The organism is Cucumibacter marinus DSM 18995 (genome assembly GCF_000429865.1).
In the GTDB taxonomy this organism is placed as follows: Bacteria; Pseudomonadota; Alphaproteobacteria; order Rhizobiales; family Devosiaceae; genus Cucumibacter; species Cucumibacter marinus.
This window is the reverse complement of record NZ_AUCR01000001.1, coordinates 281,508-395,061: the sequence shown is the minus strand read 5'-3', so window position 1 is coordinate 395,061 and position 113,554 is coordinate 281,508. Positions and strand designations below refer to the sequence as shown.

Here is a 113,554-nt window from a genome sequence, read left to right as displayed (position 1 = left end):
GGATGCCGGACCGGGCAACCGCATTTCGATCATCGGGCGCTCGAGCCAGGGCGTGACCATCTTCTCGACCAGCGAAGGCGAAAAGGTCGTCTCCGTATCCCGCGTTTCGGACACGGGAGATGAAGATGAAGAGGGTGAGGAAGTTGACGAAGCGGGTGCGAGCGGCGATGGCCCAGAGGCCGGCGGTGACGATGCTCCCGGAGACGATGCTCCCGGAGACGATGCGCCCGAAAACAATACGCCCGGGGACGATGACGGTCCGGAAGATGAGGCCGGCGAATAGGGGCAGTGCCTGAGCCGGTCCGGGACCGAACATGACATCGCATAGCCCGGCTACACACGATCCGAATGGAACAACGGGGCGCGCAGGATCACTTCTGCGCGCCCTTGTCGTGCTCCTGCTTGTGATCAAGCTCGCACAGACCGTTTTTGCCGGTGTAATCGTCGATGAGGCCTATTACTGGCTCTGGGCGCAGCACCCGGACTGGTCCTATTACGATCATCCGCCCATGGTCGGCTGGACCATCATGGCCTTCGAACGGCTTGGATTGCCGGCATTCTGGGCCCTGCGATTGCCGGTTGTCCTGACGCTTCTGGGTGATTTGTGGGTGATCCGGGCCTTTGCCCGATTGCCCGGCGTACGCCAGGCGCAAGGGTTTTTGCCGACGGCCTTGCTGTTCCTGATCACGCCTGTGTTCTGGATCATGACCAGCGTTGCGTTTCCGGATCACCTGATGGTGTTTTTCGGGCTTCTGGCGCTTTACGGGTTCACCCGGTTCGCGCTCGATCTCCCGCACGCGCGGCGCTGGCTCTATTTCGGGGCGGTGGCGCTGGGGCTGGCGACGCTATCGAAGTTCAACGCCGCGCTGATCGGCCTCGGATTTGCCGCCGCAATCCTGCTGACACCGGCCTGGTGGCGGCATCTGCGCAATCCGCATCTTTATATCGCGGCACTGATCTCCATGGCCTGCCTGGCGCCAGTGTTCTGGTGGAATATCGCCAATGGCAATGCTGCGTTTGATTTCATTCTCTACTCGCGCCATCACGGGGTCGATGGTCCACCGACCATTGCGGGCCTCTCCGGCTTCGGCTTTCTGACCGTCGTGACGACATCGCCTTTCTTTGTCATCGCGACATTGGTCTGGATTGTTGCGGTGCTGCGTCGTCCAGTACACACCGAGGCGGGCGACAATCGCCTGGGCTTTTTCGTATTCATCGCCTCGACGCTGGCTATCGGCGCGCTGGCTCTGCGTTCCAATGTTCATTTCCATTGGAACCTTGTGGCCTGGCTGGGCTTCGTGCCGGTCCTGGCGGTCTGGCTGCGCCACCCGATCCTCAGGCTCGGGCATATCCTCTACGGGGCGGTGATTGCCCTCGCCCTGGCGATCAATTTCACGCTGGCGCCCGTGACCATGCTCACAGGGCCTGTCGACCGGGTAACAGCCTGGGCCTATGGCTGGGATGACATCGCCGCCGCCGTTGAAAGGCTACGGGAAGACGAGGGAGCCGACTTCGTGGCCGGCAGTCATTATGGCACCACCGCCCGGTTGGCACTGGCGCTTGACGACGCCGATGTCCGAAATCTCGAAAGCCGGCAAAGCCAGTTCGATTTCTGGTTCGACCGGTCAAGTGCCGCTGGTCAGAGTGCCATCATCCGCACCGACCCCTTCAATCCGATGACGGGTCACATCCGCCGTCAGTTCGAGACGGTCAGCAAGCTGGAAGAGGTCGAGGTGCGGGTGGCCGGCCGGGAGATCCTGACCCACACGCTCTGGCTGGGTGAGGGGTTCCGGCCCTGAGCTGACAACCGGAGCTCCGCTCTTTGAATGAACGGAGCCCCGGCGCTGCGCCTCGGTCAGCTCTCGTTGAGAGATCGGTCAGTCCGCAGGACGGATTTCGATCTCCTTGAGTTTCTTCACGCCCAAAAGGTGCAGGGCGAGATTTTCGTAGAATGTGTCGGGCTGGCCCGAGCGCACTTTGTGCAGGAAGTATTTTTCGAAACCGACCTTGGCGAAATGCACCCACTTCCCGCGCTTGGCCCAGTTCACGTTGCGCGGCGGGATTTGCGGCTGCGCGACAAAGGCGACACCTTCGTCGCCGAAATCGGCCAGGCAGACCGCATTCCACGTTGCGACCGCCTCGGGCTTGCCGCCCTTGAGCAGCGCCGAGATGTTTTCGGCCGTGGCGGTCACCATGGATTCGATCATGAACCCGGTCTTGGGCACCCCGACCGGCAGGGGCGTCTTGCCGACCGGCGGAATGGCAACGCACACGCCGATACCGAACACGTTCTGGTATTTGGGATTGCGCTGATAGTCGTCGATCACCACGAAGCCGCGTGGGTTGACCAGCCCTTCCAGGCCCTGCACGGCGTCGATGCCGCGGAACGCCGGGAGCATCATCGCGTAGTTGAAGTCGAGCGCGTATCCTTGCTTGACCTCGCCTTTCTCGTCGACCTCCTCCACATGCATGGTGTGTTCCTCGACCGAGGTCACCTTGGCATTGGTGATCCACTTGATGTGCCGATCGCGCATCGCGCCTTCCATCAGCCCCTTCGTATCGCCGACCCCGTCAAGGCCAAGATGGCCGATATAGGGTTCCGGCGTCACGAAGGTGATCGGCACCTGGTCGCGGATCTTGGCCTGGCGAAGCGCGGTATCGAGGATGAAGGCGAACTCGTAGGCAGGCCCGAAACACGACGCCCCCTGAACGGCGCCGACAACGATCGGTCCCGGATTGGCGACCAGCTTGTCGAAGGCCGATTTGGCTGCCTCCGCATGATCGATCTGGCAGATGGACTGGGTGAAATGCTTTGGCCCGAGCCCCTCGATCTCGTCAAAGGCGAGAGCGGGGCCGGTGGAAATGATCAGATAGTCGTAATCGAGCGTCTCGCCGCCATTGAGTTCGATACGGTTGTTTTCCGGATCGAGCTTGGCCGCGCCCTCAGGGTGAAACCCGATGCCGTGGCGCGAGAAGGCCGATTTGAGATCGACGGAAATCTCGTCACGGTCCCGCCACCCCACCGCAACCCAGGGGTTCGAGGGCACGAAGGAATAGGTTTCGCCCAGATTGACAACGCTCAGCCGGTCGTCCGGCCCGAGCTTCTCTTTCATTTCATAGGCCATGATGACGCCGCCAAGACCGGCGCCCAGAACAACGACGTGGGCCATAGACTTCCTCCATTCCACTCGTTCCATTCATGGCGATATTAGTATCTGCTCATATATCCGCGTTGATCCTGATCAAGCGCTTTCAGCTATGGAAATCGCCGGGAATTTGGCCCAGACTGGCACCAGTTTCCGGAGATCATCCCATGTTCGAGATCACTGCCCTTCTGGCCTATGCGGCCGCCTGTTTCGTTGTGGCCATCGTGCCCGGTCCCTCGGTTGCCGTGATCGGCGCCAATTCGCTTGCCCGCGGTCCCGCCGCCGGATTGTGGACCCTGGCCGGCACCCAGATCGGGGTGATCCTGATGGTGCTGGTTGTCGCTTTCGGCTTCGAAACCATTATCGGCGGTATGGCGGCGGCCTTTTTCTGGATCAAGCTGGTGGGCGCGGCCTATCTCATCTATCTCGGCTTTCGCATGATCACCGGTGGCGGAACGGCTCGAATCACGGCAGCCAAAAAGGAACGCAGCATTGCCGGCTACATGATCCAGGGCTTTCTGGTGCTGTGGTCCAACCCCAAAGCGCTACTGTTCCTCGGAGCTTTCCTGCCGCAATTCGTGCACCCCGGCGCACAGGTCTTCGAGCAGATCATGGTGCTGGGCCTGATTTTCATGGCGATTGCCGGGATCTCCGACGCCGGATACGCGCTTCTGGCCGGTCATGCCGGCAAGGCCCTGCGGGACGGGCGCATCAAACTGGTGAGCCGCATCTCCGGCGCCGTGCTGATGGCTGGGGGCGCGTGGCTTGCGCTCCAGCAAAAGTAGTGACAAAAACCACCCCGCCGGGTCTTCGATCGTCGTGACCGGCGAGGGTTGGCGCGCGCCAGCCCCACACACCATCTCGCGGAGACACCCATGAAGGACCGTGTCGGCTTCTATCCCGGATCGTTCGATCCCGTGACCAACGGCCATCTCGACGTCATCGAGCGCGCCTGCCGACTCGTCGACAGCCTGGTCGTGGGCGTGGGCGTACAGGCCACCAAATCCCCGCTGTTTGACCTGGACGAACGCATGGACCTGCTTCAGGTCACCGTCGCGCCTGTAGCCAGCCGCACAGGCACAGAAGTCTCCTTCATCCATTTCGAGGGGCTGATGGTGCAGGCCTGCCGCCGGGTCGGCGCCAACATCATCGTGCGCGGCTTGCGCGACACAACTGACTACAATTACGAGATGCAGATGGTGGGCATGAACGCGCAGATGGCGCCGGACCTGCAGACGGTCTTTGTGCCCTCGAGCCCGCATGTCCGACACATCTCGGCCACGCTTGTGCGTCAGATCGCCCAGATGGGCGGCGACGTATCCGCCTTTGTGCCCAACCGTGTCCTGCAGGCCCTGAACGACAAATGAGCCAAACCCCGTCCTCAAGGCAGCGTCTGATCGGCATTCTGGTCTTCGCTGTCGTCGCCCTTTTCGCCATCGCGATCTTCCCCTTCGACATCTTCCGTTCGAATGAGGCGGTCGAGGAATCCGCTGCCGCCATCGAAGCGGCCGACCACCTGATCCTCGAACTCAAGGACGGGACCGTCGACATCCGACTGCGGCCCGATCTGGCGCCGCTGCATGCCGAGCGGCTGACGGAACTCGCCAATGAGGGATTTTACGACGGTCTGACCTTCCACAGGGTGATCGATGGTTTCATGGCCCAGACCGGCGATCCCACCGGCACCGGGCGCGGCGGTTCTTCGCTCCCCGACCTCAAGGCCGAGTTCTCGAGCGCCAAATTCACCCGCGGTACGGTCGGCATGGCCCGCTCCCTGCGGGTGGACAGTGCCAATTCGCAGTTCTTCATCGTTTTCGAGCGCGCGCCGTGGCTCGACGGAGAGTACACCGTGGTTGGGGAAGTGGTCTCCGGCATGGAGTATGTCGACGGCATCAAGCGCGGAGACGAGGCGGCCAACGGGCTGGTGACCGACCCCGACACCATCATCTCCATGCGCGCTATCGACGCTGCCGAGGCCAATGGCGCCACCGGCACCGATGCCGACGCCGAAGAGAACACCAACACCACAGGCGGTGCGGCCGCCGTTGAAACGAATAATTGACAGGAGAGACCATTGGCTGAGGAAAAAGACCTCGAGAACACCCTCGTTCTGGAAACCAGCAAGGGGGAGGTGACCATCCGCCTGCGCCCGGACCTGGCGCCCAAGCATGTCGAGCGCATCAAGGAACTGGCGCGCGAGGGCTTTTATGACGGGATCATCTTCCACCGCGTTATCGACGGCTTCATGGCCCAGGCCGGCTGCCCGCATGGCCGCGGGACCGGCGGCTCCGACAAGCCGGACCTGCCCGCAGAATTCAATGCCCAGCCGCATGTGCGCGGCACCTGTTCCATGGCCCGCACCATGGATCCCAATTCGGCGAATTCGCAGTTCTTCATCTGCTTCGACAATGCCTCGTTCCTCGACGGCCAGTATACCGTCTGGGGTGAAGTCACCGACGGCATGGAAGCCATCGACGCGCTCGCCAAGGGCGAGCCCCCGGCAAGCCCGGATTCCATCGTATCGATGAAAGTGGCCGCAGACGCCGCCTAGGGCGACGCAGCCGCCCGATACCGGTCGCGCCCGAATGCGTTGCGCGGCCGGGTATCCCCGCAAGGAGGCGGGGGACCATGCGCGTAGATTTGTTTGATTTCGAGTTGCCGCCCGAACGGATCGCGCTGCACCCGGCGCGTCCGCGCGATTCTGCGCGCATGCTTGTTGTCGGCCCCGACGGCACCCTTGCCGACAAGGTCGTGACCGACATCACGGACATCCTGCGCGAAGGCGACATGCTGGTGGTCAACGACACCCGCGTGCTGCCGGCCCAGCTCAGGGGCGAGCGCCATCGCGACGGTCTTGTCGCCGGCATTTCGGTCAATCTGCACAAGCGCATCGACCCTTCGCGCTGGCTGGCCTTTGCCCGCCCGGCCAAGAAGCTCAAACCCGGCGATGCCATCCGTTTCGGCGCGCCGGTCGACCGAGCCTGCTTCCTCTCCGGCCTCGACGCCACGGTTGAACAAGTGGATGATGGCGGGCAGGTCACCCTGGCCTTCGAATTCACCGGACCGGTGCTCGACGATGCCATTCGCGAGCTCGGTGAGATGCCGCTGCCGCCCTATATCGGCGCCAAGCGAAAGGCCGAAGAGGCCGACAAGGCCGACTATCAGACGATCTTCGCCGACCGCGAAGGTGCGGTGGCAGCGCCAACAGCGGGTCTGCACTTCACTGACACTCTGCTCAAGGCATTAGCCGACAAGGGGATCGAGACTACGCGCCTGACCTTACATGTCGGGGCCGGGACGTTCCTGCCGGTCAAGGCCGACGACACTGACGATCACAAAATGCACGCCGAATGGGGCGAGGTGAGCCCCGAGGCCGCCGAAAGGATCAATGCCACGCGGGCCAAAGGCGGTCGGATCGTGGCCGTTGGCACCACGAGCCTGCGCCTGCTGGAGTCCGCAGCGTCAGCGGATGGGCGGTTGCGGCCCTTCGCCGGAGAGACCGACATTTTCATCACCCCCGGCTACCAGTTCAGGGCCGTTGATGTGTTGATGACCAATTTCCACCTGCCCAAATCGACGCTGTTCATGCTGGTCAGTGCCTTTTCCGGGCTGGAGGCCATGCAGAACGCTTATCGGCACGCCGTGGAAAATGAGTACCGCTTCTATTCCTATGGCGATGCGAGCTTGCTGATCCGGCCCGGGGTGCCCGCATGACGGCCACCGAATTCGGTTTCGATTTGCTGGCGAGCGATGGCGGCGCGCGGCGAGGGCGCATCACGACCCCGCGCGGGACCATCGAAACCCCCATATTCATGCCCGTGGGGACCGCAGGCACGGTCAAGGGTCTCTATCCCGTCCAGGTCGAGGCGCTGGGCGCGGAGATCATCCTGGGCAACACTTATCACCTGATGCTGCGCCCCGGCGCCGAGCGGGTTGCCGAACTCGGCGGTCTGCATGCCATGTCCCGCTGGACGCGCCCGATCCTGACTGATAGCGGCGGATTCCAGGTGATGTCGCTGGCACAGCTCCGCCAACTCGATGAAGACGGCGTGCGCTTCAAATCCCATATCGACGGGTCGCCACACATGCTGACTCCGGAACGCAGCGTCGAGATCCAGACGCTGCTGGGAGCGGATATCATCATGCAGCTCGACGAGTGTTCGGCGCTTCCGGCGACTGTGGAAGAGCTGACCCGCGCCATGGAACTCTCCCTGCGCTGGGCCGAGCGCTCCAAGAAGGCGTTTGGCGCGCCCCGGGGCAGGGCGTTGTTTGGTATCGTGCAGGGGGGCGATAACCCTGAATTGCGCAGCCGTTCGGCCCGCGAACTCGTCGAAATGGATTTTCCCGGTTACTCTGTGGGCGGCCTGGCGGTGGGGGAAAGCCAGGATGTCATGTTCGACGTGTTATCCCACACCACACCGCAACTTCCCGTGGGGAAGCCGCGTTACCTGATGGGCGTGGGAAAGCCGGAGGACCTTTTGGGCGCGATCGAGCGAGGCATCGACATGTTTGACTGCGTGCACCCCACGCGCGCCGGTCGTCACGGTCATGCCTATACGCGCCACGGTGTGATCAATCTCAAGAACGCGCGGCACCGCGATGATCCGCGACCGCTCGATGAAACCTCGGGCAACGAGAACACGAGCACCTGGCAGCGTGCCTATCTGCATCACCTCGTCAAATCCGGCGAGATGCTGGGCGCGATGATTCTGAGCCAGATCAATCTGGCATACTACCTGGAGTTGATGGTCGGCGCGCGCAAGGCCATTGAAAACGGACGGTTTGCCGAGTATGCCGCCGAGACCAGACAGGGATGGGCCGAAGGCGATATCGCGCCGCGAGCCTGAGGACGCACCACGTGAGGACGCAATGACGACACCCGAAGTCGAAGCCGCTTTTGAAGCGCTCGAGGGCCATAAACAGCGTATCGCCGGGACGCATATGCGCGACATGTTCGCCAACGATCCGGCTCGTTTTGATTCGTTTTCGGTGACTTACGGAGAGTTGCTCCTCGATTACTCGAAGAATCGCATCGATCAGGGTGTCATGGATGCGCTATTCGACCTTGCCAAGGCGGCGGGCGTCGACAAGCGCCGCTCCCAGATGTGGCATGGTGAGCATATCAACACCACCGAGGACCGCGCCGTGATGCACATGGCGTTGCGCTACCAGGGGCTGGAAGAAGTCACTGTCGACGGCGAGAACGTGATGCCCGAGGTGCGCGAAGTCCTCGCGGCCATAGAAACCTTCTCCGACAAGGTGCGTGGCGGTCAGATCCGCGGCGCCAGCGGCAAGAAATTCACCGATGTGGTCAATATCGGCATTGGCGGCTCGGATCTGGGGCCGGCCATGGTCACCCAGGCCCTTGCCCCCTATACCGACCCCAAGAAGCTGCGCGTCCACTATGTGTCCAATGTCGATGGTGCCCATCTGGCGGACACACTGGCCGGCCTCAGCCCCTCGACGACCCTGTTCATCGTCGCCTCCAAGACCTTTACCACCGACGAAACCATGACCAATGCGCGCTCGGCGCGCTCCTGGATCGTCAATGCGCTCGATGAAACCGCGGTCAGTTCGCACTTCGCCGCCGTCTCGACCAATATTGCCGCCTGCGCCAAGTTCGGCATCGATACCGACCGGATCTTCGGCTTCTGGGACTGGGTTGGCGGACGCTATTCGGTGTGGTCGGCGATCGGCCTGCCAGTGGCCCTGGCGATTGGCTACAAGAATTTCGACGCCTTCCTCAAAGGCGCCGCTGCGATGGACAAGCATTTCCGCACGGCGCCGTTCAAGGACAATATCCCGGTGATCCTGGCGCTTCTGGGCGTCTGGTACCGCAATGTCTGGGGTTTCCCGACCCATGCGGTGCTGCCCTACGACCAACGCATGGTGCGGTTCCCGGCCTATCTGCAGCAGCAGGACATGGAGAGTAACGGCAAGGCCGTTACACTCGACGGCCGCTCCGTGACCCGCGATACGGGGCCGATCATCTGGGGCGAGCCGGGCACCAATGGCCAGCACGCCTTCTACCAGCTCATTCATCAGGGCACGACGGTCATCCCCTGCGATTTCCTCGTCGCCGTGCGCACTCGCAACGGCATCAATGGCCATCATGTGAAGCTGGTGGCCAACTGCTTCGCGCAGTCCGAGGCGCTGATGCTGGGCAAGACCGCCGAGGAAGTGGTCGCCGAACTGCGGGCCTCAGGCATGAAGGCTGACGGGATCCGCGCGCTGGCGCCGCACAAATTGTTCCCCGGTAATCGCCCGTCGAACACGCTGGTTTATCCGGAACTAACCCCGGGCATGCTGGGCAAGCTGATCGCCATGTACGAGCACAAGGTGTTTGTGCAGGGGGTGATCTGGAACATCAATTCCTTCGATCAGTGGGGCGTGGAACTCGGCAAGCAGCTCGCCAAGAACATCGCGCCCAAAGTGCGCGAACCGGCCGATACGAGCATGCACGATGTGTCGACCCAGGGGCTTTTGACCCACTACCACAATCTGCGCACCAAACGCTGAATCACCCCTGCAGGGTGATCACAACCGGCAGTAGAGGGCGATACGTTCGACGGTTTTACCGTCGACATCGATCGCTGGCGCGCTGGGCGCCGGAATCGTGAAACCGAGGCCGCGATAAAAGCCCTGCGCACCGGGATTGTCGGATCGGATGACCGCGTGGAGACGGGTGAAACCGACCTCGCGGGCCCGGGCACGGGTTTGCGCAAAGAGCTGATGGCCGACCCCGCGCCCGCGCCAGCCCGCCGCGATGAAGGTGCCGATATCGCCTGTATCCCGTGGCAGTTGGGGCAGGGCGATCACCTCCTGCATCCCGACCATGCGGCCGCTCGCGGGATCGATGGCCGCAAGACCGAAGCCGCTTGGACCGAAATCTGCGATAAACTGCCTGCTGTCTTCGGCAGTGAGAGGTTCCTGCAGGGCGGTGAGCCCGCCTTCGGCAATGATTGAATTGATCAGCGCGGCCACCTCTGCCGCATCCTCGGGCGTCACATTGCGAATGGAGAACTTCCGGTCAGACATTACGTGTCGCCGTTCGCTTGAAGGCCGGTGATGATCTTGCCCAGCAGCCGGCTCAATGTCTCGCGCTCCTCGGCTGACAGGTCGGGCATCAGAGAAGCCTGCATCGCGGTATAGGCCGGCAGCATGTCATCGATCTTGTTGAATCCTTGAGGGGTTAGCCCCACCAGCGTTCCCCGCCGGTCTGTCGGGTGGGGCAGACGCTCGACCAGACCGCGCTTCTCAAGCTTGTCGATCCGGCTGGTCATGCCGCCCGAGGAGACCATCAGGCTCTCATAGAGCGCGGTGGGGGTCAGTTGGTAGGGATCGCCGGACCGCCTGAGGGTCGCCAGCACATCGAACTCTCCCGGCTGCAGGTCATGCGCGGCAAGAAAGGCCGTGACCTGATCCAGGGTGAGGGCCCGCGCACCGCTGATCCGCCCCAGAACCTCCATCGGCAACACATCGACATCCGGGCGCTCGCGCCGCCACTGGTCTGCAGCCCGGCCAACCCAATCCACGGACTGATGGTCAGTTTGTCTTGACATCAAGATACTTCTTATCTAGATACACGATACAAAGATAATTTAGCCTCTTGTCCCCAGCGCGTAAAGCGCCGGCACCATCGGACCAAGGAATTCAAGATGACGACACAAACTGTGCCTTTGAAAGGGCGCGGGCAGTCGCTTGCGCTCATCCTGCTGCTTATCGTCGGTTCCATGCTGGCGGTGATGACCGTCATTGCCAAGGCAGGCGCCGGGGCGCCGGCGCACTGGTCGCCCATTGCGCTGCTGGTCTGGGGCAATCTCGGCGGTGGTCTTATCCAGCTCGCCTACGCTATCTCGCGGGGTCACAGGCCCTCCTTTGCAGCGGGTCACCTGCGCTTTAATCTGGGATCGGGCGTCCTGTTCGCGATACCCAATATCCTGCTGTTCGCCGCCGTGGTTCATGTCGGGGCAGGGGTGACGACGCTGACCCTCGCATTCCCGCTGATCCTGACCTATGTCGGCGCGCTCGCGCTGGGCATGGAGAAGCCGCAACTGACCCGCATCGCCGGGGTCCTGGCGGGTCTTGCCGGCGGGCTGGTGATCACGTTCGGATCGGGCACCGGATACGCGGTTTCGCCCTGGTTGCTGCTGGCGCTTCTGGCGCCGGTCGGCCTGGCTGCGGGAAACCTGTTCCGCACCCGATACTGGCCCGTAGGGGCCCATGCGCTCCAACTGTCGCCGGTCATGCTGATCGTCGGCGGTACGGTGACCCTTGGCTTTGCGCTTGTGGCCGGAGTGCCCCTCACGCCGCCGACATGGTCAAACGAGGCGCTGGCGGCAGTGGTGGCCCTGGTTGCGATCAACGCGACCCTGTTCATCGCCTATTTCAACCTGCAGAAAATCGCCGGACCGGTCTATCTCAGCCAGATCGGCCTGGTCGCTGCGATTGTCGGTCCGCTGCTGGCGATGACGCTTCTGGGCGAACAGCTCGGCCTTCACCTGGCCGTCGCAGGCGGTTTCATCCTCGCGGGGATCCTGCTGGTCAATCGCCGCAAAGCGGAGTGAAGAGAAAAGGGGGTTGGAATAGACCAATCCCCGCACCACATTGGCGGACCAGTGCGGTGGCGATTTGGCCCCGCCGGATCGGGAGGAGAAAGCCCCAGGTGGCCACTGACAGGACCGAACAACAGTTCAAGCGCCAGATGGACCGATTGGCGCAGCGTAGTCCCCGCGTCAAGGCCATGGTTGATTGGATCAGGAACCCCCGCCATGCGCTGTTCCGGCTTCCGGCAGCGATCCTGCTCATCATCGGCGGTATCTTTTCGATTCTGCCTATCCTGGGGCTCTGGATGTTGCCGCTCGGGCTGCTGATCGCAGCCATCGACATCCCGTTCCTGCGCCGGCCCATTGCCCGGCTGCTGGTCTGGATCAATCGGCACACAAACAAAAAGAGGCGGGAAAAATCCCGCCCCTAAGCAATTCGGTTTTGATCACCTGATCCGGTCAGGCTCGCGCTGAACCCTGACGGTCGCCGCCTTTGCCGCGCCAATGGGCAGGACGAGCGCCGGCGGACTTGCTGCCAGCACGTTTCCCGCTCGGCTTGCCGCCGGGCTTTCCGTTTCGCGGATTGTTGTCATTGCGCGGCTGGTGTTCGCCACGCGGCGGTTTGCCGTCGGCGCGGCGGGCTCCGCCCTGAGCGCCATCACCGGATCCTTCGCCATTGCGGCTACCGGCACCCTTGCGGTGTCCGGCAAACGGTTTTCCGCGCTTGTTTCCTTCGGCCCTGGCATTGAACGGCTTGCCGCCCCGGGGCTTGTCGCTCCGCGGCTTGCCACCGTCTGGGGTCCGCTTTTCGCCAGCTTCCGCCTGGTCTGCGTCCCGGGAGGCACCGCGCCCTTCGGCGGGCTTGCGCGGCCCGTTGAAGGCCTTGCCGCGCACCGGATTGGGCTTGCGCCCGCCACGACCCTGGCCACGGCGCTTGGAACGATCTTCAGCCGGTTCCTCGCCCACTTCGGCGGGTTCGGCACCATCATTTTCGATACGCCGTCCGATCAGCTTCTCGATCGAGCGCAGAAGACCGCGTTCGGCAGGGTCGCAGAATGAGATCGCAACACCCGTCTTGCCGGCACGTGCCGTACGACCGATGCGGTGGACATAGGCTTCCGCGACTTCCGGCAGGTCGAAATTGAAGACATGCGAGACGTCGGGCACATCGATGCCACGTGCCGCGATGTCGGTCGCCACAAGGATCGGCACAGAGCCGTTGCGGAATTCCTGCAGGGCGCGCACGCGCTGGCCCTGGCTCTTGTTGCCATGGATGGCAGCTGCATCGATACCGGCGACACCAAGCTGCTTGGTGACCTTGTCCGCGCCGTGCTTGGTGCGGGTGAAGACGATGGCCCGTTCGACGGTTTCGCCACCGAGCAGTTCGGCGAGAAGCGCGGCCTTGCCCGCCTTGGCGACATGCCTCAGACGCTGGTCGATCTGTTCGATCGGTTTGGAGGCGGGGGCCACAGAAACTTCGATCGGATCGTTCAGGAAATCCTCGGCGAGCGCCCGAATCTGCTTCGGCATGGTGGCCGAGAACAGGACGGTCTGCCGGCGCTTGGGCGATTTGGCGAGGATCTTGCGGATCACCGGCATGAAGCCGAGATCGAGCATCTGATCGGCCTCGTCGAGCACCACGGTGCGGGTATGATCGAGGGTCACCGCGCCCGACTGCAAATGGTCGAGCATCCGGCCGGGGGTTGCCACGATGATGTCGGCACCGCGGGTCAGATCCTTGATCTGCGGGCCGTGCTTCACGCCGCCGACAATAACCGCAATCCGCGGGCGGACGGGTTTGCCATAGCTGCGAATGTTCTGGGCAATCTGGGCCGCGAGTTCGCGGGTCGGCGAAAGAATGAGTGTCGCAACGCGGCGCGGACGCGGCTTGCGGTGTTCTTCGCTAGCGAGGGCATGCAGGATCGGCAGCGCGAATGCAGCGGTCTTGCCGGTGCCGGTCTGGGCGATGCCGACCATATCGCGGCCGGTAAGGAGAAGGGGAATGGCCTCGCGCTGAATCGGCGTAGGCGTTTCAAGCCCGGCCTCGGCGAGGTGGGCGGTGAGGGGCTCGGCAAGGCCGAGCGAAGAAAATTCTGTCAAAATCTGTCGTTCTCAATGCGAACGGCGGCGCGCAAGACTGCAGCGCCGAAGCGTTCAATGGGTAAGGGAGCTCGCGTAGATCAGCCGCCTGTCGGGGGGTGCCCGTTTGGCACGGATGTCTGGCAATGATCATTGCGGAAAATTGCGTGGTCGTTCGCCCCGCCGATGATCAGATCATCCTCTACACGCAGGGCACGACAGGCGCTGTGTCCCACATAACCCCCGTGAAAGCAAACGAAATCGCGGGCGGCGACGCAAACCGGCTATGCGCGCGGCGCAGCTTCTGCATAAATCGGCAGGTCCAATGGAGATCGCAATCATGGCAAATGCAGACGGATCCGCTGAAGTCGATTCCTACCTGGCCAAGCTGCCTGCGGCCCAGCGCGAAGCCCTGGAGCATGTGCGGGCGGTGATTGCGCGCACCGTACCGGACGCGGAGGAAGTCATCTCCTATGGCATGCCGGCTTTCCGCCAGGGCAAGACCCTTGTCGGCTACGCGGCCTTCAAGAACCATCTCAGCTTCTTTCCGATGAGCGCGGCGGTTTTCGACAAGCTGGACGGCGATGTCGCGCCATTCAAAACCTCGAAAGGCACGCTCCAGTTCACGGTTGAAACCATGCTGCCGGATAGCCTGATCGAGGAAATGGTGCGGGTGCGGCTCGAAGAGATCGGTGCGTGACCGGTCAGACGTGCTCTTCCTGGCTCTTGTCGACCAGCGCCTTGTTGAAGCTCGACAGCGCCCTGACGTGACTGGCCCAGCCGACATGCACGCGCTCATGCGGCTTGCCGTCGAGCACCGGCAGCCGGTCCGAACCTGACGAATCAAAGGCGCGCAAGGCAGCCTCCAGCGTGTCGTTGGGTCTGAGCCAGGGTTCGCCGGAGGCGATGTCGAACGGGGTCGGTTCTTCGCCTTCGGCCAGCGGTGTCATGAAATCGCGCACTCGGAAATACTGCGCGAAATGGCGGTGCGGGCCTTCGCCAAGCATGATACCGCGCGAATTGAGCTGCCAATGGAAATAGGACCGGCCCATAATGGCCTGGGAAAGACCGGTGGCGATAGAGACCGAGAACAAAAGCGCCATCGAGAAGGCAAAACCGCCGGTCAGCTCGAAGATCATCACCGCGGTCGAGATCGGTGCGCCAAGGACTGCGGCGGCAACCGCCCCCATGCCGATCAGCGCGTAAAGACCTTCGCTCGAGGCCAGTTCCGGGAAGAACGAGGCGGCGATCAGCCCGAAGGCGCCACCGGTCATTGCCCCGATGTAAAGGGCCGGCGAGAACACCCCGCCGCCCATGCGTGAGCCGAGCGTTATGGCGGTCGCAGCTGTCTTGGCGATGATCAGCGCCAACATGGTCCACAGCCCGAGCGAGTTGGACAGCGCCTGGTCGGTTGCGTCATAGCCAACCCCGAGCACCTGCGGGAAGGCGAGGGCGATCAGCCCCACCAGCAGCCCGCCCAGCATGGGCCGGACCCAGTTCTTGAGCGGCAGGAAGCGGGCGAGCCAATCGGTGCCGATCAGCGAAACCTGGAACAGGATGGCGACAACGGCACAGGTCAGACCCAGCAAAGCGAAGGCGGGAATCTCGAGATAGGAGGTGATCTGATAATCGGGAATGACGAAGGCCGGCGCTTCCCCGAACCAGAGCCGCGACATGATCGCGCCCATCACGGCAGCAATGACCACGGGCACGAAAGCGCTCATGGCAAAATGCGCGAGGATCACCTCATGGGCAAACAGCACACCGGCAATCGGGGCGTTGAAGGATGCTGAAATCGCCGCGGCCACGCCGCAGGCCAGCATCACCCGGCGGGCCGAAGGCGGCATCGAGAAGGTGCGGAACAGCGATTTCGAAACCGCGCCGGCGAAATAGACGACGGGGCCTTCACGGCCTGCCGAACCGCCGGACCCGAGCGTGATCGCCGAAATCGAGGTGGCGATGGCGGCATCCTTGAGGTTGAGGCGTTTGACATCGGAAAGGCTCTGATGCGAGCAGGCCTCGATGATGTCGGCGACCCCGCCGGCGCGCCCGGATGGCCGCCAGAGCAACAGGATGAGCCCGACCACCACGCCGCCCGCCGTGGGGCCCGCAACCACTGCCCAGGGCGGCAGCGTGGCGATGACGGCGCCGAAACTCTCTTCACCGGTGCCGATCCAGAGGAACTGCACGAAGCTGATCGCGGTGCGGAAAGCGATGGCCACGAGGCCGCCGGCGATGCCCGCGAAAACCGCAAGCGACCACAGCTTGGGGGCTTCGGCGCTCAGAAAGGCGTCGACATTGGGCTGGACCCAGCGTGTGGCGATGAAGGCGAGGCGACGGAACGCCTTCGGGGTCTTTTTCATTGCTTCTGTTGCACTGTTCAGGCCCGGTGATAGGCCGCTGAGGCGCGGCAACGCAAGGAAAAGCCGTTCCCGTCCGCTTGCCCGTGCGCTTGAATGTGCAAAAGCCCTGCCGGCTCAAGCCACTGGCGTACTGCGTGGTGACGCGGCCCATGCTCTCGCGTACATTGCACCCAACACGATTACCAACGCGTTGAACCAGACACGTGCTCAACCGGCTATTCATCGTTATCGGCGGCCTTGCCATCATCCTGCTTGTCGCCGCGTTCCTCGTGCCGCGGTTCTATGACTGGAATCCCTATCGAGAGCGAATGGAGGAGATCGCCGAAGAGGCGCTCGGCGCACCTGTGACCATTCGCGGCAACATGGAATTCATCCTGCTGCCGCAGCCGCAACTGGTGCTCAACGACGTGGTTCTGGGCCCGGACGATTCGCCCAGCGCCGAGATCAAGCTGGTTGAGGCTGAGTTCGCCCTGATGGAATTCCTGCGTGACCGCTACGAGGTCACCCAGCTGCGCGTGATCGACCCGGTTCTCAATCTCTCTATCGGGCAAGGCGGTACACTCGCAGCGCCGATCCGGCTCGCCAGCGAAGTGCGCGCGACCAATGTGTCGGTGAGTGACGCCACCATTTCCGGTGGCCGGATTAATGTCGAAGACACGCGCTCCGAAGAGGTTTGGTCGCTCTCCGGCATCGAGACCAGTCTCAAGATCGCGGCCCTGCGTGGCCCATTCACGGCGCAAGGGGAAGCGCTGTTCGGGGACGAACCAATCCGCTTCAACATCACCACGTCCGATCAGAATGAAGCCGGCGATATCCGCGTCGGCATGATCCTGCGGCCAGGCCAGCAGCCCTTTACGCTGTCGACTGACGGTGTGTTGAGCACGGCGGAAGGGCACCCGGCTTACAATGGCAATCTGACCTATCGCCAGCGGCCCTCCCGGGTTGGCGACCCGGATGCCGTGCGCGGTGACGCGGTGCTCGAGGGCACGGTGGAGGCTGACGCGGAACGGCTGCTCATCTCGGCCTTCACCCTGATGCCGGACGAAAACCGCCCCGGCACCCGCCTCACCGGTGCGGTGGATATTACCCTTGGCGCCGACCGCCGGTTCCAGGCGGTGGTGTCCGGCGGTGTTGTTTCCCTGGAACAACAGGATGTTCGAGAGGTCAGCGCCGACGACCCATACGAAGTGCTGTCGCTGTTCGACGGCCTGCCGGCGCTGCCCGATATCGGGTTGCCGGGTGAGGTGGGGCTGGACGTTGCCGAACTCGACTATCGCGGCATGGCGCTAAGGGATCTGCGGCTCGATGCGACCACTGACGGGGACGTCTGGCAAATCGGCACATTGACGGGACGGCTCAATGGCGACACGCAGCTCACCCTCAGCGGGGCAACGGCGGAACCGGAGAGCGAAACCCGGTTTGCGGGCCGAATAGGGCTCGAAGGAGATCGGCTCGACGTTCTTTCCCGGCTCTGGAGACCGTTCTCGGACCAGTCGCTGTTGTTCGGCGAACCCTTCAGCTTCAACGCAGACCTGAGGGTGACCGATGGCGGTGTGCGCCTTGAAGACGGTAAGTTTGCACTCGCCGGCGCCGATATCGACCTCTCCGCCCGAATCCTGCGTGGCATGTCGACCGCTGCCGAGGCGGAGATTGCGCTAGGGTCGCTCAATGCCGAACAGAGCAGGTTCCTGAGTGCATTATTGCCGGAGATCCGGCGCGACGGTTCCTTCGTTGCCAGTTTCCCGGCGGGCTCGCTGACCGTGGCCGCCGACACCGTGTTCTGGGAAGGTCAGCCGATCACCAGCTTCGATGCGGCGTTCGACTGGTCTCCCGTGGGCGTCGATGTCGACCGCTTCCGGATTGGCGATCTGGCGGGCGTGCAACTGCGGGCAAATGGCAGCGTGCACGGGACATTGCTTGACCCGCGTTTTGAGGGCGAGGCGCAGCTCGATGTTGCCGGCGCCGCCGACACCGATGCGGCGCTTTCTGTTCTGCCCGAGTTCGGGCAGGCCGAAGTGCTGGCCGCCTGGCTCGACAAGAACCGCCCCTTGCGCCTCGACGCCACGTTGACGATACCGGAGGAAGGCGGCCAGTCGCTTTCTCTCGATGGCGTGGTGGCCGATGTCAGCATGGCCGCTGAACTGACACTGTCGAACGGCATTGTTGGCACTTTTGACAGTCCTTCGCGGCTCGCGGTGGTGCTGGATGGGCCGAGCCCAGACAGCCTGCTTGCAGCGCTGGGCGCCGTGGACCCGGTTGTCGCCGCCACCGCACCGGCGGGGCAGGAACGGGCGCAGCTGCGCTGGCAAAGCGATGGCACCGCGACAAACAGCCTTGAAGCGACGATCACTTTCACCCAAGGGCAGGACACCGCCCGCTATCAGGGCAGCGTGATCATGTCGAACTTCCCTGAATTCAGCGGACGGGGTCAGGCCAGCGTGACCCTCGACGATCCGGGGCAATTCGCGCAGTTGCTCGGTCTGCCGGCCACGTCAATGCCCGCTTTGGAGGCAGAAGGCGAATTGCGCCTGACCAGCGGCGGCGAAATCATCGTCTCGGGGCTCAATGGCCGTTTTGCCGACACGGCGCTGTCGGGCGACGTCTCGGTCTTCGCTCAGGACGGCACGCGAAACTATTCAGGCAATGTGACCCTGGGCGAGACAGGCGTGGCCGCGCTGGCGGGCTACCTCGCCGGAGGCGCTTCTCTGCTCCAGGGCGATGAAGTCTGGCCGATCGGTCCACTCGACCTGAGTGCGGCCGAAGAACCGACCCAGGGGCGCATCACGATTTCAGTCGGCCAACTCTCGGTCGCGCCTAACGCGGTACTCACCGATGTCGGCTTCGATCTGGTGTGGGATGCCAATGAACGGCGCATTCGCGGCCTGACCGGCGGGTTGGGAGAAGGCGAAGTGGAAGCCGATATCCGGCTTTGCTGCGCCTCCGCACTGGCCGACAAGCAGGTTTCCGGGCGCTTTGCTCTGGACGGGGTCGATATCGATGCGCTTTTGCCGCCCGCCGCCGCCCAGAACCTTGGCGGTTATGTTGTTGCCTCCGGCCAGTTCACTGGCTCGGGCACGACCATCGACGAAATCGTCGACAATCTCGGCGGCGAGGGCGGGTTCTCGATCGATTCACTGAGTATCGAACGTTTCAGCCCCGCCGTCTTCGTGGCGCTGTCGGGTATGGACAATATCGCCGACTTGTCGCCTGACGACCTGACCGGTGTCGTCGAGGCAGCCCTGAGGGAAGGGCCGCTCGAGGCCGGCGGCATCGAAGGGGCATTCTCGATTGTTTCGGGTGCCCTCAGGGTCTCCAATGTCGCCGCCGAGACTCCGCGCGTGCGGCTGCTGGGTGGTGGCGATCTCAATCTCGAAACCACCGAGCTCGACGGCACCTGGACCATGACCCCGACCGGACCCCTGGGCGGAAACGGCTATATCACGCCGACGACGGGAGAAGTCGCGGCCCTGATCGGCGGCACGCTGGCTGCACCCGAAGCCGAGATCAACACCACAACCATGGTCGATGCGATCCGCGTCCGCGCCCTGCAGGACGAACTGGACGAACTCGAACGTTTGCGCGACGAGGCCGAGCAGCGGTCGCGCGAGCTTGCAGCCGAGCAGCAGCGCCGGCTGGAGGAAGAGGCCGCGCGTCAGGCAAGGCTTGCCGAAGAAGAGGCGGCGAGGCAGGAGGCTGCAAGACAAGAGGCTGCGAGGCAAGAGGCTGCGAGACAAGAGGCTGAACGCCAGGCTGCCGAGCAAGCTGCGCAGCAACAACAGCAATCTTCAGGGCCAACCCCGCCCGCCAATGTGGGACAGGGGACGCAACAGGACGAAGCGCCCATCTTGCTGATCCCGGATCTGCTTTTCGAATAGCGGCAGCCGCGCTTTAGGCGGGGTTGCTCCGGCTCCACGCCAGCGCCGCCACGCGGAGCGCGGAGGCGAGATTGGCATCGTCGCGCTTGGCATCGATTTCGCCGACAAGCGCGGCCAGGCTGAGATCGCGGTCATCCGCCATTTCTTCGAGAACCGCCCAGAATTCGGGCTCCAGCGCCAACGATGTGCGATGGCCACTCAGGGAGACGGAGCGCTTCTCCAGCACCCGGTCAGGGCTTCTTGCGGAAGGAATCGAGGCTGATGACCTTGTCGCCTTCGGCGGCTTCATCATCGCCTGCGCCGGCTTCATCGATCGGCAGCGGGGTCACTTCGCCCGTATCGTCATTGCCGGTGGTGGGCAGGTCGGTGACGCCTTCGGGCCTGCCGGCAAGATCGCGCACTTCAAACTGCAGCCCGAACTGGACCGAGGGGTCGAAGAAGCCTTTGACCGCGGAGAACGGGATGGCGAGCATTTCCGGCTGGCCATCGAAGGAAAGCCCGACCTCGAACCCTGTATCGGTGACCTTGAGGTCCCAGTACTGGTTCTGCAAAACAATGGTCATCTCGTCCTCATATTCCTCCAGAAGGCGCTGCGAGAGCCGGACACCGGGCGCGCGCGTGGCGAAGGAAATGAAGAAATGGTGGTCACCGGGCAGACCGGTCTTCGACACCTCAGAGAGCACCTTCCGAACCACTCCGCGCAAGGCGTCCTGGGTCAGAATATCGTAGCGCATGAGGTCTTCAGCCATAAAAGGGGCCCGTCCGAAGTTTTGAGAATCCTTAGCGCTGCATATCAAACCCTTACGCAGCCGAATGCAAGCTGGCTGTTCGCCAACTGCGGCGCGAAGCCGCGCAGCATGGTCGAAAGCACAGAATGTAAGATCAATCGGGGAAAATGAAGTGCAGGCTTCTGTTGCCAGGTGCCTGCGAACCCCGCCTAATCCCTGCTAGGAGATCAGGGCTTCAATTCGAGGTGTCGCACCGCATTACGCAGCGAGACGTGCCTCAGCGTAGTTGTCATTTGCAACTATCATGATGGCCCGATGTCGGTGGTACCATGCCGAGCGAAAGCAAGCCCTTTACACTCTCGTCGATCCTGTTTCGCCCCCATGCTGGCGGCCCGATCCTTTTCGGCGGGAACCAGGTTTTGGTGGAGGCGCCGGGTACTGCCCCCGGGTCCGATGAGTTTATTGCGACTGCGATTTATCGCCATAGCCGTTGCCGGCAGACCCAATATAGGCATTGGCCCGGCCCATTGCAAAAGCCGAATTCGCCGACCGGCGTTCCATCCCCGATTCGCTGCACCTTGTAATTGGCGCGGATTTGCCCAGAATACGGGTTTCCCCGGTGGGAGGCCGGGGGCCTGAGGGGGGCACAATGAACAAATATCTGACCCGGGTGCGCCAATATGACGAATTGGCGGATGAGAAGGTCGTCAAAAACCTCGAGCGCTATCTCGGCATCGCCTTGCGCAGCCCGGATTCCCGCTATGTGGCAGCATCGAGCGCTGCCGAACTCGAACTGGTCAAACGCAATTTTCTCAAGAAAAAGCTGGGGTTGAAGGAGCCGAACGGTGCTCTCGACGACATTGTCGGCTCGGTGGCCCAGCAAATGCGCGACCGCCGTATGAAATGCCGGCTCACCTTCTATTACCTTTGCGCCAAACGGGCCGATCGGCTCTCGGTCTTTTCGTGAGGCCGATCATGGTTCGCGACCGGATGTCATTCAGGGATGGCCGGGTTCGTGTTCATGCTTCGCCATAGAGCACCTTCGCCTCAACTCAGCTGAACAGCGGTAATCATTGCTTAGCCATGTTGCGCAAAACCCGGCGTGACACCGGGTTGTTTTGATTTGTCTCAAAACTGCCGGAGCGCCGCAGCCGTAGGCTCTTGTGAACTCCGCAGTCGGACGGAGCCAAAGCTGCAATTTGAACCAGGTTTTCCGCGAACCGGACGGGCTTTGTTGAGGCAACGCCACCAAAGAGCCCCGCCGGAACAGGGACCTCACACATCGCGAAGGAATGAACGCTATGCGGCACACCGCCGTTCTTGCGCGCGCGGCTGCGCTCGCTCTTGTCTTGATCGTAACCCCATCGGCCAGCGCCGCGCTTGCCGCCGGCGTAAGCTTTACCGGCGTTGTGCCGGCGGAGGCTCATGGCGGCCTCGACGCGGTCGCGCTGGCGCGCGGCCAGCGCATCAAGGGGGAAGGGCGCTTCACGGTCGTTCTGGGTGGGCTGCAATGGCGGTTCGCCTCTTCTGCCAACAAGGCCGCGTTCCTGACCGACCCGTCGCGATACGGCGCCTGAGGTTTCCGTTGATTTCCGGGCCTGACCCGGGGCGGCGCGTTCAGAATCGTATAGAGTGGCCGCATTCTGATCCGCCTGACCTGATGTCGGGCCTTTCAAGGCGCGGTCCCCGCCGCGCCAGGTGGCACCATGCAGCAATATCTCGACCTTCTCGAACATGTCCTTGAAACCGGCACTGATCGCAGCGACAGGACGGGCACGGGCACCCGCTCCGTGTTCGGCCACCAGATGCGGTTCGACCTGCAAAAGGGATTTCCGCTTCTCACCACCAAGAAGCTCCACCTGCGCTCGATCATTCACGAACTCCTCTGGTTCCTCAAAGGCGACACCAATATCGGCTACCTGCGGGCCAATGGCGTGACCATTTGGGATGAGTGGGCCGATGAAAACGGAGACCTCGGGCCGGTCTATGGCGCCCAGTGGCGATCCTGGCCGGCGCCCGACGGCGGCCATATCGACCAGATCGCCAAGGTGGTCGACAGCCTGAGGAACAATCCGGATTCCCGTCGCCACATCGTGTCGGCCTGGAACCCGGCGGAAGTCGACAATATGGCGCTGCCGCCATGCCACTGCCTGTTCCAGTTCTATGTTGCCGATGGCCGGCTTTCCTGCCAGCTCTATCAGCGCTCCGCCGACATCTTTCTCGGCGTGCCGTTCAACATCGCGTCTTACGCCTTGTTGACCCATATGATGGCGATGGTCACCGATCTCGAGCCTGGCGACTTCATCCATACGCTCGGGGATGCGCATCTATATGCCAACCATTTCGATCAGGCCCGCGAACAGCTCTCCCGCGCACCGCGGGGGTTGCCCAAGCTCAATATCCTGACGCGGCGCAGTGCCATCGACGGCTTTGCCTATGAGGATTTCAAGTTCGAGGGATACGACCCGCATCCGGCGATCAAGGCGCCAATCGCTGTATGACCGCCAGCTTCCGGCAGGCGGGGCCCGCTGATGCGGCGCTGGTTCTCGAATTCATCCGCGAGTTGGCAGACTACGAAAAGCTCTCCCACGAGGTGGTGGCCACGGCCGCCGATATCGAGGCGGCGCTGGGCGGTGTATCGCCAAAGGTTTTCTGCGAAATCGTTGAATGGGAAGGAAAAACCGCAGGATTTTCGCTCTGGTTCTATACGTTCTCGACCTTTCAGGGCCAGCATGGGATCTGGCTCGAGGACCTTTATGTGCGGCCCGAATTCCGCGGGAAGGGGCTAGGCAAGGCCCTGATCCGGCGGCTGGCTGCACGGTGCTCGGCTGAAGGGCTGGGACGCCTTGAGTGGTGGGTGCTCGACTGGAACACCCCGAGCATCGACTTCTACAAGTCGCTTGGCGCCGAGCTGCAGGACGAATGGACCAAATGCCGTATCGACGGCACGGCGTTGGAGGCGCTGGCGAAATCATGAGTTTGACGATACGCAGCGCGGGCCCGGCTGACGCAGAACTGGTATATTCCTACATCCGGGCGCTTGCCGCCTATCACGACGATCTCGATCTGGTGACAGCGGATGCCGGCCAGATCGAAGAGGCGCTGAGTGCGGATCCGCCATATATTCACGCCGACATCGCCGAATGGGACGGCAAACCGGTCGGTGGCACGATCTGGGTCTACATGTTCTCGACATTCACCGGACAAAGGAACATCTTCTTGATCGACCTCTATCTCGATGATGCGATGCGCGGAAGGGGGCTCGGGCGCGCCATGCTGCAGCATCTGGCAGCGCGGTGCGTTAAAGAGGGGGTGCCCAAACTCGAATGGACCGTGATGAACCACAACAAGCCGGCCATCGGTTTTTATGAGGCGCTGGGCGCGGAATCCTCCAACCTGGCGACGACCTACTGGCTTGAAGGCGATACGCTTGAAGCGGTCGCGCAACCGTGAAGACGGTGACGCAGAAATGAACAACCATCCCTGCTCATGAGAATTTGCCGATGAAACCAAGTCTTGCGCTGATCGCGGCGGTCGGCCGGAACAACGTGATCGGGCATGGCCCGGACATCCCCTGGCGGCTGCCTTCGGACCAGCAGTTCTTCAAGCGGATCACCATGGGAAAGCCCATTATCATGGGCCGCAAGACCTTCGAGACGTTCAAACGCCCCTTGCCGGGCCGCACCAGCATCGTGGTGACCCGCCAGCTATCCTTCCAGCCGGAGGGGGTGCTGGTCGCCAATTCCCTCGAAAAGGCGCTGACCCTTGCCGAGGAGATCGCCCGGCGCGACGAGGCCAGTGAGATCTTCGTAATCGGCGGTGGCGACCTTTACGCGCAGGCGATTGGCATTGCAAAGCGGCTCTACATCACCCATGTGAATGCCGAACCGGCAGGAGATGTGGTGTTTCCTCAGATCGATCCGGCGGAATGGACCGGCTTTACGCGCTCGGACTACGAGGCCGACCCCGCGGACAGCACGGATTATACAGTCCGTGTTTACGAACGCGCGTGACCATCCGGCGCGTGCATTGATCCGTAACACCCCTGTCTCTATAAAAACCGGCAGTAAATGCCGAATGATGAAAGGCTTCAAATGGCTTGGAACGACAACCGGGGAGGCGGCGGCCGCAATAATGGCGGACCGTGGGGCCAGGCGCCCGGTGGCGGAAACAGTGGTGGTGGTGGCGGCGGAGGGCCCAGAAGGCCCGGCGGTCCGAACCTGGAAGACATTCTCAATCGTGGGCGCGACAGCTTCAGTGGTGGCGTGCCCGGGGGTCGTTGGGGGATCGTGGCAGTCGTTCTGGCGGTCATTGTGGTGTGGGTATTTCAGTCGGTCTATACCGTCGATCCGCAGCAACGTGGTGTCGAATTGCTGTTTGGCCAGCCCAAGGACGAGCTCTCGGATCCGGGACTTCACTTCGTTTTCTGGCCCGTCGAGACCGTTGAACTGGTCGACACGGCGGAAAACCAGACCCGGATCGGCTCGGTTCGATCGTCGCGCGGCACATCGTCCGGCGAGGGCCTGATGCTCTCGGGCGACCAGAATATAGTCGATGTGGCGTTCTCGGTTCTGTGGCGCGTGGGCGACCCCGCGTCCTATCTGTTCAATGTCCGCGAGCCCGACACCATGGTCACCCGCGCCGCAGAAAGCGCCATGCGTGAAGTGGTGGGCCGCCGTCTGGCACAGGACATCTTCCGTACCGACCGTGCAGGCATCGAGATCGAGGTGCAGGACATCACCCAGTCGATCCTTGATTCCTACGGCGCCGGCATCTCCATCGCGCAGATCGCGATCGAGGATGTGGCGCCGCCTGCCGAAGTGGCCGACGCGTTTGACGAAGTCCAGCGTGCCGAGCAGGACGAAGACCGGTTCCAGGAAGAAGCCCGCCAGTATGCCAATACCCAGCTGGGTCAGGCACGAGGCGAGGCGGCTCAGGTCCGCGAAGATGCGGCCGCCTACAAGGACCGCGTCGTCAAGGAAGCCGAGGGTGAGGCATCGCGCTTCATCGCCGTCTACCAGGAATATGCTCGCGCACCGGAAGTGACCCGCAAACGTATTTTCCTCGAAACGCTCGAAGAAGTGCTTGGCAATTCCGAGAAGGTGATCATCGAAAGCGGCGCAGGGGGCGGTGTTGTGCCGTATCTGCCGCTGCCTGAAGTGCAGAGCCGCAACAACGCACGGACGGGAGGCTAATCATGAGCCGAGTTTTGATTGTAGTCGTCGTCCTGATCCTCGCGTCCTACGCGGTCCTGTCGTCGCTGTTCGTGGTCAATGAGCGCCAGCAGGCCGTTGTCACCCGGTTCGGTGAGATCGCCCGCGTAGAGCAGGAGCCTGGCCTTTACTGGAAGGTGCCGACCGATTTCGTCGAATCCGTCCAGATCATCGAAGACCGTATCCTGCGTTACGATCTTGAAGACATCACCGTGCAGGTCGCAGACGGCAAGTTCTACGTCGTCGACGCGTTCCTTGCCTACAAGATCTCCGACCCGCGGCTTTTCCGTGAACAGGTGCAGGCGGATCTCGCCCGCGCGGAAGACCGCATCGGCACCCGTCTGAACTCCGCCCTGCGCCAGGTCTATGGTCAGCGCGAGTTCAACGCCGCTCTTTCCGAGCAGCGCGGGGAGATGATGCGTGAAGCCGCCGAACTGATCCGGCCGGACATCAACGACCTCGGCATCGATGTCGTCGACGTCCGCGTGCAGCGTACCGATCTGACGCAGGAAGTCTCGCAGCAGACCTTTGACCGTATGACGGCCGAACGTCTCGCCGAAGCGGCTCGTCTGCGCGCCCGTGGTCAGGAACAGGCGCAGACCATTCGCGCCCAGGCCGACCGTCAGGTTGTCGAAATCCTGGCGAGTGCCAACCGCGATGGCCAGATCCTTCGCGGTGAGGGCGATGCGACACGGAACGCGATCTTCGCCGAAGCCTATGGGCAGGACCGCGAGTTCTTCGCGTTCTACCGGTCCATGCAGTCGTATACGCGCGCCTTGCAGGACTCGAACACGTCGCTGGTGTTGTCTCCGGATTCGGAGTTCTTCCAGTACTTCCAGTCGGATAATCTGACAGGGGCACTGACGCCGGATGCGATCGAGGTGCCGGAGGCTGTCGATCCGGCAGTGACGGTTCCTGCGCTCACCAATGACGCGGAGGTGGCACCGGAAGCCGGTCAATGACCGAGTTTCTGGCCGCTCTCGGCCTTGCTATCGTCTTGGAAGGGCTGCTTTATGCAGCCTTTCCGACCCAGATGAAGCGGGCCATCGAACTGGTTCTCGGCTCGCCCGATAACCAAATCCGCGTGATTGGGCTTTGCGCCGCCGGTCTTGGGCTTATGCTGCTGCTATTGGTCCGGGGATAGGTGGGGCAAACCGGGCAGCAAGGGAGGAACTATGCGTACGCCCGCAACCATGATGTTGCCCGCTGCCGCAAGGCTTGTCCTGGCGGCGCTCGTGCTTATGACTGGCCTGGGTACTGCGTTCGCGCAGTCCCAGTCGCCGCTGAGGGGGCCGCGATCGGTTGCCGACCTGGCGCGCGAACTCACCCCGAGTGTCGTCAATATTTCGACCACCCGCCGCATCCCCGGCGGTGCCGGTTTCCCGTTCCCCGAGACGCCGGAAGGTTCCCCGCTTCGCGACCTGTTCGATCGACTGCAGCCTGAAGAGGGCCTGCCCGAACGTGAAGTCGCCTCGCTGGGATCGGGTTTCGTGATCGATGAAAGCGGTCTGATCGCCACCAATAATCACGTCATCGCCGATGCCGAGGAGATCGTGGTCCTGTTTCCTGACGGGCAACAGGTCGAGGCCAGCCTTGTGGGCTCCGATGACAAGACCGATCTCGCGGTGCTGCGGATCGATACGGACCGCGAGCTGGTACCGGTGCGCCTGGGGGATTCCGAGATCACCGAAATCGGTGATTGGGTGATGGCGATCGGTAACCCGTTCGGCCTTGGCGGCTCGGTGTCCCTGGGCATTGTTTCCGCCCGCAACCGCGACATCAATTCCGGGCCTTATGACAATTTCATCCAGACCGATGCTGCCATCAACCAGGGCAATTCGGGTGGGCCGCTGTTCGACATGCATGGGGATGTCGTGGGCATCAACACTGCTATCATCGCGACGGGCGGCCAGTCGCTCGGTGTCGGCTTTGCCATTCCGATCAACCTGGCGCGGCCGGTGCTGTTTCAACTCGCCGAATATGGCGAGACCCGCCGCGGCTGGCTCGGCGTCGGCATCCAGGACGTTACAAGCGACATCGCCGAAAGCCTGGGCCTCACATCGACCGAAGGCGCGTTGGTGCTCTCGGTGACCGGCAATGGCCCTTCGGACGGGCTGATCGAGCAGGGCGACATCATCACCACATTCGACGGCAAGCGCGTCGAGCGCATGCGGGACTTGCCACGGATTGTGGCGGAGACCGAGATCGGCAAGCAGGTCGATGTCGAAGTGCTGCGCGACGGCGATACCGTTACCGTCAATGTCACACTCGGGCGTCTTGAACAGGAAGAAGCGCGCGTCGCGGAAAACCGGCAGGACGAACCGGACGCACCTGAGCCGGTGCCGCCGCTTACCGGCGATATCCTGGGCATGATCCTTTCGGAAATGACGGACGCGCTGCGCGATACCCACACCATCGACACCGAAGTGCACGGGGTGGTGGTCACCGAGATCGACCGTAACGCCGATGCCTTCGACAAGGGCCTGCGGACGGGCATGGTGATCGCCCAGGTCGATCAGCAGCCGGTCAATTCGCCCGAGGACGTTGCCAACATCGTCGACACGGCCCAGGCCAACGGCAAGGGCGCCGTGCTGATGATGGTGCAGGACCCGCGCGGCAACAGCCGCTTCCTCGCCATCCGGATCGAATAAGGCCTAACCCGCCAATAGCGGATTCTTGATGCGGTAGAGCACGTGGGGGCGCAGCTTATGCCCCCGTGGCACCTTGGGGTGGTTGAAATTCTCTGTCGGATCGCTGGTCATCCCGATCTTCTGCATGACCCGCTGTGAGGGCGTGTTGCCTTCATAGGTGAAAGCCACGACCTCCGGGATCTTCGCTTCCCGCCAGGCATGATCAAGGCAGGCCAAAGCAGCCTCAGGCGCATATCCGTGGCCCCAATAGCGCTTGCCCAAAAGCCAGCCGATCTCGATTTCGGGATTGCCGGGTACCTCGTACGGAACCTTGGAGATGCCGACGTCACCGAGGAAAGCGCCGTCCTTCTTGCGCTCGACAACCAGAAACCCGAAACCGTCCCGCGCCAGGTTCTCGCGATAGCGGTCGATCATCGCATAGGCCTCGGCTTCGCTCAGTGTGCTGGGATAAAACCGACGCACATAGGGGTCGGCAAGCATCCGGGCATAGGGCGCGTAATCGCGCGGCATCCAGTCCCGCAAAACCAGCCGTTCGGTTTCCAGTCTCATCGCACGATCTCGCTTTCTTCATAGCCTTGCAGATAGAGCAGGGCCGTCAGGTCCGCGTGGTCAATCCGGACTTCCGCAGACTCGGCGACAGCGGGCTTGGCATGCAGGGCCACCCCCATGCCGGCGGCCTTGATCATCGGCAGGTCATTGGCGCCGTCCCCCACGGCCAGCGTTGCGGCGCGCGGAATACCCAGCTGCTCGATCTCTGTCTCGAGCCGCGCCAGCTTGGTCGAACTGTCAACGATCGGCTCGCTGACGGTACCCGACAGCGAATCTCCATCGAACTCGAGCGTGTTGGCCGCGACTGCGTCGAAGCCGATGCGCTTGCCGATGTGATCGGCAAAGAAGGTGAAGCCGCCCGAGACCAGCACGGTGCGCGCGCCATAGGCCTTCATGGTCTGCACCAGCGCCCGCCCGCCCGAGGCATAGGTGATCTTCTCGCGCCGGATTTCTTCCATCACTGCCCGTTCGATGCCCTTCAAAAGGCCGACGCGCTCCTTGAGCGCGCCGATGAAGTCGATCTCCCCGCGCATGGCGCGCTCGGTAATGGCTGCGATCCGTTCCTTGATACCAAGCGCATCGCCGAGCTCGTCGACGCACTCCTCGTTGATCATGGTCGAATCCATATCCGCGATCAGCAGCTTCTTGCGCCGGTTCGAGAGCGGAACATGCGCCGCATCGATCGGCCTGGCGCCGATCAGTGCGCGGGCATCGCCCAGCGGGTCGCTTGACTTCGGATGCGTGATCTCGCAGGCAATGCGCTGGTTGAGCCAATTGAGCTCGCCCCCGGTCTCCGCCTCGATGCGCCGCGCCAGCGTATCGTCGAGTGCCGGGTCTTCGGGATGGGCGACAAGAACGAGCACGGACATAAGGGAACTCCGCAACTTGGGTGCTGAAAACTCACCGATAGGCGGCAAGGTGGTTCTGATAGCCGGTCCCACCGCGAGCGGCAAGACGGGCCTTGCCATCGAACGCGCGCAGCGGTCGGGCGGGGTCATTGTGAACTCCGATTCCATGCAGGTTTATGACGTGTTGCGGGTCCTGACGGCTCGGCCGGACGCCGCCGAGATGGCTGCTGCCCCGCATCATCTGTTCGGCTTTGTGCCTCCGTCCCAACGGTTTTCGACCGGCGCATGGCTCGCCGCCGTGCGCGAGAAACTGGCCGGTAAACTGTCCGATGCGCCTGAGATCATCTTTGCCGGTGGAACCGGGCTCTACTTCGAAGCCCTGACACAGGGTCTCGCCGAGGTGCCGCCGGTCGACCCGGCGATCGTGCGGAAGGTCGAGGCCACGATTGCGGGGCTCGATGCTGATGACCGGGCCCGCCTGATGGCAGCGCGCGACCCTGCCATGGCCGAGCGTCTCGAGGTGCCCGATACCCAGCGCGTGGTGCGGGCGCTCTCGGTGCTCGAAGCGACGGGCCGGTCCCTCGCGGCCTTCCTCGATGCCCCGCAAACCCCGATTGTCGATCCGGCCAGTGCCGAGCGCATCGTGCTCGCCCCCGACCGGACCAGGCTCCGCGCCCGCATCCGCCAGCGTTTCGAGGCGATGATGGAAGGCGAGGCCATCGAAGAGGTGAGGGCGCTCAACGCGCTCGGTCTCGATCAATCCCTGCCGGCCATGAAAGCCATCGGCGTGCCCGAAATCACAGCCATGTTGGCGGGGGACAGGACGCGCGAGGAGGTTATCGAGAAGGCCTCGATTGCCACCGGACAATACGCCAAGCGCCAGGAAACATGGTTCCGGAACAGAATGGCCGATTGGCGGCGGATCGATCCGCTGGAGTGAGAAAGCTGCATTGGCATTCAGACGACGTGGTTCCAATTTCCACCCTCGCCCTTCGAGGCTCGGTTTCACCTCGCACCTCAGGGTGAGGGGGTGAGAGAGTGGAGCGCACCCCACTCCGGGGCCGCCCCAGACCTGATCCGGGGCCTGTTCATTTCTAACGAGGTCCCGGCTCGGAGGCCGGAACAGCGCGGTTCATTGGCAGTGGGCTCGCCCAACCACCGGCGTCATTCCCGTGAAAACGGGAATCCAGGGGAGCTTGCACCAGAGAACTGGTGGTTATGTTCATTGCGCGCCGCCGGCGCCATCACCACCAGCCCTAACCCTCTGATTCACATAGATTCCCGCCTCCGCGGGAATGACGGTGAGAGTGCTGCAGCGCCGGAACGCTGTCTTTTCGCACCCTCGCCCTTTGACGGGCTCGGGGTGAGGGCTTGGGGTAGCATCCTTCCGGGCCGCCCCGGCCTCCGAGCCGGGGCCTGTTCGCACTTGGCGTGGAGGTCCCGGATCGGGTCCGGGACAGCGCGGTATTGGTGCAAGCGTTCACCCCGACAGCCCCGGCAGGCTTTTGCCTCCAGGGTTTGCGATAGAGCGGGAGTGGGACGCGGAACGTCTCATCCGAAACTAGTAAAAGCGAGGCGCACCGCGTCCCACTCATCCGGGGTTTTGGGCTTGGACTGCGTCAACGGGCTGGGGTCAATCCCCGCTCTCTTTCGAGAGTACACCGCCGCCGTAACGGCAGCCGGCTCCGGCGCAGTTTTGGCCTCCGCTGGAGCGACCTCCATCGGACCCGGACCCTTTCCGTCAGAAGGCTCGTATGCATCCTCGCTCCGTGCCGGCAGGTGAGTGGATGATAAGAGAGGTAGTGTGGGTGGGGATAAGTTCTTTCTAGAACCCGACCCTTCGAGCATAGCTCTCAGGGTGTTCGTCGCTTCAAAAGGTCCACCGGACCTTTTGACCGGGCTGCGCCCGACCGCTTCTCACTGTCGCGACCACGCTCAATTGCAGGTTGGTTCGCAAAGGATAAGGGAGGTTTTTGGGGCGGGGATAACTTCGATCCGGCCCGAAGGGCAAAATCAGTCCGGTGGACTGGTTTTAGTTGAGAAGGCCATGAGAGCTACGCTCGAATGGCTTGAGCCTGTCGCCCTAGCCCTTCGAGGCTCGGTTTCACCTCGCACCTCAGGGTGAGGGCTGTAACGTTTTGAGGGCTCGATCCCACCCGCAGCGTCATTCCGACGAAAGTCGGAATCTACTCGCATCGGCTCTTGAGCACATCGTCAGCACTAATGCCAACCGCGTGCGCGAGTGGATCCCGGATCAGGTCCGGGATGACGGCAGAGAGTGTGGCAGCGCACCAGCTTCAATCTCAACTTTGTCCTGAGCCTGTCCCAGAATGGGCCCCTCAGGTTACGTCGATGCGGCGGGCGCCGGTGAGCTGGCTGAGGGTCTCGGCGGTGGTGGGGAACACAGAGCGCGGATGCCCCGCAGCGGCCCAGACCTCGCCGAGGTCGAACAGGGTTTCGTCCATATAGACATCGACCTCGCCGACATGGCCGACCGGGGACACCCCGCCGATCGAAAAGCCGGTATGGGTCTTGACGAAATCCGCGTCGGCGCGCCCGAGCTTTTCGCCGATTTGCCGGCCCGAGCGCTTTTCGTGCACCCGGTTGGCGCCGGAAACGAGCAGCAAATAGGCCTGGCCCGATTCAACACCGCGGAAAATCAGCGATTTGACGATCTGCGCGACGTCCACGCCGAGAATATCGGCCGCCATTTGCGCGGTATGCGCCGAACCGTCAAGCACGCGGATCCGCGTTTCGAGGCCCGCATGATCGAGTGCGGTCTGGACACGCTTTTCGCTCTCGGTGAAGTCGATTTCTGACATGGGGAAGGGCGCGCGGTGGGACAATCGGAAGTGATTGTTCAACCAATACTGTATCTTATGAGTCGTGTCACCGCATTGTTGACCGATTGGTCAAGGCAGTGCCGCCCCGGATGAGGGCGGCACCGCAATCAATCAGACGGCGGCCAGCGCCTGTTCGATATCCGCAATGATGTCATCGGCATGCTCGATGCCGACCGAGATCCGAACCATGTCGGGGGAAACGCCCGCAGATTTCAGCTCTTCATCATTGAGCTGGCGGTGGGTGGTGGTTGCCGGATGGCAGGCCAGGGTCTTGGCATCGCCGATATTCACGAGGCGATAGATCATCTGCAAGGAGTCGATGAACTTCGCACCTGCATCGCGGCCGCCTTCGACCCCGAAGCTGAGAATGCCCGAGGCCTTGCCCTTGGTGATCTTGTTGGCCAGCGCATGATAGGGGCTGTCGGGCAGGCCGGCATAGGCGACCCAGGTCACCTTGGGGTGTGCCTTGAGATATTCGGCCACCTTCTGGGCGTTTTCGCAGTGCCGGTCGATCCTGAGGCCCAGGGTCTCGAGGCCCTGCAGGAACAGGAAGGCGTTCTGCGGGGCGAGCGCAGCGCCGGTATTGCGCAGCGGCACCACGCGGCAGCGACCGATAAAGGCTGCCGGCCCGAGCGCCTCGGTATAGACGACGCCGTGATAGGAGGGGTCCGGCTCGTTGAGCATGGGGAAGCGCTCTTTATGAGCGGCCCAGTCGAACTTGCCGGAATCGACAACGATCCCGCCGATCGAATTGCCGTGCCCGCCGATATACTTGGTGAGGGCGTGGACAACGATATCCGCGCCCAGATCGATCGGGCGGCAGAGATACGGGGTGGCGACCGTATTGTCGACGATCACCGGCACGCCATGCCGGTGCGCGATTTCGACGATCTTCTCGATATCGACGACATTGCCCGCCGGGTTGCCGATGGACTCGCAGAACACGGCCTTGGTCTTGTCGTCGATCGAGGCTTCAAGCTTGTCGAAATCGGCCGCATCGAACATGCGCACATCGAGCCCCTGGCGCGGGAAGGTGTGCTTGAACAGATTGTAGGTGCCGCCATAAAGCTGGGAGGTCGAGACGATATTGTCGCCGGCCTCGGCAATGGTCTGGATCGCATAGGTGATGGCGGCCATGCCCGAAGCAAGCGCCAGCCCGGCGATCCCGCCTTCCATCTCCGCCACGCGCTGTTCCAGAACCGCGTTGGTGGGGTTCATGATGCGGGTGTAGATATTGCCTTCCACCTTGAGGTCGAACAGATCGGCACCGTGCTGGGTGTCGTCAAAGGTGTAGGACGTTGTCTGGTAGATCGGCACGGCTGCCGAGCGCTGCGGGGCCTCCGGCGTATAGCCATGATGCAGGGCAATGGTTTCAAGTTTCACGACAATACCTCTCCGATTCTGAAACGGCGCGGATTTGACCACGGCGCGGCACAACGGGGCAAGCGGGTCAATCGAGACGATTGTTTCAAAAACCACTGGCGTTGTGAAAAACTTGCGCGCGGCGCCCCGATTGCGCGGATCGCGGTGAAACGGACATATTCTCTTGACCGGAGAAAAATCCCCGCTTACCAATACCGCCGCAACAAGAAAGACCAGAGACCCGACTGATGTCGAACCTCATTCTCGTAGTAACAAGGCGCATTGTCCCGTGATCCGGTAAGGTTCACGATCGATGATGCGCATCCGGCCCCCTCTGAGGGGCTTTTTTAATGCCCGATTTCGGGTAAAACCCGGCCCAAGCGCCGGAACACGGACCGGCTTCAGGGGCCGGCGCGGTAAGGACGGTTAGGAGACAGGACCAATGGCGGAACAGATGACCGGCGCCGAGATCGTTATCCAGGCTTTGAAGGATAACGGTGTCGAACATATCTTCGGATATCCCGGTGGCGCCGTACTACCCATCTATGACGCGCTGTTCCAGACCGAGGGCATCGAGCACATCCTGGTCCGGCACGAACAGGGCGCGACCCACGCTGCAGAGGGCTATGCGCGCTCGACCGGCAAATGCGGACTGGTTCTGGTGACCTCCGGCCCCGGCGCGACCAATGCGGTCACCGGGCTGACCGATGCGCTGCTGGATTCGGTTCCCCTGGTCTGCATCACGGGCCAGGTGCCGACTTCGCTGATCGGGTCGGACGCCTTCCAGGAATGCGACACCGTCGGCATCACCCGGAACTGCACCAAGCACAATTATCTCGTCAAAGACGTCAACGATCTCGCCCGGGTCCTGCACGAGGCGTTTTATGTGGCGACCACGGGCCGCCCTGGTCCGGTTGTCGTCGACATCCCGAAGGACGTTCAGTTCGCGCTGGGCAACTACAAGAAGTCCGCCAATGGCGCGACCCAGCACGCCAGCTACCGGCCCCAGACCGAAGGGGATTCGGCGGCGATCGAGGCTGCGGTCGATCTGATGCTGAAAGCGGAAAAACCGGTGTTCTATACCGGCGGCGGCGTCGTCAATTCGGGTCCCGAGGCCTGCGAGCATCTGCGCGAGCTCGCAGCGCTGACCGGCTTCCCGGTCACCTCGACCCTGATGGGGTTGGGCGCGTTCCCGGCCAACAACAACCAGTGGCTGGGCATGCTGGGCATGCATGGCACTTATGAGGCCAATCTGGCCATGCATGACTGCGACCTGATGATCAATATCGGGGCGCGGTTCGACGATCGCATTACCGGGCGGATCGACGGCTTCTCGCCCAATTCGATGAAGATCCACGTCGATATCGATCCCTCATCGATCAACAAGAACATCACCGTCGATATCCCGATTGTCGGGGATTGCGCCTCGGTGCTCGAGGAGATGGTCCGTGTCTGGCGCACCAAGACCAACACCTCGCGCGAAGATGCGCTCAAGCCCTGGTGGAAGCAGATCGAGGACTGGCGGTCGGTCAAATCCCTGTCGTTCAAGAACTCGGACACGGTGATCAAGCCGCAATATGCGGTTCAGCGCCTTTACGAGGCCGTGAAGGATCGCGACGTCTACATTACTACCGAGGTCGGCCAGCATCAGATGTGGGCGGCGCAGCATTTCCATTTCAACGAGCCCAAGCGCTGGATGACATCGGGTGGGCTCGGGACCATGGGCTATGGCTTGCCGGCGGCAGTCGGGGTCCAGGTGGCGCATCGCGATGCACTGGTCATCGACATTGCCGGTGAGGCGAGCGTCCAGATGACCATGCAGGAGATGTCGACGGCGGTTCAATACGGCCTGCCGATCAAGATCTTCATCCTCAACAACGAATATATGGGCATGGTGCGCCAGTGGCAGGAATTGCTGCATGGCGGGCGCTATTCGCAGAGCTATTCGGAAAGCCTGCCCGATTTCGTCAAACTGGCCGAAGCCTATGGCGGCAAGGGGATACGCTGCTCCGACCCCAAGGAGTTGGATGATGCCATCGCCGAGATGATCGACAGCGATCTGCCGGTGATCTTCGACTGCGTTGTCGACAAGGTCGAGAACTGCTTCCCGATGATCCCGTCGGGCAAGGCGCATAATGAGATCATTCTGCCCGATACCGCCGATATCGGCTCCATCATCGATGACAAGGGCAAGGTCCTCGTCTGAGGCACCGGGAGGAAAAGACCAATGAACGCCAAGTTTCAGCCGACCGGTTCCGCCTATTTCATCGTGCCGGACACCCAGAACCCCGAGCAGCACATCCTCTCGGTGATCGTCGACAATGAGCCGGGCATTCTCGCTCGCATAGCCGGGCTGTTCTCCGGGCGGGGCTATAATATCGACAGCCTCACGGTCTCCGAGACCGAACATGAAAAGCACCTGTCGCGCATCACCATTGCGGTGACCGCGACCCCGAAGATGCACATGCAGATCCGCATGCAGCTCGACCGGCTGGTGCCCGTACACCGGGTGCTTGACCTGACCGCCGAGGGCAATGGCCTCGAGCGCGAGCTGGCGCTGGTCAAGGTCGCCGGCAAGGGCGAAAACCGGGTCGAGACCCTGCGCCTCGCCGAAGCCTTCCGCGCCCAGGTGGTCGATGCGACCACCGACAGCTTCGTGTTCGAGATCACCGGCAAATCCTCCAAGATCGAGCAGTTCATCACCCTGATGCAGCCGCTCGGGCTGGTGGAAGTGGTGCGCACCGGCCGCACGGCCATCTCGCGAGGCCCCGAAGGGATGTAGGCACGGCCCCTTGAACCGTCACAAAGGTGTATTATCTGACCAATACACCTGACGTGTGATGGGGGACGCCATGAAAGCTGCTGTTTGTAACGCCTATGGGCCGGCGGAGAATGTGCATATCACCGATGTGCCGAAGCCAGAGCCCGGTGACGATGAAGTCCTGATCCGGGTCATCGCCTCGGATGTGAACATCGCCGATGTTCGCATTCGCGCCCTTCGGGCGCCGGACGGGCCGAAGCTCCTGGGCAATCTGTTCATGCGCCTGATGCTGGGGTTGACCCGCCCCAAAGTATCGGTGTTCGGCCTGAACCTGGCCGGCACCGTCGAGGCTGTTGGCAGGAACGTCACCCGCTTCAAGCCTGGCGACAAGGTATTCGGTAGCGCCGGGTTCGACATGCTTTGCCATGCCGAATATCGCTGTCTGCCCCAAAACGGGCAGCTCAAGCTCATTCCCGAGGGGATGTCATACGCCGACGCCGTGGCGCTGTTGTTTGGCGGCATGACGGCGCTGACCTTCTTCCAATGCGCCAAGCTGGAAAATGGCGAAAAGGTCCTGATCAATGGCGCCTCGGGCGCCGTGGGGACCTCGGCGGTGCAGATCGCCAAGCACAGCTATGGCTGTCATGTGACCGCGGTCTGCTCGGGCCGGAACGCCGACCTGGTCCGGTCGCTCGGCGCCGATGAGGTCATCGACTACACCAAGCAGGATTTCCGTGAGGGCGACGAGAAATACGATGTGATCATGGATTGCCACGGCAATGCGCCGCTCAAGCAAGTCGAGCACATGCTGACCGGCAAGGGGCGGCAACTCATGGTGATTGGCAGCCTGTGGGACCTCATGACCGGCAGTTCCAAGAAGCAGGTCGTCACCGGCGAAGAGCTGGGCAAGGACCATGCGTTCAGCCAGGCCATCATCGACGAACTGACGGCGTTGGCTGTTGGCGGCAAGCTGAAACCGGTGGTCGATCGCGTGGTCCCGTTCGAGGATATCGTCGAAGCCCATCGCTATGTCGATACCGGCCGCAAGCGCGGCATCCTGGTGCTCGATATCACCGGCGAGGCGGCCTGACCTCAGCCCTTTGTTCTGCAAGGTCGATTTTTGCACCGATCCCGGTAAGATCGGTCTTCCGTGCAGGCGACGCGGATGACCGGAGGAGGGGAAATGAAGGCAGCACTTTGTGAGCGTTACGGGCCGCCCGAGGTGCTGCGCATCGCCGATATCGAAAAACCTGTGATCAAGGACAACCAGGTCCTCATCCGCGTCGTCAATGCGACCGTGACCCTGGGCGACTGCGAATGCCGGTCCTTCAAGATGGCCAACTGGATCTGGATCCCGGCCCGTATTGCCTTCGGCATCCTCAAACCCCGCAATCCCGTGCTCGGCATGGAAGTCGCGGGAGAGATCGTCGAGGCCGGCAAGGACGTCACCCGTTTCAGGCCGGGCGACCGGGTGTTCGGCTCCACCAGTTTTTCGATGGGCGCCTATGCCCAGTTCAAGGCGCTCAATGAAAACGCGGCCATCGTGCCCATCCCCGATGGCGTGAGCTATGCCGAGGCGGCTGGCATCCCGACAGGCGGCCTCAACGGGCTCCACTTCGTGCGCCATGCCGACATCAAGGCCGGCGAAACCGTGCTGATTAATGGAGCCGGAGGCAGCATTGGCAGCTTTGCCCTGCAATTTGCCAAGCGGGCAGGCGCGGAAGTAACCGCGGTCGACCGGGGCGACAAGCTCGACATGCTGCGCGAACTCGGCGCGGACCACGTGATCGATTACCAGAAAGAGGAATTTACGCGCCTTGGCCGCCATTGGGACGTGATTATTGATGTTGTCGGTGTCGCGCCGTTCACGGGCGCCATGAATTCGCTCACGGATACCGGCCGGTTCTTCCTCGGCAATCCCAAATTCACACAGATGATGCAGGGGCTCTTCGCCTCGAAAAAAGACGGTAAGCGCGTGCTGTTCAAGCTCGCCGGCGAAGGCCGGGACGACCTGACCGAGATCGCGGCGCTGGTCGCGTCCGGTGCCATCAAGGTGCCGATCGATCGGCATTTTCCGCTTGAGGAGATTGGTGCCGCCCACCGCTATGTCGAGGCGGGCGACAAAAAGGGCATCGTTGTCATCGACATGCCTCAAGAAGGCTGACCTTGACCGGCAGAACCATGCGCGCTGTCGCCTATGATCGCTATGGCGGCGCTGATCGGCTGCACGTGGTTGAGCGGGCGGTACCCGCACCGCGCAATGGCGAGGTGCTGGTTCGCATCGGCGCGACCTCGATCAATTCCTGGGACTGGGACAAGCTGAGTGGCAATCTGATGGGTCGGTTCGACGGCCCGTTCAGGCCGAACCACCGGGTGCTTGGCGGTGACTTTGCAGGCGTGGTGGAGGCTGTGGGGCCGGGTGGGTCCGGGTTTTCACCGGGCGACAGGGTGTTGGGCGATCTCTCTGAATCAGGCTGGGGCGGCCTTGCCGACTACGCGACCGTCAAAACCGAGCATTTGGCCAAACTGCCTGACGGCGTTGGCCTGATCGAGGCATCCACCCTGCCGCAGGCGGCAACCCTGGCCCTTCAGGGGCTGCGCGACTATCGCGAGGTCGGGGCCGGGGACCGCGTACTGATCAATGGCGGAGGCGGCGGGGTCGGCAGCTATGCCATCCAGCTGGCGAAACGCGCCGGAGCGCACGTGACCGCTGTCGATCACGGCAGTAAGGCCGAAATGATGACGCGGCTCGGCGCCGATCGCACCATCGACTATCAGGGAACCGACTACACCCGTGCCGGCGAGACCTATGACCTCATCCTCGACTGCGTCGCCAGGCGTTCGCTCAAGCGCTATCGTGGCGTACTCAACCCCGGTGGTGTCCTGGTGATGGTCGGCGGCACGTTGCGGGCGATCCTCAAGGCGGTGATGCTGGGGGCACCGACCGACAAGAATGGTAACCGGGCCGTCAGATTGCTGATGTGGCGCCCGCGGCCCGCCGAATTCGCTGAACTGGCGGAAATGGTCAGGGACGGGGCCATCACGCCCGAGATCGATGCCGTCTACCCGCTCGAAGAGGCCCATATCGCGCTCGATCGGATCGGAAAAGGCGCAGTGCAGGGCAAGGCAGTCATCGCGATTGATCCTGATCTTGCCGCGAATTAAGCGCTGAGATTCGCCACGGTGCCGGCGGTGATTGCCTACAAGTGTGTCGGGAAAACATGTCGTTTGGTCGTATTTATCCGACAAGATGTAAAACAAACTTGACATGGTGTCATGCAAAGCTTACCTGTCTCGCCAGATTTGAAATCTGCCGATCGACGGAGGTTGGGCATGACATTCAAGGAACTCAACGCGGTTGTGTCGCTGCTGGGCAGCATCATTGCGGGAATATGGCTGGCGAACGATCTGATGGCAGCGGGCGGGCTCGAGGCCGGTGTTTCTGCTGCAGCGGTCAAGCTGTTGTGGGTGATCGGCTTTCTGGTGATCTTCAACATCGTCGGCATGATCCTGGCCGTCATTCTGGCCTCCATATTGCGAGGTGAAGAGGTCAAGGACGAAGCGACCGATGAGCGCGACCGGCTGGTCAGCGCAAAGGCGCTCGGCAATGGTTATCTCGTTGCCTCGATCGGCATGCTCGGCACCCTTGTAGCCTTTGCCATGGGGTGGGAGGCGACCCCGGCCATCCATGTGCTGTTCGGCGGTGCGCTGCTGGCTGGGGCCATCGAGGCCGGCTCCCGGCTCGTCTACTACCGGATCGGGTGACCCGATGGGCAAGGGACAATCCAGCATCACCAATACGATCCGCGTATTGCGGTTCAATGCCGGCGAGATGACCCAGGCAGCGCTTGCCGAAAAGGCGGGTGTCACCCGGCAGACCATCGTCGCCATCGAACAGGGGCGCTATTCGCCTTCGCTCGAAGTGGCGTTTCGCATCGCCCACGCCTTTGGCGTGCCGGTCACCGAGGTGTTCCAATGGACACCCGATAGAGGGGAGGCGGACCAATGAGGGCGATCCTTGCCGAACGCTATGGCGGGCCCGAAGTGCTGCGGCTCGCGGAACTGCCGAAGCCGGTCCCCGCGGATAACCAGGTCCTCATTCGTATCCACGCGACAGTCGCGACCCCGCCCGATTGCGCCTATCGCAAGGCTGATCCCTTCATCGTGCGGTTCTTTGCCGGTTTTATCCGGCCCAAGAACCAGGTGTTAGGCGACTCGCTGTCCGGCGTGATCGAGGCCGTGGGCAAGGACGTGACCCGCTTCAAGCCCGGTGATGAGGTTTTCGGCGCGACTTGCGAGGTGCTTGGCGCCTATGCCGAATACATCACGCTGTGCGAGAACGGGGCGCTGGCCAAAAAGCCCGAAGGCATCAGCCATGGCGAGGCCGCGGGGCTGGCCGAAGGGTTTCTGACAGCCATGCCGTTCATGCGCGATCACGGCCGGGTCGAGCCCGGAAAGACGGTGCTGATCAACGGCGCGTCGGGCAATGTCGGCTCTCTGGCGGTGCAGATCGCCAAACGTCTCGGTGCCGAGGTGACGGGCGTGTGTTCGGGGAGAAACACCGACATGGTGCTGGGCCTCGGGGCAGACAGGGTGATCGATTACACCAAACAGGATTTTACCCTTGGCGCTGGGCGCTATGATGTGATTTTCGACGCTGTCGGGAAATCGAGCTTCGGGCATTGCCGGCCGGTCCTCAACCGGCAGGGCGTCTATTTGACGACGGTGCCCACGCTGTCGGCGGTGACGCGCATGCTGATGGGCCGGATATTGGGCGGCAAGGGCAAGCGGGCGATCTTTGCCCCAACCGGCCTGCGCAAGCCGCATGAAAAGGCAAAGGATCTGCGTCTTCTCGCGGATTGGGCGGAGGCGGGGGCGATCAGGCTCATTATTGATCGGCGTTACCCGCTGGCCGACATGGCCAAAGCCCATGCCTATGTCGATACGGGCCGTAAACGGGGCAGCGTCGTGATCGAAGTGGTGGAGAGCCTCGAACAGGCCCAGGCGGCGCATTGAGATTAGCTGCTGGCCACCTTGCCATAGGCCTGCATCAAGAAGCGGTAGGGCAGTGACCGATTGGCCAACTGGTTGAGTGTGCCGGCGATATAGATATTGCGGTCGGCACACCAGTAGGCGAAGGCGCCCGAAATGCCTGAATGCCCCCAGAAGGTCGGCACCTTGCGGAAGGGCGAGAAATACCAGGGCAGCTTGAAGCGCATCAGGCCGACGCCGTATTCGAGCGGGAAAAAGATCGACCGCCATTCGCCGGTCATCTCCGGCAGATAATCGGTGGGAAAGATCTCGCCCGAATAAAAGCCCCTCAGGAACCGCAGCAGTTCGGTGCTGGTCGAGACTCCACCGCCGTCGAGCCTTACGCTTTGCATGGCGCGGGGAACCTGGATCAGTTCCGAGCCATTGCGCAGGTCGAGCGGATTGCCGTGGGCCAGGGCCTTGTCGCGCGTGAACAGATAGGTCTTTTTGAGCCCCAGCGGGATGGCGATATGCGTATCGACCACCGCGGCGAGGGAATGATTGGTAATCCTCTCAATAATGCCGCCCAGAAGCTGGAAATTGGTGTCCGAATAGAGCGCCTTGCCCTTCTGCCCGGGAACGAAGGCCGGCGTCAGATCATCGCGCACGGCTTCCAGCACGTCCTCCAGCGAATAGCTGCTGTCGGTCCCCTTGAGCATGGCGTCGGCGAAACGGGTGCCGTCCGCGCGTTTGCCCTCGAAATAGTCAGCGATCCCGGATGTGTGTGTGAGCAGGTGGCGAATAGTGATCTCGCCGGTCCGGTCCTGCCCGTCGAGCTTATGCAGGCCGGTCAGCGCGCCTTTGGGAAAATAGTCGACGATCCTGTCGTCGAGGGTGAGTTTCCCCTGCTTGCGCAGCCGCATGATGATCGCGGTCGCGAAGAGCTTGGTGGTGCTGGCGATGAAGAATGGCGTGTCAGGCGTCATCAGCGCCTCGCCAACAGTGCCGGCAGCGGCGTGCGCGCTTTGCCCGCTCTGCCCGTCATAGACGCTGACGGCCAGTTCATGGACGCCATTGCGCCCGGCCTGCCGGTTGACCAGCGCCTCGAGCGCCGCTTGCGGCGATTTCTCCTGCATAACCCAATGCGATCCTGTTGGCGTGACGCGCCGCTTCGTCACTTCGTCCCTTGATAACCGATAGTTGGGGTATGTGACGACAAAATCAACTCAGGCCTTGTCCGTGGGCGTCGATTGGCCGGCGCGCATCAGGGGGCAGGCGGCTGCGAGCCTTTGGGTGAGGGCGCGCCGCATGCGGGTGAGGTCCGATATCCGTTGGTCGATCGCCTCGATCTTCTCGGTCAGGACCTCGGCGACCCGCTCTGGCCCGAGCCCGTTTGCCCGGATTTCGGGAATTTCGGCCTCGATCTCAGAAAGCGAGAACCCCAGTGCCTTGGCGGTCGAAATGAAATCGAGCAGCAGCACGGTCTCTTCGGGGTAGTGCCGATAGCCATTGGGGCGCCGATGGGCGCGGATCAGCCCGCGCTTTTCATAATAGCGCAGCGTGTCCCGGCTGATGCCGGTGTGTTCGGAGAGTTCGCCGATCTGCATGCAGTGCCCCAACCCGGATAAGCCTTGACCTTAGAGTTTGCTCCAACCTTTACACCCCGGGAAAGCCAAACGTCAAAGGAGACAGACAGTGCTTTCCCAATCCCGTTTTCTCGCCATCGTCCGCATGAGCGCGATCTACGATCTCGTGGTCACTGCCGGCTTCATGACCCCATGGACGCTCATGCTTTTGTACGGCGTGCTGCAGGGGCTCGATGCCGGTCTCGGCCTGCCGGGGGAGTTCGCCCCGCTCAACACCGTGTCGATCCTGTTCGCCAACCTCCTCGGTTCGGTGGTCGTCGTCTGGGCGCTGGCGAGGCTGCATCTCAACTCGGCGCTGCTCGGACGCTATGACGCGGCGGCGCGCTGGCTGTTCGCAGCATGGCAGTTCAACGCGCTGCTCAATGGCGCAAGCTGGCTGATCATCGGCTTCCTGGTGGTCGAGATCGCCTTCGGCATTGCCCAGCTGCTGCCAGTCCGCGAGGAGCAAGGGCGCACCGCTGCGGCGTAACCGGAGTACGGGGCGGAGAGGGTGGTTGACCAACCTTGCGTCCGACTGTTCTTGCGTTCGTCACACGCGATTGCCAATATCGCTCTCCCGCCTCGTATCGATTCCGGAACACGCCATGACCGCCCTGTCCGTCAACCTCAATGCCGTTGCCATGTTGCGGAACAGGCGCGATCTGCCCTGGCCCAGCGTCACCGGGCTGGCGCGCGTGGTGCTCGAGGCGGGCGCCGATGGCATCACCGTGCATCCTCGCCCCGATGAGCGCCATATCCGCAAGACCGATGTCGGCGAGCTTGTGGCGCTGATCCGCGATGAGTTTCCGAAAGCCGAGTTCAACATCGAGGGCTATCCCTCCGAGGACTTCCTGGCGCTGGTCGAAACGGCAAAGCCGGACCAGGTGACCTTTGTGCCGGACAGCCCGGAGCAATCGACCTCGGACCATGGCTGGGACGTCGATGCCCATCGCGACGTTCTCGAACCCGCCATTGCGCGGATGAAGGCTGCCGGCATTCGCGTGTCGCTTTTCGTTGATGAGGACGCCGACATGCCGGCCCGCGCAAAAGCGGTCGGCGCAGACCGGGTCGAGCTCTATACCGGCCCCTATGGCGCGCTCGGCGGCACGGCAGAAGGGCGCAAGCATCTCGAAAAACTGGCGGCGACCGCGCGCGCAGCGCATGAGGCCGGGCTCGGCGTCAATGCGGGGCACGATCTGACCCTCGCCAATCTGCCGGACTTCATGGCGATCGTGCCCCATGTAGACGAAGCTTCGATCGGACATGGCATCACCTCTGATGCGCTGCTTTATGGTTTCGCCGAAGCGGCCCGCAAATACCGCAAGGCCCTCAACCCGGGCAGCTAGGCTCCTCTGCTACTCAAGCGATTACACCCGGGTGCGTGCTTAAATTTGGCGCGCGCCCCGCGTTTTCCTATCGTGCCGAAGAACGGGAGAACGACATGGGACTGATGAAGCGCATCGCCGCGCTGGGCGTGGCGGCGGCATTACTGGCAGGGGGAGAAATGGCGGCACTGGCGCAGCCAGGCGGGATGTCACAAGACGACGCCGCGAAAATCGAGGCCATGGGCACCGAGCTGACCATGGACGTCATCCGCGGCACCATGGCGATCTATGGCCCGAAACAGGCGCAGATGCCCACCGATGGCGTGACGGTGAAACCCGATCTCGCTTATGGCGATCACCCCCGCAATGTGCTCGATCTTTACGTTCCTGAAGCCGCCGACGATGCGCCGCCGCCGATCCTGATTTTCATGCATGGCGGTGGCTTCGTGCAGGGCGACAAGAGCGATGGCACCAATATTGGCTACTATTTCGCGCGCCACGGAGTGGTCACGGCGTCGCTGAGTTACCGTCTCGCACCCGAATTCAGATTTCCCTCGGGTTCCGAGGACTTGGCTGCGGCAATTGCCTGGTTGCGTGAACATCCCGAGGAACATGGCGGAGATATCAACAGGATTTTCCTGATGGGCCATTCGGCGGGTGCGGCCCATGTCGTCAACTATGCCGTATTCGAAGACTTGCAGCTTGAGGCCGACGGCGTTGCCGGCATGATCCTCGTGTCGGGCCCGACTTATGACAGCGCCAATCTCAATCCCTTTGTCGATCTCGCCTATTACGGCATGGATGAATCGGCCTGGCCGGCCATGTCCGCCATCGATGCGCTCGAGGGGAGAAAAATCCCCGCCCTGCTGGCCTATGCCGAATATGACATGGAATCCATCCACGCCCAGAACCGCGCCATGATCGATGCGCTGACGGACCGGGACGGACGGCTGCCACCGGTCTACACGGCGCTCGGGCACAATCACATTTCGATCACTGCCGCGATCAATACCGGAGACGAGGGGCTTTCCGGAACCATCCTCGAATTCATCGCCCTTAATCCTGCCGGACAATAACGGTTGCGTTAAGCGGAGCGGCATGCGAAGCGCCGCCTTGCAAGCCGGGCGGCATCATGCTGCTATCCCGGTCGCTGGCAGGTTGGGGCATGTATGGCGTTGAGGCTCAATATCGCCGTGGCGGGTGCGGGACCGGCAGGTCTTGCGACCGCCCTCTATCTTTTCAGGCTCGGTCACGCGGTGACAGTGTTCGAGCGGTTCGATTCACCGCAGGCCGTGGGCTCGGGACTGATCCTTCAGCCCACGGGACAGGCCGTCATGGCCGATCTGGGGCTGTTGAAGCCGCTCAGTGCGCTGGGTCAGCCCATCCATCGTCTCAAAGGGCATGACGCCGGGTCCGGCCGCACCGTGCTCGATGTGTCCTATTCGGCGCTCGGCAAGGAACAGCACGGGCTGGGCCTGCACCGGGCGGTGCTTTTTTCCGTGCTTTTGGCGTCTGTGCGCCAGGCCGGTGTGACCGTCGAGACCGGCGTGACGATTTCCGATATCGATCACTCCGACGCGCCCAAGGTCAAACTGATCGATGATGCCGGCCAGCTGCGCGGGCGTTTTGACCTCGTGGTCGATTGCCTCGGCGCGCGCACTCCGCTGCTGCGCCACGCCCGGACCCCGGCCAATCACAAGCTGCTGCCCTATGGCGCGCTATGGACCACAACGGAATGGCGCAATGTCGAGGGGTTCGACATGAACACCCTTATGCAGTGCTACGACAAGGCCAGCGTCATGATCGGCATCCTGCCGATCGGCAAGCTGCGTCAGGACGGTGTGCCGCTCTCGGCGTTCTTCTGGAGCATCCGCCACAACGAATCCGAAGGCCTCAAGATTGGGGGGCTGCCGGGGTGGAAAAAGCAGATCGAAAGCTACTGGCCCAAGGCCACGGCCCATGCGAACCAGGTGCACCGGATCGAAGACCTGGTGCCCGCCATTTATGGCCACCACACGCTCAAGGTGCCGGCCGGAAAAGGCATCGCCTTTGTCGGTGACAGTGCTCACTCGACAAGTCCGCAATTGGGGCAGGGTGCGAACATGGCTCTGCTTGACGCGGCTGCGCTCGGCGTGGCGCTGCGCTCGACCGACGACATCGATGCTGCGCTAAACAAATATGCAGCGCTGAGACGCCGCCACATCCGCATCTACCAGATGCTCTCCATGCGCCTGACCCCGTTCTACCAGTCCGACAGCACCATGATGCCGTTCCTGAGGGACAATGTGCTGGTGCATCTGATGAAGGTCGGACCGATCCAGCAGGTGCTGGCCAAGATGATTGCGGGCACGGCCTTTGTCGATCCGACCAAGGGACTGGGCATCGACAAGCGCCTGAGGGCCGAGTCGGCGCTGCGCCGATAAAGCCCGAGCCCGCAATGCGGGCCCGGACCCAGTGGCCTACGCCGCCGATATCGGCCTGTGATCGGTTGGGCCCATCAGGACCGACAGATGGGAACGGCGCTTGGCGAGAAACGCGTCGAGACGCGCGGGATAGTCGTCCGAGACCGCACCCTTGACCGAAGCGCGATTGGCAAGCGCTTGTCGCCAGGCCGCAAGCGTCGGCCTGTCCCTCAGAATGCCGAAATCGCCGATCTGGTCGAAATTGTCGAAATACCGAAAGATCGGGCCATAAACCGCATCGACCAGCGAGAAGGCTTCGCCAAAAAACCAGGGCGAGGAGGTGCGGGCCGCCAGCTCGGATTCAACGCGCGAAAACATCCCGGCAAGCGATTCTGACGCCTTCACGAATGCCTCTTCGTCCGGTGCCGAATAAAGCCGGGCAATGCCATTGAGAATGGCAGAACCAAATTCGATCCACGCGCGGTGCCGGGCCCGCTCGAGCGGGGCCGCCGGGTGGAGCGGATGCGGTTGCGTGTCTTCGAGATATTCGAGGATCACCGCCGATTCAAAGATCGGCACGGTTGTTTCACCTGGCTGTTCGACGAGCAGAACAGGTACCTTGCCCAGGGGCGAAAGGGCCGTGAACCAGTCCGGCTTGTCCGCAAGATCGATGGTTCGACGCTCGAAGGGTGTCTGCTTTTCGGCCAGCGAGATCGCGGCGCGTTGCACATAGGGGCAAAGGGCGTGCGAGATCAGCGTCAGCATCTCATTCCTCCCACACATAGAACAGGGCGTCGCCTTCGACACGGGTGGAGATGGTCATGAGCCGGCTGTTCTTTGGTGACGGACCGCTGACACGCTTGCCGCTGTCGAGAGAAAAGCGCGCGCCATGCCAGGCGCAGACCAATTCTTGATCGTCGCAGCTGAGCGGTCCCCCGAAATGCAAGCAGGTATTGGCCACGGCCCGCACCTGTTCGCCACGCCGGAATACATGCAGTTCGCGCCCGAAGAACGGGACCAGCAGGGTACCCGAGGCCGGGATATCGGCCAGCTTGCACAATTCCTGTTTCATTCGATCTCTCCATATATGCAGTTGCATCGAGAAGGCATATATGCACTTGCATGTATCGAGTCAAGCTTGATGCAACTGCATTAAAGGACTAGAAGCGGGACATGAGTGATCACACCGAACCGAGCGCGTCGGCTATCGCGGCATGGTCCCGCCTGATGCGGGTGTCGCGGCAATTGCACGAAGCGGTCGAGGGCGACCTCAAGGCGGCGGGGCTGCCACCGCTCGAATGGTATGACGTGCTGCATGAACTGGCGACAGCCGAGGAGGGGCGTTTGCGCCCCTATCAGCTTGTGGATCGCATGTTGCTGGCCCAATACAACGTCTCGCGGCTGCTTCAGCGCATGCAGGACAAGGGGCTGGTTGACCGTCTTCCCGATGATGCCGACGGGCGGGGGCACTGGGTAGCGATCACCCAATCTGGCCGGGCCATGCGCCGCGCGATGTGGGCTGTCTATGGCCCCGCGATCGCCAGGCTGGTAGATGGCCGGATGGACGAGGCGGGACAAAGACAGATCCATGCGCTGCTGACCCGGTTGGGCCAACGCGGCTGAGCCCAAATCCTGAATAAGGACGAATCCCATGACGGGCGACGCACTCGATCAAAATTCCCTGATAGCCGCGTTCAAGGCGCGCCGCACCATCCGCAAATACGCCGGGGAACCCGTGGAGCGCACCGCGCTCGATCAATTGCTGTGGGCCGCACAGGGTGTCACGGGACCAAATGGCGAGCGCACGGCACCGTCCGCGCACGCGCTCCATCCGCTGGCGGTGCGGGTCGCTGCACAAAGAGTGAGCGGGCTTGAGACCGGGCTCTATTCCTGGTCGCCAGACACGGAGGGATTGGCGCTTTTGAGATCCGGCTCGATGGCGTCCGATATCGAGGCTGCCGCCATCGGCGATCAGCCCTGGCTGGGCAGCGCGGCGGCGATTGTCTGCCTGAGTGGCGATACGGCACGCATGGACGAGGCCTTTGCCGCCCAGACCCCGGCCGGAGACCACGGTGCACGGTTCTTGGCGATGGAAGCCGGCGCCGCGACACAAAACATGCAGCTGATGGCAACATCAATCGGATTGGCAAGCGTGCCGGTCGCAGGCTTTCACGACAATACGCTAAAGACTGTGCTGGACCTGCCCGATACGGAAACGCCGCTGCTGCTGTTTGCCTTAGGGTATCCGGCCAGCTGACCAGGGACAATGGCAAAGGCCAACAGGCCGCCTCGAAAGAGCCGTTGAAATCTCAAGTCTCACGTCCGCCCGTTTGGTCCGTTCGGCCCCATGGTGTTGTGCTAAAGCCTTTTGCGCAAGTCGAAAATTCGATCTCGTCCATGGCGCGCGAACTGCGGGGATTTGCAACTTGCAATTCGCCACGGGCGGCGTAGACCGCTCAAAGCGCGGCGCAATCGCGTACGCGCCGGACAACTGGTCAAGGGCGAAAGGGAGACAGGTGGGCGACTGGGTTCTTGCACTGGTGACCTTGGGCCTTGCCACAGCGCTGCTCTGGCCGCGCCTGCAAGCCAAGGGCGAATGGCGCGCCACGGTGACACCATTGGCCTCGATCATCGGCTCGGGCTTTCTGGTCGCCGGCCCGATCCTCTCCGACATTGCCGGGCGCTGGGCCTTTGTCGCGGTCGCGGGGCTGTGCGCGCTCGGCTATCTCTACGGTCATGTGATCCGCCACAATATTCGGGTGGTCGAGCCGCTACTGGCCGGACGGCCCGCCCCGGCCATGCGCGCGATCGAATGGGCTTCCGACCTGGCGCTGGCCCTCGCCTATTTCATCTCGGTTGCCTACTACCTGAACCTGCTTGCTGCCTTCGCGCTGAGGGGCGCCGGGCTTGATGACGACCTGTGGATCAAGGCGCTGTCGACAGCCGTAATCGGTTCTCTCGGCCTGCTCGGAGCGCTGCGCGGCTTGGGTGCGCTCGAGCGGTTGGAGACTTTCTCGGTCGGGTTGAAGCTGGCAGTGATCGGCGGCCTGTGCGCAGCGTTGCTCGCAGGGCAATTGGGGGAGGTGGCCACAGGGCGGTTCGCCTGGCCGGACTTGCCGACCGCCGGCGCGCTGGAGGATGTTCGAATCTGGCTGGGACTCCTGATCCTGGTGCAGGGCTTCGAGACGTCGCGCTATCTCGGAGATGCCTATGACCGCCCGACACGCATCCGCACCATGCGCCGGGCGCAATGGATCGCGACGGCGATCTATGTGGGGTTCATCCTCTTGGCGACCCGGCACTTCACGCCCGGGCTTGTCGACCTCGGCGGTGAAACCGCCATCATCGATGCGCTGACAGGCGTCGGCTTGCTGGTGGCGCCACTGGTCATCGTTGCCGCCATTGCCTCCCAGCTTTCCGCCGCCGTGGCCGATCTCAACGGCGCGGGCGGGCTGATTGCCGAGACAAGCGGCAAACGGGTGAGTGTCGCCATCGGATACCTCGTGACTGCTGGTGCGGCCATCGCCGCCACTTGGGGCGCGGATATCTTCGAGATCATCACTTATGCCTCCAAGGCCTTCGTTCTCTATTACGGCCTGCAAAGCCTTCAGGCGCTGCTGGTCACGCTGAAGGCCGGGGGGAGGGCACATCCTTCACGCCTCGCCCTTTTTGCACTTGGCGTCATGATCGCCGTGGCGATCATCGTCTTTGCCGCGCCGGTGGAGGCATAAGCCTGGCGTGTCGGACCAATCGTTGAAGCTTGTCGGTGACGGGGATATTGTCATCCCGTCTGCCTTCGGCAGCAAATCTACCGAGACCGCTATGTCACTATCCATCCAGACGCTGTGCGAAGCCGACCGGCGGCTTGTGGCCGCTTGGGCCGCGGATTGCGCCGAGCGGGTGCTGTGGGTGTTCGAGGCCGAACAACCCGATGACAATCGCCCGCGCGAGGCCATCGAGCGATGCCGGGCCTATGCCCGCGGCGAACTCGATACCGCCGCCGAGATTCGCCGGCGTTTCGGAGGTGGAAGCGCGGCCATAGGGGCGAACCCGGCCCCAAAGGCGGCCGCCCGGGCGGCGGGACAGGCTTCGGCGGTCTGTCACATGGGTGCGCATGCACTGGGTGCCGCTGCCTATGCCTCTCGAGCAGCGGCCTTGGCCAATCCTGACAACCCGCAGGCGGGTGAGGATGAAATCCGGTGGCAACTCGGACATCTGACGGCAGCGGCCCGCACGGCACTGCAAACGCTTCCCCCGATCGGCGAGAACCGTTCCGGTCCCCTCGGGCCGGGGCTCCTGGCGTCTGGCGAAATCGGCGCGATCATCCGAAAGCTGCAGCGGGGTCTCGACGGGCGGGAGCTGTAATCGAGGCCTACAACCCGCCACCCACTCTCAGCACCGCGCCTGTCGTATAAGCCGCCTTGTCGGAGGCGAGCCAGGCAACGGCTTCGGCGATGTCCTCGGGGGTCGCGATGCGGCGCAGGGGCGCGGTGGCGGCGACCATGGCCGGACGCTCGGGGTTGCCCTCGCGCTCATGGATCTCGGTGTCGGCGGTGCCGGCCTGTACCGAGTTGACCCGGATGCCTTCGGGGCCGACTTCCTTGGAGAGGCCGACCGTCAGCGCGTCGAGCGCGGCCTTTGAGGCGGCGTAATGCACATATTCGCCCGGGCTGCCGAGGGTTGCGGCGATCGAGGAGACATTGACGATCGATCCGCCCTGACCGCCCTTTTCGCTGGACATGCGCCGGATCGCCTCCTGCATGCAATAGACGGGACCGAACAGATTGGTCGCGAAGGCGCGGGTGAGGGCGGTTTCCTCGAGATCGACGAGCCTGCCGCGCGCGCCGACGGTCCCCGCATTGTTGACCAACACCGAAGGCGCCCCGAACGCCTCGTCACAGGTGACGAACATGGCAGCGACGGCACGCCGGTCGCCGACATCGGCCTGAATCGCCTGCGCCTTGACCCCGAGCGCCCGGCATTGCGCCGCGACCGCCTCGGCCCGGTGCCGGTCGGACTGGTAGTTGACGCAGATATCGTGACCCGCCTCGGCCAGAAGCCGGCAGATCGCGGCGCCGATCCCCCTTCCGCCGCCGGTGACGATTGCAAGTTTGCCCATGAGCCATCCTTTTTTTGGGGATGATTGCTGCAAGCCCGATTCCCGGCAACTGGTTTCACGCCGGCTGTCCCGGGAAGGGTCGCTGGCGCCGAAAACCACGGCGATGATGAGAACGGCATATCCGACGCGCGGAACGCATCACGATCCGTAACATCGCCGTCTTGACAATGCCGTACCGTACGTTACGGTACGGCGCGCAATGTGAAGATGCTGCCGGATCGAGGCGGGTGAGTGGCGTTGCGGACGAATCGAATGGAGGAGGCCGGTTCGTGGCGATGAGCGCCGTGGATCGATTGGCACTTCCGGGGACAGGCATGGCCGCGACACTCGACAAGATCGACAGCCACAAGCTGACCAAGCGTCAGCGCGAGGTGCTTGACGCCGCGCTCGGGCTGCTTGTCGAGCAGGGCGACCGCCTGACCATGACCGGCGTCGCCCGCCGCGCCCATTGCTCCAAGGAAACGCTCTACAAATGGTTCGGCGACCGCTCGGGCCTGTTGGTCGCCACCGTTCAGTGGCAGGCGGCCAAGGTGAAGGCCGAGCCGGTGCCCGGCGACGTCATCGACCGCGAAACCCTCAAATCCTATATCGGCGAGTTCACCCATTCGCTTTTGACCGTGCTGGCCGGTGATGTTTCGGTTGCGCTCAACCGGTTGGCGATCAGCCATGCGGCGAGCGGTGCGGACGACCTCGGCGAGGTGGTGCTGGCCAATGGCCGCCACGCGCTGGGGCGGCGGTTGAAGCCGGTGCTCGAAGCTGGCAAGCGGGCAGGGCTGTTGCGCTTCGCCGATGCCGAGATGACCTATCAGACCCTTTTCGGTCTCACGGTGCGCGATATCCAGATCCGGCTGCTCCTGGGCGACCGGCTGGATCTCAGCCCGAAGTCCCTCAGCGAACAGGCTGCCCGCGCCGCCGAACAGTTTTTCGCCCTTTACGGGCGTGAGAAATCGGGGCTCTGAGCCCCAAACGACAAACGCCAAAGGAGGCATTTATGCGCGTCTATTACGATCGGGATGCCGATCTCAACCTCTTGAAATCCAAAAAGGTCGCCATCATCGGTTATGGCAGCCAGGGCCGCGCCCATGCGCTCAACCTGCGCGACAGCGGTGTGACCGACGTGGCCATTGGCCTGCGTCCCGGTTCCTCGACCGCCAAGAAGGTCGAGGCCGACGGCCTCAAGGTCCTCTCGGTCAAGGAAGCCGCCGAATGGGCGGACCTGATGATGATGGCCACCCCGGATGAACTCCAGGCCGACATCTACCGCGACGAGATCGCCCCGCATATCCGCGACGGCGCCGCGCTGGCCTTCGCCCACGGCCTCAATGTGCATTTCGGCCTGATCGAACCCAAGGACACGGTCGATGTGCTGATGATTGCCCCCAAGGGGCCGGGTCACACCGTGCGTGGCGAGTACGAAAAGGGCGGCGGGGTGCCATGCCTGATCGCCATTCATCACGATGCCACCGGCAATGCCCATGATCTGGGTCTCGCCTACGCCTCGGGCGTTGGCGGCGGCCGTTCGGGCATTATCGAGACCACCTTCAAGGAAGAGTGCGAAACCGATCTGTTCGGCGAGCAGGCCGTGCTGTGCGGCGGTCTGGTCGAACTCATCCGTGCCGGGTTCGAAACCCTGGTCGAAGCCGGTTACGCCCCGGAAATGGCCTATTTCGAGTGCCTGCATGAAGTGAAGCTGATCGTCGACCTGATCTATCAGGGCGGCATCGCGAACATGAACTATTCGATCTCGAACACGGCCGAATGGGGCGAATACGTCACCGGCCCGCGCATCATCACCGCGGACACCAAGGCCGAGATGAAGCGCGTTCTCGATGACATCCAGTCCGGCAAGTTCACCTCCGAGTGGATGCAGGAATACAAGGCCGGCGCCGCCCGCTTCAAAGGCATCCGCCGCAACAACGATGCCCACCAGATCGAGGAAGTCGGTGAAAAGCTTCGCGGCATGATGCCGTGGATCAAAGCCGGCGCCCTGGTGGACAAGGCCAAGAACTAGTCGACTAGGCTGAGAACTGATCGACTAGGCTGAGAACTGGTCGGCGAGATCAAGAACCGGTCTCAAACGGTTTCCCGGTTGAGATCGATAGCTTGTCAGCGGCCTGTGTGATGCCCTGTAGCACAGGCCAAAACAGGCGGGCTCCGGCCCGCCTGTTTGTGTTTGTGGGGGTATTGCCGCCTCAGATCAGAGATCAAGTTCGATCCAGGCCGGGTCGTGATCGCTCCCATCCCCGCCATGCTTTGTGCGACGGTCGATATGGGCACCGGCCAGGGTCGGGGCGAGGGCCGGGCTCAACCAGATCTGGTCGAATTGCTCATATTCGGGGAAAGCGGGCCCGGGCGGGTTGAACCGGTGGGTCCAGGTCGCGGTCTGCGGGCCCGGGCCCTGACCGGGGCTCTCCGCCTTGGGCGGACGCGTCTCGACGGCATGGTCAAGGGCATTGACGAGGTCGTTGCCTTCGATATGCAGCATCGGTGCCAGGTCGGGTGAGTCGGGCGGATCGTTCATGTCGCCCAGCACAACATACCGGGCGTCGGTCCGCTCCTCGCGGGCGATGATGTCCCGGATCATTTCGGCCTGCTGACGTCGCCGCAGATTGGCTTTCGCTGCACCCGCGACCGGATCCTCGTTGAAGGGCACGTAGTGGCTCTTCATGTGGGTATTGTAGACGGTGAACAGCTTCCGGCCCTGATCGTCGAGGATCTCGACCTGCAGCAGATCCCGCCCGAACACCCGCTTTTCGGGCGCATCCGGGTGCCGCGCGGTCTGATGCGATGTGATGGAGCCGACCGGGAGTTTCGACAGGAGCCCGACATCGATAAGCCGCGTGTCGTTGCCTTCCACCAGAACCACTTCCCGATAGGCGCCGCCCAGATAATCGTGGTTGAATTGCTTGAGGATCTCGATGTGCTCGACTTCCTGCACGGCGAGCACATCGACCTGCATCGCATCGCGGATCCGGTCGGCGATCATCTGCGTTTCGGCCGGCTCCTTCTCCTTGACCAGCCGCCCCATGAAAGAGCGCACATCCACGCCCCCGGCCTCGAAACTCAGGGTTATCCCGCCGCTCGACACGCTGGGAGATTCAGCAACCGTGCCGCGAAAATTGAACCGGGAGAAGAGGTTGTTGAGATTGAATGTGCCGATTGAGATTGTCATCGCCGCCCTCCCTGGCATTGAGCGGACAGCATATCCGGCGATCATGACAAACGGTGGTTCCGCGAATTCTCAAATTTTCTTCAAAGCTGCTTGGCGCCTGTGGCATGCGGCGTTTGCCGACGCCGCATGCACGAATCGAACTCGGCCCACATTCGATCGATCCTGGGGCTAGTCAGCGAGAGACTGGCCGAGCCGGTCGAGCAGGGAAGTGGTGCCGCTTTCCCAGAATTTCGGGCCGTCGAAGCCGTCGAGATAGGCGCCTTGCTCTGTGAACTTGAGATGGGTGCCCCCATCCTTGCTATCGGCGAGCTCGACCGTGGCCATGGTCACCGCCGCGCTGCCGCCACCGAAATCGATGGTGTAGGTGTAGACGATGCGCTCACCCTCGATGATGTCCTGATAAACCCCCTCGTAAGTGAAGGTGCCGCCGCCCGGACCAGGCATGTTCACCGTCTCGCGGCCACCGACGCGGAAATCCAGCGCGTGCCCGCCCTCGGGCGCGCCATAGGCCCATTGGCGTTTCTTCTCGGGATCGGCGAAGGCGGCAAAAACCCTGGCGCGTGGGGCGGGATAGTCGCGTTTGAGAGTGAATGTGGCGTGGACCACGCTGCGGTCAGTCATTGTCAGTGTCCTCCTGCTTGTCTTCACTGGCCAGAAAGGCGCCAAGCGCATCGAGTTGCCGCCCGACGAACTCCCGCCTGTGCTGGATCCACTTCTCCGCCTCCGACAGGGCCGAGCGATCGAGCTCGCAGGTGCGAACGCGCCCCTGCTTGCGGCTGCGCACGAGCCCTGCCTCCTCGAGCACCGCAAGGTGCTGCATGGTCGCCGGCAGAGAGATGCCGAGCGGCTCCCGCAATTCGGAGACGGTGAGAGTGGAATGGCTGAGCTGGTCGATCATGGCGCGGCGATTGCGGTCCGCAAGCGCGTGAAACACCCGATCCATCTGGCTCTGATAGTTAGTCATGCACTTAACTATTCAGATGGAAGAGGCTGCGTCAATGGTAAAGTGATCGCTTAACTGAATGTATGCCGCGCTGGCGAGATTACGGCCTCCCGCCAGCGCCGGTAGAGGGTTAAGCCAACCGCTTGACGACTTGCTTGAAATCTTCGGCCTTACGACCTGTCAGCTTTTCAAAATCGTCGCTCACGCTCTCGTATTCACCGTCGCCGGTAGCGCCGCGTATGCCGTGAAAGGCTTCGACGTAGAACGGGGGAAACCCGGCCGGGGCCAGCTTGTCCTCAAACGCTGCACTGTCGATCTCGACCGCCTCGACCGGTTTGCCCCAGATCTCGGTGAGCATGGCGGCGAGGTCTTTGGCGGAGTAGGCGGCGGGGCCGGTGATGTCGAGAACCGCATTGCCCGGATTGTCGGCCAGCAGGGCCGCGACAGCGGCGGCAGCGGCGTCGGCGCGGGTAATATAGGCGCATTTGCCGGCATGGCCGGGCAGGGCGATCCTGCCGGTTTTGCGGGCTTCCTCGATGGCGCCGGCCTGAAGGTCGGCATAATTGTTGTTGCGCAGGATTGTATAGCCCAGGCCAGCCTTCGCGAGGCAGCCCTCGGTGTCGGCGTGAATCCAGGCAAAGGTGAATTTGCTCTGGTCACTCGCATTGGCAAAGCTTGTGTAGACGATATGCGAAACCCCGGCGGCTTTTGCCGCGTCAATGGCCGCGCGCTGCTGCCGCTTGCGGGTCTCGATATCGGTAGAACCTGAAATCAGGAGCATGCGGTCATGGCCATGGAGAGCAGCAGTCATGCCCGCCGGGTCATCGAAATCGAAGGCGACGACATTGAAGCCTTTGGCCTTGTATGCGCTGAGTTTTTCCGGCGAACGGGTGCCGAGAGTGACAGTCGAGGGATCGACGCGTTCGGCCAGTCCGTCGGCGACGAGGCCGCCAAGCTGGCCGGATGCACCGGTGACAAAGATCATGGAACCCTCCTAGGGCGATCAGGTTGAATGGCCGCGAGAATAGGCACGGCCCCCACCCCTGCAAGCGACCAAATGGCTGATGCGGTTACCCCGGATAGGGCTGGTGATGCGGCTGAAATTGAGCCGTTGGATGCAACAAAGCCCCTATTGGCGACCTTGTGGCGCGCCGACTTGTTGACTTGCGCCGGGAATCTCTCAGACTGCGCGCATTGTGTGAGGGGCAAATGCGGCTGCACTACTACATTCTCGACGTTTTCACGCGGCAAAAGCTCGAGGGTAATCCGCTCGCTATCGTGCTTGATGCCGACGATATCGATTCTTTGACGATGCAGCGCATCGCGACCGAGTTCAATCTCAGCGAAACCGTCTTCCTGATGCGCCCGCGCCATGCCCGGCACCTGACCTCCATGCGCATCTTCACCAAGACCCGCGAACTCCCCTTTGCCGGCCATCCAACGGTTGGGGCGGCGGTGCTGCTGGGTCTTCGGCATCGTTCGACCGCGGTCCGGATCGAAGAAGAGATCGGGGTCATCACCGCCATCACCGAGAAATTCTCAGAGACCTCGGGCAATGCGCGCTTCACGCTGCCCCAACTGCCCGTCGAGGCAGGCCCGGCGCCAGACGCAGACGCGTTGTCCAGCGTGCTCGGCCTGAAACCAGATGAGATCGGGTTTGAGAGCCACCCCCCGAGCAGGTTTTCTGCCGGAGTGCCCTTTACGCTGATCCCCGTGGCCAACGCGGCCGCGCTGCGGTCCATTAAAGTCGAACGCCGTGGCTGGCAGGATGTGTTCGGGGACAAGGAGTCGAGTGTCTATGTCTATACCCAGACGCCCGAAGAGAAGGATTGCGATCTCGCCGCGCGCATGTTTTCGCCGATGATGGGGATAGACGAAGACCCGGCGACCGGGTCCGCGGCGGCTGCGCTGGCCGGCGCCATAGCCGCCTTTTCCAATCTAGGTGAGGGGCAGCACGCCTTCACCCTGCGCCAGGGTGTCGAGATGAACCGGCCCTCGCGTATCCGTCTGCAATTCAAGATCGAGGAAGGCCGGTTGAACCACGCCGCCATTGGAGGCGACGCGGTGATCATCGGGGAAGGCAACCTCGATCTGCCCTGATCACCAGGACGTGCCGCAACGGTACGCCAAACAAGGTTCGCCTTATGTTGTCCCTGCTTGAAATCACCGCACTTCTGCTCGGCCTTTCCGGCCTGTTCGGCTGGGTGAACCATCGCTACTTTCACCTGCCACACACCATCGGGCTGGTCATCATCGCCTTGCTGGCCTCCTTTGTGGTCATCGCGATCGACGCCATCGATCCCAGCAGTCCGGTCCGCGAAGTCACAACCTCGGCGCTCAACAGCATCGACTTCGACAAGACGCTCATGGATGGCATGCTTTCGTTCCTGCTGTTTGCTGGCGCCCTGCATGTCGACTTCTCGCAGCTTGCATCGCAACGCCTGGTCATCGGCATCATGGCGACCGTGGGCGTGGTCTTTTCGACCTTCGTGATCGGTATCGTGACATGGGCGGCCTTCGCTTTTTTCGGGGTCGATCTGCCGTTCATCTGGGCGCTGGTCTTCGGGGCGCTGATTTCGCCGACCGACCCGGTCGCGGTTCTCGGCATCCTCAAGACGGTGAAGGTGCCCGCCTCACTCGAAGCGCAGATCGGCGGCGAGTCCCTGTTCAATGACGGGGTTGGCGTCGTGGTCTTCACCATCATCCTGACCATTGCGCTGGGCACCGGAGCCCATGGCCCGGCTGAACCGGTGACGGCGCTGACCATCCTCCAACTGTTTGTTGTAGAGGCCGGCGGAGGCGCGTTATTGGGGATCGTCGGGGGCTATATCGCCTATCGGCTGATGCGGGTTATCGACGCCCACATGATCGAAGTGCTGCTGACCCTGGCACTGGTGACAGCGATCTACGCGATTGCTCTCAGGCTGCATCTGAGCGGGCCGATCGCCGTGGTGATCGCGGGGTTGTTCATCGGTAATCACGGTGCACGCTTCGCCATGAGCGATCAGACCCGGACGCATGTGTTCCAGTTCTGGGAGCTGATCGACGAGATCCTCAACTCGGTGCTGTTCCTGTTGATCGGTCTCGAAGTGCTGGTCGTCGTTCTCGAGCCAAACCTGATCGGGCTGGCGCTCTTGAGCATCCCGGTGGTGCTGCTGGCACGCTTTTCGGCCGTGTTTATCACCATCAAGTTCCTCTCGATCCGGGCAAACTTTCTACCTGGTGTGATCCGCATCCTCACCTGGGGCGGCCTGCGGGGCGGAATTTCCGTGGCGCTCGCCCTCAGCCTGCCCGAAGGGCCTTACAAGCAGCCGATCCTCTTGATCACCTATGCTGTCGTCGTGTTCTCGATTATCGTGCAAGGGCTGACGATCCGGCCGGTGATCGCTCGGGTGCTTCCCGAAGAACGCCAGAACGTCTAGCGACAAACGGGGGAACGAATGGACTATGTGAATTACGTGCTGCTCTGGGCCCACTTTGTCGGGCTCGGCATGGGTGTCGGTGCCGGCATGTCCGGCGGCGTGCTGGGTGGGTTTATCGCCTCGGCTTCTGACGAGACGCGCCCCAAATTCTGGGAAATCCAGGCCGGCATAAGCCGACTCAGCAAGATCGGGCTGGTCCTGCTGATTGTGACCGGCATCATCCTGGTCTTCACCAAATTCGGTGGCATCGGCGAAATGCCGTGGGCCTTCTGGGTCAAGATGGTGCTTGTCGTCGTTATGCTGGTGCTGGTCGGGCTGGCGGAGAGCGCCGGCAAGAAGGCACGCAAGGGCGACAAACAGGCTGCAGGCCAGCTCAAGCGGTATGGCCCTGCAACCGGCGTGGTCTCTTTCCTGGTGATCCTGTCGGCGGTCGTGGCCTTCAACTAGGCCGCAGGCGACACAGCTCAACAACGAAAAGCGCCGCCCGATGGGCGGCGCTTTTGTGTTCGGGGTGGATGGTGTTCGGCGGTCAGCCGCGCTGCCACCAGCCGCGCTTGGGCTTTTCGGCGCTGCTGCCCGATGTCGAGGTCACAATGATCTCGTCGGACTCAGGTGCGGCGGCCTTGCGCCGGGAGGGCTTGTCCTCGGACGCATCAGCGTCAGCCATTGCCGGCTCCTTGTCTTCAACCGGGCTGTCCTCAGCCGAACTGTCCTCAGCCGAATTGTCCTCAGCCACTGGAACAGGGGCATCATCGGCCTTTTCGGACTTCTCGGCGCCGTCACTGTCGCCTTCGAGGTCCTGGGCAGCAGTTTCCACCTTCTCGGCGTCATCGGTTTTCTTGCTGCGACGGCGGCGCGGCTTCTTGGCCGGCTTTTCCTCGCTGGTCTCGGCGCTGCCCGCCTTCTCGACCGCGGCGACCGCTTCGGCATCGCTCACGGTTTCGGCAGGTTCGGCGTCAGCTGCAGCAGCATTGACGGTCTCGGCTCCAGCCTCATTGAAAGAGGCATCTTCCGAGGAGGCATCTTCGCCGTCATTGCCGGGCGCATTGTCGCCAGCATCCTCCTTTTCAGAGGAGCCAACAGCCTCGGTCTGGGCGTTGCCGTCAGAATTGGCCTCGTTGCCCTCATTGCCACGCCGATTGCGTCGGCCGCCGCGACGCCCGCGCCGGCGGCGCTTGCGGGGCTGGTTCTCGTCGTCATCGTCCTCATCGCCCTGGCTGCGCGCTTCGGACTTGTCCTCCTGCGCCTGGGCGGAATCGGCCTCGCTGTTGGCCTCTGCCTCGTCCTCGCCACCGCGGCGACGGCGCCGGCGGCGCTTATTGCGGCCCCCGGCATTGTCATCGAGCTTTTCTTGCTGCTCTTGCTGCTCTTCCTCTTCGCGCTCAGGCGCGTCCATGACACCGGAATCGAGCCGGACATGGCTGACAATCGCCTCGGGCGCCGTGATATCGAGACGCTCGATATTGTACTGGCTGGCGCCGAGATCGGGCTGGGCGGACACCTGGATGGCCAGGCCGAAGCGCTGCTCGAGTTCGCTCAGCAACTGACGCTTGGCGTTGAGGATGTAGAGAGCGACTTCCGCCGGCACATTCACGCAGATCGACTGGCCGGGCTTGCGCCGGACATGGTCTTCCACCGCCCGCATGACCATCAGCGCGAGGCTTTCTACCGAACGGATCAGGCCGGTGCCTTCGCAGTGCGGGCACGGCTGGGTCGAGCTCTCGAGAACGCCGAAGCGAATGCGCTGGCGGCTCATCTCCATCAGGCCGAAATGCGAGATCCGGCCGATCTGGATGCGCGCGCGATCATGCTTGAGGCAGTCCTTGAGCTTACGCTCGACCGTGCGGTTGTTCCGCTTCTCCTCCATGTCGATGAAGTCGATCACGATCAGGCCGGCCAGGTCGCGCAGTCTCAATTGCCGCGAGATTTCCTCTGCAGCCTCGAGATTGGTCTGCAGCGCCGTGTCCTCGATATTGTGTTCCTTGGTCGACTTGCCCGAGTTCACATCGATCGACACCAGTGCTTCGGTCGGGTTGATGATGATGTAGCCACCCGAGGGCAGGGTCACCCGGGGCGAGAACATGGAATCGAGCTGAGATTCGATCCCGAACCGCGAAAAGACCGGCTGATCGTCCTTGTAGGGCTGCACATGCTTGGCATGTGACGGCATGATCATGCGCATGAAGTCCTTGGCTTCGCGATAGGCCGCGTCGCCGGCAACGATCACTTCGCCGATATCCTTGTTGTAGAGATCGCGGATCGAACGCTTGATCAGGCTGCCTTCCTCGTAGACGAGCATCGGCGCCGTGGATTCAAGGGTGAGGGAGCGCACATTCTCCCAAAGCCGCATCAGGTATTCGAAGTCGCGCTTGACCTCGGCCTTGGTGCGTGAAGCACCGGCGGTGCGCAGGATCACGCCCATGCCCTCGGGCACGTCGAGCCCGCCGGCAATGTCCTTGAGGCGCTTGCGGTCTGCAGCGCTGGTGATCTTGCGGGAAATCCCGCCACCGCGGGCCGTGTTGGGCATCAGCACCGAATACCGGCCGGCGAGCGACAGATAGGTGGTGAGCGCCGCGCCCTTGTTGCCGCGCTCTTCCTTGACGACCTGCACAAGCAGCACCTGGCGGCGCTTGATGACTTCCTGGATCTTGTACTTCTTGGCGCGGCCCTGGCGGCGCTGCGGTACTTCCTCGAGCGCATCGTCGCTGCCGAGCTGCTCGATGGAGTCCTCTGCGGCCTCGCCATTCTCGTCGCTGCCGTTCTCGTCGACATCATCCGACGCTTCACGCGGCGAGGCATCCGCATCGTCTGCCGCACTTTCCGCGGCTTCCTCGCTCACGCTGGGATCGGCCTCGCCAGAGGCGGCGGCATTGTCGGCTTGCGGTTTGCGGCGGCGCCGGCGGCGGGAGGGCTTGCGCGCTTCCGCATCGTCTTCTGCAGCCTGTGCAGCATCCTCTTCGGCCTGGTCACGCAACAGCGCTTCCCGGTCGGCGACGGGGATCTGGTAATAATCGGGGTGGATTTCGGAGAAGGCGAGGAAACCGTGGCGATTGCCGCCGTAATCCACAAAGGCGGCCTGCAGTGACGGCTCAACCCGCGTTACCTTCGCGAGATAGATATTGCCGCGCAGTTGGCGGCGGGTGGCCGATTCAAAATCGAATTCTTCGAGACGGTTTCCGCTAGTGACAACTACTCTTGTTTCTTCCGGGTGGATGGCATCCACCAGCATCTTCTTTGAAGCCATGCTTAAAAACTCCGCGCGCCCTCGCACCCCGGTCGGGGACGGACGGCATAGCGCCGGTCCTCTCCGTTTCGCCGGGTGGGGCGGACATAGGGAAAATCAGCCGAGCGGAATCGCCGCCGGCCATCAGGAACGGGCGTGGTGATGGGGTGATGTGGGAGAATTGGCGGCGCCGAACGGTATCCTGTTCGTTCTGCCAGAGATTGCCCATCAAGTCACTTCCGGTTGTGGGCGGGCGCTATTGGGGCCCGCCGACTGGCTCTTTGGGAGCCGAAACTCGCTTTGGACATGTCTTGTGCCGGATCCCGGACCATGCCGGTCATCCGGATCTGCATGTGCTCTTGGCGGTATATGCGGTCCGGATTGTCGTCCGACAAGGTCCCGGGCGGTTTTGGGTATCGCCGTTGACGGCGCTGCCCACCGACAGGTCCGCCTGTGTCTTTACGGTTACAACGTCAATTGTGCAACAAATATTGTTCACCCCAACGAAACTGCGGGGTTTCACGCCTGCGTCAACATGTTACCCCATTCGCGCGCAAGCTGATGCGCTCCTGACACGAATCACTCATGGCGCTGCCGACCTGATGACACGGACCATATTCCGCCCGTTTTCCCTCGGTTTCCTTGCCTTTGCGGCGTTTTTGGCCATTGCCCTGGCGCCAGGCATTGCTCAGGAGCCTTCCGAGAAGGAGGCTGGTGCGGCCGCACCTTCGGTGCTCGGTGCCCGCATGGTCACCACCGCCCAGCGTGGCCGGCTGATCCTCGACCTGAGCGGGGCGACGCAATACACAATTCATGCCGTGACCGACCCGGACCGCGTGGTCCTGGAGCTCGACGCGGCAGGTGTCGAATTCGATACCCCCGCAGAGATTGCCGAGCCAGGTCTGGTCGGCCGCTACTCGGTCGGCATGGTGGACGAAGGGTCGGCGAGGGCCGTCATGTTCCTCACCGGACCCGCCAAGGTGCAGCAGGCCTATGCGCTTGAGGCCTTTGGCGACCAGCCCGCGCGCATCGTGGTCGACCTCATTCCGGACACGGCGGAAAACTTCGCCGCCAATGCCAAGACGGCAGCGCCCGCCGCTTCACAAGCGGACACGGCTTCGCCCGATACACAGGCCCAGCCCGACGGTGCCTCGACGGGCCGTCCGCTGATCGTGATCGATCCCGGCCATGGCGGCATCGACAGCGGCGCCCAGGCCGCCAACGGGTTGCTGGAAAAGAACGTGGTGCTCGAATTCGCGTTCAAGCTGCAGGAATATCTGGTCGAATCCGGCAAGTTCGACGTGGCGCTGACCCGTGACAGCGACGAGTTCCTGTCGCTCGAGGAGCGCGTGACCCTGGCCCGGGAGAACCAGGCCAGCCTGATGGTCTCCCTGCATGCGGACTCGTTTTCCCAGCCCAATGTGCGCGGCGCGAGCGTCTATACGCGCGACGAGGAGGCCACCGACATCCTCGACAAGGTATTGGCGGAACAGGAAAACAAGGTCGATCTCGTGGCCGGCTTCTCGCCACCGGACGGTGACAACGCGGTCGTCGACATCCTGGTCGACCTGATGCGCCGCGATACACGCCGTCAGGCCTATCTGGCTGGCGACGCGGTGGTCAACGCACTTGACGCTTCGGTGAGGATGCGGCGTTTCCCCTTGCGCAAGGCCGACTTTTTCGTATTACAGGCGCCGGACGTGCCGTCCATCCTGGTCGAACTGGGGTTCCTGTCGAACTCGGAAGACACGGCGAACCTCAACACCGACCAATGGCGCGACCGCGTCGCATCAGCGCTGGCGCGGGGCATTCTGGCCTATTTCGAGCAGCATGGATGATGCGCGCCGTCGTGTTTGGGCAACACTGCCCGGACAATTGCCCCGAATGGGGCAGGGGACCGCGATCCGGTCCAATTTTCGCCGCGCTTTGTTAGAATAGCACGGCAAATCAACGTGCCCCGGGAATGGGGCGGAACGGGGATCTCGATGTTTCGATTGCTGGGTTGGCTCTTCGGGTTCGGCACTTTTGCCGGTCTGATCGTGGCAGGTGTTGCAGGCTATTATGTCTGGAACCTGTCCCAGGATCTCCCGGACTATACCGTCCTCAAGGACTACCAGCCGCCGGTCACCACCCGTGTTCACGCCGCCGACGGCACGCTTTTGGCCGAATATGCGCGCGAGCGCCGCCTGTTCCAGCCCATCGAGACGATCCCCGATACGGTGCGCGAAGCCTTTCTGTCGGCGGAAGACAAGAATTTCTACGGTCATGGCGGTATCGCCATCGAAGGCATCCTCCGCGCCGTCCGCGACAATGTCGAACAGGTCCTCAATGGCACGCGCGGCCCGCTCAAGGGCGCGTCGACCATCACCCAGCAGGTGGCCAAGAACTTCCTTCTGACCTCGGATCAGACCTATGAGCGCAAGATCCGCGAAGTGCTGCTGGCGCTCAGGATCGAAAGCACGTTCTCCAAGGACAAGATCCTCGAGCTCTATCTCAACGAGATTTTCCTCGGGCTGAATTCCTATGGCGTCTCGGCCGCCGCGCTCAACTATTTCGACAAGGCGCTTTACGAGCTGACGACTGCCGAGGCGGCTTATATCGCAGCGCTGCCCAAAGGGCCCTCGAACTACCATCCCTTCCGGCACCCGGAAGCCGCCATTGAACGCCGCAACTGGGTGCTCGACCGCATGCTCGAGAACGGCTTCATTGATCAGAAAGAGCATGACGAATCCCAGGCCGAGCCGCTCAATGTGGTGCCCCGCGCCCAGGGCTCGCAGCTCTATTCGGCGGAATACTTCACCGAAGAGACGCGCCGGCGCCTCGCCGAAATCTATGGCGAAGAGCAGCTTTATGGCGGCGGTCTTTCCGTGCGGACAACGCTCGAACCGCGCCTGCAGGCCTATGCCCGCAAGGCGCTGATGGACGGGCTTGTCGATTTCGACCAGAAACAGGGCTACCGCGGCCCAGTGGCGACCATCGAGCTGGACGATGATTGGGGCGACGACCTCAACGAAATCAGCCCGCTGAGAGACGTGCCCGAATGGACGCTGGCCGTCGTGCTGGAGCTTGAGCAGAACGCGGCCACGATCGGCCTGCGTCCGGAAAGCGACGTCGATGGCCGCCTGTCGGTCGACCGCGTCACCGCCAGCCTGCCGGGACCCGAGCAGAAGTGGATCGCCAAGCCGCTGAGCCAGGTGCTCAATGTCGGCGACGTGATCTATGTCGAGCCCGTCGAAGGCAAGGAAGGCGTGTTCCAGATGCGCCAGGTGCCCGAGATCGAAGGCGCCATTGTCGCCATGGACCCGCGTACCGGCCGCGTGCTGGCGCTGGTCGGCGGTTTCTCCTTTGACGAATCCGAGTTCAACCGCGCCACCCAGGCGCTCAGGCAGCCCGGTTCGTCGTTCAAGCCCTTCGTCTACGCCGCAGCGCTCGACAACGGCTACACACCGGCCTCTGTGGTGCTCGACGCGCCGCTCGAGATCCAGAATGATGATGGCTCGACCTACCGGCCTGAAAACTACTCCAACCAGTTCTACGGGCCACAGACCCTGCGTCGAGGCATCGAGCGCTCGCGGAACGTGATGACCGTACGCCTTGCCAAGGACATCGGAATGCCGATGGTCTCCGAATATGCGCGCCTCTTCGGCATCTACGACGATCTGCCGGCCTATCTGGCCATGGCGCTTGGAGCAGGCGAGACGACGGTTCTCAAGCTGACTGCCGCCTATGCTACGATTGCCAATGGCGGACGCCGCATCGTGCCGACCCTCATTGACCGTATCCAGGACCGTTATGGCGAGACGGTTTATCGCCATGATGAGCGCATCTGTGACGGGTGCGACGCCCAGTCCTGGCAGAACCAGTCCGAGCCGCTGATTATCGACAATCGACAGCAGGTCCTCGACCCGATGACCGCCTATCAGGTGACATCGATGCTTGAGGGCGTAGTGCAGCGCGGTACCGGCACGCGGGTGAGGTCGCTCAATCGTCCTGTCGCGGGCAAGACCGGCACCTCGAACGACTACAAGGACGCCTGGTTCGTAGGCTTCACGCCGGACATGGCGGCGGGCGTCTACATCGGTTACGACACGCCGCAATCCATGGGGCGTTCGGCAACCGGCGGTGAACTTGCCGCACCGATCTTCACCGATTTCATGGCCAAGGCGCTGGCCGGCAAACCGCCGACCCCGTTCAACATGCCCGGCGGCATGACCGAAATGGTGATCGATCCGGCAACCGGCGTGAAGGTCGCCTCGGGCGGCATTGTGGAAGCGTTCAAGCCCGGAACCGGCCCCAACCTCATCACTTCGGTGATCGGGGTCGATTCGTCGGTCTTCACCGATTCCCAGACCTTTACCGGCCGTCAGTTCGACGAGGGCCGCGGCGGGCTGTTCTAGGCTTTCCTGACACAAAAAACCGGACCGCAGAGGCGGCCCGGTTTTCTCATTTGCAGATATGCGCGCTTGTCAGTTCTTCGTGGCTTCGATGTCGATCTCAAGGGTCACGTCGGGGCCAAGACCGAACTCGGTGAACTTGGCCATGCCGAAATCGGCAGGTTGCACGGTTCCGGTAGCCGAAAAGCCGGCCTTGAAGGTCGACGGATCCCAGGGCAGGGCAATTTCCTGATTGAAGACGGCATCGAGGGTGACTTCCCTGGTCACGCCGATGATGGTCAGATCGCCGGTGATCGTGCCCGTGTTTTCGCCTGTTTGCTCGATCGAGGTCGATTTGAAGCTCGCCGTCGGGAACTCGAGCGTGTTGAAGAAGTCGGGGCTGCGCATATCCTTGTCGCGATCCTCGAAGCCCGAAGATATCGTTGATGTGTCGATGGTCACTTCGACAGCGCTGTTGCTCACCTCGTCCTTGTCCCAGGTGATCGAACCGGTGATGCCGGAGAACAGGCCATGCGCGGTTGTCCAACCCGCATGAGAGGTTTCGAACGCCACCCAGGCGTGCTGCGGGTCGACGGTGTAGCTGTCGGCGGCAAGTGCCGGGGCAGTCAGGGCAAGCGCGGCAAGGCCGCTGGTAGTAATGGTCTTGAGCATATTCCTCTCCTTGGGGGTATGGGCAGGGTTGCCGGCGGCTGTTGCTCTTCAGCCGGCGGATGAAAGCAGGGCCGCGATGACGGCGCCGATGACGGGAATCGCAGCCGCGAGGCCGAATACAAATGGACGGGCCCAGGCCGGCAGCCCGGCCGGAACCGGCACGCGCTGCGCGGCAAGAGGCGCCAGCGCCAGCAGGAAAAAGCCAAGCGGGCTGGGCGTGGGCGTGAAAAGCGCCGAAATCAGTACAATGGCCGTTAATGTGCCCGACAGAGCCCGGGCTGCGGCATCGGGACCAAGTTCGGGCGGCCCCGATCTACCGAGGATCGATTTGCTGTAGGTAACGATCAGCAACCCGCCGGTCGCGGCGGCCAGGCCGCCGGCCAGTTGGGCCATGCCCACAAAGCCACCGATCAGCGTGAGAATGCTCGCGCCGATCGCGGTAACCAGCGTGCCAAGGCGAAAACGGTAGAAGGCATCTGTGTGTGCGGTGCCAGCCTGTGCGGCACGGCCGGCAAACCCGGCTGTTGCCAGGCCGAACAGCGCCGGCAGGGGGGTGAGCCAGGCAAGCGGCGCCCAGTTTGCGGGCGAAGCCAGACGGGCGCCACCCAGCCAGTAGAGCGCGATGAAAGACAAAGCGACATAGACCGCCGCGGCTATCCAGCGGGACGTCAGGCTCATCAGCGGCGCAAGCAGAACGGCCAGAGCGATGACATAGCCAAGGCGCTGCTTGGAGGCGATGGGCGGGAAGGGCGGTACACCCTCGGAATTGACATAGACGAGTATGGCGAGCAGGCCGGCGATCGCCCACCAGACCAGGCGGCGCGGCGGCAGGATCAGCAGGACAAGACCCGCGCACAAACCCAGCCCCAAGGGCACCAGCACTGTTGATACGATCAATGGCGACATGCTGACCTCCCCGGTTCGAGGGAAGGCTAGTGAACATGTTAATTAGCGACAAGCATCACGGTGCGTGTGGCCTCGAAACACATTGTTTGTCGGCCATTGACAGTGAGATCGCAGCGCGCGCGTGGAGTTTCACAAAGGCAGGGGTGGGAGAACTCAACTCACACATGAGAAAAGGCCGGCAAACGCCGGCCTTTGAACATCATTTCGATAAACCTGTTAGCGCTTATTCGAAATGCCAGTTCCAGGATGCCGACAGTTTGTGCCCCCAGAAAGGCCCGTTGGTGTGATCCAGATAGCTGTATTTCACATCGATTGTTGAACTGTCGCCAACAACGAACTCCGCACCGATGCTGCCTGTCGCATATACCCCGCCGGGCTGGTAGCGGTGCAAGCCAAGCGCGGCGTACACAAGCATATCATCGGTTACCAGATAGCCCGCGCGCGCCTCGGCCCCCACGGCGGTGGTGCTGTCGGTGAAATCGGTCACATATTCGGCATAGACCTCGGCGCCAAGCACTACGCTGGAGGCCAGGAAGTTGAAGCCGGCGATGCCCTGAAATTGGTATTCCTGATCTGCAGGGCCACCCGAGGTAAGGCCTGTGCTGCCGAAACCAACGCCTGCATAGAACCCCTCCCAGTCAAATCCTGCATAGGGATAGGGCGGAGTTGCGGGCGGCTCTTTGTACTCAAGCGTGAGATCGGTCGCCATGGCGGGGCCGGCTGCCAAGGCGCAAGCCGCCACGAGTGAAGCGATTGTAAAACGGATTCCCATCGTCAGCTGCCCCCAGCAAATTCATAACCCCCCTCTTGTCGCCGACGAGAGTTAACCTCGCGTTAAGCATAGTGCCGTGAACCGAGAACAGTGGCATGGCGGGCCGGCCGCCCGGGACAAAAGAAAAGGGCCGGCAATGCCGACCCTTTTCCAAGGGACCTGAAATGGACAATCGACTAGTCGATGTACCAGTTCCAGGAAGCCGAAGCGCGGTGGCCGATGAACGGAACAATCTCATCTAGTTGATACATGTAGTCATAACTTAGGTCGATCGTGCTCGATTCAGTAACGGCAAGTTCAACGCCACCGCCGAACATTGCGTAGTTCGCGCCGCCGTCGTACCGGTGTAGGCCGATGCTGGCATAAATCAATGCATCACCACCGGCAATGACACCGGCTCGACCTTCAACCCCTCCAGCAACACCAGATGCGGCGAAGTCATCCGAGTTGTAGTACTCGATGTAGCCCTCGATACCAAAGACCAGATCATTGCTCACCATGTTGGCGCCTAAAATCGCCTGAAGACTAAGGTAGCTGCCAGAAGTGATACCGTCGTCGAATGCGATACCAGCGACGCCAACACCTGCGTAAAAGCCGCCCCAGTCAAAGCCGGCCGGCGCGGCCATTTCGTCATATTCGGGAAGCAGAAGATCGGTGGCGGAGGCGCCGGTCACCAGAGCAGTGCTGGTGACGAGAGCTACAGCCAGAGTAGAAAAGAGTTTCATGAAGTGTCCCCTCCAACTTGGACATATCGGCAAATTCATAACCGATTGAATTGATTGCCGATCCGCACGGACGCCGCAACCCTGGAATCCGATAATTCTACGCAATACTTTTGAGATGGGAGGGGTGTTGTCAAATTGCAACAGAAAAAAATAGCCTATAAAGACTATCTGATACGTAGAAGCCGTAGTTTTCTACAAAAGTACTGTGACTGATTTTCTCTATGTGAAATGACGTCAGGCGCTCAGACCTATGACGGGAATCACCCGGGACTTGATGGCGCACATGCGATTGGGTAGAGACGGCAGTCCGCGATTCCGGTCCCGCCCGATGGAGGTATCATGCGCGCCGAAGTGCAGTCCCAGATCGACGAAATCCAGCAGGCGATCACCCTGCTGAGGAGGCATCTTTGACTGGGATACAGCCCAGGACCGCCTCGACGCGCTGAACGCGAAGGCCGAAGACCCAGATTTGTGGAACGATCCGCAGAGCGCTCAACAGGTGATGCAGGAACGCCAGCATCTCGAAGGGCAGGTCACGCGCGTGATCGAATTCGAAACCGCACTTCAGGACAATATCGACCTGATCGAACTCGGCGAGGCCGAAAACGATGCCGATGTCGTGGCTGAAGCGGAAAAGGCAATCGGCGATCTGGTGCCGCAGGCCGCGCGCATGCAGCTTGAATCGCTGTTGTCGGGCGAAGCGGACAGCAATGACTGCTACCTCGAAGTTCACTCTGGCGCAGGCGGTACGGAAAGCCAGGACTGGGCCAACATGCTCTTGCGCATGTACACCCGATACGCGGAGCGCCGTGGTTTCAAGGTCGAGGTCATGGAAATCCATGACGGCGAAGAAGCCGGGATCAAGTCCGCGACACTGCAGATCAAAGGCCCTAACGCCTATGGGTGGCTGAAGACCGAAAGCGGCGTGCACCGGCTTGTGCGCATTTCGCCCTATGACAGCCAGGCGAGGCGGCACACCAGCTTCTCCTCGGTCTGGGTCTATCCGGTGGTCGATGATTCAATCGACATCGAAATCCCCGAATCCGACGTGCGCATCGATACCTACCGCGCCTCGGGTGCCGGCGGGCAGCACGTGAACACCACCGACAGCGCCGTGCGCATCACCCATTTGCCGACCAATATCGTTGTGCAGTGCCAGAACGACCGCTCCCAGCACAAGAACCGGGCCACGGCCTGGGACATGTTGAGAGCACGCCTCTACGAGCATGAACTGCGCAAGCGCGAGGAAGCGGCGATGGAAGAGGCGTCCCAGAAAACCGAGATCGGTTGGGGCCACCAGATCCGCTCATACGTTCTGCAGCCCTATCAGTTGGTCAAGGACCTGCGCACTGGCGTTGAACACACCTCGCCAAACGATGTGCTGGATGGCGATATCGACGGGTTCATCGAAGCGGCGCTGGCCGAGCGCGTTGGCGTCAAGGACGCCGACTAGACACCAGAATTCGCATGGCCGGAGAGAGGCACATGACCGTCAGGCGCATTGTGACCAACATCGCGGCAGACCAACTGGATAAGGCCCGAAGCTTTTACGGCGATGTCCTCGATATGGATATCGCGATGGATCAGGGCTGGATCGTGACATTCGCGGCCGGTGAAGCCGCGACGCGCCCCCAGATCAGTGTCATGACCGAGGGCGGTTCAGGCACACCGGTTCCGGACATCTCGATTGAGGTCGACGATTTTGATGAAACGCTCGAGCGGGCGAGGAGGGCCGGCTTCGTTATCGAGTATGGGCCGACAAATGAGGATTGGGGCGTGAAGCGCTTTTATGTCCGGGATCCGTTCGGGCGCCTGGTCAACATTTTGACCCACGTTTAGCGCCACTGTCCGCGCCGGTCAGAGGAACTTCGACAGCCGGCTGCCCGCATTCATGAACCGGGCCGGATTGACCGGCTTGTCGTTGAGCCGGACCTCGAAGTGAAGGTGGGCACCTGTGCTGCGCCCGGTCGAGCCGACCTTGCCGATCACGCTCTCGAACGTGACCTGCTCGCCCTTGCTGACAAGAATGCGCGACAGGTGGGCGTAACGGGTCACAAGCCCGTTTTCGTGCAGGATCTCGATCGCATTTCCATAGCCGCCCTTGCGGCCCGCAAAAATCACCTTGCCGGCCCCTGCAGCGCGCACCGGCGTGCCGCGGCTGGCGCCGAAATCCATGCCGGAATGGAAGGCGCTTCGCCCGTTAAACGGGTCGTGGCGATTGCCGAAATTCGATGTGATGGCATAGGCGGCGGAAAGCGGGCGGTGGACCGGTGCGCTGGCAACCAGCTGTTTGGCGCTGACGAAGCGGTCGAGCGACTGAATGACCTGGTTGGCGGCATCGACATGAGCAGTCATGTCGGAATCATCGAGCGCCGGAATGAACGGACCACCCTGGGCGACCTTGGCACCGGGCAACTTGGTCGATATGCCGAGCTGTTCCATCTCGGAAAGTATGGAATTGGTCGATTCGTCGGCCGCCCGGGCAAGGGCGGACATCGCCATCAGCGTCTCGCTCTGCATGGTCTCGATTTGGTCGATCAGGCCTTCAACCCCCCGGCTTTCATCGTCAAGCGAAAACAGGCTGCTGGTCAGTTGAGGGCGGGCTGTGGAGGTGGGGACCTTGACCTCAATGCCCATGGAGCGGGCCTTGTCGGCGAGCGCCTTGACGTAGTCTTGCTGCTCGGCAAGCAGGCCTTGCTGGGCCATCAGGTCCTGAAGCTGGAGGTTAATGTCTCCGCTGCGGGCGTATTGGCGCGAGTGCAACCGGTCCACCTCGAGCCGGAGGCGGGCGATACGATCTTCATAGACGCCCATGTCCTCGCGGGACTGGTTTTCCATCAACCGGATGACATCCGGACTGAAGACCAGGGCCAGCCCGGTTGCGACATTACTTGCGAAAAGCCCCGCGATCAGCAGATAGACGAGGGCGAAGGCGCCCCTGTGTGTTTTCCGCTGACGTGAATTGGCGCCCATCCTTTGCTGTGGCTTGATCACCAATCTGCCCCACTCGATACAACTCAAACTCGGGAGCAGTGTGCCGCTTCATGGTTAATAAACGGCTTATTCGCCTCATTTGTGGTTGACGAGACCTTTCGTCGCCCCGGGAATCAATCGAGATCCTGAGCTGCCCGCAGCACGGCCTCGGCGTGACCCTTGACCCGCGTCACCACCCATTTGCCCGCGATTCGTCCATCGCGACCAATGAGATAGGTCGTGCGCACGACACCCATATAGGTTTTGCCGAAGGTCTTCTTTTCCTGCCACACGCCATAGGCCTCAATCGCCTCATGCTCCGGATCGGCGGCCAGAACGGCAGCGAGCTTGTGCTTTTTGCGAAACCTGGCGTGAGAGCTTTCATCGTCGGGCGAAATCCCCACCACAATCGTGTCTGCTTCGGCGAATGCCTCGGCGAACTGACTGAAATCAATGGCCTCCTTGGTACACGTCTCGGTGTCGTCCTGAGGGTAGAAGAACAGCACCACCTTGCGGCCAAGATGTTCGGATAGAACGAAGCGGTCGTCTGCATCGGTTGCGAGCGCGATTTCGGGGGCAATGTCACCGGTATTCATGGTCTTGGTCCGTTTCGTTCGACGGTGGGAGCGCCGGTGGTACCAGCAAGCCGTGCAAAACGCCATATTGCCGCCCCCATCATCGGCCATCAGCGCAAGACTTGGCGCGGCAACCATGCAACAGTGTCAGGAAATGAATCGCTCAAATCATTCGCAGTGAACCAGCAGCCGCAAAACGTGACGATCGAGCCAAGGACCATGGTGCATCACAAGCGCCGCCGCGCCCGCTGGCCGTTGATCGTGGGTGCGGTGTTCATGTTGGTGCTGGCGGTGGTCTATGCGCGGCTGATCATCGGCCCGCAAGGCGTCCCGTTCCTGCAGGACACCGCAGAGCAATACGTCAACGAGAACCTGCCTGACGGCTTCACTGCCGAATTCGGCGGGGCGGGCATTGCCATCGAAAACGGCGTCCGCCCGATGATCGTCCTGTCGCCAATGACAGTGCATGACGTGTCGAGTGGCGCGACCATTTCGCTCGATTCAGTGCGGGTGGCATTCTCGCCAGTTGCCGCGCTGTTCGGGCGCCCGGCGGCGGAACTGATCCTCGACACCCCGCAAGTCCAGATTTTCCAGGATTTCTCAGGCGTGCGGCTGGCGTCCTTGGAGTTCACCGAGGGCGAGGACGAACTCAGCACCGTCCGGGTCCTCGAAAACCGGACGGAACAACAGACCGTCACCATCGACGAATCCGGCATCGGCATGGGGTCGTCAGCCGAGCTTGTGTCCGACAATGACTGGATCCAGGCCGGCGTGAACGCGCTGGAGGGACTTTTCGCCGATCTCGGGAAACGCTTCACGGCGGGTGAATTGCGGCAGATCGAAGTGCGTGATGCCTCGGTCGAGATGATGGATGGTGTCTATCGCCTCTACCGGCATTTCGAAGCCTTCGACCTTCTGATCGAACCAGAAGCTGATGAGGGCGTGCGCATCGCGCTGGCGACCGAGATTTCCGGGCGGGACACAACGGCCCGGATTACCTGGCAACCCACCTCCAACGAAACCAGCAAGGTGATCGCCAATATCGTCAATGTCGATCTGGCCGTGTTTCTGCCGGTCCTCGACGATGAAGAGGGCTACTTCTCGGTCAAGGGCGGTTCCAACGTCGATCTCGAACTCGATTTCGGAGACGAGGGGATTCGCCATGGCCGTATCGTGTCGGACATTTCGGCAACCTGGCTGCAGATCTTCGACGATTTCTACGCCATCACCTCAGAACCGACGATCGTAGAATGGCGTCCGCAGGAATCGACCTTCGAATTGCTGCCGACCCGCATGTCGATCGGACAATCCTGGACCACGATCCAGGGCACCTTCGTGCTGGGCGTCGACGAGAATTACGGCCCGACCGTCGGCATCCTGTTCAAGGCGACCGACACGATCCTGCATCCCGAGGATCTCGAAACACCGGGCAAGAAAATCGAACTGGTCGAGTTCCAGGGTTGGTCCGCGTCGGTCTACGGCGCGATCGGAGTCGACAAGGTCAATGTCCGCGCAGGCGGGCTTGAAGCCAGCGCCGAGGGACGGTTCGACTTCATCCAGAAGGGGCTGGGCATCAATCTTGATGTCGCCATGCGCGGCGGCACTGTCGACCAGGTCAAGCGGATCTGGCCCTATTTCATCGGCAAGGAATTCCGCGACCAGTTCGTTCAGATCGTCGCCGGTGGGCAAGTCACGGACGCCACCTTCAAGGTACGTCTCGATCCCGGCACCGTTTCGGTCGACGGTTTCACCAACAATCGGGTTCCCGCCGGCGGCATCCGCATCGAGGCCCGCGCCAGGGACCTTGAACTGGCGCAGCTCGAAGGCACGCTGCAATTCGATATCGATGGCCCGGTCAGCTTCCTGATGAACGACAATGCCATCACCTTCCGCCTCGACCGCGGTTTCGTGCGCGAAGGCGATCGATCGATCGAGATCAACAATCTGGCCTATCTCAACACCGACGTGTTCGCGCCTGATCAGGTGTTCGAAGTCTCGGGAGATGTGACGGGGAATCTGGGGACGGTGACCTCATTCGCAAACCGCGAGCCGTTCAAGCTGCTCGAAGACATCGAGCTCGATGTCGATCCTGAATCGATGACCGGCGATGTCGCGGTGACCCTGATCGCCAACGTGCTGCAGGACGCCACGGGCCGCATGTCGGGAACTGATTATACGCTCAACGGCTCGGTGCAGAATTTCGCGTCTTCGGAGCCGATCGGCGACTACATGATCGACAATGGCATGTTCAACGTCGTGGCATCGCAGGCGGGCTATCAGATCGTCGGCAAGGCCGATATCGACGGCGTTCCCACCGATCTCGACTTGCATTCCGGGGATGCCGGCGAACTGATGATGACGGCTTCCGCCGAGCTGGATAACGAAGCGCGTGAAGCGCTTGGCTTCGGCTTCGAACAGTTTCTTGACGGCACGGTGCGGTTCGTCTCGCGGCCTGTCGCAGATGACGTGCTGCAGATCGCGGTTGATCTGACCGACGCTTCGCTGACAATTGCCGATATCGCGGTCAACAAGCCCAAGGGCACGCCCGGGCAACTGACTGCCGCGATCCGGCCCGATGGCGACGTGACCAAGCTCGAGCAGGTCGAGTTGACCTTCGGTGATGTTCGCCTGGCCGGCGAATTGACCATCGACAAGGAAAACCAGCTCCGCGGGGCACAATTCTCCACGTTCCGGCTCAACGCCAATGATTCCGCCGCGCTGTCGATCGACGAGATCGATGGGGGCTATGCGATCTCGCTGACCGGCGAACAGCTCGATCTGAAGCCCGTTCTGCAACGATTCCTGGGCCTTGGCGAAAAGCCCGATGCGGTCGAGAAGAAGACCCAGCTTGGTGGGCAGACCTTCCAGCTCAACCTGCAGCTGGATCGGGCGCTCGGATTCTACTCGACCACAGCCTACAATTTCCGCCTCAACCTGGCGCTGGAAGGCACCGAGATGCAGCGGATATCCGCGCAGGGCCAGTTGGGCGACGACCGCAACATCTCGATCACCACCAACCCCTTGCCCAGGGGCCGGTCGATCTCGGTGGGCACCAACGACATGGGTACGCTGTTGCGGTTCACCGGCACCTATCCGCGCATGATCGGCGGGACGGGAAGCCTGGTGATCGACAATCAGCAGGGCAAGGGCAAGGAGCAGGGCGAGTTCGTGCTGCGCAACTTCACGATCGTCGACGAATCCAAGGTAGCCGAGGTCATGGGCAATCATCGTCAGAGCGCCGAGCGCATTTCGAACCAGAACCGCGTGAATTTCGAGAAGGCGCAGGTTTCGTTCCAGCGCTCGGGCGATGTCATAACCATCACCGAGGGCGCCGTGCATGGCGACAGCATTGGCGGCACGGTGCGCGGGAACATCTACACCAAGGCCGGCCGCTACGACCTGGCGGGCACTTATGTGCCGCTGTTCGGGCTCAACAACATGTTCCAGCAGCTCCCGATCTTCGGCCGGCTGCTTGGTGGCCGCGAAGGGGAGGGCCTTGTCGGTGTGACCTTCAAGGTGGAAGGGCCGCTCGACAATCCCGATTTCCGGGTCAATCCGGCCTCTGTACTGGCGCCGGGCGTCTTCCGCCGGCTGTTCGAATTCCGCACCGAAGATCCGGCTAACGTCCAGCAATAGACCGGGACAGCGGAAAGCGCGTTTAACAACCAACCAGCGTCATTCCCATGAAGACGGGAATCAAGCGCGCCATTTCTATGGCGCGTGGGACTCAGTGGCGCATGAGACCGTTTGCTTGTTTGAAGGGCTTTTCGGCGGGCAGGATTTCCCGCCGCTGGATTCCCGATCAAGTCGGGAATGACGGGTGAGGGTGGGGCGGCGCCCAGGCTCCAATCTATCTTCTCAAGATGAGGACGCGTCGCGTGTCCAAACGTCCGGGCTGCCCCGGACACTTCTGGCCTCACGCCGGCGGCCTTGAGCCGGGGCCTCGTCGAGGTGTGAAGGATGGGCCGCACGGCTCAAACCCTCCCCCCAAAGCGGGGAGGGTGGTGAGCGCAGCGAGCCGGGTGGGGGCTTAAGGAAATCCCGGTCCGCCATACGATACGCATACACAGCGTCACCCCCACCCATCCTCCCCCGTCAAGGGGGAGGTGACTTTGGAACCGGCTCAACGTTCTTTATCTCAAGCGACACGGCGCTGGGCACGGTTACAACTTCGCGGCACGGCGGCCGGGACAGCGCGATGGAGGTCAGCCCTGCGGCTTGAGCAGTGCGTGGCGCTTCTTGCCGACCGAGAGCTTTATCACGCCTTCGGGCAGCAGATCGGCTTCGGTGAGGGTGCCGCGATCATCCTCGACGGTCGCATCATTGACCTTGAGCGCGCCGGCCTTGACGTGACGCCGGGCTTCCCCGTTCGAGGCGGCGAGGCCCGCGGTCACGAAGGCGGCCAGAACGCCGATCCCGGCATTGAGCTCGCCCTGCGGGACGGTCGAAGTCGGCAGGCTGAGATCGATCGCGCCCTGCTCGAAAGTGGCGCGGGCCGTCTCGGCTGCTTCTTCCGCAGTGGCACGGCCATGCACCAGCGCGGTCACTTCGGTCGCGAGGATCTTCTTGACCTCGTTGATCTCGCTCCCGGCCAGTTCGGTGAGGCGCGCGATCTCGTCCATGGGCAACACGGTATAGAGCTTGAGGAAGCGCTCGACATCGGCGTCTTCGGTGTTGCGCCAGTACTGCCAGAACTCATAGGCGCTGAGCATGTCCTCGTTGAGCCAGATGGCGCCGCCCACCGTCTTGCCCATCTTCTGGCCGGAGGCGGTGGTCAGGAGCGGCGAGGTGAGGGCATAGAACTGCTTGTCGAGCATGCGGTGCCCGAGCTCGATGCCATTGACGATATTGCCCCACTGGTCCGAGCCGCCCATCTGCAGCACGCAGTCATAGCGGCGGTTGAGTTCGACGAAATCGTAGGCCTGCAGGATCATGTAGTTGAATTCGAGGAAACTGAGCGATTGCTCGCGATCGAGCCTCAGTTTCACCGAATCAAAGGAAAGCATGCGGTTGACGGAGAAATGCCGGCCCACATCGCGCAGGAACTCGACATAGCCGAGATCCATCAGCCAGTCGGCATTGTTGGCCATCACCGCCGGACGCGCGCCATCCTCATAGCTGAGGTATTTCGCGAAGATCTTGCGGATCCCGGAAATGTTCTGGGCGATGTCTTCGGTCGACAAAAGCCTGCGGGCTTCATCTTTGAACGAGGGGTCGCCGATCATCGAGGTGCCCCCGCCCATCAGCGTGACGGCGCGGTTCCCCGTCTGCTGCAGCCAGTGCAGCATCATGATCTGGATGAGCGAACCCACATGTAGCGAGGTCGCCGTGGCGTCGAACCCGATATAGCCGGTGATCGGGCCCTTGGCGCAAAGCGCATCGAGCCCCTCGGGGTCCGAGATCTGGTGAATGAACCCGCGCTCATCGAGCGTGCGCAGGAAATCCGATTTGAACTGTGACATGTGTGAGGAAGGCATGGCTATCGAGCCTTTTCGTTACGCCCATCCGGGGCGCCGAGAAGTGGAAAGGGTGATATGCCGCTTGTTGAGTTTTACCGACCACCGCCTGCGGCAATATCTGCGCGGCGCCGGTCGAGATACTCGCCGCAGCGCTCCACGAGCTCGTCCACCTTGTCCTCGAAGAAGTGGTTCGCGCCCTCAACGAGCTGTTGCTCGATGGTGATGCCTTTCTGGGTCTTGAGCTTGTCGACAAGCTTTTGCACCGATTCAGGCGGCGTCACGCGGTCGCGGTCACCATGAATGATCAGCCCGGACGACGGGCAGGGGGCGAGGAAGGAGAAATCATAAAGGTTCTCCTGGGGCGCCACTGAAATGAAGCCCTCGACCTCGGGCCGGCGCATCAGAAGCTGCATGCCGATCCAGGCGCCGAAGGAAAAGCCGGCGATCCAGCACCCTTTCGACTCGCGATTGAGCGCTTGCAACCAGTCGAGCGCCGCAGCGGCGTCCGAGAGTTCGCCGACGCCATGGTCGAACGTGCCCTGGGACCGGCCAACACCGCGCGAATTGAACCGCAGCACCGAAAAGCCGCGCTCAACGAACATGTAGAACAGGTGATACACGATCTGATTGTTCATCGTGCCCCCGAATTCGGGGTGAGGATGCAAAACGATCGCGACCGGCGCATTGGGTTCCTTGGCCTGCTGGTAGCGGCCTTCGATGCGGCCGGAGGGCCCGTTGAAAATGACTTCAGGCATAAGGTTCTTTGTTCCGTTGTCCCCGGCCCGGTTATCGGGTCTCGCTGGGGGCGTTCAATTCAGGCTCGGATGGGTTGACGAAGCCGCCCGCGCTTCCTAAAAACGAGGAGCAAAATCTAGTTTAGAATAATTCGAAACTGGATTTCATCCGCTCGCCCTGTCTGACAGAGCGCTCTTTTTAGCCAGTGTGCGATCGCTTTTTCAAGGATTGAATGGGTCTGCCGCCAAGGCCCGCGATCACACAACCCCGATAAGACGACATGGAACCCCGCAAGCGCGTCTATCTCGACCATAATGCCTCTGCGCCGCTTCTGCCCGGCGCCCGCACCGCCATGGCCGACGTTCTGGCGCTGACGGGCAACCCCAATTCGGTGCATGCCGAGGGTCGCGCGCTACGCAAGCATATCGAAGACGCGCGCACGGCCATCGCCCGGCTGGCGGGCGCCCAGACCACCCGGGCCGCGTTCACGGGGTCGGCGACCGAAGCCATCACCCAGGCGATTGTCGGCGCGGCGCGGGCGGGGGCAATCGACCGGATCATCACGAGCACCGGGGAGCACAAGGCCGTTCTCAAGGCTGCGGCAGCCGCTGGCGTGCCTGTCAACGAGGTCGCTCTGAGCGCCGATGGCGTGATCGAGACGGCGGCGCTCGGAAAAGTGATCGCGGATGCTGATGTTGCCGGTGAAACGGTTCTGGTCGCGGTGCATTGGGTCAATAACGAGACCGGCGTCATTCAGCCGCTCGACGAGATCGAGGCCCTGCTGGCCGACACCCAGCACTTTCTCTTCGTCGATGCCGTGCAGGCGTTTGGCAAGCTGCCGATGAAATTTGCCGCCTCCCGTATCGATATGGCTGCGGTGTCTGCCCACAAGATCGCCGGTCCGGCCGGTGTTGGCGCGCTGTTCATGAAGGCGCGCTGCGATAAATTCGTGCTCATCCCCGGTGGCGGGCAGGAACAGGGGCGCCGCGGCGGCACCGAAAGTGCCGCGCTGATCGCCGGTTTTGGCAAGGCTGCACAGGACCTTGCCGGTGCATATGACCTCGAAAGGGTATCGGCGCTGACCGATCAGGTGGAACGCCTCATTGAAACCCACGCGCCGGATGCCGAAATATTCGGAAGGCGCGCCCTGCGTCTGGGGACAACGGTCAATTTCGCGGTGCCCGGCCTTGCCAATGCCACCGCAATGATCGGATTTGACCTCGGCGGCGTAGCCCTATCGGCAGGATCGGCCTGCTCGTCGGGCAAGGTTTCCAAGTCCCATGTGCTCAAAGCCATGGGCGTCGCCGACGAAATGGCCCAATGCGCTTTGCGCGTCAGTCTTGGCTGGACCACCACCGAGGCGGATATCGAGTTTTTTGAAAAGGTGCTCGTCGGTATTCTGGCGCAGCGCAAATCCGGCCGCGGCGCGGCCGCGTAACACGGATCGATCGACAAGGAAGTTATTATGCCCGCAGTGCGCGAGACCATCGATCAGGTCAAGGAAATTGACGTCGATAAGTACAAATACGGGTTCGAGACCGCGATCGAGAGCGACAAGGCTCCCAAGGGCCTCGACGAGACCACGGTCCGGTTCATTTCGGCCAAGAAGAACGAGCCCGAATGGCTGCTCGAATGGCGTCTTGAAGCGTTCAAGCGCTGGCAGTCCATGCAGGAGCCGAGCTGGGCGCGCGTCGAGTATCCCAAGATCGACTTCCAGGACCTCTATTACTACTCCGCACCGAAATCGACCGCCGGGCCCAAGAGCCTTGACGAGGTCGATCCCGAATTGCTGGCCACCTATGAAAAGCTCGGCATCCCGCTCAAGGAGCAGGAAGTGCTCGCGGGCGTCGAAGGCGCGCGGGTCGCGGTGGATGCCGTGTTCGATTCCGTGTCGGTGGTCACCACCTTCCGCGAAGAATTGGCCAAGCACGGCATCATCTTCTGCTCGATCTCCGAGGCGGTGAAGGAACATCCCGAGCTCGTGAAGAAATATCTCGGCTCGGTGGTCCCGAGCTCGGACAATTTCTACGCCACGCTCAATTCGGCTGTCTTCTCGGACGGGTCGTTTGTCTATGTGCCCAAGGGCGTGCGCTGCCCGATGGAACTGTCGACCTATTTCCGCATCAACGAAAAGCAGACCGGCCAGTTCGAGCGCACGCTGATCATCGCCGAGGAAGGCTCCTATGTGAGCTATCTCGAAGGCTGCACTGCCCCGATGCGCGACGAAAACCAGCTTCATGCCGCCGTGGTTGAACTGGTGGCGCTCGACGATGCCGAGATCAAATATTCAACGGTCCAGAACTGGTATCCCGGCGACAAGGACGGCAAGGGCGGGGTCTACAACTTCGTCACCAAGCGCGGCGACTGCCGGGGCAAGAACTCCAAGATCTCCTGGACCCAGGTCGAGACCGGGTCGGCAATCACCTGGAAATATCCCAGCTGCATCCTGCGCGGCGACAATTCGCGCGGCGAATTCTATTCCATCGCCATCTCGAATGGTCACCAGCAGATCGACAGCGGCACCAAGATGCTGCATCTGGGCAAGAACACCTCGAGCCGCATCATCTCCAAGGGGATTTCCGCGGGGTTCTCCAACAACACCTATCGCGGCCAGGTCTCGGCCCACCGCAAGGCGGAGAACGCGCGTAATTTTACCCAGTGCGACAGCCTGCTGATCGGCGACAAATGCGGCGCCCACACCGTGCCCTATATCGAAAGCCGGAATTCGACGGCGGTCTTCGAGCATGAGGCGACGACCTCCAAGATCTCGGACGACCAGATGTTTTATTGCCAGCAGCGCGGCCTCTCCGAGGAGGAAGCGGTGGCGCTGATCGTCAACGGCTTCGTGCGTGACGTGCTGCAGCACCTGCCGATGGAATTCATGGTCGAGACCCAGAAGCTGATCGGCATCTCGCTGGAAGGCAGCGTGGGCTGATGACAGATACGCCCGCACCCATCGTCAATATCGACGACCTGCCGCTTGAGGGCATGGAGCAGGGGACCCGTTTCGCCGTTGAAACCGGCGAGATCGGAGTCACGCTCGGCCTGAATGGCCTGGGGGCGATGTTGCATGTGGTGCAGCCGGGCAAGACCGCCTTTCCGTTCCATCGCCATCATGTGTCCGACGAGATGTTCCTGATCCTGTCGGGCACCGGCGAGTACCGGATCGGCAATCAGCATCTGCCGGTCAAGGCGGGGGATTGCCTCGGTGCGCCGGCGGGAGGCGAGGCCCATCAGATCATCAACACCGGCGACGAGCCTCTGCGCTATATCGGCTTCTCGAACAACGCGCAGGCCGACGTCGTCGAATATCCCGATTCCGGCAAGATCAGCGTTAGCGCTGGTCCCGGCACCACCCATTTTGAAAACGCCAGTTTCAGTGGCCGTGGGGTACTGACCCCGGCGGATTACTGGGATGGCGAAGAAACAGAATAAGGCGCCCGTCGCCGAACGCGCATACCGGAGAAACAGATGAGTTCACCCATACTCGAGATCAAAGATCTGCACGCCAAGGTCGAGGACGACGACAAGGAAATCCTCAAGGGTGTCAACCTGACCCTCAATGGCGGCGAAGTGCACGCCATCATGGGCCGCAACGGCTCGGGCAAGTCGACCCTGTCCTACATCCTTGCCGGCAAGGATGGCTATGAGGTGACTGGCGGTCAGGTGCTGTTCAAGGGTGAAGATCTGCTCGAAATGGAACCCGACGAGCGCGCCGTAGCCGGCCTGTTCCTCGCCTTCCAGTACCCGACCGAGATCCCGGGCGTCGCGACCATGACCTTCCTCAAGACCGCGCTCAACGCCCAGCGCAAGGCGCGCGGCGAGAATGAACTGTCGACGCCCGACTTCATGAAGGCGGTGCGCGAAGCGGCCGGCAATCTCGATATCTCATCGGACATGCTCAAGCGGGCCCTCAATGTCGGTTTCTCCGGTGGCGAAAAGAAGCGCGCCGAGATCCTGCAGATGGCGCTCCTGGAGCCGACCCTTTGCGTGCTTGACGAAACCGATTCCGGTCTCGATATCGATGCGCTCAAAACGGTTTCGGATGGCGTCAATTCGCTGCGCTCGCCGGATCGCGCCATGCTCGTGATCACCCACTACCAGCGCCTGTTGAATCACATCGTGCCTGATTATGTGCACGTGTTTGCCGACGGCCGCATCGTTGAAAGCGGCGACCGCGAACTGGCGCTCGAACTCGAACAGAAGGGCTATGCCGCATTCGACGGCAAGGCCGCCTAAGGGGCTTTCATGCAAGACGCAATCAAGCTCTCGCCAGCAGAACAGACGCTGCTGGGCCATCTTCGCGACGCGGGTGACGATGTTGCCGCCCAGCGCTTCGAGCAGTCCGGTCTGCCCAATCGGCGGGTCGAGGAATACCACTATTCCGACCTGAAGATGCTGCTGCGTGCCGTGCCGGAAGCCCGGGCTGCGCTGGTCGAACAACCCGGCACGACCGTCGCCTTTGACGGTGTTGCCCGTATCACCATCGCCAATGGCGCGCTGGTCGCCCCGTCCGGTTTGCCTGAAGGTCTGACCGTGACGATCGAGAAAGCCGGCCCGACGACCGGCAGCGATCCCATGGCGCAGATCAACGCAGCGCTGGCAGGCGAGGCCGTGCGCATCGCCGTGGCGCCCGGTGCCGACGTGACCCTGCACATCGACCGCCGGACCGAAGGCGAGGCCGCCCTGTCCGCCGATCAGGTGGCGATCGAGGTGGGCAAGGGGGCCAAGGCTTTCGTTGTCGAGACCTTTGGTGGGTCCGATGCCGCGCATATGGTCAATGCAGCGACCTCGCTGACGGTAGCGGACGAAGCCAACGCCACCCATGTCCAGATCGACCGGCAGGCGCTGGCGGTGACCCAGTTCGTGAACAACCGTTACGAACTCGGCGCCAACGCCAATCTGCGGACGCTGACGGTGAATACGGGCGCCGGTTTCAACCGCGTCAATGTCTTCGGCCATTTCGGCGGTGGCGACACCCATGCCGATTTCGGCGGGCTCAACCTCCTCGAAGGCAAGCAGCACGCCGATATCACTCTCGACGTGACCCACGCTGTGCCGGATACGACCAGTTCCGAGCTATTCAAATCCGTGTGCAGGGGTGATGCCAAGGGCATCTTCCAGGGCAAGATCAATGTCGCCAAGGATGCCCAGAAGTCCGACGCCAAGATGATGTCGCAGGGCCTTCTGCTCTCCGAAGGCGCCGAGATCCACACCAAGCCGGAACTCGAGATCTTCGCCGACGACGTGATCTGCGGTCATGGCGCGACCTGCGGGGAACTGGACGACAGTGCGCTGTTCTACCTGATGAGCCGCGGCATACCCCGCGTTGAGGCCGAGGCCATGCTCATCCGTGCCTTCCTTGATGAGTTGTTCGACCCGCTCGATAACGAACCGGTCACCGAGTACCTCGAAACCATTGTCGGCGATTGGCTGGCTGCTGCAGCGGCCAGCGAAGGGAAGTAGGCACCTATGCTCGATCTGGCCGCCATCAGGGCCGAGTTCCCGATCCTCGATGAAGAGGTCAACGGGCACCGGCTGGTCTATCTCGACAATGGCGCATCGGCCCAGAAGCCCGAGGCGGTGATCAGCCGTATCGACCGGGCCTACCGGCACGAATACGCCAATGTGCATCGCGGGCTGCATACGCTCTCGAACCGCGCGACCGAAGCCTATGAGGACGCCCGTGAGACCGTGCGGCGGTTCTTCAACGCGCCTTCAGTCGATCAGATCGTCTTCACGCGTTCGGCCACCGAGGCAATCAACCTCGTTTCCCATTCCTTTGCCGGGCCGATGATCGGGGAGGGCGATGAGATCGTCCTCACCATCATGGAGCACCACTCCAACATCGTGCCGTGGCATTTCCTGCGGGAGCGCCAAGGGGCAAAGCTCGTCTGGGTCGATGTGGCTGAGGACGGCAGCTTCGACCTCGAGGCCTTTGAAAAGGCGTTGGGCCCGCGCACGAAGATGGTCGCCGTTGCCCATATGTCGAATGTGCTGGGCACGGTCACCCCGCTCAAGCAGGTGGTCGAGATCGCGCACGCCAAGGGCGTTCCCGTGCTGGCCGACGGCAGTCAGGCCGCTGTGCACATGCCGGTCGATGTCGAGGATCTGGGTGTCGATTTCTATGTCGCCACGGGCCACAAGCTTTACGGCCCCTCGGGAATCGGCGTGCTTTATGCTCGCAAGGAGCACCTCGAGGCCATGCGCCCCTTCAATGGCGGCGGCGAGATGATCGACGTGGTCACTCAAGACAATGTGACCTACAACGCGCCCCCGCATCGCTTCGAAGCGGGCACGCCGCCCATTGTCCAGGCCATCGGGCTGGGCGCAGCGCTGCAATACATGGAGGCCGTGGGGCGCGAAAAGATCGCTGAACACGAGGCCGAGGTCGGCGCATACGCTCAGGAAGAGCTCAAGAAAATCAACGCCCTGCGCCTGATTGGTGAATCAAAAGGCAAAGGTGCGATCTTCTCTTTCGAGATGCAGGGCGCGCATGCTCACGATGTCTCCACCATTCTCGACCGATACGGCGTGGCTGTACGCGCGGGCACCCATTGCGCCATGCCGCTCCTGGAAAGGTTTGGCGTCACCTCTACATGCCGCGCCTCCTTCGCCCTATATAATGGGAAGGATGATGTCGACGCGCTCACCGACGCGATTAAGCGCGCGATGACCTTCTTTGGCTGAACCATTCAGCCCGGCCGAGAAATCGGCTAGACTGGACCAAACGGGAAACGCAATGACTGATACGCCTGAGACCAGTGCAGAGCCCGAAACCGCCCCGGCCACCGAAGTGACCGGCGGCGCGCATCATTTCGACATGTCGGGTGCGGGTGCTATTCCCCAAGCCGAGGTCGAGCGCATTACCGAGGATCTCGTCGGGGCGCTGAAGACCGTCTACGACCCGGAAATTCCGGTCGATATCTACGAACTCGGGCTCATCTACAAGGTCGATCTCGATGACGACCGGACCGTGAAGATCGACATGACCCTGACGGCACCCGGTTGTCCGGTTGCGGGCGAAATGCCCGGCTGGGTCGAAAACGCCGTCCGTACAGTCGAGGGCATCCAGGATGTCGAGGTGCACATGGTGTTCGACCCGCCCTGGTCGCCCGATCGCATGAGCGAGGAAGCGCAAGTCGCGCTGAATTGGTGGTAAAAATGGATTTCAAGGTGATCACCCTGTCAGATCGTGCAGCGGCCCGGATCGCCGAGATCATCGAGCGTTCCGACAAGCCGGTGGCCGGTGTCCGTGTAGGCGTGAAGAACGCCGGCTGTGCGGGCATGGCCTATACGCTCGATTATGTGGCCGAAGCGCCCGAGGGCGACGACCATGTGCGCGAGAAGGGCGTCGACGTCTTTGTCGACCCCAAGGCGACCCTGTTCCTGTTGGGCACGGAAATGGACTACGAGACCGAGAAGCTGCGCTCGGGCTTCGTGTTCAACAATCCCAATCAGACCGGCGCCTGCGGCTGCGGGGAAAGCGTGCAACTGCAAAAGGCGGACCTGGCCGCTCTCGCCAAGGCCCGTGACGAGGTCCAGCCCCAGAGCTGAGCTCTCACAAGCCCACAAATAAAACAGCCGCGCTCTGGCGCGGCTCTTGAAACTTGACGGGTGAGGGACCTGGTCAGGCGACCTGATGCGCCACCGATTTGGGGGTGTGATTAGCCGCCGAGACGACCCGGTTACGACCGGCATGCTTGGCGGCGTAAAGCCGGTCATCGGCCCGTTCGATCAGCTTTGTGACCGGTTCTCCCGGACGCCACTGCGCAACCCCCACGGAAAGCGTGATGCGGCCGAGCTTCTCGTTGGTCGAACGTTTCATCAGTTCCTTGGCCTGTATCGCGAGCCGGACATTTTCGGCAACAGACGCAGCGCCGTCGCACTCGGTCATCGGCAGGATGGCGGCAAATTCCTCACCACCATAGCGCGCGGCGAGATCCCGGCCCTTGATGTTCGATTTGATGGTCATCGCCACAAGCCGCAGCACCTGATCGCCGGTCTGGTGGCCATAGGTGTCGTTGAAGCGCTTGAAGTAGTCGATATCCATCAAGAGCAGCGACAGCGGCGTGCCCTGTTCGGCAGCGATTGAAATCTCGTGGGCGAGGCGATCGTCGAAGCATTTGCGGTTGGCGATCTTGGTCAGCGGATCGAGCATCGATTCGCGCCGCGCATCGTCCAGTTCGCGCTGCAGCTTGAGGATGTCGTCACGCGAGTTCTCGAGCTGGTCTTCGAGCCGGGTATTGGCTTCCTGCATTTGCCGCGTTTCCTGAAGCAGCCGTCCGGCGAGCGCGCGAAGCGTCTCCTGGTCCACCGTTTCGGAAAGATCGCCATGGGCTTCTTCGAGGGAACCGGAGTAATGCGCCGCGGTCGTCATCGCGTCGCGCATCGCATCGGTCACCGAATTGATGTTGGACGACATCTGAGCGGTCACGCTCGAGATGCGGGCCTCAAGATCGGAGCTGTTGAGAAACTCCCGGTACAGGTCCATGACCGCTTCGGGGCTGAGGGCCTTGCCCTCCGCCATCATCGAATTGATCCGTTGATTGAGCTGCTCGTTTATTCCCGAAGCATAGGTGTACCACAGCTCATAGAACTGCGGATATGGCGGTATGTTGGCACGCTCGAGCATGCCCATAGCGGTATTGGCGTAGGCCAACACCCGTCTATACTCGTTGTCCGACACCGTTCTGGCCTTTAGAAATGCATCCTGCCTCAAAAAACATGGTCGCCCCATGGGCTTAATGTCAGCTTAACAAAGCGGCAAATCGACCGGAAATATGCTTGTACGCCGGGGACTTGAGTTCCACACACGTAGAAATACGGATGTGGAAATTACATATCTACTGTAGCGGCTTGGGCTAGCTGGCTTGCCGGACGGGACGCAGCAGGAAGGCCGGAACCTGGTCAGTCTGGCCGAAGGGTTCGTCCTCGTGATTGCGGCCCTTCTTGCGGCCTCGACGGTCCTCGTTGCCCGGGTTCTGGGAGTCCTTGGCGGGTGCCTTGGGCTTCCGCTCGGACTTGGCCGGTGCCTCGCTCTGCGCGGTGGCCGCAACGTCCGTGTTCGGAGTTTCGGTCTCGGCGTCGTTGCGCTTGCGACCGCGGCCACGCCGGGAGCGCGACTTCTCTGCAGTCTTGCCTGAATCGCGGCCTGATTCCGATGCGCCCTCGGTCGGAGCAGACGCGCCGCCCTCGATCCACGGAATATCGCGTTCGATCAGCTTGATGATCGAGTCGAGATACTTCTTGTCCGCCGGGGCAACCAGGGAAATTGAATGGCCGCTGCGGCCGGCACGGCCGGTACGTCCGATACGGTGGACATAGTCCTCGGCATGGGTGGGCACATCGAAGTTGAACACATGGCTCACCGCAGGAATGTCGAGCCCCCGAGCCGCGACGTCACTGGCGACCAGCAGGGTCAGCTCGTCATTGCGGAACTTGTCGAGGGTCGCAGTGCGGCTGGCCTGGTCCATGTCCCCGTGCAGCGCGCCGGCGTCAAAGCCGTGCCGCTCCAACGAGCGGGCGAGGGTGGCTACATCGCGCTTGCGGTTGCAAAAGATGATTGCGTTCTTGAGATCGTCACCAGCGTCGCGGATCAGGCCGCGCAGCGCTTCGCGCTTCTCGAAGGGTTTCGAACCTACCTTCAGGAGCTTCTGGTCGATGGTCTCAGCCGTCGAAGACTGGCGGGCCACCTTGACCTCGACGGGATCGCGCAGAAACTTCTTGGTGAGCTTGCGCACTTCCGGCGGCATGGTGGCCGAGAAGAACAGCGTCTGCCGCCGCGGCGGAAGCAACGAGCAGATCCGCTCGATATCGGGCACGAAGCCCATGTCGAGCATCCGGTCGGCTTCGTCGATGACGAGGATTTCGACACCGGTCAGCAGCAGCCGGCCGCGCTCGAAATGATCAAGCAGGCGGCCCGGCGTCGCGATCAGCACGTCCGCGCCGCGGTCCAGCTTCTTGTTCTGTTCATCGAACGAAACGCCACCGATCAGGAGCGCCACGGTCAGCTTGTGGTTCTTGCCGTACTTCTCGAAGTTCTCATGAACCTGAGCCGCAAGTTCGCGGGTTGGCGCCAGAATCAGCGTCCGTGGCATGCGGGCCCGGGCCCGTCCCCGTTCGAGCAAGTGTAGCATCGGCAACACGAAGGACGCGGTCTTGCCGGTCCCGGTCTGTGCAAGGCCGATAACGTCCTGCTTTTCAAGAATGTGGGGGATTGCCTGACGCTGAATGTCAGTGGGCGTCTCATAGCCGGCGTCGGCAACAGCCGCGATGATTTTGTCGCTAAGACCGAGTGCGGTAAAATTGTCGTTCAAGGGTTCTTCCAGATGGTTCCGTTTGGATCCGTGATTGGACGTTTTGCAAAGTCACGCTTTGCTGCACGTTATGTGTACTGGTGGCCCCGACGCGCGGACCATAGCGCGCCGCGCGCCCAAGTCAATGCGTCGGCTTAAGAAAGCCTTAATATCGCGCTGTCGCGATGAACTTGTGACGCTGCAAGTCCGATAGCCGAGAAGTGATCAGATGTCGATATCGGTCACGAAGGCCGCGTGCTCCTGAATGAACTCGAAGCGTTTTTCCGGCTTGTTGCCCATCAGCCGCTCAATGGCGCTTTTCGTCCCGACATAGTCGTCGACCACACGCACCTGTAACAGGGAGCGGGTTTCAGGTTTCATGGTGGTCTCCTTCAAGTGAGCGAAAGGCATTTCGCCCAGCCCCTTGAAGCGGGTGATCTCGATCTTGCCCCGTCCGTTGAATTCGGTTTCGAGCAACTCGTTCTTGTGCGCATCATCGAGCGCATAGAAAGTCTTGGCCCCTTGCGACAGCCGGTAGAGCGGCGGCACTGCGAGGTAGAGATGGCCGTTATCAATCAGATGCGGCATTTCCTGAAAGAAATAGGTGATCAACAACGAGGCAATATGGGCGCCGTCGACATCCGCATCGGTCATGATGATGATCTTGTCATAGCGCAGATCCTCATCCCGATACCGGTCGCGTGAACCGCAGCCCAGTGCCTGGGCGATATCCGCCAATTGCTGGTTGGCCGCCAGCTTGTCCCGGCTGGCACCGGCCACATTGAGCACCTTGCCACGCAGTGGCAGCACCGCCTGATTGTGGCGGTTGCGCGCCTGCTTGGCGCTGCCGCCCGCCGAGTCACCTTCGACGATGAACAATTCGGCGCCATCCGCCGCGGTCTGCGAACAATCCGCCAGCTTGCCGGGCAGGCGCAGCTTGCGGGTTGCCGACTTGCGGTCGATTTCCTTTTCCTTGCGCCGCCGGATCCGCTCCTCGGCGCGGTCGATCGTCCAATCGAGCAGTTTGCCGGCCTGGTTGGGCGAGGCGGCGAGCCAATGGTCGAACGCGTCGCGCACGGCATTGTCGACAATGCGGGTCGCTTCTCCCGAGGCGAGCTTGTCCTTGGTCTGGCCGACGAACTCCGGTTCGCGCACGAATACCGACAGCATCGCCGCGCAATTGGCGATGATATCCTCCGCCGTGATCATCGCGGCGCGCTTGTTCCCGGTCAGCTCGCCATAGGCCTTGAGGGCCTTCAGCAGTGCCGAACGCAGTCCTGCCTCGTGTGTGCCGCCATCCTGGGTTGGTACGGTGTTGCAGTAGGAGGAAATGAAGTTGTCGCCCAAAGTGAAGGCGATTGCCCATTCAACCGAGCCATTTCTGCCAGCTTCGCCCACACGGCCTGCAAAAATGTCATCAACGATCCTTGGCGCACCCTCGATACGGCCTTCAACATAATCCTTGAGGCCGTCGGGAAAATGGAATTCGGCCTTTGTTGGCGTATCCGAACCATGCAGCAGTTCCTCGTCGCAGCGCCAGCGGATCTCGACGCCCGCGAACAGGTAGGCTTTGGCGCGGGTCATGGCGAACAGGCGCGACGGCACGAAGGCGAGCTTGGGGCCGAAGATCTCGGGATCCGGCTTGAACTTCACCAGCGTACCCCGACGGTTCGAAACCTTGCCCAGGTTCTCGACTTCCGAGGTCTTGTGCCCGCGTGAGAAGGTCTGCCGATAGAGCACCTGTTCGCGCGCGACTTCGATCACGAGGTCCTCGGACAACGCGTTCACCACGCTGACGCCAACCCCGTGCAACCCGCCGGAGGTTTCATAGGCTTTGGAATCGAACTTCCCGCCCGCATGCAGCGTGGTCATGATCACTTCGAGCGTCGATTTGCCCGGGATCTTGGGGTGTTCCTCGACCGGAATGCCACGGCCATTATCGAGCACGGACACATAGCCATCCGCCGTCAGGATCACTTCGATGCGGTTGGCGTGCCCGGCGATCGCCTCGTCCATCGAGTTGTCGATGACTTCTGCGAACAGGTGATGAAAGGCGTTGATGTCCGTGCCACCGACATACATGCCCGGGCGGCGGCGAACCGGCTCAAGCCCTTCGAGCACCTCGATATCGGCTGCGGTGTAGGAACCTTCGGTTGCGCGCGTCGGAGGTGTGACCCGCTTTTTCTCAGGTGAAGTGCGGTTTTCGGGCGGGGCTTCGGCGGCTTGGGCTTCTGCGGCTTGGGGTTTGGCAGGTTCCGGTTTGGCGGTGTCGGGCTTTTGCTGTGGGCGCACATTGCCCAGGCCGCCAAACAAGTCGTCGTTCTGATCCATATCGCCTTTTGGTCCGCTCATCCGAATCGCTCGGGTCGTTGGGGCAGCTTATAGCACGGACCGCCTGTGTTCCGAGGGGTTCGCGCAACATGAATGGAAAATGAATACCCGGTTCGAATTGAGTTCAACCGGCTCGCACTAGGGTCCTCCCATCAACAACGAACGCCACTCGACACAAACTGATTTGAAGGAGAGGACCATGACCCGCCTGAACGCTTTCAAGAAATTCGCCCGTGCCGGTATCGTTGCCGTTGCGCTGACCGGTAGCGCCGCCGCTGTGACCACACCGGCCTACGCCACCAACAACAGCCCCCAGGTTTCGTTTTCGCTTAACTTCGGCAATGGCTACGGCTTCAAGGTGACCAATCATCGCCACCACAAGCGCAGCTGTGCCAGCTACCGCCAGATCCGCTGGGAGTTCCAGCGTCACGGCTACCGCAACATTCACATCCAGGGCGGCCGCGGTCCCTGGGCGATCGTGACGGCGACCAAGCACCGCTGGTCCTACAAGTATCGCGTCAATCGCTGCAATGGCCGCATGCAGTTGATCAACAAGCACCGCGTGAGGAACTGGGGTCATGGCGGTTGGGGCAACGGCCACCGCTGGAACTAAGCGGAAATCCCTGCCGCTTCCTCCAACAACGATCTTTAACCCGGAGCAGAAATGCTCCGGGTTTTCGCATTCCCGATTCGCTTTGTGCCAATTCGGGAATCGCTTTCCACCAATTGGCAACCTTCCATCAGCTTTTTCTTAAGCATGCTGGCCTAGAGTGAGGGGCATACGGTCATGAGTATGGAGTTGCCGTATGTCTGTCGCGACACACCAGCGTAGAGCAGAAGCTCATGGAGTGGCTGCGGCAATCCCTTTTCCGTGGTGGCGTCGAGCCGGATTGAAGAGTTTCGCGTACCGGCTCGCCCATCTGCGGATGTCGAAAACCATCGTCATAACCGGCATGGCTTTCGTCTTTTTCCTCGCCTGAATTCCCATCCGATTTGCGACCTTCAACCGCGCTTGCCCGCCTTGGGCTGCCTCGGTAATATCTGGTTCTGTTCGACCGTTTCAGAATTGAAGCGTCGCAACACAAGCCGGACAAACACAATTCGGGAAGGAGGGCTGCATGACATACTCGGTCGACCACTATCGACAACGCGGTCCTGTTTCCGCCCTGCGGCATCCTTTGTCTGCAGGGCTGGCCACCGCGGTCTGAAACGCAGGTTTCTATTTCCCCGTCTGCCAGTCGTGTGATTTCCCGGGCCTGTCCCGGGACCAACAAGCGAGCTTTGCCGCGTGAAGCGCCGCTCGCACCGGAAACGACCGGAGACGAAAAATGAGTATCCTCACCCTTCAAGACGCTGGTCTGCTTGCAGTCGAACCGCTTTTTCGCGGGCTCGACCTTTCTCTTGATGCGCGCGACCGCATCGGCCTTGTGGCCGGCAATGGCAGCGGCAAGACCTCGCTCATGCGCTGCATGCTCGGCGAGATGGAGCTTTCCGAAGGCAATCTGACCCGCGCCCGCGGGCTCAAGATTGCCGTGGTGCCGCAGGATGTGCCCGAGGAACTGCGTGAGCTGACGCTTAACGACGCCGTATTGTCGGCACTGCCGGAGGCGGAGCGCGACTATGAGAGCTGGCGCGTCGATGTGGTGCTCGATGAGTTCGCCGCGCCTCAGGAGATGCGGGACCGCCCGCTGAGCCAGCTGAGCGGGGGCTGGCAGCGTGTTGCGCTGATTGCACGGGCCTGGGTAACGGAACCGGACCTGTTGATGCTCGACGAGCCGACCAACCATCTCGACCTCGAAAAACGCCTGCTGCTCGAGCGCTGGCTGCTCGACAAGTCGCGTGATGCGGCGATGGTCGTCGCCAGCCATGACCGAGCCTTTCTCGATGCCACCACCAATCGCACCCTGTTCCTGAGACCCTCGGCCAGCCGGGTGTTTCCGCTGCCCTACACCAAGGCCCGGGCGGCGCTGGAGGAGAGCGATGAAGCGGCGAAACGCGAGCAGGAGAACCAGCTCAAGGAGGCCGCAAGGCTGCGCCGCAACGCTGCCAAGCTGAAAAACATAGGTGTAAATTCAGGCAGCGATCTTCTGACCACCAAGGCCAAACAGCTCAAGGCGCGCGCCGCCGATATCGAGGAGGCGCAAAAGGAGCTTCACAAGGATCGGACCGCAGCCATTCAGCTGTCGAACTCGGGCACCCATGCCAAGGTGCTGGTGGCGCTCGAGGACGTTCAGGTAACCACCCCGGACGGGTCGCTCCTGTTCCACACGGGCAAGCAGCACATCTTCCAGGGCGACCGGATCGTGCTGCTGGGGCCGAACGGGACCGGCAAATCGGTGTTTGTCCGAATGTTGCGGGACGTCATCGAAGACCGCAGCACGGTGAAGGGTATCCGCGCGACGCCCTCCATTGGGCTGGGCTATGCCGACCAGTCCCTTGACCACATCCCGGACGACCAGACGCCGCTCGCCTATATCACCCGCAATTTCGATGTCGGCGACACGCGGGCGAGGGCGCTGCTGGCGGGAGCCGGCTTTGCCCATGAATTCCAGTCCCGCCCGATCAAGGTGATGTCCTGGGGACAGAAATCGCGATTGGGACTTCTGGGGCTGAGGCTCGCGGAGCCGAACTTCTATCTGCTCGATGAGCCGACCAACCATATCGACATTCCCGGGCAGGACGACCTGGCAGCGGAGATCAAGGATCGGGGCGCGACCTGTTTCCTGGTCTCGCACGACCGGCAATTCGTGCGCGATGTCGGCACGCGGTTCTGGGTGGTCGAAAAGGGCAGGGTCGTCGAGGCCGACGATCCCGAAGCCTTCTTTGCGAGCCAGGGCGAGTTGGTCGCCTAGCCTTATGGAAAAAGGGCCCCTCGAAAGGGGCCCAGTTCCGTCTCACAGAGATTGGCGCGATGCGCCATATTTCGCCCTTAGGCGGAATAGTACATGGCAAATTCGACCGGGTGCGGGGTGTGCTCGAACCGGATCACGTCTTCCATCTTAAGGTCGATATAGGCGTTGATCTGGTCGTCGTCGAACACGCCACCGGCCTTGAGGAAGTCGCGGTCGGCATCGAGGGCCTCCAGCGCTTCACGCAACGAAGCGGCCACGGTCGGGATGTCCTTGAGTTCCTCGGCGGGAAGCTCGTAGAGATCCTTGTCCATCGGATCGCCCGGGTGGATCTTGTTCTTGATGCCGTCCATGCCGGCCATCAGCATCGCGGCGAAGGCGAGATAGGGATTCGCCATCGGATCCGGGAAGCGGATTTCCACGCGCTTGGACTTCGGCGAGGACGAAACCGGAATACGGCAGGAAGCCGAACGGTTACGGGCCGAATAGGCCAGCAGCACCGGCGCCTCGAAGCCCGGGACCAGACGCTTGTAGGAGTTGGTCGAGGGGTTGGAGAACGCGTTGATCGCGCGGGCGTGCTTGATGATACCGCCGATATAGTAGAGGCAATCCTCGCTCAGACCGGCATATTCGTCACCGGCGAAAAGCGGCTTGCCATCGCGCCAGATCGACTGGTGGCAGTGCATGCCCGAACCATTGTCGCCATAAACCGGCTTCGGCATGAAGGTCGCGGTCTTGCCATAGGCCTGGGCGACCTGGTGCACGGCATATTTGTACTTCTGCACATCGTCCGCGCTTTCGATCATCGGCTTGAACTTGATGCCGAGTTCGTGCTGGGCGGAGCCGACTTCGTGGTGGTGCTTTTCGACGGTGACGCCCATGCCCGAAAGAACGGTGAGCATTTCCGAACGGATGTCCTGGGCGCTGTCGAGCGGCGGCACGGGGAAGTAGCCACCCTTCTGCGGGATGTGGTGACCAAGGTTGCCGCCTTCATATTCGGCGTCGGTATTGGTCGGCAGTTCGCTGTGATCGAGCTTGAACCCGGTGTTGTAGGGGCTCGAGGCGTAACGCACATCATCGAAAAGGAAGAATTCGGGCTCGGGACCGAACACCACGCTGTCGCCGACGCCGGACGACTTGACGAAGGCTTCGGCCTTCTTGGCGGTCGTGCGCGGATCGCGGTTGTAGCTTTCGAACGTGCCCGGCTCGAGGATGTCGCAGACAACCGCCAGGGTGGTCTGGCCGAAGAACGGATCGACATAAACCGACGACGCGTCGGGCATCAGCACCATGTCGGACTCGTTGATGGCCTTCCAGCCGGCAATCGAGGAACCGTCGAACAGCACGCCTTCTTCGAAGGTTTCCTCTTCGATGGTCGAGGAATCGACCGTTACGTGCTGCAGCTTGCCGCGCGGGTCGGTGAACCGCAAATCGACGAACTGGATGTCTTCGTCCTTGAGCTTCTTAATAAAATCGTCTGCAGCGCTCATAGTTTCCTCTTGCTTGCTGAGATGTGTTGGCCGTTCGGCCAGATCGGTTTGACGGGTAGGGGCCCCCTGTTGGGCCGCCGGTTCAGATCGCTTCGTCGCCGGTTTCACCGGTACGGATGCGAATGGCTTGCTCGATCGGGTAGACGAAAATCTTGCCGTCCCCGATGCGGCCGGTCTGGGCCGCGGTGCGGATCGCTTCGATGGCCTTGTCGACCATGTCGTCGGAGACAACGAGTTCGACCTTCACCTTGGGCAGGAAGTCGACGACGTATTCGGCGCCCCGATACAGTTCGGTATGCCCTTTTTGCCGCCCGAAGCCTTTGGCCTCGGTGACCGTGATCCCCTGCAGCCCGACTTCCTGAAGCGCTTCTTTCACTTCATCGAGCTTGAAGGGTTTGACGATCGCCTCGATTTTCTTCAACGCCGCTCTCCCATATTCCGGTCCCCTGTCGGGGTGTGTGCATCTGCGACGTTATTTGCATGTGCCGTGCCAGTTTTGGCGCGCCCGAAAGTGGCGCAAAAACAAGCAGTTGCGGGTGGTGTGATTATCGAACCGCCAATGACAAGCCGCTGCCTGCCCATATTGAGGGCGGTTTGCACAAAAAATAGGCAATCGCTTGGACGCGGCAGCGTGCGATTGGTAATTCACCGGGTTTTTAAGAGCAACAACAGTGTGTTGCGCTTCTCGGGGGGATTGTCTATGAGCCGCCATCGCATTGCATGCACAATGGAGGGGATGCCGGGTGCAAAAACGCGCGACACGGTCGGAGATCAAGGAACTGCAAGCGGCCATCAGCCGGACTGAGCGCCGCATTCTCTATAATATAGCCTTTATGGCCGTCGCCGCATTCGTGCTGGTTGCCGCCTTCCTGATCCCACTCGCCTAGAGCGCCGGCGCCTCCGGCGCAAGGACGGTTGAAACCAAGCTTTTGACTGTACGCGAAACTTGATATAGACCGGCGCCGACTTCGCCAACGGCGTTGGCCGGAGGGCCGTCGGGTATTGCCGGCGCCACACCGGCAACCCGGGCACAGATCGCACCGTCCGGGCCACCCGAAAAGGGGCCGGAAGGGGCGGTCAATGTCCAATGCGGGTGTGGTGGAATTGGTAGACACGCGAGATTTAGGTTCTCGTGCCGCAAGGCGTGGGGGTTCAAGTCCCTCCACCCGCACCAGGGCCGGGCGGAAACGAATGTGGAAACGAACGGATTAACGTCATGCAGGTGACCGAGACCCTCAATGAAGGGTTGAAACGCAAACTCGATCTCTCGATCCCGGCAACCGAGCTGAGCGAACAGCTCGACGCCAAGCTGAACGAACTCAAGGACCGGGTGCAGCTCAAGGGCTTCCGTCCGGGCAAGGTTCCGTTCGCGCACCTCAAGAAGGTCTATGGCCGCGCTGCCATGTCCGAAGTGATGCAGGAAGCCATCAATTCGGGCGTGCAAAAGACCCTCGACGAACGCGAGGAACGTGCCGCGCTGCAGCCGCAGATCGATCTTCCCGAGGATCAGGAAAACATCAACAAGGTGTTCGACGGGGATGCCGATCTGGCCTTCACCGTCACCTATGAGGTGCTGCCCGAGATCGAGCTGATGGACTTCAAGAAGATTTCTGTCTCCCGACCGGTGATCGAGGTCCCCGAGGAAGAGATCCAGGAACAGCTCGACCGCGTGGTTGAATCGAACACGCCCTACGAAGCGGCGCCGGAAGGCACCAAGGCCGAGAACGGCCACCGGGTGATGATGAACTTCCTCGGCAAGATCGACGGCGAACCCTTCGACGGCGGCAAGGCCGAGAACACCCCGATCGTTCTGGGGTCCGGCCAGTTCATTCCCGGTTTCGAAGAGCAGATCATCGGCGTCAAGGCCGGCGAGAACAAGACCATCGAAGTGACCTTCCCGGACGATTACCGGGCCGAGCACCTGGCCGGCAAGACCGCCCAGTTTGATGTTGAAGTGCTGAGCGTCGAAGTGCCGGGCAAGGTCGAGGTCAATGACGAGTTCGCCCAGCAGCTCGGCGTTGAATCGGTCGAAAAGCTGCGCGAAGCCATCCGTGACAGCATCCAGAGCGAATATGACAAGCTGACCGAGCGCCGCGTGAAGCGCCTTGTGCTCGACGCGCTTGACGATGCCCACAAGTTCGACGTGCCCGAGCAACTGGTCGAGCAGGAGTTCAACTCGATCTGGGAACGCGTGAAGCACGAAATCGAGCATCACGGCCGTTCGTTCGAGGATGAAGGCACCACTGAGGAAGACGCCCGCAAGGACTATCAGCGCATTGCCGAACGCCGCGTGCGGCTTGGGCTCGTTGTCGCCGAGATCGGTTCGAAGAACGAGATCCAGGTCACTGAAGACGAGCACAAGCAGGCCCTGATGGCGGAAGTCCAGCGCTTCCCCGGCCAGGAGCAGGAAGTCTACGACTATTATTTGAAGAACCAGAATGCGCTGCAATCGCTGCGCGCGCCGATCTTTGAATCCAAGGTCATCGCCTTTGTCACCGAACTCGCCGATGTGAAGGACGAGACGGTCACCAAGGACGAACTGATCAAGATGGTCGAGGAAGACAATGAGGACGAGGTGCCCGAGGCCCATGTCCATCATGACCACCACGATCACGATCACGATGATCACGATCACGACCACGACCACTAAGGGTCGCTACGTCACGAACAAGAGGCCGCCTTTCGGGGCGGCCTTTTTTGTGGTCTATTCCATCGAACCCAATGCGACGTAAGCCTATGCCTTTCCTTGAGCTTTTAACGCCCGAAGAAATGGGCCGCGCAGATGCCTACGCGGTCGAGAACGGCGTGCCGTCCATGACCCTGATGGAAAACGCCGGTGCGGCGGTCGTCGACGCGGTCATGGCGCACTTTCCGCGTCAGCGGGTGATCATCCTGTGCGGGCCGGGCAATAATGGAGGTGACGGGTTTGCCGTCGCCGCCATGCTGCGCGAACTCGGCTGGTCGGTGCGGCTGGGGCTGTTCGGTTCGGCGGATAAGCTCAAGGGCGACGCGGCTGCGATGGCGGAGCGCTGGCGCGGTGATATCGAAGACGCCAGAGCGCTTTCATTCGACGATGCCGACCTCATTATCGATGCTCTGCTCGGAGCAGGGCTCGACCGCGATATCACCGGTGACCTTGCGGCGCTTGTCGAGCGGATCAACACAGCAAAAGCGCCGGTTGTCGGCATCGACGTGCCCACCGGCATCGACGGGGCCACGGGGCTGATCCGGGGCACAGCTGTCAATGCCGATCTGACAGTAACGTTTTTCAGGAAGAAGCCCGGGCATCTGCTCTACCCCGGGCGGCACAATTGCGGCGTCCTTCAATTGGGCGATATCGGCATTCCGGGCGAGGCGGTGGATGCGATTGGGCCCAGGACATTTGAGAACGGGCCAGCGCTGTGGACCCTGCCGCGCCGCGAGGCTGAAGGCCACAAATATGCGGCCGGGCATGCCGCCATATTGTCTGGCGGGCCACTCAAGACCGGCGCGACGCGGCTCGCCGCACGCGCAGCGCTTCGCGCCGGGGCAGGGCTTGTGACCCTGATCGGGAGTGAGGATGCACTGCGGGTTCATGCCGCCCATGTCACGGCGGTCATGCTCTCTATCGTCGATGACGCCGAGGCGTTGCGGGGCTTCTTCGCCGACAAACGGCACAACACGCTGGTTCTGGGCCCCGCTTTGGGGCTGGACCGCAAGGCGCGCGCCCTGACCCAAACCACGCTCGGACTGGACGCTGCGCTCGTGCTGGACGCTGATGCGATCACCAATCTTGCTGATGATCCCGACGCCGCGCTGGCACGGTTGATGAACCGCAAATCCGGCACGGTCCTGACCCCGCATGACGGCGAGTTTGCGCGGCTGTTTCCGGATATCTCGGGCGACCGCCTCAGCCGGGCGCGCGAAGCGGCGGCGCAAACCGGCTGCGTCGTGCTGCTCAAGGGGGCGGATACGGTCATCGCATCGCCTGACGGGCGAGCGGCGATCAACGCCAACGCCCCGCCAAGTCTTGCAACGGCCGGGGCTGGCGACGTACTCGCCGGGATCATTGGCGGGTTGCTGTCGCAAGGCATGGACGCCTGGGAAGCGGCCTGCGCTGCGGCCTGGCTGCACGGCGCAGCGGCCCAGGTGTTTGGCCGACCGGGCCTCATCGCCGAGGACCTGCCCGACTGCCTGCCGGCCGCATGGGCGCAGATAGACGCGCGTTGAGCTGACGCTGCCCGCTCTCAGGCCGGGGCGTTTTGGCTGCTCTGTTCGCCGGTGACGCCTGCGATCAGCCGGTCCACGAGCCATTCGAAACTGTCTCCGGTATTCACCCCCAACTGGAATTGCCCACTGGTCTCGAGCAGCACAAACCCATGCAAGGCGGATCGCAGCGTGCGCATGGCATGGACACGATCGCCCTCTGCAACACCCAGCGCGCCAAGAGGCGCGCTCAGCGCCGCCAATATCCCCGAGAGAATCTCGGCGGCATCCAGGTCGGCGTGGTCGGGTTCGACCCGGGCCATGTGCACATAGAGACTGTCGTTCTCATTGGCCCAGTCCCGGACTTGATAGGCGATGGCGATGAGCTGGTCGCGGGGGGCCGTGACACCCTCAAGTCTGGCCTGTAATGCCGTCAGAAACTGGCGGTTGGCTTCGAGCGCCACGAGCCGCGCCAGCGCCTCACCAGACGCAACATGATTATACATTGAGGCCGGTTTGATCTTCAGTTCTGCTGCGACCCGAGAAATCCCGAGGGCGTCCGGCCCCTCGGTCTCAACCACTCGGACCGCAGCCGCAACGACATCGCCGACACTCAAAGACGGCCCGTGTCTACGCCCCACGACCGATGGCCTTCCCAATGAAGTTATCTATGGCCGCGGCGGTGGCTTCGGGTTGTTCGATCTGCGGATAGTGGCCGGCGGCCGGGATCATCACCACCGAATTCTGGCCACCCAGCAGCCCGGCCTGACGCTGCGCCTCCGCCTGGGGGTCTTTAAAATCCGGATCCTTCTCGCCCATTGCGATCAGGGCCGGCACCTTGACCTCACCGAGCCGTGCCGCAATGCCGGATTTTGAAGCGCACATCATCGTGCGAAGGGCGCGCAGCCGAGCCGGTTCGCGAAAATTCTGCGCGATTTCGGCCTGGTTTTGCGCCATATCCGCCGGGGACGTGGCGAACAGCGTCTTGCGGTACCGGCTCCACGCTGCCTGACCCCAGGGCTGTGCAAACATCAGACCGAGCATCGGACGGATCAGGGCAAATTTCGGCGGATCGCTGACAAAACCGCAAAGCGACACAATTCGTCCGACCCGCGGTGAGTGGAACGCGGCATGAACCGCGGAAGCCGCACCAATCGAATTGCCGACGACCGTGACATCATCGAGATTCTTCTCGTTGAGGAACGCAACGACGTCATCCCCGATGTCTTCGCTCGTATAGCTCTCAAACCCGGTCGCGGAATCGCCATGCCCCCTGAGGTCCATCGCGTAGACCCTGCATCCCGCCTTCGCGAGCAGAGGGGCAAGGCGCCGATAACTTGAGCGGGTGTCTCCGATGCCCGGCAGCGCCACGACAACCCGGTCGCCCGTCCCGACTGTCTCGTAAGCGATGCCGTTTTGTGTCCGCTCGATTGTTCCGTCCATCCGACTGCGTCTCCAATAACCGATGCAACGGATAAACTAATAGTATTAGTTTGATGGGATTTCAAGGTGTGATAGCGAGCGGATCAAGGGCCGGTGCGCTGGCGCCCGTCGCGTGGTCGATCACGTCAAGCCAGTTTCCGCCCGGTTGCCGGCGGATTTGTTCGGCGGAACTGGCGGCCCGATTGTCCGGGATCACGCCAAAGGTGCTGGCCGAGCGTCTGACGGGCTCGAGAGAAGGGGGCTCGTGGCGCGCCGTCCGACACCCGCCTTTCCGCGCGGCGTCTATTATTCCCTGACCCCGGCAGGGCGGTCACTGACCCTTGTTCTCGACAATCTCGAGCTCTGGTCGAAGGGCTTCAACCCGCCGGAATGAGCGCTACGCATGCCTCATTCACCTTCTGCTGCACCGCCTGTTGAAGCCGGGGCGGGGCGTACCTATCTTGACTTTACCCCTCTTTAAGGCCGCATCGTCTCAGATCGGCTGACCCGCGAATCGATTCCCCAAAAGGACGGCGAAATGAAAGATCCCGTAGACCTGTATATGAACACGCTCGTTCCGACGGTGATCGAGCAAACCAACCGTGGCGAACGGGCATTCGACATCTATTCCCGCCTCCTCAAGGAGCGCATCATCTTCGTGACCGGCCCGATCGAGGACTACACGGCCTCGCTCGTTGTGGCACAGCTTCTGTTTCTCGAAGCGGAGAACCCGAAGAAGGAAATCGCCATGTACATCAACTCGCCCGGCGGCGTCGTGACGGCCGGCCTGTCGATGTACGACACCATGCAGTTCATCAAACCCGCCATCGCCACCCTGTGCGTGGGGCAGGCTGCCTCCATGGGATCGCTGCTGCTCGCCGGCGGTGAAAAGGGCATGCGCGGTGCGCTGCCGAATGCCTCGATCATGGTGCACCAGCCCTCCGGCGGCTATCAGGGCCAGGCCACCGATATCCTGATCCACGCCCAGTACACCGAGAAGCTGAAGCGCCGGCTGAACGAGATCTATGTCCACCACACTGGGCAGGATTACGAGACCATCGAAAACGCGCTCGAGCGCGACAACTTCATGTCGGTCGAAGACGCCAAGGATTTCGGCCTGATCGACGAAATATACCAGAAGCGCCCTGATGCACCTGGCGCCAAGGACTGACGACACCCATCCGTCCGGCCTGCCGCTGGCGGCCATTCCAAGGATACCGCGATGAAAGATCCTGTTGATCTCTACATGAATACCCTGGTGCCGATGGTGGTCGAACAGACCAACCGCGGCGAGCGGGCCTTCGACATTTATTCGCGCCTGCTCAAGGAGCGCATCATTTTCGTCACCGGCCCGATCGAGGACAATGTTGCCTCGCTGGTGGTGGCGCAGCTCCTGTTTCTTGAGGCCGACAACCCCAAGAAGGAAATCGCCATGTACATCAACTCGCCCGGCGGTGTTGTCACCTCCGGTCTTGCGATGTACGACACCATGCAGTTCATCAAGCCGGCCGTGGCCACCCTTTGCGTGGGGCAGGCCTCTTCAGCCGGCTCGCTGTTGCTGACCGCAGGCGAAAAGGGCATGCGCGGGGCGCTGCCGAACGCCTCGATCATGGTGCACCAGCCCTCTGGCGGGTATCAGGGGCAGGCCACCGACATTCTTATCCACGCCCAATACACAGAGCGATTGAAGCGTCGATTGAACGAGATTTATGTCCACCACACCGGTCAGGACTACGAAACCATCGAGAACGCGTTGGAACGGGACAACTTCATGTCCGTTGAAGATGCGAAGGATTTCGGCCTGATCGACCACATTTATGAGAAACGCGCCCAGGCCACCGGCGATAGTGCGTAATTGACTGGCGGTTTGCCGGGTGATGGCCACAATTGTTGGTATTAACGATCCGGAACACGCGGCGGCGCGCGGAATTGCGCCGCCTAATCCGGGCCGCTATGGTCGGCCGAGGATTACAGTTTGTTTAAGTGTGCGCGCTACCGTTGCGTGATATCCCTGCCGGGCACGCGACCCCTAGGAGTCCATGAATGACGAAAGAGACCGGAAACGGCGAATCCGCAAAGAACACGCTTTACTGCTCATTCTGCGGCAAATCCCAGCATGAGGTGCGTAAGCTGATCGCCGGTCCGACCGTATTCATCTGCGATGAGTGCGTCGAACTGTGCATGGATATCATCCGTGAGGAGAGCAAGTCCTCGACCGTGAAGTCGTCGGACGGTGTTCCTACCCCGGCCGAGATCTGCCATGTGCTCGACGACTATGTGATCGGGCAGGGGCGTGCGAAGCGCGTTCTCTCGGTTGCGGTCCACAACCACTACAAGCGCCTCAACCATGCGGCCAAGAACCAGGAAGTCGAGCTTTCGAAGTCGAACATCCTGCTGATCGGCCCGACCGGTTGCGGCAAGACGCTGCTGGCACAGACCCTGGCGCGCATCATCGATGTGCCCTTCACCATGGCCGACGCCACCACCCTGACCGAAGCCGGTTATGTGGGCGAGGACGTCGAGAACATCATTTTGAAGCTGCTGCAGTCCGCCGACTACAATGTCGAAAAGGCGCAGCGCGGCATCGTCTATATCGACGAGGTCGACAAGATCTCGCGCAAGGCTGACAACCCCTCGATCACCCGCGACGTGTCGGGCGAGGGCGTGCAGCAGGCCCTGTTGAAGATCATGGAAGGCACGGTGGCCTCCGTTCCGCCCCAGGGTGGCCGCAAGCACCCGCAGCAGGAATTCCTGCAGGTGGACACCACCAACATCCTGTTCATCTGCGGTGGTGCCTTTGCAGGGCTTGAAAAGATCATCTCCGCCCGCGGCGAAACCACCTCGATCGGCTTTGGCGCCGAGGTCAAGGACCCGCGCGAGCAGCGTGTTGGCGAACTCTTCGCCCAGGTCGAACCCGAAGATCTGGTCAAATATGGCCTGATCCCGGAATTCATCGGCCGTCTGCCGGTTCTGGCCACGCTCGAGGATCTCGACGAGGCCGCGCTGGTGCAGATCCTGACCGAGCCGAAGAACGCCCTCGTGCGCCAGTATCAGCGCCTGTTCAACATGGAAGACGTCGAACTGACCTTCCATGAGGACGCCCTGCGCGCCATCGCCCGCCAGGCGATCGAACGCAAGACCGGCGCCCGCGGCCTGCGCTCGATCATGGAAGCGATCCTGCTCGATACCATGTACGACCTGCCGTCTCTCGAAGGGGTGCAGGAAGTCGTGATTTCACAGGAAGTGGTCGAAGGCGGCGACGCCCATCCGCTCTACATTTATGCCGACCGGCAGGAAGAAGTCAGCGAAGGCGCCTGACCTTTCATCCCAACGGTTCAAGGGCCCGCTTCGGCGGGCCTTTTCGTCTCTCAGTCAACAAGATCGGGCGCTGCTGGAATCTGATGCGGGATATCACCCTCCCGTGACCTTAGCGCGCTTGTCTTCAAGCCATAGAATCCTATCTACTGAACGGTAAGCAGTGCGCCGTGCCCAAAAGGGGCGGCGTGTGCAGCGGCCTCGTCGCCCGATGAGGGGGCCCGGCTGCTGACGACAAGAAAGGCCTGACCATGTCAGAAGAGACCAAGACTGCAGCGCCGCCGAGCGGTGAGGGGACCTATCCGGTCCTGCCGCTGAGGGACATTGTTGTGTTCCCCTCGATGATCGTGCCGCTCTTTGTGGGGCGCGAGAAGTCGGTGAAGGCGCTGGAAGAAGTGATGCGGGACGATAAGAATGTCCTGTTTCTGACGCAGAAAAACGCTCAGGACGACGATCCGGGGCCGGACGATCTCTATGAGGTCGGCACCGTCGCCTCGATCCTGCAGCTCCTCAAGCTCCCCGACGGCACGGTAAAGATCCTCGTCGAGGGCATGAGCCGCGCCCATATCAAAGAATTCACCCGGACTGACGATTATCTCGAAGCCAACGCCAATGTGCTCGAGGAAGCCGATCACGACGAGATCGAGGCCGAAGCCCTCGCGCGTTCGGCGATCGCCGAGTTCGAAAACTATGTGAAGCTCAACAAGAAGGTTTCGCCCGAGGTTGTCTCCGCGGTCAGCCAGATCGAGGATCACTCCAAGCTCGCCGACACCATCGCCTCGCACCTGGCCGTCAAGATCCAGGAACGCCAGGAAGTCCTTGCCATTCTCTCGGTCACCGAGCGGCTGGAAAAGGTTCTGGCGCTGATGGAAGGCGAGATCGGTGTTTTGCAGGTCGAAAAGCGCATCCGCACACGCGTCAAGCGGCAGATGGAGAAGACCCAGCGCGAGTACTATCTCAACGAGCAGATGAAGGCGATTCAGCGCGAACTCGGCGATGGCGACGAGGGCGCGGACGAATTGCGCGAACTCGAGGAGCGGATCGAAAAGACCAAGCTCTCCAAGGAAGCCAAGGAAAAGGCCAATGCGGAGCTCAAGAAGCTCAAGCAGATGAGCCCGATGTCGGCCGAGGCGACCGTGGTTCGCAACTATCTCGACTGGCTGCTGGGCCTGCCCTGGAAAAAGCGCTCAAAGGTCAAGAAGGACCTCGGTTACGCCCAGGAAGTGCTCGATTCCGAGCATTACGGGCTTGAAAAGGTCAAGGAACGCATCGTCGAGTATCTCGCGGTCCAGTCCCGCACCGGCAAGCTGAAGGGCCCGATCCTGTGCCTTGTTGGCCCTCCGGGCGTCGGCAAGACTTCGCTGGGCAAATCGATTGCCAAGGCGACCGGTCGTGAGTTCATCCGCATGTCCCTTGGTGGCGTGCGCGACGAGGCCGAGATCCGTGGTCACCGCCGCACCTATATCGGCTCCATGCCGGGCAAGGTCGTGCAGTCCATGCGCAAGGCCGGCAAGTCCAACCCGCTCTTCCTGCTCGACGAGATCGACAAGATGGGCATGGATTTCCGTGGCGACCCGTCTTCGGCGCTGCTCGAGGTGCTCGATCCCGAACAGAACTCGACCTTCTCGGACCATTATCTTGAAGTCGACTATGACCTCTCGGATGTGATGTTCGTGACGACCGCGAACACACTCAACATCCCCGGTCCGCTGATGGACCGCATGGAGATCATTCGGCTGTCGGGGTACACCGAGGACGAAAAGCGCGAGATCGCCCGCCGGCATATCATTCCCGAGCAGCTCAAGGAACACGGGCTGACCGACAAGGAATTCGTGCTGCCCGACGAATCGTTGCTTTTGCTGATCCGGCGCTACACGCGTGAAGCGGGCGTGCGTAACCTCAAGCGTGAACTCGCAAACCTGATGCGCAAGTCGGTCAAGGACATCATGATGAACGACCTCAAAAAGGTCGATCTGGATGAGGAACTGGTCGAGAAATATCTCGGTCCGCCGCGCTTCCGCTATGGTGAGATCGAGGCCGACCCGCAGATCGGTGTGGTCACCGGCCTGGCCTGGACTTCGGTGGGCGGCGAATTGCTGACCATTGAAGGCATCAAGACCCCGGGCAAGGGCCGCCGCACCGTGACCGGTAACCTCAAGGATGTGATGAAGGAATCGATTTCCGCCGCCGCCACCTATGTGCGCGCACGGGCCACCGATTTCGGAATCAAGCCGCCGGTGTTCGACAATACGGACATTCACGTACACGTGCCGGAAGGGGCAACCCCGAAGGATGGCCCGTCCGCCGGTATCGCCATGGCCACGGCCATGGTGTCGATCATGACCGGAATTCCGGTGCGTCACGACGTGGCCATGACCGGCGAAATCACCCTGCGTGGCCGGGTGCTGCCGATTGGCGGTCTCAAGGAGAAGCTTCTGGCTGCCCTGCGTGGCGGCATCAAGAAGGTGCTGATCCCCGAGGAAAACGTCCGTGATCTCAGTGAGATACCGGATACCGTCAAGGAAGGTCTCGAGATCGTGCCGGTCTCGCGCATGGAAGAAGTGCTTCCCCATGCCTTGGTCAGCATGCCGGAGCCGATCGAGTGGGATCCCGAACAGGATGCCGCTGCTTCCGCCGCTGTGACGGCTGATCGTGACGAGGCCGAATCCGTCGTTGCTCACTAATTCGGCAACGCCGTTGACACAAGATCGGGGCGCCGCAAATTGCGGCGCCTTTTTTGTTTTGATTAGCGGGCAAAACCGCCGGAAATCCTTGCTTTCCGGCCAGAATCAACGAAGTGTGCGGACCCATAAGCCCGATTCATAGCGGTCGGGCCTGAAAGATGAGGTTGGTAAAATGAACAAGAACGATCTGATCGCCGCTGTCGCCGACAAGGCGGGTGTGACCAAAGCACAGGCGGCCGATGCGGTCGATGCGGTGTTCGATTCGATCACCGGCACCCTGAAGGACGGCGGCGATGTTCGCCTGGTTGGTTTTGGCACTTTCGCGGTTTCTCACCGCAAGGCCACCAAGGGCCGCAACCCTGCCACCGGTGCCGAAATCGACATTCCGGCCAGCAATGTGCCGAAATTCAAGCCGGGCAAGCAGCTCAAGGACGCCGTCAACTAATCACGGCGCCTCTGCAAGGCATTTCAAGGCTCCGGCATTCGCCGGGGCCTTATTTTTTGGGCATTTGGCAGGTGCGGCAAGCGGAAGACCAAAACAGTCGCCAAACCGAGTTGACGCGAGAGGGGCAAACCCCTAATCAGATCGCCGGTCCGCCCGACGCGATTGCATCGGCTCGGGCCCTCGCTGGTCCGCCCCACAGGGAACCCGGCCAGAGGGCGGTTAGCTCAGTTGGTAGAGCGCCTCGTTTACACCGAGGATGTCGGGAGTTCGAGTCTCTCACCGCCCACCATTCCGATCAGTTCGCGAAGCGACAAAACGATCCAGTGGATCGTTTTGAGGTGAGGAGGCCGTGAGAGCTATGCTCGAATGGCTGCGGGACTCGGCGACGAGTTGGTGATGGCACACGCGCCGTCGTCACCACCTGACTTGAACGGGTGGTCCATCGTTCAAACACTGGTGGATCACCCGGATGAACCGGGTGATGACCGGGGAGGGCGGCGCCTGACCGTTTTTTCATTCCTTCGGCAAGCTCAGGATGAGAGCCAGGAATAGGCCGTGGGGGCCGTGTTCTTACGGCGTCAAATTGGCGGGTACTTGCTATCGCAGCTTGACCGCGGTGCCATAGGCGAGGATCTCGGCGGCGCCCTGGGCAATCATCGAGGTCGAGAACCGCACACAGACAACAGCATCCGCTCCCATTGAAGCTGCGTCTTCGCGCATGCGATCGGTCGCCTGTTCGCGTGCCTCCGCCATGAGCTTGGTGTATTCGGAGACTTCGCCGCCCACCAGGTTTCTGAGGCCGGCCACGATATCCGTGCCGACATGGCGAGCCCGGATCGTGTTGCCGCGCGCAATGCCGATGACACCGGCGATTTCCTGACCCGGAACGGTCTCGGTAGAGGTGATGATGATGCCCTGTCTCATTTATCCACGTTCTTTGTGTAGTAGTTGTCTTCCTTGTTGGTGACCCGCTGATAGATCACCGTGACGACCAGCCCGACCACCAGAGCGATCGGGATGAGACCGAGCCAGCCATAGGGCACCGCGGTCAACAGTCCGGTCACCGCTGTCACAACCCACAGGACGGCGAATATCGCGATCACTGCGAGCACCAGAGTATCAAGTTTCATCGGAGCATCTCCTGCCGCTTAGGTCCTTGATCCTAGCCGGAAAACCGGCGCGAGGCGAGTGGCAAGCCGAGCTTCCGGACACGGGCTGGAGGCCGTTCGGCCACCGGCCCGGCTGCGGCAATTTGGACCGTGCTGTGAAGCAGCGAAAAAAGGTGCACAACCGCGCTTGACTTGGCCGAGTCTCGCCAGTAAACCAGCGCAACCTTCAGCGCGGCGACGCGCACCGGAGGGGGTGTAGCTCAGTTGGTTAGAGCGCTGGCCTGTCACGCCAGAGGTCGCGGGTTCGAGTCCCGTCACTCCCGCCACCATTCCTTCAAATCTCCGAGTTTGCCGCTGGCATCAGCGTGACAGGTTTTTTTGCCTCACGCCGGCGGGCTGGCCGCGCCAGAGGTCGCGGGTTCGAGTCCCGTCACTCCCGCCACTCTCCCCTTTAAAGCTTTCAGTTTGCCGCCGTTACCGGCGCGACAGGTTTCTGCCTCGCGCCGGCGGGCTGCTTTTGCCTCGCGCCGGCGGGCTGGATACGCCAGAGGTCGCGGTGCGAGTCCCGTCACTCCCGCCAGGCCATCTGTTTCAAGGCTGTTTCTTCGATGTGAAGCCGAACGCCGGATTCGGGATCAATTGGTTGAGCGCGAAGCCGATGAGTTCCATCCAGCGGCGTCCCAAAACGACAACCGTTGCAACACTGCAATAACGCTCATGGCGGCAATGCGGCGGCACACAGGGTGAGTATTGCCGCTTCATCATCGATATTGAGACAAGTCATTGATTTTTAATGTAGAAAAATTGGTCTGTGATCTGTTTGCAGCACTCACCAACCTCCTTATTTTTGCCATCGCATCGACCAGAAACCGGTCCGATTGGGAACCATCTTCCAGCACACAGGTTACTCGCCCAGACCGACGCCGCCGGCCCGCCTCCCGCGCCGCAGCGTCAAGCGAGAAGCCGAAACGGAGGGGCTGCACCGCACCGCTCCGAAGACACAACAGGAGTTGATTATGCGTCTGACCAAAACTGCTCTTCTGGCTGGCTTCGCCCTCGTGGCCTCTGCCGGCGCCGCGAGTGCGGCCGATCTCTATTCCACACCCGACCCCGCTCCCGCGCCGGTCTATAACGAGCCGGTGAGCAATTGGGACGGCTTCTATGCCGGTGTGCTCGGCACCGGGATCTTCACTTCGCCGGACAATCTGTTCGGTGGCGGCCTGGTGGCCGGCTTCAATGCCGAACTCGACTATCTCGTGCTCGGTGCGGAAATGAACATCCAGGGCCTGCGCGACAGCGGCACCAACAACTGGGAAACCCAGGGCCAGGTCCTGGGCCGCGCCGGTGCGCTCGTCACCGACGATGTGCTGGTTTACGGGGCAGGGGGTTACGGCGTGAACCTCTCGGGCACCTCGGAAAGCTTCGGGCTTCTCGGTGGCGGTATGGAGGTCAAATTCTCCGAAGACCTCTCCTTCCGCGGCCAGTATCTGTATGGCAACGAGCTGAGCGGTGGCCAGGACCAGCACCAGGTGACCATGGGCGCCATCTGGCACTTCTAGGCTAGCCGGGCGGGGCGACTCGCCCGCAAGAAACGAAATGAATCAGGCCGCGGTTCCGCTGCGGCCTGTTTTCGATTCCGCCTTCCGGTTGAAATAGCAGGCATAATCCAGACGGGTCAGGGTTACCGGATAGTTACCGGAACACCCGCAAACGACTCAATCTTAGGAATGAAGTAACCGTGAAATCGGTCCGGCGCGGCCTGGCCCCGTTCACACCCCTGTGAGTGACGTGACCATATTGCAACATCGGTACGGAATTGGCGCAATTTCGACGTGATCCGGGCACGTCTATGCCTGATTCACCACGTTTGGCGTTGCATCCGTTAAGGGGTCATGGGAAACAATGCGTACCCAGACGAAATTGGGAAAGGGACCTATTATGGGCATTGCTACTAAATTTGCTGCCGCTGTATTCGCGACCACCGCGCTGACCACCACCGCCATGGCTGCTGACCTCTACACCCCGGTTGACCCGGTTGTGTATGAACAGCCGTCGGGTGACTGGGAAGGCTTCTATGCTGGCGTGTTCGGCAGCTACAACGATTGGGCTGGCGGGGACTTCGGTGGCGGCGCACGCGTCGGCTACAACTTCGACGCCGGCGACTTTGTCTTCGGTCTGGAAGGCAGCTTCGCGTACTATCCGAACCTCTCGGGTGGCACGAGCGCGATTGAAGGCGACGTTCGCTTCGGTTTCGACGCCGGCCAGGCTCTGATCTACGGCGTTGCCGGTCTTGGTCAGGTGAACTGGGGTGGCACCACCAACTACTGGACGTTCGGTGCGGGTGCTGAATTCATGGTTACCGACATGATTTCCGTGGGCGCCGAGTACAAGTACCGCGACACCGGTGCGAATATCTTCAATGTGGGCCTCAACGTCCACATGAAGTAAGTCCATTCGGACAACAGATTTTGAAAGGCCCCGCTTCGGCGGGGCCTTTTGTTTTTGGCATAGCCTGGCACCCATCGATTGGTGCGGGGCGTGCATTGAGACAAATGGTCAAATCACCTATTGTGTTTTGGGGCTCAGAGGGCGGGCTTAAACCGGCCTCAGTTGCGGAAATTCATGCGGCACGCAGTGCCGCGGAGCACCAAGAGGATGATTTGAAATGAAGAAACTGATGACCGGCGCATCCGCCGCGGTCCTTGGCGCCCTGGCGCTGACGGGCACGGCGATGGCGGCAGATGCCTACAAACCGATTATGTCGACAAACACGGTGGTTTTTGAAGACCCCGGCTTTGTGTGGGAAGGCATGTATTACGGTTTCGAGAAGGGCATCTGGCTCGACGATTCCTTTCAGTTCAACGGTGTCGTCGGCACCAACTTCATGTTGGGCGACAACGTGCTGGCCGGACTTGAAGGCAATCTGGGCTTTCTCACCGACTTCTCCGACTATGTGATCTTCGGCGAAGTGGATGGCCGGCTTGGCGTGCTGATCAGCAACGACGCTCAGATCTATGGTGTCGGGTCGCTCGGCTATCTCAACAGTGACACCTATTACGGTGTTGGCGGT

110 protein-coding genes, 3 tRNA genes and 1 other RNA gene (2 of these 114 only partly in view) are annotated in these 113,554 nt (G+C 61.9%); 75 read left to right on the top strand and 39 right to left on the bottom strand.

Translation table 11 applies throughout. The features are described from left to right. Together gyrA and G489_RS0102080 are read left to right on the top strand one after the other, a co-directional pair. Window positions 1–283, top strand: the final stretch of a protein-coding gene (gene gyrA, locus G489_RS0102085; RefSeq protein WP_081691377.1) for a DNA gyrase subunit A. The gene continues 2,564 nt to the left of window position 1, outside the view; only the last 283 of its 2,847 coding nucleotides appear in the window; its start codon lies beyond the left edge, outside the window; its stop codon occupies window positions 281–283. A gap of 31 nt (window positions 284–314) precedes the next feature. Beyond that, the gene (locus G489_RS0102080; protein WP_081691350.1) at window positions 315–1,799 is read left to right on the top strand and encodes an ArnT family glycosyltransferase; all 1,485 of its coding nucleotides are present in this window, start codon (window positions 315–317) and stop codon (window positions 1,797–1,799) included. Window positions 1,800–1,877: 78 nt separating this feature from the next. Here G489_RS0102080 and G489_RS0102075 read toward each other — a convergent pair whose 3' ends face one another. After that, on the bottom strand, window positions 1,878–3,170 hold the full coding sequence (locus tag G489_RS0102075) for an NAD(P)/FAD-dependent oxidoreductase (RefSeq protein ID WP_029040121.1): 1,293 nt from the start codon (window positions 3,168–3,170) through the stop codon (window positions 1,878–1,880). A 143-nt stretch (window positions 3,171–3,313) separates the two neighbouring features. Here G489_RS0102075 and G489_RS0102070 point away from each other — a divergent pair, with 143 nt between their 5' ends. The 7 genes from G489_RS0102070 to pgi all read left to right on the top strand — a co-directional run bounded on the left by G489_RS0102070 (window position 3,314) and on the right by pgi (window position 9,665). After that, a complete protein-coding gene (locus G489_RS0102070; protein ID WP_029040120.1) occupies window positions 3,314–3,931 on the top strand; it encodes a LysE family translocator in 618 nt (205 codons plus the stop codon). A 90-nt stretch (window positions 3,932–4,021) separates the two neighbouring features. Further along, window positions 4,022–4,513, top strand: coding sequence for a pantetheine-phosphate adenylyltransferase (gene coaD, locus G489_RS0102065; protein WP_029040119.1), 492 nt, complete (start codon window positions 4,022–4,024; stop codon window positions 4,511–4,513). Beyond that, a complete protein-coding gene (locus G489_RS18705; protein WP_081691349.1) occupies window positions 4,510–5,208 on the top strand; it encodes a peptidylprolyl isomerase in 699 nt (232 codons plus the stop codon). Before coaD ends, G489_RS18705 begins: the two co-directional genes overlap by 4 nt. A gap of 12 nt (window positions 5,209–5,220) precedes the next feature. Further along, on the top strand, window positions 5,221–5,697 hold the full coding sequence (locus G489_RS0102055) for a peptidylprolyl isomerase (RefSeq protein WP_029040118.1): 477 nt from the start codon (window positions 5,221–5,223) through the stop codon (window positions 5,695–5,697). A gap of 77 nt (window positions 5,698–5,774) precedes the next feature. Then, window positions 5,775–6,860, top strand: coding sequence for a tRNA preQ1(34) S-adenosylmethionine ribosyltransferase-isomerase QueA (queA, locus tag G489_RS0102050; RefSeq protein ID WP_029040117.1), 1,086 nt, complete (start codon window positions 5,775–5,777; stop codon window positions 6,858–6,860). Further along, a complete protein-coding gene (tgt, locus tag G489_RS0102045) occupies window positions 6,857–7,993 on the top strand; it encodes a tRNA guanosine(34) transglycosylase Tgt (RefSeq protein ID WP_029040116.1) in 1,137 nt (378 codons plus the stop codon). Before queA ends, tgt begins: the two co-directional genes overlap by 4 nt. Window positions 7,994–8,015: 22 nt before the next feature. Further along, window positions 8,016–9,665 (top strand): glucose-6-phosphate isomerase, encoded by a 1,650-nt coding sequence (gene pgi, locus G489_RS0102040; RefSeq protein WP_029040115.1) that lies wholly within the window; start codon window positions 8,016–8,018, stop codon window positions 9,663–9,665. A gap of 18 nt (window positions 9,666–9,683) precedes the next feature. Here the strand turns inward: pgi and G489_RS18700 are convergent, their stop codons facing one another. Both G489_RS18700 and G489_RS0102030 read right to left on the bottom strand, forming a co-directional pair. Continuing rightward, entirely contained in the window at window positions 9,684–10,184 is a 501-nt protein-coding gene (locus G489_RS18700; RefSeq protein WP_051332205.1) for a GNAT family N-acetyltransferase, read from the bottom strand. Further along, window positions 10,184–10,708: a MarR family winged helix-turn-helix transcriptional regulator gene (locus G489_RS0102030; protein WP_051332204.1), complete on the bottom strand. Its 525-nt coding sequence runs from the start codon at window positions 10,706–10,708 to the stop codon at window positions 10,184–10,186. Before G489_RS0102030 ends, G489_RS18700 begins: the two co-directional genes overlap by 1 nt. 96 nt (window positions 10,709–10,804) lie before the next feature. Between G489_RS0102030 and G489_RS0102025 the strand changes: the two genes are divergently transcribed. After that, the gene (locus tag G489_RS0102025; RefSeq protein WP_051332203.1) at window positions 10,805–11,713 is read left to right on the top strand and encodes a DMT family transporter; all 909 of its coding nucleotides are present in this window, start codon (window positions 10,805–10,807) and stop codon (window positions 11,711–11,713) included. Between the two features lie 98 nt (window positions 11,714–11,811). Beyond that, window positions 11,812–12,123 carry a hypothetical protein gene (locus tag G489_RS22660; RefSeq protein WP_029040112.1) on the top strand — a complete coding sequence of 104 codons (312 nt, stop codon included), beginning with the start codon at window positions 11,812–11,814 and terminating at the stop codon, window positions 12,121–12,123. A gap of 28 nt (window positions 12,124–12,151) precedes the next feature. On the opposite strand, the gene G489_RS18695 is transcribed toward G489_RS22660, so the two are convergent. Beyond that, window positions 12,152–13,792, bottom strand: coding sequence for a DEAD/DEAH box helicase (locus G489_RS18695; RefSeq protein WP_081691348.1), 1,641 nt, complete (start codon window positions 13,790–13,792; stop codon window positions 12,152–12,154). Window positions 13,793–14,111: 319 nt separating this feature from the next. On the opposite strand from G489_RS18695, the gene G489_RS0102010 reads away from it, so the two are divergent. Continuing rightward, window positions 14,112–14,471 (top strand): iron chaperone, encoded by a 360-nt coding sequence (locus G489_RS0102010; protein WP_035871314.1) that lies wholly within the window; start codon window positions 14,112–14,114, stop codon window positions 14,469–14,471. A gap of 4 nt (window positions 14,472–14,475) precedes the next feature. Here the strand turns inward: G489_RS0102010 and G489_RS0102005 are convergent, their stop codons facing one another. Then, window positions 14,476–16,134, bottom strand: coding sequence for a chloride channel protein (locus G489_RS0102005; RefSeq protein ID WP_029040110.1), 1,659 nt, complete (start codon window positions 16,132–16,134; stop codon window positions 14,476–14,478). 203 nt (window positions 16,135–16,337) lie between these two features. On the opposite strand from G489_RS0102005, the gene G489_RS0102000 reads away from it, so the two are divergent. After that, window positions 16,338–20,009, top strand: a complete 3,672-nt coding sequence (locus G489_RS0102000) for an AsmA family protein (RefSeq protein ID WP_029040109.1) — start codon at window positions 16,338–16,340, stop codon at window positions 20,007–20,009. A gap of 13 nt (window positions 20,010–20,022) precedes the next feature. Here G489_RS0102000 and G489_RS0101995 read toward each other — a convergent pair whose 3' ends face one another. From G489_RS0101995 to ssrA, 3 genes are all read right to left on the bottom strand, one after another. Further along, entirely contained in the window at window positions 20,023–20,235 is a 213-nt protein-coding gene (locus G489_RS0101995) for a ribbon-helix-helix domain-containing protein (RefSeq protein WP_035871174.1), read from the bottom strand. 4 nt (window positions 20,236–20,239) lie between these two features. After that, window positions 20,240–20,758 carry an SspB family protein gene (locus tag G489_RS0101990; protein ID WP_029040107.1) on the bottom strand — a complete coding sequence of 173 codons (519 nt, stop codon included), beginning with the start codon at window positions 20,756–20,758 and terminating at the stop codon, window positions 20,240–20,242. Window positions 20,759–20,908: 150 nt separating this feature from the next. Next, window positions 20,909–21,274, bottom strand: a transfer-messenger RNA (tmRNA) gene (ssrA, locus tag G489_RS22160). Window positions 21,275–21,386: 112 nt separating this feature from the next. Here ssrA and G489_RS0101980 point away from each other — a divergent pair. The 10 genes from G489_RS0101980 (at window position 21,387) to G489_RS0101935 (ending at window position 28,601) form a co-directional block, all read left to right on the top strand. After that, entirely contained in the window at window positions 21,387–21,704 is a 318-nt protein-coding gene (locus tag G489_RS0101980; RefSeq protein ID WP_029040106.1) for a DUF2853 family protein, read from the top strand. Between the two features lie 334 nt (window positions 21,705–22,038). After that, window positions 22,039–22,314, top strand: coding sequence for a hypothetical protein (locus G489_RS18690; RefSeq protein WP_051332202.1), 276 nt, complete (start codon window positions 22,039–22,041; stop codon window positions 22,312–22,314). Between the two features lie 129 nt (window positions 22,315–22,443). Then, window positions 22,444–23,238 carry a thymidylate synthase gene (locus G489_RS0101970; protein ID WP_029040105.1) on the top strand — a complete coding sequence of 265 codons (795 nt, stop codon included), beginning with the start codon at window positions 22,444–22,446 and terminating at the stop codon, window positions 23,236–23,238. After that, the gene (locus G489_RS0101965) at window positions 23,235–23,714 is read left to right on the top strand and encodes a GNAT family N-acetyltransferase (RefSeq protein WP_029040104.1); all 480 of its coding nucleotides are present in this window, start codon (window positions 23,235–23,237) and stop codon (window positions 23,712–23,714) included. Before G489_RS0101970 ends, G489_RS0101965 begins: the two co-directional genes overlap by 4 nt. Continuing rightward, on the top strand, window positions 23,711–24,190 hold the full coding sequence (locus tag G489_RS0101960; RefSeq protein ID WP_029040103.1) for a GNAT family N-acetyltransferase: 480 nt from the start codon (window positions 23,711–23,713) through the stop codon (window positions 24,188–24,190). The genes G489_RS0101965 and G489_RS0101960 overlap by 4 nt, the downstream gene beginning before the upstream one ends. Before the next feature lie 50 nt (window positions 24,191–24,240). Beyond that, window positions 24,241–24,750, top strand: a complete 510-nt coding sequence (locus tag G489_RS0101955) for a dihydrofolate reductase (protein ID WP_029040102.1) — start codon at window positions 24,241–24,243, stop codon at window positions 24,748–24,750. A gap of 81 nt (window positions 24,751–24,831) precedes the next feature. Continuing rightward, window positions 24,832–25,932, top strand: coding sequence for an FtsH protease activity modulator HflK (hflK, locus tag G489_RS0101950; RefSeq protein WP_029040101.1), 1,101 nt, complete (start codon window positions 24,832–24,834; stop codon window positions 25,930–25,932). Continuing rightward, on the top strand, window positions 25,932–26,912 hold the full coding sequence (gene hflC, locus G489_RS18685) for a protease modulator HflC (protein WP_081691344.1): 981 nt from the start codon (window positions 25,932–25,934) through the stop codon (window positions 26,910–26,912). Before hflK ends, hflC begins: the two co-directional genes overlap by 1 nt. Further along, a complete protein-coding gene (locus G489_RS0101940; protein ID WP_029040100.1) occupies window positions 26,909–27,094 on the top strand; it encodes a DUF2065 domain-containing protein in 186 nt (61 codons plus the stop codon). The genes hflC and G489_RS0101940 overlap by 4 nt, the downstream gene beginning before the upstream one ends. A gap of 31 nt (window positions 27,095–27,125) precedes the next feature. Next, on the top strand, window positions 27,126–28,601 hold the full coding sequence (locus tag G489_RS0101935) for a Do family serine endopeptidase (protein ID WP_051332201.1): 1,476 nt from the start codon (window positions 27,126–27,128) through the stop codon (window positions 28,599–28,601). Between the two features lie 3 nt (window positions 28,602–28,604). Here G489_RS0101935 and G489_RS0101930 read toward each other — a convergent pair whose 3' ends face one another. Together G489_RS0101930 and serB are read right to left on the bottom strand one after the other, a co-directional pair. Further along, window positions 28,605–29,150 carry a GNAT family N-acetyltransferase gene (locus tag G489_RS0101930; RefSeq protein ID WP_029040098.1) on the bottom strand — a complete coding sequence of 182 codons (546 nt, stop codon included), beginning with the start codon at window positions 29,148–29,150 and terminating at the stop codon, window positions 28,605–28,607. Beyond that, entirely contained in the window at window positions 29,147–30,019 is an 873-nt protein-coding gene (serB, locus tag G489_RS0101925; protein ID WP_029040097.1) for a phosphoserine phosphatase SerB, read from the bottom strand. The genes G489_RS0101930 and serB overlap by 4 nt, the downstream gene beginning before the upstream one ends. 49 nt (window positions 30,020–30,068) lie before the next feature. Between serB and miaA the strand changes: the two genes are divergently transcribed. After that, complete coding sequence (miaA, locus tag G489_RS0101920) at window positions 30,069–30,938, top strand: tRNA (adenosine(37)-N6)-dimethylallyltransferase MiaA (protein WP_245578791.1); 870 nt, start codon at window positions 30,069–30,071, stop codon at window positions 30,936–30,938. Between the two features lie 1,399 nt (window positions 30,939–32,337). On the opposite strand, the gene G489_RS0101910 is transcribed toward miaA, so the two are convergent. After that, window positions 32,338–32,820, bottom strand: coding sequence for a YbaK/EbsC family protein (locus tag G489_RS0101910; protein ID WP_029040095.1), 483 nt, complete (start codon window positions 32,818–32,820; stop codon window positions 32,338–32,340). 132 nt (window positions 32,821–32,952) lie between these two features. Further along, window positions 32,953–34,224, bottom strand: coding sequence for an O-acetylhomoserine aminocarboxypropyltransferase/cysteine synthase family protein (locus G489_RS0101905; protein WP_029040094.1), 1,272 nt, complete (start codon window positions 34,222–34,224; stop codon window positions 32,953–32,955). 421 nt (window positions 34,225–34,645) lie between these two features. Between G489_RS0101905 and G489_RS0101900 the strand changes: the two genes are divergently transcribed. The 8 genes from G489_RS0101900 to G489_RS0101865 all read left to right on the top strand — a co-directional run bounded on the left by G489_RS0101900 (window position 34,646) and on the right by G489_RS0101865 (window position 41,980). Then, a complete protein-coding gene (locus G489_RS0101900; RefSeq protein WP_029040093.1) occupies window positions 34,646–36,409 on the top strand; it encodes an acetolactate synthase 3 large subunit in 1,764 nt (587 codons plus the stop codon). 21 nt (window positions 36,410–36,430) lie between these two features. Further along, complete coding sequence (gene ilvN / locus G489_RS0101895) at window positions 36,431–36,985, top strand: acetolactate synthase small subunit (RefSeq protein ID WP_029040092.1); 555 nt, start codon at window positions 36,431–36,433, stop codon at window positions 36,983–36,985. A 70-nt stretch (window positions 36,986–37,055) separates the two neighbouring features. Continuing rightward, a complete protein-coding gene (locus G489_RS0101890; RefSeq protein ID WP_029040091.1) occupies window positions 37,056–38,054 on the top strand; it encodes an NAD(P)-dependent alcohol dehydrogenase in 999 nt (332 codons plus the stop codon). 93 nt (window positions 38,055–38,147) lie between these two features. After that, window positions 38,148–39,128, top strand: a complete 981-nt coding sequence (locus G489_RS0101885) for an NAD(P)-dependent alcohol dehydrogenase (protein WP_029040090.1) — start codon at window positions 38,148–38,150, stop codon at window positions 39,126–39,128. A 2-nt stretch (window positions 39,129–39,130) separates the two neighbouring features. Then, window positions 39,131–40,129: an NAD(P)-dependent alcohol dehydrogenase gene (locus G489_RS0101880; protein WP_155889283.1), complete on the top strand. Its 999-nt coding sequence runs from the start codon at window positions 39,131–39,133 to the stop codon at window positions 40,127–40,129. Between the two features lie 168 nt (window positions 40,130–40,297). Continuing rightward, window positions 40,298–40,729, top strand: a complete 432-nt coding sequence (locus G489_RS0101875) for a hypothetical protein (protein ID WP_029040088.1) — start codon at window positions 40,298–40,300, stop codon at window positions 40,727–40,729. 4 nt (window positions 40,730–40,733) lie between these two features. Next, complete coding sequence (locus tag G489_RS0101870; RefSeq protein ID WP_029040087.1) at window positions 40,734–40,973, top strand: helix-turn-helix transcriptional regulator; 240 nt, start codon at window positions 40,734–40,736, stop codon at window positions 40,971–40,973. Then, window positions 40,970–41,980: an NAD(P)-dependent alcohol dehydrogenase gene (locus G489_RS0101865; RefSeq protein ID WP_029040086.1), complete on the top strand. Its 1,011-nt coding sequence runs from the start codon at window positions 40,970–40,972 to the stop codon at window positions 41,978–41,980. The genes G489_RS0101870 and G489_RS0101865 overlap by 4 nt, the downstream gene beginning before the upstream one ends. 2 nt (window positions 41,981–41,982) lie before the next feature. Here the strand turns inward: G489_RS0101865 and G489_RS0101860 are convergent, their stop codons facing one another. Both G489_RS0101860 and G489_RS0101855 read right to left on the bottom strand, forming a co-directional pair. Continuing rightward, window positions 41,983–43,071 (bottom strand): serine hydrolase domain-containing protein, encoded by a 1,089-nt coding sequence (locus tag G489_RS0101860; RefSeq protein WP_029040085.1) that lies wholly within the window; start codon window positions 43,069–43,071, stop codon window positions 41,983–41,985. A gap of 90 nt (window positions 43,072–43,161) precedes the next feature. Next, window positions 43,162–43,542 (bottom strand): MerR family transcriptional regulator, encoded by a 381-nt coding sequence (locus tag G489_RS0101855; protein WP_029040084.1) that lies wholly within the window; start codon window positions 43,540–43,542, stop codon window positions 43,162–43,164. Window positions 43,543–43,630: 88 nt separating this feature from the next. On the opposite strand from G489_RS0101855, the gene G489_RS0101850 reads away from it, so the two are divergent. The 4 genes from G489_RS0101850 (at window position 43,631) to G489_RS0101835 (ending at window position 47,308) form a co-directional block, all read left to right on the top strand. Continuing rightward, the gene (locus G489_RS0101850; RefSeq protein WP_029040083.1) at window positions 43,631–44,050 is read left to right on the top strand and encodes a hypothetical protein; all 420 of its coding nucleotides are present in this window, start codon (window positions 43,631–43,633) and stop codon (window positions 44,048–44,050) included. A 115-nt stretch (window positions 44,051–44,165) separates the two neighbouring features. Beyond that, complete coding sequence (locus tag G489_RS0101845; RefSeq protein WP_029040082.1) at window positions 44,166–44,906, top strand: pyridoxine 5'-phosphate synthase; 741 nt, start codon at window positions 44,166–44,168, stop codon at window positions 44,904–44,906. Between the two features lie 95 nt (window positions 44,907–45,001). Then, on the top strand, window positions 45,002–45,961 hold the full coding sequence (locus G489_RS18680) for an alpha/beta hydrolase (RefSeq protein ID WP_051332199.1): 960 nt from the start codon (window positions 45,002–45,004) through the stop codon (window positions 45,959–45,961). A 93-nt stretch (window positions 45,962–46,054) separates the two neighbouring features. Beyond that, entirely contained in the window at window positions 46,055–47,308 is a 1,254-nt protein-coding gene (locus G489_RS0101835; protein ID WP_029040081.1) for an FAD-dependent oxidoreductase, read from the top strand. A gap of 36 nt (window positions 47,309–47,344) precedes the next feature. Here the strand turns inward: G489_RS0101835 and G489_RS0101830 are convergent, their stop codons facing one another. Then, on the bottom strand, window positions 47,345–48,052 hold the full coding sequence (locus G489_RS0101830; protein ID WP_035871171.1) for a glutathione S-transferase family protein: 708 nt from the start codon (window positions 48,050–48,052) through the stop codon (window positions 47,345–47,347). A gap of 1 nt (window position 48,053) precedes the next feature. Beyond that, entirely contained in the window at window positions 48,054–48,359 is a 306-nt protein-coding gene (locus G489_RS0101825; protein ID WP_035871168.1) for a Rieske (2Fe-2S) protein, read from the bottom strand. 101 nt (window positions 48,360–48,460) lie between these two features. Here G489_RS0101825 and G489_RS0101820 point away from each other — a divergent pair, with 101 nt between their 5' ends. From G489_RS0101820 to G489_RS0101805, 4 genes are all read left to right on the top strand, one after another. Next, the gene (locus G489_RS0101820; RefSeq protein WP_029040078.1) at window positions 48,461–48,910 is read left to right on the top strand and encodes a MarR family winged helix-turn-helix transcriptional regulator; all 450 of its coding nucleotides are present in this window, start codon (window positions 48,461–48,463) and stop codon (window positions 48,908–48,910) included. Window positions 48,911–48,938: 28 nt separating this feature from the next. Further along, window positions 48,939–49,544: a nitroreductase family protein gene (locus G489_RS0101815; protein WP_051332198.1), complete on the top strand. Its 606-nt coding sequence runs from the start codon at window positions 48,939–48,941 to the stop codon at window positions 49,542–49,544. A 259-nt stretch (window positions 49,545–49,803) separates the two neighbouring features. After that, window positions 49,804–51,018: a hypothetical protein gene (locus tag G489_RS0101810; RefSeq protein ID WP_029040076.1), complete on the top strand. Its 1,215-nt coding sequence runs from the start codon at window positions 49,804–49,806 to the stop codon at window positions 51,016–51,018. Between the two features lie 91 nt (window positions 51,019–51,109). After that, window positions 51,110–51,652: a putative immunity protein gene (locus tag G489_RS0101805; protein WP_035871162.1), complete on the top strand. Its 543-nt coding sequence runs from the start codon at window positions 51,110–51,112 to the stop codon at window positions 51,650–51,652. 7 nt (window positions 51,653–51,659) lie between these two features. Here G489_RS0101805 and G489_RS0101800 read toward each other — a convergent pair whose 3' ends face one another. Continuing rightward, window positions 51,660–52,406, bottom strand: a complete 747-nt coding sequence (locus G489_RS0101800) for a glucose 1-dehydrogenase (RefSeq protein WP_029040074.1) — start codon at window positions 52,404–52,406, stop codon at window positions 51,660–51,662. 314 nt (window positions 52,407–52,720) lie between these two features. Here G489_RS0101800 and G489_RS0101795 point away from each other — a divergent pair, with 314 nt between their 5' ends. Further along, complete coding sequence (locus G489_RS0101795; RefSeq protein WP_029040073.1) at window positions 52,721–53,365, top strand: TetR/AcrR family transcriptional regulator; 645 nt, start codon at window positions 52,721–52,723, stop codon at window positions 53,363–53,365. 32 nt (window positions 53,366–53,397) lie between these two features. Beyond that, window positions 53,398–54,417: a ketol-acid reductoisomerase gene (gene ilvC, locus G489_RS0101790; RefSeq protein ID WP_029040072.1), complete on the top strand. Its 1,020-nt coding sequence runs from the start codon at window positions 53,398–53,400 to the stop codon at window positions 54,415–54,417. Between the two features lie 186 nt (window positions 54,418–54,603). Here the strand turns inward: ilvC and G489_RS0101785 are convergent, their stop codons facing one another. From G489_RS0101785 to G489_RS0101770, 4 genes are all read right to left on the bottom strand, one after another. Further along, window positions 54,604–55,578, bottom strand: coding sequence for an endonuclease/exonuclease/phosphatase family protein (locus tag G489_RS0101785; RefSeq protein ID WP_029040071.1), 975 nt, complete (start codon window positions 55,576–55,578; stop codon window positions 54,604–54,606). Between the two features lie 168 nt (window positions 55,579–55,746). After that, window positions 55,747–56,199 (bottom strand): SRPBCC domain-containing protein, encoded by a 453-nt coding sequence (locus G489_RS0101780; RefSeq protein ID WP_029040070.1) that lies wholly within the window; start codon window positions 56,197–56,199, stop codon window positions 55,747–55,749. Continuing rightward, window positions 56,192–56,542 (bottom strand): ArsR/SmtB family transcription factor, encoded by a 351-nt coding sequence (locus tag G489_RS0101775; RefSeq protein ID WP_029040069.1) that lies wholly within the window; start codon window positions 56,540–56,542, stop codon window positions 56,192–56,194. The genes G489_RS0101780 and G489_RS0101775 overlap by 8 nt, the downstream gene beginning before the upstream one ends. 109 nt (window positions 56,543–56,651) lie before the next feature. Further along, a complete protein-coding gene (locus G489_RS0101770) occupies window positions 56,652–57,506 on the bottom strand; it encodes an NAD(P)H-binding protein (RefSeq protein ID WP_029040068.1) in 855 nt (284 codons plus the stop codon). Window positions 57,507–57,730: 224 nt separating this feature from the next. On the opposite strand from G489_RS0101770, the gene G489_RS0101765 reads away from it, so the two are divergent. The 3 genes from G489_RS0101765 to G489_RS0101755 are packed head-to-tail and all read left to right on the top strand — an operon-like array spanning window position 57,731 to window position 60,390. Continuing rightward, the gene (locus tag G489_RS0101765; RefSeq protein ID WP_029040067.1) at window positions 57,731–58,621 is read left to right on the top strand and encodes a PhzF family phenazine biosynthesis protein; all 891 of its coding nucleotides are present in this window, start codon (window positions 57,731–57,733) and stop codon (window positions 58,619–58,621) included. Window positions 58,622–58,665: 44 nt separating this feature from the next. Beyond that, window positions 58,666–59,943: a cation:proton antiporter gene (locus tag G489_RS0101760; protein WP_081691341.1), complete on the top strand. Its 1,278-nt coding sequence runs from the start codon at window positions 58,666–58,668 to the stop codon at window positions 59,941–59,943. An 18-nt stretch (window positions 59,944–59,961) separates the two neighbouring features. Next, complete coding sequence (locus G489_RS0101755) at window positions 59,962–60,390, top strand: hypothetical protein (RefSeq protein WP_029040065.1); 429 nt, start codon at window positions 59,962–59,964, stop codon at window positions 60,388–60,390. Window positions 60,391–60,472: 82 nt separating this feature from the next. Here G489_RS0101755 and G489_RS0101750 read toward each other — a convergent pair whose 3' ends face one another. Continuing rightward, on the bottom strand, window positions 60,473–63,187 hold the full coding sequence (locus G489_RS0101750) for a ribonuclease E/G (RefSeq protein ID WP_029040064.1): 2,715 nt from the start codon (window positions 63,185–63,187) through the stop codon (window positions 60,473–60,475). A gap of 581 nt (window positions 63,188–63,768) precedes the next feature. Between G489_RS0101750 and G489_RS18675 the strand changes: the two genes are divergently transcribed. Both G489_RS18675 and G489_RS0101740 read left to right on the top strand, forming a co-directional pair. Then, window positions 63,769–65,004, top strand: a complete 1,236-nt coding sequence (locus G489_RS18675) for an N-acetylmuramoyl-L-alanine amidase (protein WP_051332197.1) — start codon at window positions 63,769–63,771, stop codon at window positions 65,002–65,004. A 147-nt stretch (window positions 65,005–65,151) separates the two neighbouring features. Then, the gene (locus G489_RS0101740; RefSeq protein WP_029040063.1) at window positions 65,152–67,563 is read left to right on the top strand and encodes a penicillin-binding protein 1A; all 2,412 of its coding nucleotides are present in this window, start codon (window positions 65,152–65,154) and stop codon (window positions 67,561–67,563) included. Window positions 67,564–67,632: 69 nt separating this feature from the next. On the opposite strand, the gene G489_RS0101735 is transcribed toward G489_RS0101740, so the two are convergent. The 4 genes from G489_RS0101735 to G489_RS0101720 form a co-directional block, all read right to left on the bottom strand. Further along, complete coding sequence (locus G489_RS0101735; RefSeq protein WP_029040062.1) at window positions 67,633–68,211, bottom strand: YceI family protein; 579 nt, start codon at window positions 68,209–68,211, stop codon at window positions 67,633–67,635. 48 nt (window positions 68,212–68,259) lie between these two features. After that, window positions 68,260–69,117, bottom strand: coding sequence for a hypothetical protein (locus tag G489_RS0101730; RefSeq protein ID WP_029040061.1), 858 nt, complete (start codon window positions 69,115–69,117; stop codon window positions 68,260–68,262). A gap of 223 nt (window positions 69,118–69,340) precedes the next feature. After that, window positions 69,341–69,826 (bottom strand): outer membrane protein, encoded by a 486-nt coding sequence (locus G489_RS0101725; protein WP_029040060.1) that lies wholly within the window; start codon window positions 69,824–69,826, stop codon window positions 69,341–69,343. Window positions 69,827–70,065: 239 nt separating this feature from the next. Further along, window positions 70,066–70,614: an outer membrane protein gene (locus G489_RS0101720; RefSeq protein ID WP_029040059.1), complete on the bottom strand. Its 549-nt coding sequence runs from the start codon at window positions 70,612–70,614 to the stop codon at window positions 70,066–70,068. Between the two features lie 339 nt (window positions 70,615–70,953). Between G489_RS0101720 and prfB the strand changes: the two genes are divergently transcribed. Together prfB and G489_RS0101710 are read left to right on the top strand one after the other, a co-directional pair. Further along, window positions 70,954–72,067, top strand: a protein-coding gene (gene prfB / locus G489_RS0101715; RefSeq protein WP_155889281.1) for a peptide chain release factor 2 whose coding sequence is annotated in 2 segments (ribosomal slippage) — window positions 70,954–71,022 and window positions 71,024–72,067 — 1,113 coding nt in all. Because the reading frame shifts where the segments join, the coding sequence is not laid out codon by codon here. Between the two features lie 32 nt (window positions 72,068–72,099). Further along, window positions 72,100–72,453 carry a VOC family protein gene (locus G489_RS0101710; RefSeq protein WP_029040057.1) on the top strand — a complete coding sequence of 118 codons (354 nt, stop codon included), beginning with the start codon at window positions 72,100–72,102 and terminating at the stop codon, window positions 72,451–72,453. Window positions 72,454–72,471: 18 nt separating this feature from the next. Here the strand turns inward: G489_RS0101710 and G489_RS21530 are convergent, their stop codons facing one another. After that, entirely contained in the window at window positions 72,472–73,608 is a 1,137-nt protein-coding gene (locus G489_RS21530) for a M23 family metallopeptidase (protein ID WP_155889280.1), read from the bottom strand. Window positions 73,609–73,721: 113 nt separating this feature from the next. Then, window positions 73,722–74,183 carry a peroxiredoxin gene (locus G489_RS0101700; protein ID WP_029040056.1) on the bottom strand — a complete coding sequence of 154 codons (462 nt, stop codon included), beginning with the start codon at window positions 74,181–74,183 and terminating at the stop codon, window positions 73,722–73,724. A 177-nt stretch (window positions 74,184–74,360) separates the two neighbouring features. Between G489_RS0101700 and G489_RS0101695 the strand changes: the two genes are divergently transcribed. Then, window positions 74,361–77,798: an AsmA-like C-terminal domain-containing protein gene (locus tag G489_RS0101695; protein WP_155889279.1), complete on the top strand. Its 3,438-nt coding sequence runs from the start codon at window positions 74,361–74,363 to the stop codon at window positions 77,796–77,798. Between the two features lie 569 nt (window positions 77,799–78,367). On the opposite strand, the gene tyrS is transcribed toward G489_RS0101695, so the two are convergent. Together tyrS and G489_RS0101685 are read right to left on the bottom strand one after the other, a co-directional pair. Continuing rightward, entirely contained in the window at window positions 78,368–79,624 is a 1,257-nt protein-coding gene (tyrS, locus tag G489_RS0101690) for a tyrosine--tRNA ligase (protein WP_029040054.1), read from the bottom strand. 89 nt (window positions 79,625–79,713) lie between these two features. Continuing rightward, entirely contained in the window at window positions 79,714–80,376 is a 663-nt protein-coding gene (locus tag G489_RS0101685; RefSeq protein WP_029040053.1) for an alpha/beta hydrolase, read from the bottom strand. 260 nt (window positions 80,377–80,636) lie between these two features. Between G489_RS0101685 and G489_RS0101680 the strand changes: the two genes are divergently transcribed. From G489_RS0101680 to G489_RS0101645, 8 genes are read left to right on the top strand one after another with little or no spacing between them, the layout of a single operon-like run. Continuing rightward, complete coding sequence (locus G489_RS0101680) at window positions 80,637–81,794, top strand: cysteine desulfurase family protein (protein ID WP_029040052.1); 1,158 nt, start codon at window positions 80,637–80,639, stop codon at window positions 81,792–81,794. A 27-nt stretch (window positions 81,795–81,821) separates the two neighbouring features. Beyond that, window positions 81,822–83,291 (top strand): Fe-S cluster assembly protein SufB, encoded by a 1,470-nt coding sequence (gene sufB / locus G489_RS0101675; protein WP_029040051.1) that lies wholly within the window; start codon window positions 81,822–81,824, stop codon window positions 83,289–83,291. Further along, window positions 83,291–83,791, top strand: a complete 501-nt coding sequence (locus tag G489_RS0101670; protein WP_029040050.1) for a cupin domain-containing protein — start codon at window positions 83,291–83,293, stop codon at window positions 83,789–83,791. The genes sufB and G489_RS0101670 overlap by 1 nt, the downstream gene beginning before the upstream one ends. Before the next feature lie 36 nt (window positions 83,792–83,827). Next, window positions 83,828–84,595 (top strand): Fe-S cluster assembly ATPase SufC, encoded by a 768-nt coding sequence (gene sufC / locus G489_RS0101665; protein WP_035871156.1) that lies wholly within the window; start codon window positions 83,828–83,830, stop codon window positions 84,593–84,595. A 9-nt stretch (window positions 84,596–84,604) separates the two neighbouring features. Next, window positions 84,605–85,822: a Fe-S cluster assembly protein SufD gene (gene sufD, locus G489_RS18665; protein ID WP_051332195.1), complete on the top strand. Its 1,218-nt coding sequence runs from the start codon at window positions 84,605–84,607 to the stop codon at window positions 85,820–85,822. 6 nt (window positions 85,823–85,828) lie between these two features. Then, window positions 85,829–87,046: a cysteine desulfurase gene (locus G489_RS0101655; RefSeq protein ID WP_029040048.1), complete on the top strand. Its 1,218-nt coding sequence runs from the start codon at window positions 85,829–85,831 to the stop codon at window positions 87,044–87,046. Between the two features lie 52 nt (window positions 87,047–87,098). Then, window positions 87,099–87,518 carry an SUF system Fe-S cluster assembly protein gene (locus G489_RS0101650; protein ID WP_029040047.1) on the top strand — a complete coding sequence of 140 codons (420 nt, stop codon included), beginning with the start codon at window positions 87,099–87,101 and terminating at the stop codon, window positions 87,516–87,518. 2 nt (window positions 87,519–87,520) lie between these two features. Next, a complete protein-coding gene (locus G489_RS0101645; RefSeq protein WP_035871154.1) occupies window positions 87,521–87,913 on the top strand; it encodes a HesB/IscA family protein in 393 nt (130 codons plus the stop codon). A 73-nt stretch (window positions 87,914–87,986) separates the two neighbouring features. Here the strand turns inward: G489_RS0101645 and G489_RS18660 are convergent, their stop codons facing one another. From G489_RS18660 to parE, 3 genes are all read right to left on the bottom strand, one after another. Beyond that, window positions 87,987–89,045, bottom strand: a complete 1,059-nt coding sequence (locus tag G489_RS18660; protein WP_162142393.1) for a GGDEF domain-containing protein — start codon at window positions 89,043–89,045, stop codon at window positions 87,987–87,989. Window positions 89,046–89,220: 175 nt separating this feature from the next. Then, window positions 89,221–90,675 carry a DEAD/DEAH box helicase gene (locus tag G489_RS0101635; RefSeq protein WP_035871151.1) on the bottom strand — a complete coding sequence of 485 codons (1,455 nt, stop codon included), beginning with the start codon at window positions 90,673–90,675 and terminating at the stop codon, window positions 89,221–89,223. A 204-nt stretch (window positions 90,676–90,879) separates the two neighbouring features. After that, entirely contained in the window at window positions 90,880–92,985 is a 2,106-nt protein-coding gene (parE, locus tag G489_RS0101630; RefSeq protein ID WP_029040044.1) for a DNA topoisomerase IV subunit B, read from the bottom strand. Between the two features lie 199 nt (window positions 92,986–93,184). Here parE and G489_RS0101625 point away from each other — a divergent pair, with 199 nt between their 5' ends. Beyond that, window positions 93,185–93,598: a hypothetical protein gene (locus G489_RS0101625; protein WP_029040043.1), complete on the top strand. Its 414-nt coding sequence runs from the start codon at window positions 93,185–93,187 to the stop codon at window positions 93,596–93,598. A 715-nt stretch (window positions 93,599–94,313) separates the two neighbouring features. Continuing rightward, complete coding sequence (locus G489_RS0101620; protein ID WP_029040042.1) at window positions 94,314–95,837, top strand: ABC-F family ATP-binding cassette domain-containing protein; 1,524 nt, start codon at window positions 94,314–94,316, stop codon at window positions 95,835–95,837. A gap of 77 nt (window positions 95,838–95,914) precedes the next feature. On the opposite strand, the gene glnA is transcribed toward G489_RS0101620, so the two are convergent. Both glnA and G489_RS0101610 read right to left on the bottom strand, forming a co-directional pair. Continuing rightward, window positions 95,915–97,324, bottom strand: coding sequence for a type I glutamate--ammonia ligase (glnA, locus tag G489_RS0101615; protein ID WP_029040041.1), 1,410 nt, complete (start codon window positions 97,322–97,324; stop codon window positions 95,915–95,917). Between the two features lie 82 nt (window positions 97,325–97,406). Further along, window positions 97,407–97,745, bottom strand: a complete 339-nt coding sequence (locus tag G489_RS0101610; protein ID WP_029040040.1) for a P-II family nitrogen regulator — start codon at window positions 97,743–97,745, stop codon at window positions 97,407–97,409. A gap of 322 nt (window positions 97,746–98,067) precedes the next feature. On the opposite strand from G489_RS0101610, the gene G489_RS22365 reads away from it, so the two are divergent. The 4 genes from G489_RS22365 to G489_RS0101590 all read left to right on the top strand — a co-directional run bounded on the left by G489_RS22365 (window position 98,068) and on the right by G489_RS0101590 (window position 101,533). After that, entirely contained in the window at window positions 98,068–98,211 is a 144-nt protein-coding gene (locus G489_RS22365; protein ID WP_155889278.1) for a hypothetical protein, read from the top strand. Between the two features lie 202 nt (window positions 98,212–98,413). Beyond that, window positions 98,414–98,498 (top strand) — tRNA-Leu (locus tag G489_RS0101600). 42 nt (window positions 98,499–98,540) lie between these two features. Further along, window positions 98,541–99,974, top strand: coding sequence for a trigger factor (gene tig, locus G489_RS0101595; protein WP_029040039.1), 1,434 nt, complete (start codon window positions 98,541–98,543; stop codon window positions 99,972–99,974). 71 nt (window positions 99,975–100,045) lie between these two features. Further along, complete coding sequence (locus G489_RS0101590; RefSeq protein ID WP_245578789.1) at window positions 100,046–101,533, top strand: NAD(P)H-hydrate dehydratase; 1,488 nt, start codon at window positions 100,046–100,048, stop codon at window positions 101,531–101,533. 17 nt (window positions 101,534–101,550) lie between these two features. On the opposite strand, the gene G489_RS21525 is transcribed toward G489_RS0101590, so the two are convergent. Next, on the bottom strand, window positions 101,551–102,015 hold the full coding sequence (locus tag G489_RS21525; protein WP_245578788.1) for a TetR-like C-terminal domain-containing protein: 465 nt from the start codon (window positions 102,013–102,015) through the stop codon (window positions 101,551–101,553). A 124-nt stretch (window positions 102,016–102,139) separates the two neighbouring features. Then, window positions 102,140–102,952, bottom strand: coding sequence for an alpha/beta fold hydrolase (locus G489_RS0101580; RefSeq protein WP_029040037.1), 813 nt, complete (start codon window positions 102,950–102,952; stop codon window positions 102,140–102,142). A gap of 112 nt (window positions 102,953–103,064) precedes the next feature. On the opposite strand from G489_RS0101580, the gene G489_RS22885 reads away from it, so the two are divergent. The 7 genes from G489_RS22885 to G489_RS0101545 all read left to right on the top strand — a co-directional run bounded on the left by G489_RS22885 (window position 103,065) and on the right by G489_RS0101545 (window position 109,664). Further along, a complete protein-coding gene (locus tag G489_RS22885; RefSeq protein ID WP_035871144.1) occupies window positions 103,065–103,325 on the top strand; it encodes a winged helix-turn-helix transcriptional regulator in 261 nt (86 codons plus the stop codon). 144 nt (window positions 103,326–103,469) lie between these two features. Next, the gene (locus G489_RS0101570; RefSeq protein ID WP_029040036.1) at window positions 103,470–104,102 is read left to right on the top strand and encodes an ATP-dependent Clp protease proteolytic subunit; all 633 of its coding nucleotides are present in this window, start codon (window positions 103,470–103,472) and stop codon (window positions 104,100–104,102) included. A 51-nt stretch (window positions 104,103–104,153) separates the two neighbouring features. Then, window positions 104,154–104,786, top strand: coding sequence for an ATP-dependent Clp protease proteolytic subunit (locus G489_RS0101565; RefSeq protein ID WP_029040035.1), 633 nt, complete (start codon window positions 104,154–104,156; stop codon window positions 104,784–104,786). A 188-nt stretch (window positions 104,787–104,974) separates the two neighbouring features. Continuing rightward, complete coding sequence (clpX, locus tag G489_RS0101560) at window positions 104,975–106,249, top strand: ATP-dependent Clp protease ATP-binding subunit ClpX (protein WP_029040034.1); 1,275 nt, start codon at window positions 104,975–104,977, stop codon at window positions 106,247–106,249. A gap of 248 nt (window positions 106,250–106,497) precedes the next feature. Beyond that, window positions 106,498–108,930 (top strand): endopeptidase La, encoded by a 2,433-nt coding sequence (gene lon, locus G489_RS0101555; RefSeq protein ID WP_029040033.1) that lies wholly within the window; start codon window positions 106,498–106,500, stop codon window positions 108,928–108,930. A gap of 172 nt (window positions 108,931–109,102) precedes the next feature. After that, window positions 109,103–109,375, top strand: coding sequence for an HU family DNA-binding protein (locus G489_RS0101550; protein ID WP_029040032.1), 273 nt, complete (start codon window positions 109,103–109,105; stop codon window positions 109,373–109,375). Window positions 109,376–109,588: 213 nt separating this feature from the next. Beyond that, window positions 109,589–109,664 (top strand) — tRNA-Val (locus tag G489_RS0101545). A gap of 308 nt (window positions 109,665–109,972) precedes the next feature. Here the strand turns inward: G489_RS0101545 and G489_RS0101535 are convergent. Continuing rightward, the gene (locus G489_RS0101535; RefSeq protein WP_029040030.1) at window positions 109,973–110,299 is read right to left on the bottom strand and encodes a YbjQ family protein; all 327 of its coding nucleotides are present in this window, start codon (window positions 110,297–110,299) and stop codon (window positions 109,973–109,975) included. Continuing rightward, window positions 110,296–110,505: a hypothetical protein gene (locus tag G489_RS0101530; RefSeq protein ID WP_029040029.1), complete on the bottom strand. Its 210-nt coding sequence runs from the start codon at window positions 110,503–110,505 to the stop codon at window positions 110,296–110,298. The genes G489_RS0101535 and G489_RS0101530 overlap by 4 nt, the downstream gene beginning before the upstream one ends. A 228-nt stretch (window positions 110,506–110,733) precedes the next feature. Between G489_RS0101530 and G489_RS0101520 the strand changes: the two genes are divergently transcribed. The 4 genes from G489_RS0101520 to G489_RS0101505 form a co-directional block, all read left to right on the top strand. After that, a tRNA-Asp gene (locus tag G489_RS0101520) sits at window positions 110,734–110,810 on the top strand. 690 nt (window positions 110,811–111,500) lie between these two features. Continuing rightward, window positions 111,501–112,043, top strand: coding sequence for an outer membrane protein (locus G489_RS21520; RefSeq protein WP_051332192.1), 543 nt, complete (start codon window positions 111,501–111,503; stop codon window positions 112,041–112,043). 379 nt (window positions 112,044–112,422) lie between these two features. Then, complete coding sequence (locus tag G489_RS0101510; protein WP_029040027.1) at window positions 112,423–112,932, top strand: outer membrane protein; 510 nt, start codon at window positions 112,423–112,425, stop codon at window positions 112,930–112,932. Window positions 112,933–113,149: 217 nt separating this feature from the next. After that, window positions 113,150–113,554, top strand: the 5' portion of a protein-coding gene (locus G489_RS0101505) for an outer membrane protein (RefSeq protein WP_029040026.1). Its footprint extends 123 nt past the window's final position; only the first 405 of its 528 coding nucleotides appear in the window; its start codon is at window positions 113,150–113,152; its stop codon lies off the right edge, out of view.

Excerpts from the sequence above, each read along its gene's own strand:
- G489_RS0102080 (WP_081691350.1), top strand. The coding sequence starts at position 315 with ATGACATCGCATAGCCCGGCTACACACGATCCGAATGGAACAACGGGG.
- G489_RS0102075 (WP_029040121.1), bottom strand. The coding sequence starts at position 3,170 with ATGGCCCACGTCGTTGTTCTGGGCGCCGGTCTTGGCGGCGTCATCATG.
- G489_RS0102070 (WP_029040120.1), top strand. The coding sequence starts at position 3,314 with ATGTTCGAGATCACTGCCCTTCTGGCCTATGCGGCCGCCTGTTTCGTT.
- coaD (WP_029040119.1), top strand. The coding sequence starts at position 4,022 with ATGAAGGACCGTGTCGGCTTCTATCCCGGATCGTTCGATCCCGTGACC.
- G489_RS18705 (WP_081691349.1), top strand. The coding sequence starts at position 4,510 with ATGAGCCAAACCCCGTCCTCAAGGCAGCGTCTGATCGGCATTCTGGTC.
- queA (WP_029040117.1), top strand. The coding sequence starts at position 5,775 with ATGCGCGTAGATTTGTTTGATTTCGAGTTGCCGCCCGAACGGATCGCG.
- tgt (WP_029040116.1), top strand. The coding sequence starts at position 6,857 with ATGACGGCCACCGAATTCGGTTTCGATTTGCTGGCGAGCGATGGCGGC.
- pgi (WP_029040115.1), top strand. The coding sequence starts at position 8,016 with ATGACGACACCCGAAGTCGAAGCCGCTTTTGAAGCGCTCGAGGGCCAT.
- G489_RS18700 (WP_051332205.1), bottom strand. The coding sequence starts at position 10,184 with ATGTCTGACCGGAAGTTCTCCATTCGCAATGTGACGCCCGAGGATGCG.
- G489_RS0102030 (WP_051332204.1), bottom strand. The coding sequence starts at position 10,708 with ATGTCAAGACAAACTGACCATCAGTCCGTGGATTGGGTTGGCCGGGCT.
- G489_RS0102025 (WP_051332203.1), top strand. The coding sequence starts at position 10,805 with ATGACGACACAAACTGTGCCTTTGAAAGGGCGCGGGCAGTCGCTTGCG.
- G489_RS0102010 (WP_035871314.1), top strand. The coding sequence starts at position 14,112 with ATGGCAAATGCAGACGGATCCGCTGAAGTCGATTCCTACCTGGCCAAG.
- G489_RS0102005 (WP_029040110.1), bottom strand. The coding sequence starts at position 16,134 with ATGAAAAAGACCCCGAAGGCGTTCCGTCGCCTCGCCTTCATCGCCACA.
- G489_RS0101990 (WP_029040107.1), bottom strand. The coding sequence starts at position 20,758 with ATGGCTGAAGACCTCATGCGCTACGATATTCTGACCCAGGACGCCTTG.
- G489_RS0101980 (WP_029040106.1), top strand. The coding sequence starts at position 21,387 with ATGAACAAATATCTGACCCGGGTGCGCCAATATGACGAATTGGCGGAT.
- G489_RS18690 (WP_051332202.1), top strand. The coding sequence starts at position 22,039 with ATGCGGCACACCGCCGTTCTTGCGCGCGCGGCTGCGCTCGCTCTTGTC.
- G489_RS0101970 (WP_029040105.1), top strand. The coding sequence starts at position 22,444 with ATGCAGCAATATCTCGACCTTCTCGAACATGTCCTTGAAACCGGCACT.
- G489_RS0101965 (WP_029040104.1), top strand. The coding sequence starts at position 23,235 with ATGACCGCCAGCTTCCGGCAGGCGGGGCCCGCTGATGCGGCGCTGGTT.
- G489_RS0101960 (WP_029040103.1), top strand. The coding sequence starts at position 23,711 with ATGAGTTTGACGATACGCAGCGCGGGCCCGGCTGACGCAGAACTGGTA.
- G489_RS0101955 (WP_029040102.1), top strand. The coding sequence starts at position 24,241 with ATGAAACCAAGTCTTGCGCTGATCGCGGCGGTCGGCCGGAACAACGTG.
- hflK (WP_029040101.1), top strand. The coding sequence starts at position 24,832 with ATGGCTTGGAACGACAACCGGGGAGGCGGCGGCCGCAATAATGGCGGA.
- G489_RS0101940 (WP_029040100.1), top strand. The coding sequence starts at position 26,909 with ATGACCGAGTTTCTGGCCGCTCTCGGCCTTGCTATCGTCTTGGAAGGG.
- G489_RS0101935 (WP_051332201.1), top strand. The coding sequence starts at position 27,126 with ATGCGTACGCCCGCAACCATGATGTTGCCCGCTGCCGCAAGGCTTGTC.
- G489_RS0101930 (WP_029040098.1), bottom strand. The coding sequence starts at position 29,150 with ATGAGACTGGAAACCGAACGGCTGGTTTTGCGGGACTGGATGCCGCGC.
- serB (WP_029040097.1), bottom strand. The coding sequence starts at position 30,019 with ATGTCCGTGCTCGTTCTTGTCGCCCATCCCGAAGACCCGGCACTCGAC.
- G489_RS0101910 (WP_029040095.1), bottom strand. The coding sequence starts at position 32,820 with ATGTCAGAAATCGACTTCACCGAGAGCGAAAAGCGTGTCCAGACCGCA.
- G489_RS0101900 (WP_029040093.1), top strand. The coding sequence starts at position 34,646 with ATGGCGGAACAGATGACCGGCGCCGAGATCGTTATCCAGGCTTTGAAG.
- ilvN (WP_029040092.1), top strand. The coding sequence starts at position 36,431 with ATGAACGCCAAGTTTCAGCCGACCGGTTCCGCCTATTTCATCGTGCCG.
- G489_RS0101890 (WP_029040091.1), top strand. The coding sequence starts at position 37,056 with ATGAAAGCTGCTGTTTGTAACGCCTATGGGCCGGCGGAGAATGTGCAT.
- G489_RS0101885 (WP_029040090.1), top strand. The coding sequence starts at position 38,148 with ATGAAGGCAGCACTTTGTGAGCGTTACGGGCCGCCCGAGGTGCTGCGC.
- G489_RS0101875 (WP_029040088.1), top strand. The coding sequence starts at position 40,298 with ATGACATTCAAGGAACTCAACGCGGTTGTGTCGCTGCTGGGCAGCATC.
- G489_RS0101870 (WP_029040087.1), top strand. The coding sequence starts at position 40,734 with ATGGGCAAGGGACAATCCAGCATCACCAATACGATCCGCGTATTGCGG.
- G489_RS0101865 (WP_029040086.1), top strand. The coding sequence starts at position 40,970 with ATGAGGGCGATCCTTGCCGAACGCTATGGCGGGCCCGAAGTGCTGCGG.
- G489_RS0101860 (WP_029040085.1), bottom strand. The coding sequence starts at position 43,071 with ATGCAGGAGAAATCGCCGCAAGCGGCGCTCGAGGCGCTGGTCAACCGG.
- G489_RS0101855 (WP_029040084.1), bottom strand. The coding sequence starts at position 43,542 with ATGCAGATCGGCGAACTCTCCGAACACACCGGCATCAGCCGGGACACG.
- G489_RS0101845 (WP_029040082.1), top strand. The coding sequence starts at position 44,166 with ATGACCGCCCTGTCCGTCAACCTCAATGCCGTTGCCATGTTGCGGAAC.
- G489_RS18680 (WP_051332199.1), top strand. The coding sequence starts at position 45,002 with ATGGGACTGATGAAGCGCATCGCCGCGCTGGGCGTGGCGGCGGCATTA.
- G489_RS0101835 (WP_029040081.1), top strand. The coding sequence starts at position 46,055 with ATGGCGTTGAGGCTCAATATCGCCGTGGCGGGTGCGGGACCGGCAGGT.
- G489_RS0101830 (WP_035871171.1), bottom strand. The coding sequence starts at position 48,052 with ATGCTGACGCTGATCTCGCACGCCCTTTGCCCCTATGTGCAACGCGCC.
- G489_RS0101825 (WP_035871168.1), bottom strand. The coding sequence starts at position 48,359 with ATGAAACAGGAATTGTGCAAGCTGGCCGATATCCCGGCCTCGGGTACC.
- G489_RS0101820 (WP_029040078.1), top strand. The coding sequence starts at position 48,461 with ATGAGTGATCACACCGAACCGAGCGCGTCGGCTATCGCGGCATGGTCC.
- G489_RS0101815 (WP_051332198.1), top strand. The coding sequence starts at position 48,939 with ATGACGGGCGACGCACTCGATCAAAATTCCCTGATAGCCGCGTTCAAG.
- G489_RS0101805 (WP_035871162.1), top strand. The coding sequence starts at position 51,110 with ATGTCACTATCCATCCAGACGCTGTGCGAAGCCGACCGGCGGCTTGTG.
- G489_RS0101800 (WP_029040074.1), bottom strand. The coding sequence starts at position 52,406 with ATGGGCAAACTTGCAATCGTCACCGGCGGCGGAAGGGGGATCGGCGCC.
- G489_RS0101795 (WP_029040073.1), top strand. The coding sequence starts at position 52,721 with ATGGCCGCGACACTCGACAAGATCGACAGCCACAAGCTGACCAAGCGT.
- ilvC (WP_029040072.1), top strand. The coding sequence starts at position 53,398 with ATGCGCGTCTATTACGATCGGGATGCCGATCTCAACCTCTTGAAATCC.
- G489_RS0101785 (WP_029040071.1), bottom strand. The coding sequence starts at position 55,578 with ATGACAATCTCAATCGGCACATTCAATCTCAACAACCTCTTCTCCCGG.
- G489_RS0101780 (WP_029040070.1), bottom strand. The coding sequence starts at position 56,199 with ATGACTGACCGCAGCGTGGTCCACGCCACATTCACTCTCAAACGCGAC.
- G489_RS0101775 (WP_029040069.1), bottom strand. The coding sequence starts at position 56,542 with ATGACTAACTATCAGAGCCAGATGGATCGGGTGTTTCACGCGCTTGCG.
- G489_RS0101770 (WP_029040068.1), bottom strand. The coding sequence starts at position 57,506 with ATGATCTTTGTCACCGGTGCATCCGGCCAGCTTGGCGGCCTCGTCGCC.
- G489_RS0101765 (WP_029040067.1), top strand. The coding sequence starts at position 57,731 with ATGCGGCTGCACTACTACATTCTCGACGTTTTCACGCGGCAAAAGCTC.
- G489_RS0101760 (WP_081691341.1), top strand. The coding sequence starts at position 58,666 with ATGTTGTCCCTGCTTGAAATCACCGCACTTCTGCTCGGCCTTTCCGGC.
- G489_RS0101755 (WP_029040065.1), top strand. The coding sequence starts at position 59,962 with ATGGACTATGTGAATTACGTGCTGCTCTGGGCCCACTTTGTCGGGCTC.
- G489_RS0101750 (WP_029040064.1), bottom strand. The coding sequence starts at position 63,187 with ATGGCTTCAAAGAAGATGCTGGTGGATGCCATCCACCCGGAAGAAACA.
- G489_RS18675 (WP_051332197.1), top strand. The coding sequence starts at position 63,769 with ATGACACGGACCATATTCCGCCCGTTTTCCCTCGGTTTCCTTGCCTTT.
- G489_RS0101740 (WP_029040063.1), top strand. The coding sequence starts at position 65,152 with ATGTTTCGATTGCTGGGTTGGCTCTTCGGGTTCGGCACTTTTGCCGGT.
- G489_RS0101735 (WP_029040062.1), bottom strand. The coding sequence starts at position 68,211 with ATGCTCAAGACCATTACTACCAGCGGCCTTGCCGCGCTTGCCCTGACT.
- G489_RS0101730 (WP_029040061.1), bottom strand. The coding sequence starts at position 69,117 with ATGTCGCCATTGATCGTATCAACAGTGCTGGTGCCCTTGGGGCTGGGT.
- G489_RS0101725 (WP_029040060.1), bottom strand. The coding sequence starts at position 69,826 with ATGGCGACCGATCTCACGCTTGAGTACAAAGAGCCGCCCGCAACTCCG.
- G489_RS0101720 (WP_029040059.1), bottom strand. The coding sequence starts at position 70,614 with ATGAAACTCTTTTCTACTCTGGCTGTAGCTCTCGTCACCAGCACTGCT.
- G489_RS0101710 (WP_029040057.1), top strand. The coding sequence starts at position 72,100 with ATGACCGTCAGGCGCATTGTGACCAACATCGCGGCAGACCAACTGGAT.
- G489_RS0101700 (WP_029040056.1), bottom strand. The coding sequence starts at position 74,183 with ATGAATACCGGTGACATTGCCCCCGAAATCGCGCTCGCAACCGATGCA.
- tyrS (WP_029040054.1), bottom strand. The coding sequence starts at position 79,624 with ATGTCACAGTTCAAATCGGATTTCCTGCGCACGCTCGATGAGCGCGGG.
- G489_RS0101685 (WP_029040053.1), bottom strand. The coding sequence starts at position 80,376 with ATGCCTGAAGTCATTTTCAACGGGCCCTCCGGCCGCATCGAAGGCCGC.
- G489_RS0101680 (WP_029040052.1), top strand. The coding sequence starts at position 80,637 with ATGGAACCCCGCAAGCGCGTCTATCTCGACCATAATGCCTCTGCGCCG.
- sufB (WP_029040051.1), top strand. The coding sequence starts at position 81,822 with ATGCCCGCAGTGCGCGAGACCATCGATCAGGTCAAGGAAATTGACGTC.
- G489_RS0101670 (WP_029040050.1), top strand. The coding sequence starts at position 83,291 with ATGACAGATACGCCCGCACCCATCGTCAATATCGACGACCTGCCGCTT.
- sufC (WP_035871156.1), top strand. The coding sequence starts at position 83,828 with ATGAGTTCACCCATACTCGAGATCAAAGATCTGCACGCCAAGGTCGAG.
- sufD (WP_051332195.1), top strand. The coding sequence starts at position 84,605 with ATGCAAGACGCAATCAAGCTCTCGCCAGCAGAACAGACGCTGCTGGGC.
- G489_RS0101655 (WP_029040048.1), top strand. The coding sequence starts at position 85,829 with ATGCTCGATCTGGCCGCCATCAGGGCCGAGTTCCCGATCCTCGATGAA.
- G489_RS0101650 (WP_029040047.1), top strand. The coding sequence starts at position 87,099 with ATGACTGATACGCCTGAGACCAGTGCAGAGCCCGAAACCGCCCCGGCC.
- G489_RS0101645 (WP_035871154.1), top strand. The coding sequence starts at position 87,521 with ATGGATTTCAAGGTGATCACCCTGTCAGATCGTGCAGCGGCCCGGATC.
- parE (WP_029040044.1), bottom strand. The coding sequence starts at position 92,985 with ATGGATCAGAACGACGACTTGTTTGGCGGCCTGGGCAATGTGCGCCCA.
- G489_RS0101625 (WP_029040043.1), top strand. The coding sequence starts at position 93,185 with ATGACCCGCCTGAACGCTTTCAAGAAATTCGCCCGTGCCGGTATCGTT.
- G489_RS0101620 (WP_029040042.1), top strand. The coding sequence starts at position 94,314 with ATGAGTATCCTCACCCTTCAAGACGCTGGTCTGCTTGCAGTCGAACCG.
- glnA (WP_029040041.1), bottom strand. The coding sequence starts at position 97,324 with ATGAGCGCTGCAGACGATTTTATTAAGAAGCTCAAGGACGAAGACATC.
- tig (WP_029040039.1), top strand. The coding sequence starts at position 98,541 with ATGCAGGTGACCGAGACCCTCAATGAAGGGTTGAAACGCAAACTCGAT.
- G489_RS0101590 (WP_245578789.1), top strand. The coding sequence starts at position 100,046 with ATGCGACGTAAGCCTATGCCTTTCCTTGAGCTTTTAACGCCCGAAGAA.
- G489_RS21525 (WP_245578788.1), bottom strand. The coding sequence starts at position 102,015 with ATGTATAATCATGTTGCGTCTGGTGAGGCGCTGGCGCGGCTCGTGGCG.
- G489_RS0101580 (WP_029040037.1), bottom strand. The coding sequence starts at position 102,952 with ATGGACGGAACAATCGAGCGGACACAAAACGGCATCGCTTACGAGACA.
- G489_RS0101570 (WP_029040036.1), top strand. The coding sequence starts at position 103,470 with ATGAAAGATCCCGTAGACCTGTATATGAACACGCTCGTTCCGACGGTG.
- G489_RS0101565 (WP_029040035.1), top strand. The coding sequence starts at position 104,154 with ATGAAAGATCCTGTTGATCTCTACATGAATACCCTGGTGCCGATGGTG.
- clpX (WP_029040034.1), top strand. The coding sequence starts at position 104,975 with ATGACGAAAGAGACCGGAAACGGCGAATCCGCAAAGAACACGCTTTAC.
- lon (WP_029040033.1), top strand. The coding sequence starts at position 106,498 with ATGTCAGAAGAGACCAAGACTGCAGCGCCGCCGAGCGGTGAGGGGACC.
- G489_RS0101550 (WP_029040032.1), top strand. The coding sequence starts at position 109,103 with ATGAACAAGAACGATCTGATCGCCGCTGTCGCCGACAAGGCGGGTGTG.
- G489_RS0101535 (WP_029040030.1), bottom strand. The coding sequence starts at position 110,299 with ATGAGACAGGGCATCATCATCACCTCTACCGAGACCGTTCCGGGTCAG.
- G489_RS0101530 (WP_029040029.1), bottom strand. The coding sequence starts at position 110,505 with ATGAAACTTGATACTCTGGTGCTCGCAGTGATCGCGATATTCGCCGTC.
- G489_RS21520 (WP_051332192.1), top strand. The coding sequence starts at position 111,501 with ATGCGTCTGACCAAAACTGCTCTTCTGGCTGGCTTCGCCCTCGTGGCC.
- G489_RS0101510 (WP_029040027.1), top strand. The coding sequence starts at position 112,423 with ATGGGCATTGCTACTAAATTTGCTGCCGCTGTATTCGCGACCACCGCG.